A 113,107-nucleotide genomic window follows, 5' to 3' on the forward strand; every position below is an offset into this window, starting at 1 on the left:
CCCCGCCTGAACGGGGCTGCCGTCGCCGCGCGATGATCGGAGAGCGAAGAGGATCGCAGCAGGGCCGAGGCGACGCCAATCGCGGCATGAAGCGCCGTCGTGACCAGACCGCCGAGCAGATCGGTCTTTTCGATGAAGTCGAAAGACAGGTCGATGACGTTCGACATTCCATCGCGCTCGCGCCATTCAAGCCGCATGAGCGACACGCGAAAGAGCCCGACCGTAGGATGAACCAGCACGCCAGGCCCCTCGATTTCCGCAGCGCGCACCAGCAAGTCACGCTGGGCATAACAGGCAGGCCCCACCAGCAGGCCGGAGACGTGATACTGGCGGCCCTGCTTGCCCATATCCTCAACCCAGACGCCATCTCGCCACGGATAGGCATGTACAGCCGTATTGCGCCCCGCTTGCCCGCCACTGCCCATGACGGCAAACGGAATGCCCCTGAACGAGCATTGCAGATACTGAGCCGCAACGCGGCGCAACGAGCCAGACATGACAATTCCCTGCGTCTGAAATGACAAAGGCCCGCGTGATGCGGGCCTTTGCTACGGTCGGTGATGGTGAAACGGATCCTCGAGGCAACCGCTCCCGAAAAGCGTCGGATCTAATACCCCGTCGACGTGGCAGTCGGTCCATGGCTCGCGAGGTGCGAACCTTCGAGATCTGCACGTCAGGTGACGAGCTGGTGGCCTTCATCTTTGTGCCGTCCGGCGCGTTTTTGTGGTCGATCTCGATTTTGACCGAAGACTGCGCCGCTGCAGGTGCCCTGAGCCCACTGATCTGGTTCTGACCCCAATCGGCATTGCCGGGGCTGGCCTGTGGTGCAGGAGCCTCGGCAGCTTGCTGATCGGGCGCGCTGAAACTTCCCCTGATCCGGGCAAGCGTGTCGTGCCCCCAGGCTGCGAAGCTGTTCGAGCCGTAGCGGTCGCGTTCTTCAAGACGACGCTGCCAGAGCGTGGCGTCTCTGGCCGTTGCCGATGCCTCGCCAAGTGTGTCCTGCGGGCGGGCATAATAGAGCGAGGCCGCTGCCCCGGCTTCCGCCGCCGTTCTGGACTCACGCAGGCGATCACCGGCCTTTTTCTCGGTGTGGTTCAGCTCCCAGTCTGAAAACTGAAGCTGCTCTTCGAAAGTCGAGTTTCGGATGTTATGGCCGAACTGCCTTTCGAAATCCGCCTGTCGCGCCGGATGCCATTGGGCAATGCCGTAGGCCTTGCCGCCATCCCCTTCAGCATTGACGTTAAATCCGCTTTCCCGGCTGAGACGCGCCACCAGGCCCGAGGCCTCGGCAGAGCTGCGCCCGTGCTCAGTGTAATATTTATAAGCCTGATAGGCATAAGGCAGGTCGGTGCCGAGCCTGTGGTCGATATTGGCGCTGATCTTCTGTGACGCGTGTTGCCAGCCCAGAGCATCGGCGCCCTGTTGAGCGCCTTCCGCCAGCACACCGGCAAGGCCGAGATATCCCGCCCCACGCGCCACCTTGCGCAGGATGCCGCTTTTCTTACCCGCAGAGGCAACCGGGTTTGCCGCAGCATTGGCGGCCTCGGCTGCAGCGGTGACTTTCTGAAAAGCGCGGTAGATCGACAGAACACTTGCCGCAAAGGCCGCGAGCCCGGCCAGGGCAGGGGCAGCATAAAGCGCACCGACGACAATGCCGACGTCAATGGCGGCCTGTCTCCAGCCGCCCAGCGTGTCGACAATCTTGCCGATCTTGCCGGTGATTTCGTCCCAGCCGCCATCCTGCAGCCATTTCACGACCCGCCCGACCGCATCGGCAACCTGATCGAAGATCCTGCCGATGCGCAGGGCAATCCATTCGCGGTTTTCTGCAATCCAGCCTGACATCGCATCGATGACAGTCCGCACTCTGGGTTCAATGGCCTGAGCAATGCTGAAGCCGAGCCCTTCACCCGCCAGAGCCAGCCCCGTGAAAGAGCGCTGCAAATTGGCGGCAGCGTCGGCCCCTTTCTGGTTATTGACGCCATAGCGTTCCGACAGGCGAATATTGGCCTGATAGTCTTTCTCGGTCTGCTGCAGGATCGGCAGCAGGCCAGCCGCCGCACCGCCAAAAAGCTTCTGCGCGGCGACGGCCTGAGCTGCAGGGTTTTTGATGCCACGCAGACGCTTGATGAGCCGGTCGAAAAGCTCTTCCGGCTTCATCTGTTCGACCTGCTTCAGGCTGGCCCCGGTGCCCTTGAACAGCGCCTGGAACGTGGCCTGAGCTTCAGGCGCAAAACCATGCGCCATTTCCCATTGTGTTTGTGAGAGCGATTGCAGCGCGCCTGAGACGGCCTCGCCCGTGCCGCCTGAGAGCCGCGCGGCATTTTGAAGCTTGGCCAGCCGATCGGGCGCAATGCCGATTGCGTGCGAGGTGGTGCGGATCTCGGTGCCCATCTTCGCCCAGGCACTGGCCAGACGATAAACACCCGCAACCGAAGTTGCCCCCGTGATCGTGCCGAGAACCGGCGCAATCTGACCGATGGAGCGAAAGGCCGAGACACCTTCACGCGCGACGCTAGACAGGCCGCCGCGCAGCCGCGTGAGCCCGCTGACCTGTGAGAAGCGTTGCAGGGCGCCAAAAGTGCGACGAGCAGGCACCTGCATATGTGCCAGACGGCTATTGATGCGCTCCAGCGTCGAGCTGGCTCGATCCTGCGCCGTGATGGCAACGCTAACGCTTTTCCCTGCCACGTTTGGCTTCCTTTGCTCGTCGGTCGCAGATCCGGCGCGCGTCTTCAGCCGCGCGCCAGAGCTCTGCCCCGGTCAGGTTCTCGCATTCGGTGCGTGTCCAGCCCGGAAAGACCTCGGTCAGGTCTGCGCCGAGCTGCTCCCAGTTTGCGGGCCAGGAATAAAAAAACCGGTGCAGTAATCAGCCGCACGGGCAAAGAGACTGATCGGCATTTTGAGAATGGCCGCGTCAGGCCATTTGCTTATGCTCGAAACAAGCTGCATCTCGCCGCGCATATAGGCGGTAACGTTGCCCTTGCCCTGTGCCACCTTGAACACCCGGCGCTCTGCCACACTCGGCTCACGCAGGGTCATGTCACGCCACAGGCTGTTCACGGCCTCGATCTCGCGCTTGGCAAAGAGCACACGCTCGTCGTCATAGCTTGGGGCCTCATCGGGTTGGCGACGGGCCTTTTCCTCGAAATCGGTCACGAAGATGATCGCCTCATCGAGCTTGCGTGAGGGCAGGGCATGGAGCGCCGTCAGGGGCCAGCCCGAGACGCGGGCGACAAGATCGATCTGCGAGTCATAGACCGTCTCCTGCGTCGGACGGTTGCCGATCTTCTTCGACGCTTCGAGCACATGGAACACGCAGGGCTCTGACAGCTCGAGGCGGGAATACTCATTCCCCTTGACCGAAATGGCGGGCTCGAAAGTAAGGACGAGACGCCCTTCATCCGACGTCTCGTTTTCCTGTGCAGCATCCGCCAGGGCGGCCATGACTTCGGCATCTGTGGGGGTGTTCATCCGACGGTATCCTCTGTCACGATGTCGCTCTCGACGTGCAGTTCGAACGTGCCTTCCTGCGTGTTGACCGTGATCTCACCGGTCTGCCAGCCAGCGACGACGGTAATGATCTTGCCGTTTGCCTGTTCCAGCGTGATGTCGAGCCCGCTCGCGCCCTGAAAATTGGACGTGGCACGGTCGCGACGGTCACGAAGGGTGGCCTGAAAAAAGCCCTGTTGGGGCATTCTGCCAAAGCCCTCAGTCGCAGACTGTCCTTTGAGGGTTTCATTGGCAAACCCCGTGGCCTGCCACTGGGCATCACCCACGATATTCCAGGTCTCGCCGTTGATGGTAAGCGTTGCAGTCCCCGCAAGGGGGCCGCGATATGCGCTCTCTGACATGCCGAGCTCCTTACGATTTCACGAATTGGGCATTGCCCGCGATGATCCAGAGCTGACCGGCAAAGTCATAAGGCATCATCAGCTTGACCACGCCCTCGCCGACATTGCGCCACGATATTGGCTGCAAAATAATCGCCGTTCTGAACCCAGTATTGCGCCTCTTGCCAGCGATAGCGGGCGGCGCAGTATTTGCCGACCAGTTGAGCTGTCATGACCTTTGTGCCCGCGCTGGCCTTGGCCCCGTCAGCCACCAGAATGGCGCCCTGACACTGGGTGCCCAGATAAGCCGCCATGTCCTGAAGGCAGACCGTGGCCTGCATCATGTCTCGAGACGAGATAGCTGTTATCGGGCTGGCCAGCCGCGTTCTTCTGATGGGTGGTGATCAGCCGCTGAATGCTCACCGTGCCGTCATCGCCGACCAGATGGGTCGAGAGCCCGTCATGAAGCAGGCTGTTACGCTCTTCGAATGTGAAACGCCCGGCATCGCTTGGCGGCAGGGCATTGAGGGCCAGAGCCGTGACAGGCGTGGCCGGATTTGCCCGCATCGAAAGCGCCACATGTGCCCCGATTTCAGACGCCCAGCGCAACGGATCGGACGGCTGTCGGAGATGGGCATGACCGTGGCGTGCTGGTCATTCTGTTCGAGCCCGAACTTTGTTGCCTCGCCATAGCTGCCCCGAAAGGCGGTAATGGCGTGGCCATAGAGCTGCGACATAGGCGACCACCGCGAGGCGAGCGTCTCCTTGAGCGCGCGCAGGCTCCCACTATCGGTGTAAGGGTGAATAATCAGGTCATAGACGCGTTCGCCCATGGAGCGAGAGCCCCAGGCAGCGCCGTAGGGGCGCCTGTGCCGCCTGCCATTTGCGCCACGGTCACGGTCAGACCCTTGGGCACGCTCTGCCCCCCAGCCGTGCCCAGCAGCGAGACCGCAAGCCGCGTGTCGTTGCATGCAAGCCCCTTGTTCAGGGCCGTGACCTTGACCACACCCGGCACGGGGCCGTCTGAGGCAATCGTTGCCGCAAGGCCGGAAATGGCTTCCGAGGCCGCCACCACATTGCCCGCGATCGTTGCCGCCGTATCGCCCGTTGTCACCATCGTATTGACGAGCTGATCGCCCACATAGAGCGACAGCGTGCCCGAGCCGTAGCTGTGCCCGAGATGGTGAACGACCCGCTTGCCGCTGTTGCCGCGCTGTCATCGTCAAGGCTCATGACCCAGAGCTCGCCCTGAGTGTCAATCGCGCGATACCAGGCGACGGCACGAGCCGCCTGCGAGCCGACGCCGTATTTGCTGGCCGCATCGGTTGCGCCGAGCGAGAGCTCGGCAACGCCCGATGTGGCCGAGCCTGTCGCCAGCTTGCCGCTGATAACGAGCACGCGCCGCGCCGCCGTGGCCGTGTTCGCTCTCGAGTTGTCGAGCGCGAAATAGACACCCGGAACGCGGTTATCTGCGGAGTAACCCGGAATGGTGATGGTATCGCTCATTCTTTGCCTCCCGCCGCGCTCTTGCGGCCTGATGCGGGCTCGATCACCTCGGGAGAGGCGGCGGCCTCGATGACATCGCCTGTTGCTTTGGCACGCAGCCAAAAGGCGGTTTCCGGCACGTCTTCGCCCGTATCTTCCAGCAGGCGCAGCGTGCCAGGCCAGCGCACGGCGCGGCCTTCTGCGGGTTTCACGCGCATGGGGTGGGACCTCATTTATTGGAGAAGGTGACGCGCAGATCGGCAAAATCGTCATTGCCGTTTGCGCTGAGATGGCCGTCGATCTGCTTCAGAGGCAGACCGGTCACTTTGAAATATTCGGTGTATTCCAGCCCGAGACGCACCGTGACCATGCCGAGAAAGGTCTCGCTCGACGCGTCGATCTGGGTGCGTATGTCGAGTTCTGTCACTTGCTGGATCATGCGTTGCAGATCCGGGCTTTGCATGAGGGCATATTCGATCTGGCTGCCCAGCCGATCGAGCGCGAGCTGGGTCTTGTCTTCTGATTTGTGCGAGACCTTGCCCACGACCACGAGACAGGCCACGCGCGTCAGGCCCGGCGCTGATCGACCGAGGCTTTCACCGTGGTCGATCGGCACCTGAAGCACGATTTGCGGCAGGCTTTCGACGGATGTCGGGGTGCTGCGGGCAGTAAAGACTTTTTCACCCGCATCGGTGCCCGAAGCGCGAAGCACGGCACAGGCCGTTTCACGCAATAAGAGGCGGTAAGGGATCGTCATCGACATCTCTGAATTTGAGCATGAGCAACATGCTGCCCCGACCGTCAGCACGGGCCTCACGCACGGTGAAGGCCTGCTCACGCACCGTCAGCCCGTCATCCTTGACCGGCAGAGCGTGCATCTGCGAAAGCTGCACACCGAGCACGGCTGAATAACTGGTGATGTGCGACGGTGTGAGTTCGGTCCCGTCATCGGGGAGGGTGGGCACAAAGGTATCGTCAAAAATACCTTTGATGTGGTAGGAAGGCCCGTCGGTCGGCTCGTACAGGACCTCCTCCCCATAGGCCTGCATGCACGGCCCGAGGGTCAGGCCGTCGAAGTCGATCATGTCGCCCCTTGCTCCTGCGTCTTGTCGGTGCCGCTCTTCTTTTTCGGCTCTTCGGGCTCGACGTCATCGACCCGCTCGACATGGCCGCCCTTGATCAGCGTGTCTGCCTGAGCTGCCGAGAGCGTAATGACATCACCCTCATCGACGCGCGCGTCGTCATGGATGAAAACCCGTCCGGGCAGGACCCGGACGGTGACGGTTCTGGTTTCGGTGCTCATGGGTCAGCTCGCTGCACTGGTAACGGTTGCGGCAAGGCAGGCATTGACCCGGCTCGGGATAACGAGCGGGGCCGACTGCAACATCAGGAAGCGTTGCGCAGGGTCTTTCTGCGTCCAGCTCTTGGGCGCGTAGGCCATGGCGCCATAAGCGAATTCCGGGTCCTTGATAGCGCCATAGGCACGGGTACCATTCAGCTGATCGGAAACGCCGAGAACCGTCCCGTCAGGAATCATCGGCTGTTCCTTGTTGTTTTCGTCGACATACCAGTCGTTATAAAGCCAGACGCGGATCGTGCCCCAGTAACCCTTGAGGATAGCACCCGGCGCCACCTTGGGGCCGAACTGGAAATTGGCGTCGTCATTCTGCCGGAGGGCAGAGTTGAGAATGGCGGTCTTGATCGTCTCGTCTTTGAGCAGCGCATTGTAAGGGCTGTTCGTGAAGAGAGATCGGTCAGGTTGGCGCCGCTCGCTTTGAGCATGGCCGCAGACCAGGCCGTGACGTCGTCGGTAGGGCTGGCCGTTGAGTTGGGAGCGTCCCACATGCTCGCGCCCGAGCGTACAATCGTGAGCGACGGATCGCGCATGAAATCGATTGTCGACGTCGGGAAGCCATCACCGGAAACTGTCACTTTACCAGTGAGCAGCGCCTGAGCAGCCATCCATTCCTGACGACGCTTGAGCATGTCGATCTGATCGTTCAGCTCGAACATCAGATTGGCTTCCATGCGCTCCGCCGCGCTCATGGGACCGCCACCAATGCGTTCACCCAGCATGCGACGGACAGGACGCATCAGATCAGGGGCTCGCTTGTCCTTGACGTAGGGCGGCTCGAATACGTTGGTCTGAATGCGCCGCTGCTCAACCAGCTTGCCTTCGACAAGCGGGCTTACAAAAGGCGACATGCGGCGCTTTCCGACATCGACATCGATCGAAACATATTGCGTGTCGCTCTCAATGATGTTGCCGAAGAAACCATCGAGAAAGAAGGTCTGAGCGGTCTTCAGGTTGGCGATGACCTGCACCAGAACATTGGTGTCATAGATAGAAATGGCGTTCACGGGTCAGGCTCCTCAGGAAGGATCGGCGGCACTGACCGCAGATTTCAGAAAGATGGAGAGGGGGCGCAGCGCTGCCGTGGCGGCTTCCGGCGTCAGACCGGCACCAAGCGTCACGGCGTTGATGTTGAATTCGCCCGTCAGATAGACACCTGCGCCGACGACATCGCCGGAGGTGGTGTCATAGGTGTCTGCCAGGATCGCGACCGGGTTCTGACTGCCATCCGACGCGGACGAGCTGGCCGGGACGTGCTTGCCGCCTGCCGTGATGGCGCCAAGCACCGTGCCGCGCTTGAGCACGCCATTGCCGCCCGCAAGCGTCACGTTTCCCGTGACGGGCTGAAAGACCCCGGCAATGAGCTGATCGGGCAGGAACGTGGCGTCGAAGGCGCCGGGCGTCTGGGGATAGATGCCCTGAGTAATGCTGTCGCTCATGGGGTTAACGTCCTGTCATCTGATGATGGATCGCGTTCAGGCGGGCTGCCACACCTGAGGGCGTGTTCGGGTCGGGGCGGTTGTGACCGTCCTCGGAGAGTGCAGGGGCCGTGCGGGCGCGGGTCAGTGCGGGCATCGAGCTGGCTGAGCGGCGTTTCAGCCTGAGCCGTAGCCGGGGCGGGGCTGAGGCTGGCACCGGTGCGCGTGAGCGTGCCGACGACCTCCTCGCGGGTCATGCGCGTGTTGAGCGCGAGGTCGAGGGCGAGGATGGGATTTCCGGCAGCGGCGTTGCTGCTCATGATGGCAGCGATGCGGCCCCGTTCACGGGCGCGGGCCTTGGCTGTGTCTTCGTCGTCCTGGTCTTCGGCGTCGGTCTCGTCGTCGCCCTCTTCGGCTCCGGTCTCGTCGTCCTGCTCTTCGGCACGGCGGGCTTTCTTGCCCTTTTTGCCGCGCTTGCCGGTTTCCGGGTCGGGGTGGTTCGGCTCGTTGTCATCATCTTCCGCCCGCCTGGCCGCTACGGAGTGAGGCAGGACCGGATCGACGCGCGAGGCAGCGCTCGAGCTGAGGGACGACCCGCCGAAGAGGTGGCCGAATTTGTAATTTCCAATCATGGATGACTCTCCAGGGCATAAAAAAAGGCCCCGGAAGGGGCCTTGCGTGTGGGCAGAAAGAGGAGGGACGTCAGACCTTCAGCAATGCGCTGATGGCCTCTTGCGGCGTGGCGGTCCGGTCTGCGAGACCGAGAGCCACGCCCTTCTCACCGAGGAAGGTGGCGGCCTGTGTGTTCCGCACGCTCTCAGGCGAGATATTTCGATTACGAGCGACGAGCGCGACGAACATTTCCCCCAGCTCGTCAATATCGGCCTGCATGCGGGTGCGTGCGGGCTCGGTCATGGCGGTAGTGGGGTAAGAGTCGGTTTTTCTCTCGCCAAACTGGAAGGTGGTGACCTTGATACCGGCATCGGCAAGCGACGCCGTGACATCAAGATGCATGCCGACAACGCCGATCGAGCCCGTGCCACCGGTGCGGGGCACAGTGATGAAATCGGCAGCCGAGGCAATGGCATAGGCAGCGGAATACGCCGCATCATCGAGAATGGCCCAGATGGGCTTGCTGCCCCGCGCCTGATAGATCAGCTCTGCCGTGTCGAAACACTGACTGACCGTGCCGCCCGGCGAATTGACGAGCAGCGCTAGGCTTCTGACCGCAGGATCTTCAAGCGCTGCCTCGAGTGACTGACGAATGTCCTGATAATAAGTCGCTTCAGACCAGGACAGGCCCGAACCGGGGAGCAGCATGCCCGTAACGGGGATGATCGCAATGCCCTTGATCACCTCATAAGGCGCGGGTTCCGACAGACGCTCGCCGAGCAACGCCACGGCAGAGCCGCCGCTCTCGAACGCCAGACGAAGCAAGGCGAGGCTTGATTCCGCAAAGGCGATCGGGCGGTTTAGAAAAAGGCTTGGCTGCACCATGGCGGCAAGACTTCCTTTCACGCAGGTATTGGGGTTTGTTTACTGAAGAGACGGGCAGGGCGGGCCCCGTTCAACTTTGGGTTTGGCAGTGTGAGGACCAGGAAATGAGCTATTTGCCGCAGATCACCGTCGGCGAGGCGCGAAACTATCTCAAGATTGCGAAAGACGTTGTGTGATTGGTGCCGGGCGTCAATGAGGCAATAGAAGCGGTAGTCGCGGCCGTTATAACTGCCCCCATTCATTACAGCAGGCGAAAAAAGAACATCAAACGAGAGCTCGACTTAGCGCAATTACTGCTCGAAAATGAGCAGTAATTGCACCGGATCAGAGAGTGTTCCAACAAAAATGCCAGCCAGGTTTTAGAAGCCTGCGCGGATGAAGACCGCGAGGAGCTGCAAGTCCTCTGGAGCTTTGGTTAAGGCAGAATCTGGTCCTGCTCCCGGCCCACACCCGGCTGGCCGAAGTTATCTGGTACGCGCTAGAGTGCTAGACGGACCTGCCGCGGCTCTTTGATGACGGTCGCATCAATCACGATTCTGATCCGAAATAGCGGGCAATCAGATCCGTGGCTTTAGGGCGCAAGAATGCTTTGTTTGCCGGCAGTGAGGGCGGCGTCGAACGTTGGGCGATCGTGGCGTCTCTGATCGAGACCGACAAACTCAATGGGACTGAACCTTTCTCTTAGCTGCGCCATGTCCTCACGCGCATCAACAACGGTCATCCGATGTCCCAGATCAACGGACTTCTCCCGCTTGGTCGAAGCGCGAAAGGCTGATGGAGGCTTTCGACTAAACCGACTGGTCATGACACAAGGTAGGCGGATAGAAGGCGCACAGACGAGCAGGCCGTCAAATATCGTCACCTGTCTCTACTTCAGCGTCGTCCGCTTCCCACCCTTCCAGCTTTTCCGCGGTAATCCAGTGATATTCGGAAGAGTAACCGACCCTCACCAATTGCAAATATCTCTTTTTGAATGCGGCCAGAGCAGCATTGAACTGAGCCATCATTAGCAGTGCGTCGCTCACCTGTGGTAAATCGTCACTCTCGAGGCGCTGCAGATATTTTCCCTCTGGTTCGTTTTCGAGAACCGTCAAGAGGTCATCCAGCACCTTGTTAACGAGCTTTACCTTACTGGCGCTCATCGTCGCATCAGGCTTTTTTTTCGAAAGCTCGCGGATCTCATGCAGCAAAGCGTTGAACACGTCGGTCGTGGCGTTATAGGTAGCTACCGCTGCGTCAGTTGTAATATGTTCAAAGTCGCTCATTTCTTAATTACTTTCGCTGGGGCGTTGGTTCGCACATCACTACGCTCGCCATCAACCACGTACCACCATACACTACCATGTTGCTCGACATTGTCGGAACGATAGTGTTCGGTGCCTTCGAGATATTGGGCAAGGATGAGTGCAACATCGCTGTTCGTGGGGATGTCGTCCGTATCGAACGCTTCGAAGTCGTCGAATGGCAGATAGCCGGACCCGAGAAACTCATTAGAGACACCGATAACCTTGTTGACCAGACGTAGCGTGAACCTGTTGCGACTTCTTAACAAGCAGGCCAGTCTCCTCGTCGAGTCCAAGTACTTGGCCGATCAACTTTTCGATTTTCTCGAGAGCCTCACAATCTTTCATATCGTTCTCCTAGGGGCAGGTCCGCTTAAACTCAGCATATTTCTTAACAATCACGTCTAGCGGATCGCGCTGCTTAGTGTCGAAAACTTCAACCATTTGCTCGAGGTCTGCGTCAGTAAGAGTTATTATCGCTTTGCGTTGTCCAGACCACAAATCCACCATACGCCTGTTGATCGCCTTCTTAGGTGGGTTACGTGTCACGAATATGCCGAATCTACCTAATTCATCGGCGAGATAGCGATTTAATTGGTCAACGTGCGTGCGCTCGAGTTCGGCGACATTCTTCAACTCGAACGTGATCTGACGCGAACCATAGTCGGCATGTATCTCTCTCAGGAAGGGTGCGCGTTGCGTGTTATAGAAAATGAGGTCGCGGATGCTGACGCCACTATCAGTACGGGCTTGTGCTTGAGCAAAATCAAGGTTGGGGTAGAGTAGCGACGGCAGAAGCTGCCCCATCGCTGCCTCATATTTGAGATCTGCTCCGTCGGTTTTGCCACTCGAAAGCTTTTTGATCTGAGCTAGCTTACTGCTGGCCGAGCGTACGGGAATTTGCGAGAATAGCGGGTCATTCTTCGCGTCTTTGAAGGAAAGCTCCTTTGCAGCGATATAGCTAGCGACAACACCATAATTGTCGCGATTATAATTCAGTACCTCGACACGGGTGAGCTCCTCAGCTGTGTGGGAGATCTCGTCCTGAGGACAGTGCTTTTCAAAATAATCGTCGTAGCTGATCCATGGGACGAACCGCAGCCAGCGTTTGGGCACGAGCAGCAGAAGACGGCCCTCTATGGGATCGACTGGCAAGGTGGTGACGACGTCGGTGAACCGTCGTGCTCGTATGTCCCATACATTCGGCACGGTTCTGGCCAATCTAGGGATGCCAAGCTTGGTGCACTGGTCGATTGTGAAGTCGATCAGGAAGGATTTGAGGAAACTGCACGCAAAATCACTGATGCGATCCTTCGAGATACCCTCGACAAAAAATTGCAGCTCTTCCAGATGGTCGAGGCCATGCGCCGCATATTTTGGGATGCGGCGGAAGATATCAAGTATCTCGCCGGCCTTCGCACGTCCAATTCGCTTGCCACTGCGTGTGGCGGACGTTCCCAGCCCTACTTCGTCGCATTCCGATGCGGTAATGAGCACGTCTATTGCTTCGTCGCGTCTTCCGTTGAGGGCAAGCTGACCAAGATTATTGAACGTCGTCATCAACGCGCCGTGCAGCGACGTGTCCTGCAGAGAAGGCGAGCGCCACATAAGGAATGGATCAACGTAGAGCGGGATATCCTCATCAAAGAATGGGATCGCAAAGTCGGCATCTTCCTGCGCCAAGGTGACACCGTGGTAGTCAGTCAGGCGCGGGCGGGTGAGGAGCGTGTGCAGCGTCATACAACACCAGAGGTTACGCGCTTTGGAAAAGTTCGCAAACATCTGGCGTGACGACGAAAGCGGATGGCAAGCCTGTCACCTCTGGACGGTTACCCCGAAAGCAGCAATGAGGAATCATTTCTCCTTTTTCGATTTTACATCCATCTCGATAGGAAGACACATTTTAAAGCTCGTTTCTTCAGGTAAAGAAAAAACGCCGCAAGAGTCCGCCGCGTCCTAGCCGCTCACTCTTGCGGCCGCGCGGCGGAGGATGCCGCTACGCGACGCAGGTGAGGCGGTCGGGCATCAGCTTTTCAGCTTGACAGATCTACGGGATTCCCGTATAGTCACTTTCATGATCTTCGACCCCGTCAAAGACGCTCTGAACCGCGAGAAACACAAACTCTCTCTCGCTTTTGGTCAGGAGATTTTCAAAGACGAGGCACATCTCGTTCTCCCCACCATCCGACAGGAAGACCGGGAAGAGCGCTTCAAGGTGATCGGGCTGGTCGATGCCAAGAGTTACACCGGCGTGTTTGTCTGGCGTGACGATCAGCCCCGGTTCATTTCCGTTAGAAGGAGCAACAAGAGTGAAGAAAACGCTTATAAGTCTTCCGGCTGATGCTTCAGACCAGGAAGACAGAGACGTCTCGAACGAAGGCATGGTGCGGGGCCAGCGCGCCCGTACGATCCGTATGGCCCGCAAGGCGCTCGGTCTGACCCAGCCCGAATTTGCCGAGCGCTTTCGGGTCCCGGTGGGCACATTGCGAGACTGGGAGCAGGCGAGAAGCCTCGCCCCTGACTTCGCCATGGCTTATCTGCGTGTGATCGAGGCTCACCCCGACCTTGTGGCCAGTCTGGTGGCGTAAGGCCGGGGCTATTTCGCGTCCCGTTCCAGAGGTTGGGAGGCCTGGTCTGCGGTAGCCTGGTTCAACGCCCATTCCGGGGGAGGGACGCCTTTGAGCTTGAACCGTTCGATTTCCACCGCACGCTGATCGACCACTTCCTCCCAGTCCTGACCGCTATTCTCGGCAATTTCCTGCTCCAGCGTGGACATGCCAGAATCGAGGCTCAGGATCGATCCTTTGCGCTCTGCAACGGGGTCGATATAGCCGCGCCCCGGCCCCAGCCATTTGCAGCGGGAGAGGGGGGTTTTCAGGTCCGGGAAGTTTCGGGCCAGATAATCCTTGGGCACGCCAGCCGGTAGCGGGAGCTGATGCACATTGACGCACTCCTCCATCCACGCCGAACGCAGGGGAGAGGCAAAGCCCTGAGAAAAGTTCAGGCGTCGCCGTGACATGGTTTTCCATGCCTCGATCAGCGCCGCGCGGGCCGAGCTGTAATTGACGTCAGACCAATCATTGCTGACCTGCATTGCAGACAGACCGGTTCCGGCTGCCACGTTGCGCAGGATCGCGGCCTCGAAATCCGCAAAATTCGAGGCGGGGCGGGCCGCACTTACCGCGTTGATCTTCTCGCCCGGCGCCAGCATGGGCATGCGCACCTCACCCAGCATGATGCCTTTACCGGAATGGAATTCGCTGCGCATGTCCTGATAAGATGATAGTCCATCACCTGCGCCCAGGGCATCGCCAATCATCTCCTGATCGAAGGGGCTTTCGACATAGGCGCCAAAGATCGCGTTGACGATTGCGGCGTCGAGTTCGGTCCCGTCATATTTGATGAGCATTTTGAGGCGCTGCACGATCGGGGCCAGAATGCCTGCCCCGCCGCGATGCTGCCCTGCACGCTCGGTCTGGAATTGATGCACGATATTGGGGCGGCCCCAATCTGTCTCACGCGGGATATATTGCCATTGCTGCGATTCAGCAGCGGCAAACCAGTCTCCCTGGTGCGCGCTGCGGATGTGATAGCCGATTGTGGCGCCCCATTCGTCAATCTGCACACCGCCCCGGCAATGCTTCATGTCCCAGTTATTCTGGGGAACAGAGAGCCGGTCGGGTCGATGAGGTTGAAGGTGGTTGCATACTCAGCTCGACCCCGCCCGATGCGCTCGGGCAGCCAGCAGATCTGCGCCAGAGCGTCACCGTCCACCAGATCATGACGCAGGGCAGACCAGCAAAGCTGTGTGAAGGTGAGGCGACGACCGACATCGCAATAACGGTTTTCGTCCTCGGCAAAAGAGCGCCAATGACTGTCCATCTCGCGCGCCCATTCATCGGCCCAGACGGCATCGAAGGCAAAGCCGGTCTTGACGCGCAAGGCTCGATAATCGGGCTTGCTGATGGCCTTGAACGAACCGCCGATGACGTTGTCGAGCACGCGGGTAATCGCGCCCGATGCCCAGCCATCATTGCGCACCAGATCGCGAACGCGCGAGACGATGCGGTCACGGTAGATGTTGAGCTCGACATCGGGCGACAGAAGCGACGGGTTCCACGCCGACATATGGGCGCCGGTAATATCCGCCGCGTCATAAGGCGTGTTGCCCCAGTCGCCATTAAGGGCCGAAGGGCGACGGGAAGAGGGTGCAGGCACGGGCGCCCGGCGCATCGGACTGCCATCCGGGCCGAGTATCAGCGCACTGCGATCTTTCATCGAAAGGTGATCCTCAAGGGTCTGCGCCCGGTTATTCCCAGCTGAGTTTGCAGGAGTTGAATGTAGTTGAGCAGATCGTTCTTGTCGGCGGCTTTGTAGGTCACTGACCGCGCGCCATTCACCTGAGAATAAGAGACAGAGACCGGTTTTCCGCCGATCATCAGGTCGTGATAGCCTTGTTGCGCCGCCGCCAGATTGGCTCTGAGCTGCTCTTGCGAGAGGCCCGAAAGGGCGGTTTGCCGTGGCTTGATGGGTGGGTATCGGGTGAAACTCATTCGAGACGCTTTCGCAATGTGTAGCGGACTGTCTGGCCGATCATGCGATCGGTCTCGCGTGCGACCACGTCCGCGACGATGCCGTCGAAGGAAATGCGTTGTTTGTAGTTCGGCGCGGCAGGGGTGAAGACGAGGATCTGCGCCACCTTGCCGGGGCCGATATACTTATAGATGCCGCTCGGTCGCCCGTTGCCGCGCTCTCGGGCCACGAAATATTCCGAGCGTTGTCCGCGCGCGTTCGCGCCCCGTCTGGCGAGGGTGCGGGCACTGCGGGCGGTCAGGTTTGCCTTGAAACCGTTCTCCTGAAACAGGCCGAGACGGCTTAGGATACGGGTAATTTCGCCCGATCGAATGTTGCCATTGGCATCGAGCGGCGCATCCTTGCCGGGTATCCAGTATTGACCCTCTGAAATGCCCCGCATCAGATATTCAGAGCGCTTCATAGGGCGTCTTCCGCCCGTGTCCTGGATGCTAAGATAACTGTAGGCGCCGGGGCTTTTCTCGCCTGTGCCGTCCTTGGTGATGACCGTAGCAACCAGATGTTCCGGCGTGGCGGGCAGGACGGAGAAGGAGTCGAGGGTCCATCTATTCGGGTTGTCGAAAACCTCTGTCATTCGCGATCGGATTGCGCGTTTGGCAGCGCCTGCGACCTTGTTCATGGACATGGCGATTGCGTCGGGGATCTCGCTCGAGGCGAGTTTGTCGAACGCCGCCATGGTGGGGCGGACGTCGATCTTTACCCTGAAATCGACGCCCGTCATGTTGCTACCTTGCTAAGCGTGAAACCAATCTCTTCATACGATCTTGCCGCTCTGTCACCGCTGAAGCGGGTGAGGGGGCGGGCTGTGTTGCGACCCCGACACGAGGGGCCGGGGCCTGCTCGTCCGCCTGTGTGGGCTGCGACGTGACGAGGCTGTTGCTGTCCCATTCCGCCGCCCAGGCGGGCGGTGAGTCCCACTTGATGCGCGAGATCCCGAAGAGGAAGGCCACAACATTGGTCATGACCATCAGATCGAGCCGCTCATTGCGGGCTGACGGCGTTGTCTTTTCCCATCGACCATCCGGGCGGCGCTGCTCGGCAACGAGCTGCTCGAAGAACGGGTGAGGGGGTTCGGCAGCCAGAAGAGCGCCGGGGAAATGCACGTACCACGGCCCCGGCTCGCCGACCTGAAGCTGTGTTGAAAGGTCGTCCTTGAAGCGGTTCGGGTTGAAGAAGCCGACCGGCACCTCGCCACGCGCATGAGCATGCGGTCCTTGCGCTGTGAGTCGGGGTAGGTGACGACCAGCGAGGCGGCATTGAGCGAACTGGCCCCTTTGAGAGGCAGCACTGTCCAGCCGTCGCGTCCGTCGAATTTCCCGACATGGCGGGCGCCGCGCCGCTTGCGAGACCGACGCCAGGCGCCATAGGCCTGCAAGGTGACACCGTCTTGCCCGCCGCTGTCATAGCCGAGCGCCAGCACCCTCATGGACCGGCCTGAGCCGTCTGCAAGCGGGTAAGCCGCGCCTTCCAGAGAGAGAAGAAGCTTGTCCCAATCCGACGGGCTGGTCGCCGGGTCGGCTGTCATGACGCGGTCATCGATGACCCAGCTCTCGCCATTGATGCCCCAGCCTCTGACGAGGATCTCAAAGCGGTTCGACTGGATATCGACCGCAGCGGTCAAAAAGCGCACGCCCTCAGGCACGAAGCCCAGACGCAACCCTGCCTCTGCACGGGCCGCAATCGCCCCGGCATCGAGAGAGCCTGCCACGCGCTTGGCCTGATAGGGGAGGCCCCAGCGCTTGACGGTGACGGAGCGTAGGTCCTTGTCATCACCCGTGGCTTCGAATGCGCGTTGCGCCTTGGCCATGTCATAGGCCAGAGCCCCCACGCCGCCGATGATAAAGGGCGACATCAGGCCGGTGATCCAGAAACCCGCCGTCCTGCTTTTGACCAGATCGCCTGTGACTTCACCTTCGGTCGAAATTGCCTGTCCCTGACCGACCCAAATGCCATCCCGGTTCATGGCGCGACGCCATTTATCTCGATCAGCGTCCCGCAATGCGGGCAGAGAAGCGCCGCGCTTTCCGCAATCTCATCGAGTGGCGCATCGGCCTCCCAATGGAGTGACATGGGCACCGAGGAGGTAGGGTTCGGGCTGGAATAGCCGTTGCAGTGCGGGCAGGGCCACCACCAGAGGCGGCGGTCACTATCCGCATATTGCTTCATGATGCCATCCGTCCAGCGTGACAGATCGAGCCCGTTAGCCCGGTCAGGATGGCTCTCCGCCAGCAACATGCTCTCTTGCCCGAAGGTCTCGCGACGGATCGAGGCAAGGGCGCAGGGGTCTCCGAGATTGGCCGGATAGGCATCGATCTCGGTCATGATGATGCGTGGAGCAGATTTGTTGATCAGGTTGTTGTAGGCCGCAGCCAGGAACTCAATCCACATCGCGCGAAAGCGTTTGAACTTAAGCGAGTTGTCGACGGGACGGGTGCCGAGCTTCTCTCTTGCCTGTGGGTGAAGATCGACCATGGGGGCGATCTCGCGTTTGACATAGCTCTCGATCACGTCATCGGTCTGGGCATAGACCAGGAAGTCAGCCGGATCGACATCGATCGATTTCAGGATCCAGTTTTGACCGACTGTCGTCTTGCCGGAGCGGGCAGGCCCGACGATTGCGACATTGAGGAAGCGCAACTCGTCCAGCGCTTCCATAGGCCCGACCAGAAAGGGGGCTTCGTCATGGTTCCAGCGCCCGATATAGCCGCCGCCCCGATTGTCGAGAATGCGATGTTTGGCGGCATAATCGGCAGTGTTGATGCGTTCGGGTGGGAGATAGGCCTTGATGGCCTCGGCAAGAATGGCACGCGGGTCGGCAAACAGCACATCGTCAGGCGAGGTGTAGCTGTCGCTCATGGTCGGTGTCGGCTTCCTGTTTCAGGGTGTCGAGAACGGCGTTGACCGTCTTGCGCTGCATGCTGGCAAGATCGGCTTCTGCCTTGCGTAGAACGGCCTCTGGCCAATCCTGCTCACGCGCCAGGCGTCGCAGAAAGACGCCCGACTCACGCGAGAGGGTGGCAAAGGCCGATGAAAACATGTCCTGCATCTGGTCTGCGACCACGAGCTTGCCGCAGCGCTCGGCTTCCTTGCGCTTGAGCTCACGCAGCCGCCAGATGTCTATCTGTTCTTTTGCCGAGACACCGCCGAGTGATCTCGGCTGCTCTTTTGGCTGGAACAGATCATCGAACTGAAGCTGAAGACGTTCGAGCTGCTCGTCGCGCCCGCTGATCTTGCTCTGCTCCTCTTCCCGACGCTCTGCCAGGAAGTCGAACACGGCGTGCGGATCGAAGCGCCAGCTCTTGCCGTTAGTGCCGCGCTCGATCACCGGAAAATCTGGCCAGCGGTCGAGCCAATTTGTCATCGTCGGGAGCGACACTTTGAGCCGTTTCGCCATCTCTGCCTTGTTCAGGGCAATGATTGGCGGCGCGTCCATGACAGTTTCTCCAGTCGTAAACAACAACAGCACCAAGCCTTTCCAGATTTTACTAAAAAACTCCGACCGACCGGGGTTCGAATAAGCCCCGGCAGGGGGCCTGGCCAGGAGGGACCCATTTTTTAGGGCTCGATCCCTAGGACTGGCACTTTCACCTAGTTAGCCACGATCTTCGTGATTGTAATACGTGACAACACATTCCTGCTCTTCCATCCACGCGCTCAGCAGTGTGTCCGCAGCAGCTTTGTCTTTACCCGCCATAATCAGATTACCGTCACCGTGGTCAGTGAGATGGGCATCAATCCCCCCATCCTTGAATGCCGCGTTGACGGCATCGATAGTAAGGTTGTCAGGGCGTGGGATTATGGATCTTGCTTCGTTCGTCACCGTATTCTCTCCTTGGTTGCAAGAGTGGAGAGCAACTTAAAACGCGTGAATCTTCAATCTCTAACGACACAATTCAATGAGAAGTTGGAGAGGCAACGACCTTCCTAGACCCGAGTCACGAGCACAAAAAAAGACGCATTACCTTCAGGCAATACGTCTCGCGATCATGAGGCTTAAATATCTGCAAATTGGGGAATTTGGGAAGTAAAAAATGCATCTGGTCGAATTTTTTTGCGATGACTGCACAGGCGCGCTGGTGCCAAGCCTGAATCGTCTTGTGATTTGCCCCGAGTTTGTTGCCGATCTTGCGCCATTCCCATCTGTGGCGGCCTGATATCGGGTGAACGATCAGCCGCATGTTGACCACAGCCCTGAGCTTGCGATCCTCGATCAGAGGCACCCAGGTCAGCACATGATCCAGGCGCTCAACCTGATCGGCACCAGGCCTGGGAAGAAAGTCGTCACTTTCTCGATCCCAGCCGAGATCTTCAAGCTCGCGGACATAATCCGGCCACCCGCTACCGGCACCCGCAGGGCGAAGCCCCGTTGCCGGAAGAGCTGCCAGTGTCAGTGCAGCCTCATCGAGCCATTCACCAATCTGCTCGGGCAAGCTTCGTTCAGGGTCGAAGCGTAAGGGCATCCTGCTCACGCAGCGTCCCTTGCACGATTGAGGTAGTCGGAACGGTTGGGAATCAGGCCGCTCGTGTCACCAGACGCAAGCCTTTCGCGCCAGGCATCCATGTCCTTCATCCAGGCACGATCAGCCGCTTTCTCAGCCTCGCTCAACGGCGCTTCAGGAATGTCGCGGTTTTCAATGGCGATAGCGACGGCTTTGCCAAAATAGCCAGATGGCTGATCGTGGCGCCTTTGGCCCGTTGTCTTTCGGTCACGCCGGTGACCACGCCGAGAATGAGCCGTTCAGACTCCTCGGCGGTCAGACCGGCATGCAATGCATCGGCGACCCATTGGCGAACAATGCCGAAATTGCCCATGTCGCGAGCTGGATCGAAGCCCGCTGCTTCGAAAGCCTTCGGGCCTATGCGCTGGAATGCCGGATCAATTTGGTCATTGCCAACTGTCGCCCCAAGCTTAGCTTTCTCTTCTAAGCTAATATTAGAAGCTAAGCTAAGCTTCTCACGCGCGCGAGAAACCTGGCTGGTCATCTGGGTTTCGCGAGACATGGTTTTTCCTCCCGAAATAGGCATCATGGCCGTGCGTTGGCGTGGGTCGTTCTGAGGCGTTGGGTTTACATTTTTTGGCGGTCTTCCGCCCTTTTTCCCGTTAAGGCGGGATGCAATCGCCCGCCGTGTCGGTTGCAATGTCTCGGGCAATCCGATCAATCCGCTGGCTGCGTCGTAGGTTATCAGCCGGGTTCTTGAATAGGTTTCGATGTAGGTAGAGAGCTGGGTTTCAGACAGGTGAAACCTGAACCGCGCGAGCGTCGTAAGGTCTGGTGTTCCATCCCTGCCCATGTGCAGGATGCCATCTGCCCCATGCTCCAGAATAGCGGAGATGAGACGAACCCAAACCACGACCGCTTCAGCCGCGAGCGTCAAAAGGCGCAGGTCGTGGGTGACCATGGCAAGCGCCCGGCTCTCAATTGATGATTTCGACATGTCAGAACGCTTTCAGGCGATACCCATCCGAGACGGGTTCGATAATGTCACGATTGATCAGATGCGAGATGGCGCCGACCACTTCACTCGGGTCGGCAGCCAGAAGACGCGCGAGATCGGCCAGGGCCAGAGCCTTACCGCGCGCCGGGGCGCGTAGCTCGGGCATGGCATCGGCGATGTCGGTCAGGTGCAGCCACATGCCGCGTGCAGACAGCGGCAACACCAGCCAACGCGGATCTGCCATGACAGAGCGCGCATGCACGCCATAACGCTGACGTTGCGAGGCGCGGCGTTTCATGACGGGCTAGCCTGACAAACCCACGCAGGGCTCCTCGGATCTTCACGCTCATCACGAAACCAGGTGCTGTCGTCGTCAAAGCGCATCCGCACCGCGCCTGTTCCGCCATGGCGGTTCTTGCGGATCAGCACTTGTGCCTTGCCAACGGATTCAGACATTCGAAACTCGAATTCAGAGCAGCGATTGGCATACTGCTCGCTCGTTTCCTTCTCGCGCTTCTGGAGCCCGTCGCCACTGGCTTCTTTTTTGAGATAGTAGTGATCGCGATAAAGAAACGCGACGAGGTCGGCATCCTGCTCCAGCCCGCCACTATCACGAAGATCAGCTTCAGTCGGTCGCTTGTCCTCGCGCTTTTCAACCTCGCGATTAAGCTGCGCTAGGGCGATAATGGGAATGCCGAGCTCTTTCGCGAGTGATTTGAGACCGGCACTGATTTCGGACATCTCTTCATAACGTCCGCGCCGGCGCGCTGCGTCGCTACCATGCATCAGCCCGACATAATCGAGAACGATCAGCCCGAGCCCGCGCTTGCTGCGTTTCATTCTGCGCGCGCGCGACCGGAGCCCCGCCACTGTCAGGCCCGAGCGCGTATCGAGCTCGAGCGGGACTTCTTCAGTTGCCCGCTCTCCCTCTTCGAGAGCATCCCACTGCCATTTTTCCAGCTCGGGCCGTAAACCGGTCTCGATATCTTCAGGAATGTCGTAACGACGACCAGCAAAGACCGAGAGGGTCGAAAGACCCGCATAGGCGGCGCCAGCACGGGCGCCAATCTGCCGGGCAGCCATTTCGCCAGACCAGAACAACACGCGCTGACCCGCCGCCGCGACACGCGTGGCAATGCCGAGCGCAAAAGCGGTTTTACCCATCGCAGGACGTGCGCCAATCACATAAAGCGCCTCATCCAGCAGCCCGCCCGTCATGCGATCCATGCCGGGATAGCCCCAGGAAAGCCCCGCAAGCGCAGAGCCCCGCGTCACATTCTCACGTCCGCAGGCAATGGCTTCGCGAACCGCCTCGGTAATCGTGACGTTCGGCAGGCTTTCGCGCATGTTATGCGCAATATCGAGAAGCCCGGCTTCCATCTGCTCCACGAGGTCCTCACCGGTCTGCCCGGTTGGATTGAGGCAGAGGCGGGCGACATCGACGCAGACAGTGCGGAGCTCGCGGCGTGTCCACGCATCGAAGATGGCGCGCCCATAATCACCGGCATTATGAATGCCCACCAGAGCCATCAAGAGCTGACCGACATAGTGCCGCGTCTCTTGCCCGACCAGAACCCCGTCGCCTCCGATCCGATCAAGGATCAGAATGGGGTCAGGCTCAACGCCTTGTGCAAACATGCGTAGGGCGGCCGAATAGATAATGCCGTTGAGCTGATCATAGAAATGCTCGGGCCGCAGATACTCTTCCACCATGGGAATAACGCGTTTCCCATTGGTGAGAATGGCCCCCAGCAAAGCGCGTTCCGCCGCGACATTCTGAGGCTCATTGCAGCTGACTTGCTGCGCGAGGCCATGGAGATCACCCATGACGCAACTCCATTTCTCGAGGGGTCGCAGCGCGTGACATGGTCAGACCGAGATCTTTCAGCATGCCGCGCGTGCTGCGTTCAGAAATACCGAGCCGAAAGGCGATAAGCCGCGCCGGAACGCCCTTGCGGTGGAAGCCACGCACAGCAGGGGCAAGGCGAGCGCGATCGAGAGCAGGGCGGGCCATCAGCCGTCCCCCCTATGTGCATCGCAGCGCCGGATGAACGGAGAGTCGACCTTGAAAGCCTTCCTGCAAAAGAGGCAGTTGCGGTGCCAGAGGCCCGACACGCTGGCTTTGCTGGTCGCAAGCTTGACGACAGGCACGTCATGGCTGCTTCCCGCCGCCGGGACATGAGACCCGAAACGCGCAAGAATTGCCGACACATGGCGAAGAGGCGCGGCGTTCCATTTTCTGACCAGGGAAGGCGCCGCTTTCAGTTCTTTGCAAAGAGCCGAAAGCCCTGTCTGTGATCGGCGCATTTCATGCACAATGTCGGTCGCGCGCGTTCTGTCCGCCGAGGTGATTTGGGGTGCATGGCGTTGCATGGCCGCGCAAAGCTTGCCCGATTGAACGGCATCCATGAATGGACGCACATGCAAAGCCGGAACGTCCTGCCAGCACGACACAGAGCGCGGCGAACGATGAAACAACTCTGCGGCCGCAGGGAGAAAACCGGGTTTTTGCCTGTTTTCATAAAGCAGCGCATTGGCGTAGTTCTGTTCGGCAGCGGTCGCGAGTGCCTGACGACGCCGGGCACGGCACGGGGGAAGGGTGTCGACTCTCATGCTGCACCCCGCAGGGAAACAGGGGCCTCACCCGTCGCGTCGTCTGTAGCCCGCAGGTTGTTCAGGGCAGTCGTGGCCGAATGAATGAGACAAGACAGTGTTGCCCGCATCGACATGACCTCATGAGGCTCGACCTTGCCGTCTGCCAGAACATGCAAAGTCGTGGTGACGGTTTTATTGAAGCTCTCGGAGACACGCTCGATATCGGTTGCAAGATCGCCCTCGCCGACCTTGAGTGGCGTCAGAAGATACCCTTCAGCCAGCGCCATGGCCGCCAGAACGATCGGCTCTTGCGCGCAAAGATCCATCTCAATCGCGACATCGACGGGCACGATCACAGGCACGTTGCGGTTCTGATAATCGGAGAGCTGAGAGCGCCCGACACGCGCAAAGCTGGCAGCGGCTTCGATGCCACCGACGCGACGAATGACGGCCTGTGTGGCCGTCTTGATGGCAAGCACATTCATGGCAGTATCCTGCAAATTGTGGGGTAAACGCGCGCAAAGGAGCGCGGAGGAGCAGCAGCCGACGCGGGACGCACAGGGCGTGGGGGCTGATCCAGCGGTGTGTGATGGTGTCTGGAACCGGCCTGAAGCCGCGCAGCAGATCGGCAAGCACGTCGCTGATGTGCCGCAGAGCAGTGACGACGACGGACCGGACACGCATCGGGTGACTGGCGATCTGACTGCGCATAGGGTGACTGGCATGAAGAGAGGGAACACACAGATCACAGCTGCGGGAGGCGCATTGCGACGCCCCCCGCAGCGGACCACCATGGGCGTTGCGGTTCCCGCCGCAGCAACTACCCATGGAGGATTCGATGTCAGCTTCTCGCAGCGATACACAGACCGCCCTCGATCTCGCAGCCTTGGCCATAGCCGCGCTCGGCACACTTCTCGAAAAACACGCGGCTTTGGTGAAGGATACGGATCCGCTGTTCCTCGAGAACTTCGAGGCAGAGCTGATGGGCCTAGCAAGTGCAGGATCGACACCGAATACGCCGGACAACCCACGCCCGCCGACGCCTCGCGAAAGCGATGTCAAACTCCTCATGATGAGAGCGCGAAGCTAATTTCACGCAGCGCAGCCTTGGCCCAAGCGGGGAGGAACCGGCGAAGGCAACGGTACTTCCTTACAGCCCTCTCACGCTCTTCGCTTGCCGCCCGCGCTTCATCGGCCAGCATCTTCAGGCGATTACAATCCTGCCGCAGGAACCCAAGCGGAAGGAAACTATAATCGCCTCTACGAAAGCCGGGCTCGAGGTAACAGGCATCCGGCAACACGATACGAAGCGCGCCCCACATCTCCTCCTGCGAGAACGGGCATTCGGTCTCATCCGGGTCAACTTGCCGGGGGGCCTCCTCAGGTTCGTGCGAAGCCGGGAACGGCGTAGGAAACAGGCAATCGACTATCTCATTCAGCGCCTTTGTCTTCGCGCGCAGCTCTGTTTCTTCGTCAGTGGCAAGCGTCGCGTCGTCGCGCCTGGCCTCGAGCAGGCGGACGCGCCCCCGCAGTACGTCCATGGCTGCGTGTGCAGTCCAGCGGTCAACCGTCACGCTTTCTCGTGGAGCGTTTGTCATGATCGATTATCCTTGTGGGAGAGGGAGGACTTCAGTTCCACTGGGGCAATGCCAGCGCGTGAAAATGTCCGGCCTGATTTGCTCAGGTGTGAGGCCACAAAGCTCGCTGACCGCGAATACATGATGGGCTGGAACAGAACGCCAGGAGGAGACGGTGTTGTGCTTTCGCCCGATAGCCTTTGCTACTCGACTAGGGCCGCCCGCAAGCTTCAAGATGTCTCGGATATCCATGGACACAATGTCGCCTACACCGACATTCTTCGTCAACAAGAAAGTCGTTCATACCGACACACTTGCGCTCGAAAGCTGTCAATCTCTGGGCATGACTGACAAAGAAACCATGGGGTCGCGCATCAAAAAGCTGCGCAAAGATCGCAAGCAGGCTCAGGTCGATGTGGCCGCTGCTTTGAATATAAGCAGATCACATCTGGCGGAGATCGAAGGAGGCTCTCATCCTGGCTTCGCTACCTTTGTAGAATTAGCTTCTTACTTCGCGGTCTCCCTTGATTACCTTTACGCGGGCACGTCTTCTGATAGCGATCAGATCCGAGATCGCCTGATAAAAGATGACGAAAAGGTCTTGATTGAATTCTGGCGCAGCTGGACGGGCAAAAAAAAACGACCCTTCTTGACCTTCTTGTTCGAGATCGGGGCCGCGATGCTGCCTGAATACCTTGCAAGCCTGACTTGTGTACCCATCAGAAGAGCTTCTCCGTCTCGATTTCTTATTTTAGAACATAGAGTGAACAAATAGAAAAAGGCAACACGTCAATGAGTGAACCGTGGCTAATGGTTCCTACCCGCTCTCACTTAAGATTTTGCAAGAAAGCATCAGGGAAAGTTCTCTTAAGTGCTTTATTTGCCGCCGTTATCGAGATGTCTCTTTCGCCAGTGAGTTTGGCGGGTGGCGGTCACTTTTATCGTTCAAATGGTGGTGAGTACGCGTGCGTTAACCCTCGAGCGACCCGTGCATTACTCAGTAAGGAAGATGAAAGAAGGAACGATCCGAACTGGGTTAGCTATGTGGTAAATGATGGCCGGTGTTTCCCGATCAATTCTGGGGAACGGTGGGAACTGGTCAGCGAAGTCGACGGGCTGCTCCTGATGCGGCTTTCACCACCAAAAGTCGGTGTCCCACCGCTTTTTTTTATGCCTTCTCAGGTCCTGCCGGACACGATACCCATTAACCGCACCGTCGCACCTGCTCAACCCGACGTCCATCAATCGAAATCAGGTGAGCGGGACGTTGAATCCGACCAAAATGCCTCGAATATTTTACCTAAGGGCTGGGAAAAACCGAACGCTGCATTAATGCAGCCTGATGTAGCCAAAAAAGTCTCATCTCTTCTCAATGAACAGTCAGTAGCACCAGTACAGTCTAATCAGACTGCCGTAACCACAGCGGAGAAAAAGGACAATAGTACTGGATTTCCTTGGCTTATATTGATTGTCGGTGGCATCATCGGCTGGCTTTGGCTGAAACATAAACGCAAGCGAGATGCAGAAAATCGTAGAGTAGCCCGATTGAATTCAGCTTGGAATCTAGTGAACAGTGAAATAACTGCGCAGGCAAATCAACTGCAAATCAAGAGGTTTCAACTAGCCACACCGGACCATTACGGTACGATCAATATGAGCAAATGGAGCAAAGAGGTTGATTATTTTTGCTCGACACGCCTGAGAACGATTCTGATGGGAGCCGGTTTGGACGACCAGTGGCTATATATCGAGGGTGATGCTCGCGCTGCAATTGAGCACATCTCGGCGGAATCACCTCAAGGTGCTACGTTGAACCCCGGTTATGTTAGTGATCCAAGAGTATTCGATATTAGAATGGATCCTATTGATTACGAAAAGCATTGCGCGCTTTTACTCGGTCAGGCGGGATGGGATGCACGAGTGACTCAAGCTAGTGGTGACCAAGGAGCGGATGTCATCGCAACGCGTAACGGTAAAAAGATTGTTGTTCAGTGTAAGCTTTATAGTCAACCTGTCGGCAACAAGGCCGTTCAAGAAATTTATACTGCTTGTCAGCATCAGAGAGCAGATGCGGCCTTAGTAGCATCCAACGCAGGCTATACCCTGCAAGCAAGGCAGCTTGCGAGCACCACCGGAGTCTACTTAATGCACCATCAGGAATTAGGTTCATTTTAAATGTCGGTATAGACGACATTTAAGGCTTGCAGAATATGTCGGTATAGACGACATTACTTCCATCGCTCACCCTCGATGGAGTGCAAGCCGATGTCGGCACCGCCGGTTCAGACCGTCTTCCTTCCCGAAAAATCCGCCTTACCGCCTCTTGCGGGGCGCGATGCCATCAAGGCCATGCGGGCCATGGCGGCCTATATGGACGCCATGGCAGAGCAGGCAGGCTTTGCCATGCGTCCCGCCGCCGAACGCCTGTGGCAAAAGGCAGCCGCTGACAAGCATCATGAGGCGGATGAACTCGAGCGCCTCACCAAGGCCCGCAGCATCATCCCGCCAGCACCGAGTACAAATCCCGTTTTAAACATCCTGGCTCGCCACAACCGTGTGGGGAGGGCGTGAGATGCTAGCGCAATCCTCATCAGCCTTAGTTGCTGCGCAACGCTGGAAACAGACGGCCTCCTTCGATTTTCGAGACGGGGCACACTCAGAGAATTTCAGCTCGTATGACGAGGCGGAAAAGGCAGCCCTCAATTACTGCCGAAATCGGAACGCTCTCGTCACGTTGAATTGCCTCGGTACCCACCTGGCGACCCTTTACCCGCAACACGGAAGCAGGCCCCGCATCGAAATGACCTGGACGGGGAGCGCCTACGCATGACCCCGCTTCACAGTCAGACAGATCCCCGCATCGACGCGCGCGATCGCCAGTATCAGGCAGCTCAGTCCTCGTTAAGCCTTCCGCCCCGGCAGAGATCGGAGCCCTACACCCCTCGGCTGGAAGGCACCGTGATGGCCCTCCTTCCCGTGCGGTCGGATGAGTGGATGAACCTGACCCGATCCATCCCGCCCGAAGGCGTCGAAATTTGGGTTCCTCTCACCTGGCCAAGTCGAATTCTTGAATTCGTCAGTATTCCCAAGCATTGGGCCTGCCTTTGGGATTGCGGATCAATCGAAACTTTTGCGCCTGACGATCGGCGCAAACGAGCGATTTTCATGACGCCTCATGCCGCCCTTGCCGTGCATCGCAAGCAACCGCTTGTCGATCTGTCCTTGCACGAAAAGACGCTCGTGTTCCGCTTCAAGCGACCGACAGAAACCCCCGGCACCATCAACGCCGCCCCGGCCCTTCATCAAGCCTGCGGCCTGCCACAACCTGCACGTCACACAGGAGCCGCAGCATGACGGACAGTAACTTCAGAGCCATCCTCGTGCTCACGCTTCTAGCCGCGTTTCTGATCTGGTCCCTGATCGTTACAGGACGCCATTATCTGCGTTGTCGTGAGCTCGCCGCGCAGCTTCGCATCCTCGAAACACTGAGCACACCCAGCACGCATTATCGCTCGGCTGGCGACGGTAAACGCCCATGACGAAAGAAGAAGCCTGGACCGCAGGCAATTACGCCATGGCCGCGACCATGGTCTTGTGCGTCATGGTCACGCTCAACGCGACGGCTAAAGTCATGATCGAGCTTTATGCAGATTTTTCAGACCAGAAGATGGAGAGGGCGCATGGGTGAGGGAATGCCGAGGCTGCTGACCGTAAAGAAAGCAGCCTCTGAGATACACGTCTGTGCTGAAACTGTGCGCCGCGCCATCAGGGCCGGAAAGCTCGCAGCTTACCGACGACCGGGCGGATACCGCGTCTCAACCACTGACCTTCAAGCTTATATGGACACATACCATTGCCCCGCATCAGAGATGATAAACCCCACCTGGAATTACGTCGCGGCAAATGGGCGATCGTCTGGTGGGAAGAGGGAAAAAGAAAACGACTTTCGACTGGCACAGAGGACGAGAAACGCGCTCGCCAAGCGTTAGCTGACTTTGAAGGGGCGCTGGAGAAAGCGCCCCTAAAGATGGCCGTGACTGAGTGCTTATCCCGATACGTTGAAAGCCGGAGAGGGAAGGTATCGGCGCTCAAGCGTCTCGAAGAAGCCACTGTCCCGCTTTCCGAGGCACTGGGTCATCTCCGCATAGACCAGATCGATCAAAAGCGCTGGGATAGCTTTGCTGCGGGCCGATTCAAGAAGCGTGGTGAGGCCAACGTGCCCATTTCGGCCGGAACGCTGCGTCGTGAGTTCAACGTCTTGCGGGCTGCGCTACGGCGGGCTTGGAAAGACGGGTATCTCGTCAGACCGCCTGAAATCGAGCCGCCACGTGACAGCGCCCCGCGAGATCGGTTTCTGACAAAAGAAGAAGCAAGACGCCTTATCGAGGCGGCTCACACTCCGCACGTCCGGTTATTCATGGCTCTGGCAATCTACACCGGAGCGCGGAAAGGATCGATTCTCGCCCTGACGTGGGATCGTGTCCATTGGACCACGAACATGATCGACTTCCAGGAGCCAGGCCGTGCCCTCACACGCAAGCGCCGTGCTACCGTGCCAATGACCAAGGCGCTACGGGAAGAGATGGAAGTGGCCTTCCAAGAACGGAACGGAGGCTATGTTGTGAACTGGCACGGGAAAGCGATCCCGAGCGGCTTACGCTGGTCGTTCAACAAAGCTTGCGAAAGGGCAGGGCTCACATGGAAGCCAACGCCGCATCATCTCAAGCACTCACTTGCCTCATGGTTTGCGATGGATGGCGTACCGATTGATCAGACATCAGACTGGCTTGCTACCGATCCGCAGACATTACGCCGCGTCTATCGTAAGTTCGACCCAACTTATCTGAAGAATATCGCTGAGGGCTTTAAGCTGTAGTGGTCCATATGGACCTGTATCGAGCCTGTGGATAACAAAGAAACCTCAATGTTATCAATGGCGTCCCATAGGGGATTCGAACCCCTGTTGCCGCCGTGAGAGGGCGGTGTCCTAGGCCTCTAGACGAATGGGACGAGGCAAGGTGCGTTCTATGATATCAGAAGGCACCCCGCAAGGGTTATTCGGCGCTTTTCTTAATTAAATTCGCGCTCAGCTTCTCACCGGCGAGAAGATGGACGTGATAATGCGGCACTTCCTGTCCTGAATCCGGACCCGCATTGCTGATCAGGCGATAACCGGCCTCGGCCAGGCCAAGCTGCGCTGCAACTTTGGCAATCGCCCGCGCAAACCCGGCGATCTGCGCATCGCTTGCCGAGGCCCCGAAATCGGAGGACGACACATACGACCCCTTGGGGACAATCAGGACATGCACAACTGCCTGCGGAGAGATATCCGGAAAGGCGAGGGCGAACTCGTCTTCGTACAGAACCTGCACGGGAATTTCCCGGCGCAGGATCTTGGCGAAGACGTTCTCAGGGTCGTAGGGGAGACTCAGATCGACCGCCATGTTCTCAAACTCCCTCGTTACCGGGGCGGGAGGCTTTCTCAGCGACGCCGCTCATCGCTTCGCGTCGGCGCAACTCCTGCCAGACCTGCTGAGGGGCAACGCCCGCGTCGACCCACATGACGATCAGATGATAGAGCACGTCCGCGCTTTCACTCACCAGCTCAGATTGCTTGCCCGCGACGGCCTCGATCAGACACTCAACAGCTTCTTCGCCGAATTTCTGCGCGATCTTCTTGCGTCCACGGGACAAGAGCCGCGCAGAATGGCTCACTGCAGGGTCTGTGCCGCGGCGCGCCTCGACTGTTTCGAAAAGGCGATCAAGCACCTGAGCATCAACCGGGGTCATGTCGAGAGGGGCGGGTTTCGCAATGCCTTTCTTGGCCGAGGCCTTTTTGGCAGGCGTCTTTTTTGCCGTGTCGCTCTTGGTCTCCGAGCGCTTCACACTGCCTTTTTTTCCGGCGCTGCCGTCACTCTTGCCTGTCGTTTTTTTTGCGGTGAGCGCCATTGTCATGTTCTCCTTGGACATTGAGAAAACGCGTCTGTGTTCAATTGCCAGGCCGGACCGGCAAGCCAGCGCTTTCCAGCGCTGACTTGACGCTCGCAATGCCAAAAGTCCCGAAATGGAAAACGCTTGCCGCGAGCAATCCGCTGGCGCCCGCTTTTGCGCCCTCTACGAAATGCTCCAACGTGCCAACGCCGCCCGAGGCGACAACCGGAATGGTAATTTTTCCGCAAATGGTCTTGAGCAGATCGAGGTCGAACCCCTCACCAGTACCGTCACGATCCATGCTGGTGAGTAGGATCTCTCCCGCACCACGCTCCTGCGCCTCCTGCGCCCAGGCGACTGCATCGATACCCGTCGCTGTCTGCCCCCCTTGGTGTAGACCTCCCAGCAGCCCTTGCCATCAGAGCGTGCATCGATCGCCACAACCACACATTGGCTGCCGAAGCGATTGGAGGACTGATTGATAAGGTCGGGGTTGACCACTGCCGCCGAATTGACCGCGCATTTATCTGCGCCGGCAAGAAGCAGACGCCGCATGTCTTCCGGGGCTCTCACACCACCGCCCACAGTCAGAGGGAGAAATACCCGCTCGGCGGTCCGCCTGACGACATCGTAGATGGTGTCGCGGTTTTCGACGCTTGCCGTGATGTCGAGAAAGGTCAGTTCGTCCGCACCGGCGGCGTCATAGACGATCGCCTGCTCGACCGGATCACCCGCATCGCGCAGCGAGACAAAATTCACGCCCTTGACGACGCGGCCGTCCTTGACGTCGAGGCAGGGGATAACCCGCAGCTTCAGCATGCAGGCCCCTCGACAATGCTGAGCGCTTCTTCGAGAGACACGCGACCATCGTACAGGGCTCGTCCGACGATAACGCCCTCCAGCCCCGGAACCTCCTGTGCGATCTTGCGGAAATCACGTAGATGCTGGGCAGACCCGACGCCACCACTGGCGATGACGGGGATGGAGAGCTTGCGAGCCAGATCGGCTGTCTGCTCCAGATCGAGCCCCTCGAGCATGCCGTCGCGGCTGATCTCTGTGAAGATCACGGCTGCAACGCCTGCATCCTGCATCCGCAGGGCGAGGTCGCGCGAGTTGAGTTCGGAGACTTCTGCCCAGCCCTCAGTGGCAACCCGGCCCTGACGGGCATCGATGCCAGCAACAATGCGGCCGGGGAAAGCTTTGCAGGCTTCCCGCACGAGATCCGGGTTCTTGACGGCAACCGAGCCTAGAATGACACGATCGAGCCCGGCTTCGATCCAGCGGCTGATGCCCGCCATGTCGCGAATGCCACCACCCAGCTGCACGGGAGGTCCGTCGCAGCGAGGATCGCCTCGACTGCTGCGCCATTAGCCGAGCGACCGGCGAAGGCACCATTGAGATCGACAACATGCAAGCGTGAGCACCCAGCCTGAGCAAAGGCCAAAGCCTGAGCCGCAGGGTTGTCGGAATAGACCGTGGCGTCATCCATCTCGCCCCGACGCAACCGAACACAGGCGCCGTCTTTCAGGTCAATTGCCGGATAGAGGTTCAGAGTCCGGCTTTTCTGCGCGTCGATGCTCGTCACGGCGCATTCCTTTTCGTGTTGTCTTTCTGGTCTCGCATGAGCTGCGTCATGATCCAGACGCTTGGTCATGAACACGCCTTTGACCGTTCCCTGATGGCTGCGGGCGTAATAGGGGTGCACACCCCATTCCTCGAAGCCGAGCGAGCGGAACATGGCGAGTGCCGAACTCTGAGTCTCGGGGACTTCGCAATTCAGAACACGACATCCCAGCGCGCGGGCTGATGCAATGACGGCGTCTGCCAGCACAAATCCCAGACCGCGGCCGCGCATATAAGGTGCTACAAAATATCCCCGGATCTGCGCCGTCTGAGCCTGAGCCTCGTTATTGCGCGAGGGGCGGAGAAGCTGGGCACAGCCCTGGATCTGCCCCGTCTCGTCACGAACGACGAAGAGACGGGCCTCAGGCACCAGAAGGAGGCCGTGGAAAAAGCGCTCGAGCACGCTCCGCCCGGGAGGAGTCAACCATCCAAGCCCGCCACCATCAATAATGGCAGCCGTAGTGATCTCGCACAGAGCGGCCAGATCTGTCTCGCTAATGCGGGAGAGACGTTCAGCGATCAGGGTCACGGCGTCCAGCTCAGGAAGTTCGCCATGATGATCAATCCCGTTTTCTGACTTTTCTCGACGTGAAACTGGGTGCCGCAACGATTATCTCGCGCGACGATCGCAGGAACTGGCCCGCCATAGGCAGCCGTCGCAACGATATCGGCCGGGTCCCAACCCGTCAGGGCATAGGAGTGGACAAAATACCCATGGTCACCCGGCGTGAGACCATTAGTTAGCTGGTGAGCGCCTGGTTCGAAATCGAGAACATTCCATCCCATATGGGGCAGGCGGAGCCCGGCCTCGAGAGCAAAATCCATTTTTCCGATCTGGCCCTTGATCCAGCCAAGCCCTGCCGTGCGCCCATGCTCAAGACCCCATTCGGCCATGAGCTGCATCCCAACGCAGATCCCGAGAAACGGGGTGCCGCGCTCCGTTGCTTCGATCAAGGCCTCACGCAAGCCGCCATTCAGGCCGGAGGCGCAATGAGCGAACGCGCCCTGGCCAGGGAGAATCAGATGATCCGCCGCCAGGACCGTCTCCGGGTCGCCAGAGATTGTGACCTCGGCGTCGAGCTGCCTCTGCGAGACAACATGACGTGCAGTCTGGGCGGCTGATGCGAGATTGCCCCCGTCATAATCGACAACGACAATTTTTCTCATGACGAGACCTGCATCTTATCCCCAAAGCGCAACCGGGCATCTTCCTCGGTCCGGCCGAGCCAGATTCCCTCAGGAATGCCCCCGTTGAGGCGTGCTTCCCATCCGAAAATTTCGGCACCGAAAAGGGCAAGCCCTAGATTGACGAGGATCGTCAGCAATCCGCCATCGGGTCCGCCCAAACGCAGGATCAGCATATTCAGGCTGGCTGTCAGCCCGAAAGCAATCCAGCTTCGGCTAAACAGAAATCCGACCGGGCCGAGGATGAGGAGGCGCCAGTAAAATCCCTGCCTTACAAGCGCTGGGGCAGGATCATTCGGTCGGCGATAGGCCTGATAATAGTTCACAGAACCCCCTTGGTCGACGGAACGCTCCCTGCGAGGCGAGGGTCGATCGCTACCGCCATTCTCAGCGCGCGGGCAAAGGCCTTAAAGCCACTCTCGGCGATATGGTGAGCGTTACGGCCTGCCTTGCAGGTGATGTGCAGCGCAATCGATGAGGACATTGCGAAGGCGCGATAGAATTCCTCGAACAGGTCCGTATCCATCTCGCCGATGCGCTCGCGCTCGAAGGTGACATTCCAGGCGAGATAGGGGCGCCCGGAAATATCCACCACGACTTCACTCAGCGCTTCGTCCAGAGGAACCAGTGCATGACCGAAGCGGGTAATGCCACGCTTGTCGCCCAGCGCCTGCGCGAAGGCCTTGCCGAGAGCGATCCCGATATCTTCGACCGTATGATGACCATCGATATGCAGGTCGCCGTGGCACCGTACATCGAGATCGAACCCGCCATGCTTGGCCAATGCGGTCAGCATATGGTCGAAAAACCCAATGCCGCTGTCGAGTTCTGCCTGACCGCTTCCATCAAGATCGATGGCAACGGAGATATCGGTCTCACCGGTTTTGCGGTGAATGCGGGACTGTCTGGCGTCTGTCATACTCTCCTCCATAAACTATTCGGAGCGAATACGCGATGGCCTCTTGGCGGAGTGGCCGGAACTTGCCATCTATTTCGCATGAGTAGTGCGCCCGAAACTCCCTCCGCCCTTGACGTCCTGCTTTCCAGGGCCTCCACCGACCAGCTCGGTCTGCCTGCCCCGGATAAAGGGCAGATCGCGCGCATCCTATCCGCGGGCCTGCGCGCGCCTGATCACGGCAAGATCAGGCCGTGGCGTTACATCGTCATAAAGGGCAAGAACCGGGCAGGGTTTGCCGAGAAGGTGGTCGAGGCCATGCTCGCCGCTGACCCCGAGGTTCCCGAAAAGAAGATTGCCAAGCGCCGTCAGCGCTTTTCGGAAATGCCCATGACGATTGCCCTCGTGATGGCCCTCAACCCTCAGAGCAAGATACCCGTCGCCGAGCAGGAGCTCTCTGTGGGCGCGGGTGCCATGAATGTGCTGAACGCTCTTCATGCTGAGGGCTTTGGCGGTTTCTGGGTCTCGAGCGATTTTGCAGAACAAGCTGCTTTCGTGACGCGCTCGGTTTGACTGAAACCCAGCGCCTGGCCGGTTTTCTCTTTGTGGGCACGCCTGAGAAGCCTGTTGGAGGTAGCAAGAGGCCGGACATTCAGGATTACATGGCCGTCTATAAAGGTGAGCCGGTCAAGTTCGAGGCAGATCAGTGACCCAGACCTACGATATTGCCATAGCCGGCGCTGGTCCGGCTGGCCTGGCCTGCGCGCTCTCTCTTGCCAAGCGCGGCTGGCGCGTTGCCGTTATCGATCCTGCGCTCGCTCGGCGTTGGCAGCACCTTCCTTCGATGGACGCGAAATCGCCCTGACTCACCATTCGCGAGACTGGCTTGAGCGAAACGGCGTCTGGGACCGTATTCCGGCTCAGTGCATTTCCCCTCTCAAAACGGCTCAGATCGAGAGCGGCGACGAGCCGTCATCCAATGGCTCGGGGGCGCTGCTCTTCACGGCCCCCCCAGACTCTGCCGACGCGCTTGGCTTTCTTGTTCCGAACCATCTGATCCGTACCGCTCTGCATGAGGCTGTCAGCGAGCAATCTGCGATCACGATCCTTGCGGGGCAGGGCGTTGTGGCGAGCTCTGGCAATCGCGACAAGGCTGTCCTGCTGCTTGATGATGGGTCGCTTATCGAGGCGTCGCTTCTGATCGCGGCCGATGGGCGGTTTTCCCGTATAAGACAGGCTCGCGGTATCGGCGCCATCATCCATGATTTCGGCAAGCAGATCATGGTATGCCGGATGCGGCACCCCGAGCCCCATCAGGGTGTCGCGCTGCAATGGTTCGACAAAGGGCAGACGATTGCGCTCCTGCCTGTCGCCGACGACGATCAGCCGGGTCATCTGTCTTCGCTCGTTCTGACGCTCGATCCGGCCAACATCGCGGCACTCAAGGCGTTGGACAAAGCGGCCTTTGATCGTGATGTCACGCGCCGGACCCAGAGCCGTCTTGGCCCGATGAGCCTTGAGAGTGCACGCTGTACCTATCCTCTGAAGACCGTGTTTGCGCATCGTTTCCAGACCACGCGTCTCGCGCTGATCGGCGACGCAGCTGTGGGCATGCATCCGATCACCGCTCACGGCTTCAATCTCGGATTGAAGGGGCAGGAGATCCTCTGCGAAGAGATTGAGCGCGGTGACGCCGATCCGGGGGCGCCCGAGGTTCTCCGTGCCTTCGAGCGACGTCATCGTCGCGCCACCGCGCCGCTTTTCGCCGCAACAAATGGCATCGCGTCGCTCTACACCCATGATGCCGGGCCGGTGCTTGCCCTGCGCAAAGCCGGTCTCTTACTGGCCGACAGGATGACCCCCCTGAAGACGCTCGTCACGGGGTTTCTTATGGATCGGAAAGGGGCCTCCTGAAGGCCCGCCTTGGTACACAGAAAAAGGGCGGTGAGGCTTTCAGCTCCTCACCGCCCTTTTTTGTCATCAGACTTCCGATTTAGGTCGGTTTGCCAAGCTCGAGCCCGGATTCCTGCAAGACACGATAGGCATCCAGCATGATCGAGTTGGTCACCCCACCCACATCGCGTACCGACGAGACCTTGGCAGAAAGAGCAAGGGTAATTCCGGTTTCGGTGATTGCCGAAATCGCCACGCCGGGTGGCGGCGTCTGAAGGATATCTTCGCGCTGCTTCATCATTTCCATCAGGGCAAGCTGCGCCTTTGTGGCATCGGCACGGGGCGAGATCGTCACGGTTGCAGATGCTGCGCTGAGCGACGCGCCAAGCGTTGCGTTACGCACTGCCGAGGTGATGAATTGTGAATTAGGCACGATCATTGTCGAACCGTCGCCGAGCCCGATTTCGGTCGAGCGTACGCTGATGCGTTTGACGTCACCCTTAATAGAGCCAAGCTCGATGAGGTCACCAACACGGATCGGTCTTTCTGCCAGCAATATCACGCCGGAGACAAAGTTCTGCACGATTGCCTGAAGACCGAAACCGATACCGACTGAAAGCGCGCTGACAACCCAGGTCAGGTTTTTAACGGTCACGCCCGCTTCGGACAGCACGATAAGAAATACTGCAATCCAAGCGACATACGAGAAAATGTTCAGGATTGAGGTGCGCGCGCCGATGTCGAGATTGGTCGTGGGGAACAGACGTGATTCAAGCCAGAGCTTGAAAGCCCCAATCGCGTAATAAGCGACAATGAGGATGACGATGCAGTAGACGGCGGTATTCAGAGAAAACTGCACACCGTTAATTGTCTGACCGACAAAAAGGCTCTGCACGCGGTCGGCCACGACCGGGATGGCAAGGCTGCCGCTGGACAGGCAGATGGCACCGAATACGATAATCAGACCGATATTGACGATGCCGGAAAGCAGGACACCGAACTGCGCGACGCGGTTTGCATGCACACCGAGACGGGACATCCGGCGCGAGATCGGAGATCCAACGCGGAAGACTCTTGATGTGAACTCTTTGGTCGCAATCGCAAGCAACATCAGCGAGGCGAAACTCACTGACAACGCAATGGCCCAAACTGTCAGAGCAAACGCGAAGGCAAGATATCCAATAGCGATCGCCAGCCAGGTTACAACCAGAAGCAACCAGCCAAGCCCGTAGATGGCGGGGGCAAGACGGGCTTCTGTTCGACGGGTCAGGCGCTGGCACATCCAAACAAAGAGTAGGGTGACGACAAGCGTAAACGCAGCCTCACCCAGACGACGGGCGGTGAGTGGGAAAGCGTTCTCGGACCCGACGATCACGAACACAGTCTCGATCAGGACCAGAATGGCGACGCACCAGTCAGCGCCCCACAGCGCTTTCGCCGTGCGCTTGGCAGCCCCGTCGATTGCCATCGCATGACTGAGCGCGGGCAGGCCCGCGCCCAGAATGAACCCGCAAAGCGGCATGATGCCCGCAATGCCATGGAGAAGAACCGGACTGCGCCCTACTTCAAGCGAGAAGATCCCAGCAAGAATCTCCCAGAGCACAAACATGACAAGGCCGCAGACCAGACCGCTCAACGCGACCGGAATTGACGACGAGTGACCTTCGGCAAGGGGTTCGCCCGTAAAGCGATGAACGATATTTCCCTCAGCCTTGCGAAACACCCAGAAGACGGGACGCGAGACAAGCGCCGTAAGCAGAAAGACAGCGACCAATGCTCCAAGCATGAAAGGCCAGTTATAGAGCACTCCAGCGTAGCCGTTATTGACCGGTGGTGCGAGGGTCAGGCGTAATTCAGGCCCTTCTGAAGCGAGAGCCCGCCAGAAGGTTAGAGAGAAAGGGGACGCCATACGTTCCGACAGCAGGGCCTGCTGGCTCACGGTCCCGCGGCGCTGCACCTCCATCTGCATCTGCTTGGCCTGCAACCCGAGGAGCTTCCCCTGGTTGGCCGTGGACTTGATATCCTGAACGACGGCCTGAAGATGATCACGCTGAGCGGCGATTGCAGCGCTTTCGCCTTCCGCCTTTGCGCCGACGATTTCCAGATAGCTCTGATAGACGGTCTGATAGCTCGTCGCCTGTGCCTGAATCGACTGGGCAGTGCTGACGACTTTATCGACCTGATCGGACAAATCGGAAAGCGTCTCACTGCCCAGAACGATGTCTGTCCTGTTGAGCTGGCCGTAGATGTATTTCAGGCGGTTCTGGGCTGACGTGATCTGCTTGCCCAGCGCGGCCGAGACAGAAGTCCACCCGTATCCGTCCGCTGCCGAAGGAACGATCGCTGCATCCGCCGGGACACTGGAAGGCGCCCCGTGAGCAAAGCGCGGCGATATCGAAAGGGCGAGGACGAGGAAGACCCCCAGATAAGAATACAGGCTGGTCGCCTCTTCAAAGCTGACATTCCGATGATCGCCTCCTTTATATGTCTGAATTTCAGAGCAGAAACGGGGGTGAACCCCCGAAAGTTCTCTACGCGTTTCTGTTTGAATTCAACGCGTCGAGGATTTGAGGTCGCTGACCGAGTCAAATCCTGCGCGATAAAGCTCTTTCAGAAGCTCTGCCTTGAGCCGGGTCACCAGTGCAGGGCCGTGATAGATCAGCGCGCTGTAGACCTGCACCATATCGGCCCCGGCGCGTAAACGCTCGAAGATGTCGAACCCGCTCTCGATGCCGCCGCATGAAATCACCGCCAGACGGTTCTGAACCAAGGGCACGATCTGGCGAAGCATCTGCAGTGAAAGCTGGGCGAGGGGGCGTCCGGAAAGTCCCCCCGTCTCCTGTGCGAAAGAAGAGCGCAGGGAATGGGGGCGGCTGATGGTGGTGTTGTTCACGATCAGTCCCGCAGCACCGCCCTCGACAGCAGCCTCGACGATGTCCGACAAGGACTCGGGATTGAGATCAGGCGCGAGTTTAACCACCAGCGGAGGCAGGGTGACGTTGGCACGGGTGATCGCTTGCAGGATGTCGCGCAGCGTCGCGGCGCTCTGCAGGTCACGAAGACCGGGCGTATTGGGCGAGGAGAGATTGATTGTGATGTAATCGGCCAGCGGACCGACGCGCGACGCGAGAAACGGATAATCCTCGAGCGGACGCGCCCCGATCTTGTTGATTCCCAGATTGGCCCCGATCGGCACGGCGCGCAGTGTGGCGTTTCGCCCCGCCTGCAGAACCCTAAAGCGCTCGAGGCGGCGTGCAAAGACGTCAATTCCGCAGCCGTTGAAGCCCATGCGGTTGATAATCGCTGCGTCTTCTGAAAGCCGGAACAGGCGCGGCTTCGGATTGCCTTCCTGCGGGCGCGGTGTGACCGTACCGCATTCGACATGACCGAAGCCCATCCGCGCCAGGGCCATCGGCACGCGCGCATTCTTGTCAAATCCGGCAGCAAGCCAACCGGATTGGGGAAGCGTAATCCCATGCATCGGGTGCTCAGGCTGGCACATCTTTGGGTGCTGTCGGGCCCATGCCGAGGGCCAATGTCTCAATGGCCGCCTCATGAGCGGTTTCAGGGTCGAGACCGTGAAAAAGCCTGGTTGCAAGGCTCGAGAAGGAAGATAAGGCCATGAGATATCCTGAGCATGAAAGCGTCTTGTCCGCTCTATAGCCCGACTGAGCCTCGGGTCTAACCCCTGAAGCGATATCGGGTGAAGAACAGCCTGTCGCGTGTCCTGCGTTAAAGGCTCGCGACACAGGGCTCAGCCGGTTGCTCTTCTCACCTCAATTATGGGAAGAGGTCACCCAGTCGTGATGATCGAGCCTAGCTGCCCCTTTTGGAGACCGAGCGATGTGGGATGAGCCCTATCTTGAGACCTGCTGTCGCTCGACTTTGCATCGTGCGCTCCTCTGCGAGGGTATCGGGCGCCCCCAGAACCTGCGCGATCAGCCTTGCCTCGAGCGATTGAGCGCTATGGGCTTTGTCAAATTGGGTGCCGATGGGCGTTTCCATATCACCCCCTCCGGGCTGAGCCGTCACGATCAGGAAATCGGGCAGTTGAAGCCTATGAGGGCGAGAGCCTCCCAGATACGCGTCTGAGTCTTCTGTCAGGCAGATCAGAGCGCTTTGGGTGACGGTCGAAGGCGAGGGGCCAGTCCTGAAACAACTCGACGCCGGTTGACAGAGACGCGGCAACGTCGCAACACTCGCCACCATACCAGGGGGGGCCTCGACAAGAGGCTGAGAGGCTACTGGCGGTTCTTCCGCAGCGTAGCGACCCTTTCGCCCCGGCATGTGGGCGAAGAACCTGATCCGGTTCGTACCGGCGTAGGGATTGGTTTGAGCGGCCTGTCTCGAATTGCGACTCTGCTCATACTACTCTTGCGCTGTCGGACATAACCCCACACCGCAAGGGGTCCACAATGGACGACTCAACGCTTTCCACTGAAACCAAAATCGCCGCACGAGACCAGGCGCCTGCCCATGGACAAGTGACCACCGGCCCGATCTCCGGCTCTCGCAAGATCTTTGCGAGCCCAGCCGATCGCCCTGACATCACTGTGCCGTTCCGCGAGATCGATCTCGATCCCAGCGCGAACGAACCGCCGGTGCGTGTCTACGATACCTCGGGCCCTTACACGAACCCGGCCTATCACGCTGATGTTTCGCTCGGTCTGCCAGCGCTCCGTGCGCCCTGGCTCGCGACGCGCGGACTGACAAGCGTCACCCAAACGCGGGCGCTCAAGCCGGAAGATAATGGTTTCGCCAAGGGCGCGCAGGCCGTGCCGCATTGTCCGGCGCCGCACAAGGTTCTCGACGGCGAGAACGCTTCGCTCGTCACGCAGTATGAATATGCGCGCGCCGGCATCATCACCGAAGAGATGATCTTCGTCGCGCATCGCGAGAATCTGGGTCGTGCCAGCATGGTAGACGGTGCAGAAGCGCGGCGGGCTGACGGTGAAGATTTCGGGGCGGAAATTCCGGCATTTATCACCCCTGAATTCGTGCGCTCGGAGATTGCCGCGGGTCGCGCCATCATCCCGGCCAACATCAATCACCCAGAACTCGAGCCGATGATTATCGGACGAAACTTTCTGGTGAAGATCAACGCCAATATTGGCAATTCGGCTGTCACGTCTTCCGCTGCTGAAGAAGTGGAGAAAATGGTGTGGTCGATCCGTTGGGGTGCGGATACGGTCATGGATCTCTCGACCGGCCGTAATATCCATAATATCCGGGACTGGATCCTGCGCAATTCTCCCGTTCCGATCGGGACCGTGCCGCTTTATCAGGCGCTGGAAAAGGTTGGCGGTATTGCCGAAGATCTGACCTGGGAGATCTATCGCGATACGCTGATCGAGCAGGCAGAGCAGGGTGTTGATTATTTCACCATTCATGCAGGCGTGCGGATTGCGCATGTTCCCCTGACCGCAGGCCGTACGACGGGCATCGTGTCTCGTGGCGGCTCGATCATGGCAGCCTGGTGCCTTGCGCATCATCGCGAGAATTTCCTTTACGAGCATTTCGACGAGATTTGCGACATCATGCGTCGCTACGACATCTCGTTCTCGCTAGGAGATGGCCTGCGTCCTGGGTCGATTGCCGACGCCAATGACGCCGCCCAGTTCGCCGAGCTCGAAACACTCGGTGAGCTTGCACGCGTCGCCTGGGCGAGGGGTTGTCAGGTCATGATCGAAGGGCCGGGTCACGTGCCGATGCACAAGATCAAGGTCAACATGACCAAGCAGCTGCGCGAATGTGGTGAAGCACCGTTCTATACGCTTGGCCCGCTCACAACCGACATCGCCCCGGGCTACGATCACATCACTTCGGGCATCGGTGCGGCCATGATCGGCTGGTTCGGTTGCGCGATGCTTTGCTACGTGACGCCCAAAGAGCATCTGGGTCTGCCTGATCGCTCTGACGTCAAAGTGGGCGTTATCACCTACAAGATTGCAGCCCATGCTGCCGACCTCGCCAAAGGCCATCCGGCAGCGCAGCTTCGTGATGACGCTATTTCACGCGCACGCTTCGAGTTCCGCTGGCAGGACCAGTTCAACCTTGCCCTCGATCCGGATACTGCGCGGTGTTACCACGACGAGACGCTCCCTAAGGAAGCGCATAAAACGGCTCATTTCTGCTCGATGTGCGGTCCCAAATTCTGCTCGATGAAGATCAGTCACGATATCCGCCGCAACGCGGAACGCGAGCAGGGCATGGAGCAGATGAAAGAAGCCTTCAAGAATGGCGGCAACAAACTTTATGTAAAGGCGCCCGAACCGGAAGAGGTCTGACCTTTTCCACTCTGGAGGTCAGAGAACGACGAGGCGGCGTCTGACGTCGCCTCGTGCTGCAACGAAAGTCGCTGCTTGGGTAGTCCCTCCGCTGTCACGCACGCTCATCAGGGCGTGACAGCGGTCTGCAGTATTGTTAGATCAGCAATAAAGCAGACGTAATCGGTTGGCATTCCGTCATTCAGGAGTGGCCGCCCTATACCGGATGGACGCGCCATGACTTATCTCTTTCTGTTTATTGCAATCTGTTCTGAAGTTTTTGCAACAACAATGCTGAAGCTTTCCGAGAGCTTTACCCGCCCCATGCCAGGCCTGTTGAGCGTGCTGGGCTACTGCGTGTCGTTTTATGCTCTTTCCTTCACCCTGCGCGTCATGCCGACAGGGATTGCCTATGCGATCTGGTCCGGCGTCGGAATTGTTTTGATTTCGGCAATCAGCTGGGTAAAGTTCAGACAGGCTCTCGACACCCCCGCCATGATCGGCCTTGGTTTCATCATTTTCGGTGTCGTGATTGTTAATGTGTTTTCGAAGTCCGTCTCGCATTGACGGTTTGTGATTTTATATTAACAAAACATACGCGTATGTGAACGAGCCGTGCTATAGTAACGCCTTCAGGCAGGAGTATGAAGGCGCGCATGGTCACTCCCCATATCATTGACAGGATTGCACAGGTCCACCGCCCTGAACCCGAACGCGAGTCTGAAACTCATCTCGAGAAGAGCGTAGCCCCGCCTAAGAAAGGGAAGGGGCGCAAGAAAAACATAGCGTCTGCGGCAGCCCTCCCGGTCGAAAAAGTGGTGACCGACGAAGAGCTACGTCGAGATCTGGCCCATACAATTGTCCGCTGTACGACGTTTTATATGCTCGATGAACCCAATCAGGTCACCGAGCATAGCGCCGCCTTTCTCGAGGCTCTCATGCGTCTTTGGGGAAAGCGGGGGATTGACGCCGTTGACGTCTGGCGCGAAATCGATCATCGCCTTCAGCTGGGTAACCTGCTGGCCCAGATCAACCGCGACATTCCGCACAGCTCGGTAAGCACCCGTAAATTCTGGCGGCCGTCCTCTACTAAACTGCCCTGATGCAACATAACGCCGATATCGTCGCCCTTTGTCTTCTTGGCCTCTCTGCCTTCTGGGGCGCAAAGCGCGGATTTTCGCGCGAGATGTTCAGTCTCATTGCCTGGGTTGGGGCGTTTGTGCTGGCAGCCAGAACAGCCCCTTTGCTGCTTCCCTGGCTTTCACAAAAGCTGAGTGACGGACTGGCTGCAACAGCTCTGGCTTACGTGCTGTCGTTCATCGTGCTGGTGCTTATCTTCTCGATGGTCGCAGAGCGCTTTGCCTCCGGCTTGCGCACTGTGCTTATCGGCGGGACCGATCGACTGCTCGGCTGCTTTTTCGGGCTCGCACGTGGTGGCCTGATCCTGATCGTTCTCTACCTGCTCACGGTCTCCATCACCGGTGAATTTACCGCGCATATGCTCATTGCAGGGAGCCATTCAGGCCCCTACATCCTGACCGGCGTGCATCTGTTGCAGGAACTAATGCCACATTTACCGCAACTTCATCTTGCCTTGCCGCCCGCAACAGGCCATGAGGCTGCCTTCTGATCGACACAGCCTCGAACGCCCATGCGTGACCATGCAAAGGAGCGCCGCCTGACTATGAGCCCTGACACATTCGAAACTTCGAACCGTCCTTATGAGGAATGCGGCGTCGTAGGTATCTGGGGCACCCCCGATGCGGCTGCGCTTGCCGCACTCGGCCTGCATGCGCTTCAGCATCGGGGTCAGGAAGCTGCGGGTATCGTCAGCCATGACAGCGAGAAATTCTACCAGCATAAAGGGCTTGGCCTTGTTGGCGATGTGTTCAGCGATGCACGGGTCATGGCAACGCTCAAGGGCAAGAGCGCGATCGGTCACAATCGTTATGCGACAACGGGCGGCACGCTTCTCCGCAATGTGCAGCCGCTCTACGCCGATTTCGAATTTGGCGGTCTCTCCGTTGCACATAACGGGAACCTCACAAACGCTGCGACCCTGCGTAAGGCGCTGGTCAAGCGCGGCTGTCTGTTCCAGTCCACGACAGATACCGAAGTTTTCGTCCATCTGATTGCGATCTCGCTCTATGCGACGGTGCTGGAGCGCCTCGTGGATGCCGCCAAGCAGGTCAAGGGGGCCTATTCGGTTCTCGCGCTCGCCCCGGAGTTTCTGGTCGGCCTGCGTGACCCCCTGGGAGTACGGCCTCTCATCCTCGGGCGTCTACCTGACGGCGGATGGATGCTCGCCAGCGAAACCTGTGCGCTCGACATCGTCGGCGCTGAATTCGTGCGTGACATCGAGCCTGGCGAACTGGTGATTATCGATAATGACGGTGTGCGGTCGATGCGTCCCTTTGCGCAGACCAGCCCCCGTTTCTGCGTTTTCGAGTATATCTATTTCGCGCGTCCTGACTCAATTCTCGAAGAGCATTCTGTCTACGTTGCCCGTAAGCAGATTGGCGTCGAGCTGGCTCGGGAAAGTGGCGTCGAGGCAGATGTGATTGTGCCTGTTCCGGACTCAGGTGTTCCTTCTGCCATGGGCTTTGCCGCCGAGAGCGGGATCCCGTTCGAGATGGGGATCATCCGTAATCACTATGTCGGACGAACCTTCATCGAGCCGACCGACCAGATCCGTAATCTGGCGTTCGCATGAAGCATTCGGCGAACAAGCCGGTTCTGGAGGGCAAGCGCGTCGTGCTCGTCGATGATTCGATCGTGCGTGGAACGACGTCTCGCAAGATCGTGGATATGGTGCGCGCTGCTGGTGCCACCGAGGTGCATATGCGGATCAGCAGCCCTCCCACAAAGCACCCCTGCTTCTACGGGATCGATACCCCGGAAGAGAGCCAGCTCATGGCGGCTACGCATTCGCTTGAGAAAATGGCCGAGACCATCGGTGTCGACAGTCTGGCCTTCATCTCATTCGATGGATTGTATCGTGCTCTTGGGCATGAAGGACGGGTCGCGGCAGAAGGGCGCTACTGCGATGCCTGCTTCACCGGTGATTATCCGATCGAGCTGGTCGACAAGGATGGACGTCTGGTCGCCTGATCAAAAACGGGGCTTTAAGCCTCGTTTTTTATGGTTTGAGGCCAGAGAGAAACATCCTGACGACCTTGCGGATATAGGCGGGACTATCCTGCCATGCCTGTCTTGGGCGACAATGGCTCAGCTCGAACAGGATGAAGGTCGCGAGCGCACTCCCGAACAGGATGTCTGAAGCTTCTCCGACGTTGCCAATTTCAATCCGACCTGTGTCGCTCAGCTTCTGCAGCCAAAGTCGAAGAGGGAACTGCGCATTTTCGCTCGAGAAGAAATCGCGCAGGAACCGGCTTACCTCAGGATTGCGAGACACCTCGGCAATCACGACGCGGATCAGATTGAGGCGCTTCTCCTCCATCATGGTCTCACCAAGCGCCTGAAGCCCGAAAACCAGCTGATCTTCGACCGTCTCGCCTTCAAGCGTCAGATCTCTCAGGTCTGAGAGTAGGAGACGATCTCTCAGCAATTGCTCGACCATCTCCTGTTTGGAGCTGAACATATGGTAGAGTGTCTTCTTGGACATGTTCGAGCACTGGGCGATCCTGTCCATCGACGCGCCGGCATAGCGTGGTCCTTCAGGACAAGTTCAGCCGCATTGAAGATACGATCCCGTCTCTCTGTTTCGGCGAGTACTGGAGGTCGCCCGCAATGCCGACGATTATGACTTTGTGTTGCTTCGTGCGTATTGGCGGAAGTGGAGGTAGAGCAATCTGACATACCGCTAAAGAAAACCACTCTGGTGCTGCTTCCGGTCCGTTGACCAGGTTTCGGAAACCGTATAGTTCCCTATGCCAGAGAAACTCAAGAGTTTCCGAAAACCTTTTTTCGGACTGTAGCGTTGACGGCACCTCTTGGGACAAATTGAAAATTTGGATAGCGCCAGCATGCGAGTATTTCAGTCTCTTTCTCCGCGGACACCGTGGACCTTGAAGACCTCAACAAGCCTTTCCCTGCGTTTGATCCCGCTAGCTCTGCTGACGCTTGATCTGGGTGGGTGTAAACACAAGGCCGATGCGCCCAAGTCTTCCCCGCAGGAGGCCGGGTACGTCACGGTCCATCCCCATCCTCTCAAGACCAGCACATCGCTGCCAGGCCGTACCGGCGCATTCGAGCAGGCACCGGTACGACCCCAGGTCGGGGGTGTCATCCTGCAGCGCACCTTCGAGCAGGGGACGGATGTCAAGAAGGGGCAGCTGCTCTACGTGATCAACCCGGCGCCCTTTAAAGCCGCCTATGATCAGGCCAAAGCCCAGCTCCTTCATGCTCAGGCCGCCGCAATCAGCATCAAGGCGCAGCTTGACCGTTACCGCCCTCTGGCTGCGGCTCATGCCGTCAGCTCGCAGGAATATGACAACACGCTGTCTTCCGCCAAGCAGGCAGAAGCCGACATCGCCCAGGCCAAGGCAAATGTTGAGAGTGCTGCGGTCAATCTTGACTGGACCCAGGTTCGCTCACCGATCGATGGCCGTATCGGTCGTATGCTCGTCACACCTGGGACCTTGTGACTGCAGGTCAGACGACAGAAATCGCCACGGTCACACGCCTCGATCCGATCTATGTGGACGTCAACCTTGCGACGACCGACATGTTGCGCCTCCGGCGCGAGCTCGCCAGCGGCAAGCTGGAGAAGGTCTCCGGTGAAGCAGCTGCCATTCAGCTCACGCTGGAAGATGGAAGCCATTACGACAAACCCGGCCAGCTTCGCCTGACCGAAGTCACGGTAGACCCGGCGACGGGCACGATGATCGTTCGCGCCGAGTTCCCCAATCCGGATCACCTGTTGATGCCCGGAATGTACGTTCAGGCTGAAATTGCCGAGGGTATCGATCCGAATGCGATCACCATCCCGCAGCCTGCACTGCAGCGTGACAACAAGGGCGAGCCTTTTGTCTACGTGATCGATCAGGATAACAAGATCGCCAACCGCTCCGTGCAGCTCGATCGTGCGCTGGGTGGCGACTGGGTTGTTCTCGATGGCCTGAAAGATGGCGATCGTGTCGTTGTAGAGGGGCTGCAGAAGGTTCATCCCGGCGCGGTTGTCAAACCCGTCGAGAAGACCGCCGATAACCAGCCCGCGCACGCAGGATAAGAGCCTCTCATGTCTCGTTTCTTTATTGACAGACCGATCTTCGCCTGGGTCGTCGGACTGATCATCATGCTGGTCGGCGGCGTGGCGATTTTCAGCATGCCGATTGCCCAGTATCCGTCCATCGCTCCGCCACAGATCGCGATCGCGGTCGATTACCCCGGCGCTTCGGCTGACACCGTCAACAACACGACCGTGCGGCCGATCCTGCAACAGATGACGGGCCTTGACGGGCTCGAATATCTGTCAGCCTCCTCCTATGGCAGCGGCCATATGGAAATCGACCTGACCTTCGTTCAGGGCACAAACCCTGACATTGCGCAGGTTCAGGTGCAGAACAAGCTTCAGCTTGCCCAGCCGCGCCTTCCGTCAGAGGTCGTTGCACAGGGTCTGAGCGTTACCAAGGCCGTGAAGAACTTCATGCTCGTCCTTGCCTTCATCTCGACCGATGGTGGCATGACTGGGCAGGACATCTCGGACTACGTGGCCTCGAACATTGCCGATCCGCTCTCGCGTGTCACCGGTGTCGGCGACCATACGCTCTTCGGCACCGAATACGCGATGCGCGTCTGGATGGACCCCAACAAGCTCTTCAAATACAAGCTGAATGTCAGCGACATTCAGACGGCCATTCAGCAACAGAACATTCAGGTTTCGTCCGGTGAGCTCGGCGGTCTGCCATCGACGAAGGAAATGGCGTTCGACGCATCCATCATCGGTCCGACACGCTTCAGCGATCCTGAGCAGTTCAAGAAGATGGTCCTGAAGGTTCAGCAGGACGGATCGCAGGTTCTGCTTCAGGACGTCGCGCGCGTTGAGCTCGGGGCGCAGAACTACAACTTCACCTCGCACTGGAATAACCTGCCGACGGTCGGTATGGCGCTCAAGCTTGCTCCGGGTGCCAATCAGATCAAGACGGAAGCACTCGTCCACCAGAAGATCGCCGAACTCGAGCGCTTTTACCCCCATGGGCTGAAGACGGTTTATCCGCTCGATACCGAACCGTTCATCACGCTGTCGATTGAAGACGTGGTCATCACGCTGATCGAGGCTATCGGTCTTGTCTTCGTGGTCATGCTGGTCTTCCTGCAGAACTTCCGTGCCACGTTGATCCCGACGATTGCCGTGCCTGTCGTGCTTCTTGGCACGTTCGGCGTCCTTGCAGCTTTGGGCTACACGATTAACACCCTGACCATGCTGGCCATGGTTCTTGCCGTCGGTCTTCTCGTCGATGACGCCATCGTTGTGGTCGAAAACGTCGAGCGTGTGATGAGCGAGAAAGATCTCTCGCCCAAGGAAGCTGCCCGCCAGTCGATGGACGAAATTACCGGCGCTCTTGTCGGCATCGTTCTCGTGCTGAATGCCGTCTTCCTGCCGATGGCAGCGTTCGGCGGATCCACAGGTGTCATTTATCGTCAGTTCTCGATCACGATCTCGGTCGCGATGTGGCTGTCCGTACTTGTCGCTCTCGTCATGACGCCGGCGCTCTGCGGATCCTTGCTCAAGCCGACCCACAAGAAGAAAGACCGTGGCCCGGCTGCCTGGTTCAACCGCCATTTCGATCGTATGACCGAAGGCTATCTCAAGGGCGTCAAATTTCTTGTGGGCCGCCAGGTCATCAGCATGCTGCTTTTTGCAGCCTTCACGATTGGCGCAGTGGTTCTGTTCTTCCGCGTTCCGACGGGCTTCCTCCCGGATGAGGATCAGGGCATCATCTTCGGACAGGTGACCATGCGTCCGGGTGCCAATGACGCCCAGACAGGAGCGGTCAATAAGAGGATCACCGACTACGTTCTGAAAAACTACGGCGACATCACTGAGTCTGTCTTTGCCGTCAACGGCTTCAACTTTGCCGGTCAGGGCCAGAGCGCCGGATCGTTCTTTATCCGACTCAAGCCCTGGGATCAGCGACCCGGCGCCAAGAACACGACGATGGCTGTCGCTGACAAGATCATGAAGCACTTCTGGATGGATCCGGAAGCGATCATCTTCGCGATCAACCCTCCTGCGGTGCTCGAACTGGGTAACGCCGCCGGTTTCGATCTCGAGCTTGAGGATAACGGCCATCTCGGACACAAGGCGCTGCTCGATGCCCGTAACAAGGTCCTGAGCGCAGCTGCGAAGAACCCGCTTCTTCAGGCCGTGCGTCCGATGGGTCTTGAGGATCAGCCTCAGTTCCATCTCGAAATCGACCGCCCGAGAGCCAATGCTCAGGGCGTCAGCAACGCGGATATCAACACCACCATCCAAGGCGCGTTCGGCTCGATCTACGTCAACCAGTTCATGCGCAGCGATCGTGTCAAGCAGGTCTATATCGAGGGTGAATCTTGGGCTCGCATGCGCCCTGAAGACCTCAATAAATGGTATATCCGTAACGTCACAGGCTCCATGGTGCCCTTCAACTCCTTTGCAACGGGCAATTGGATCGTAGGGCCGCAGAAGGTCGAAAACTACAACGGTCTCAACTCCTTCGAACTGCAAGGCCAGCCGTCTGCTGGTTCCAGTACGGGAACGGCAATGGCGGAGATGGAGAAGATCATGGCGACCCTGCCGAAAGGCATCGGGTACGAGTGGACTGGCATCTCTTACGAGCAGGTTGCATCGGGTGGCGCGACCGGCCCTCTTTACGCCATGGCCGCTATCGTCATCATGCTCTGCCTTGCTGCTCTTTATGAGAGCTGGGCGATCCCGATCTCGGTGCTGATGGTGCTTCCTCTGGGTGTGCTGGGCGCAATCGGTGCGACTTTGTGGCGCGGTCTGGATAATGACATCTACTTCCAGGTCGGGTTGCTGACGACGGTCGGTCTCTCGGTGAAAAACGCTATTCTGATCGTGGAATTTGCCAAAGAATTCTTCGAGCAGGGTGACAGTCTGGAGGAAGCCGTGCTGAAGGCCGGACGTGAACGCTTGCGTCCGATCCTCATGACGTCGATCGCCTTTGTGTGCGGTGTCGTCCCGCTTGCGATTGCGACCGGTGCCGGATCAGCAGCACGCGTGGCGATCGGTACGTGCGTGGTTGGCGGTATGCTCTCCGCTACACTGCTGGCAGTTTACTTCGTGCCTGTCTTCTTCGTCGTGGTTCTTCGCCTGTTCCGTGTCCAGCGCGTCAAGGATCGTCGACCCGTATGAGAAGAAAGACAAAGCCGCTCAGGGAGAGGGCGCATGAGCCAATTTTCCACACTCAAGACGGTAAGCGCCCTAATGGCGTTTACCATGCTGGCCTCTTGCGATCTGGCGCCGAAATATCAGCGCCCGACGCAGCCGGTCCAGAACGCTTATCCGAAAGATAGCGGTCAAACCCAACCTCTCATGGGGCAGGCTGCATCGGATATCGGATGGAAGCATTTCTTCACCGATCCTCGTCTGCAGGCGCTCATCGATCTCGCGCTCCGTAACAACCGCGACCTGCGCAGTCAGGCTGCCGCGATCATGGAGGCTCAGGGAAGCTACGACGTTCAGCATGCGTCGCTCTTCCCGCCAATCGGCGTGTCAGGGCAGGGGCAGTATTTTGCCCCTTCTGACACGGGTGGTTTCTCCTTTGCTCCGGGCATGGGCAGAGGCACCTCCATGCTGCGTTACTACGGCATGGGGATCGGCTTCTCGGCCTACGAAATCGATCTGTTCGGTCGCATTCGCAACCTCTCGAAGCAGCAGGCAGAGGGAATCCTCAACACGCGGATGAGTGCGCAATCGGTTCTCATCAGCACGGTTTCCCAGGTGGCCAATACCTATCTGTCATGGCTGGCAGACAGGGAGCTGGTGCGGGTCACGGATCAGACGCTCAAATCGCAAGGTGACACGCTGCGTCTGACGCGTATGAAGTATGATCACGGCGAGGCAGATGCACTGACCCTCAACCAGGTGGAGACCCAGGTAGAGCAGGCAGCCAGCAACAAGGCTCAGTACGAGCGTCAGCTCGCACAGGACGATCACCAGTTGCAGCTTCTCGTCGGCGTTCCGCTGCCGGACAGCTTGCCAGCGCCGCAGCCCTTCGGCACGCAGACACTCCTTACGGATCTGCCTGCAGGGCTTCCTTCTGATCTGATCGCTCAAAGGCCTGACATCCAGGCAGCCGAACATAGCTTGATCGGTGCCAACGCCAATATCGGTGCTGCACGTGCTGCCTTCTTCCCGAAGGTGACCGTGACCGCGCAGGAAGGTGTCAGTTCGCTTCAGTTCAAGAAGCTGTTCACTCCCGGCGCGCAGACCTGGTCAGTTTCGCCCAATATCGAGCTTCCTATTTTCACCTGGGGACAGAACTCGGGCAATCTGAAGATCTCGAAAGCCCGTCGCCTTGCTCAGATCGCAACTTACGAGAAGACGGTGCAGACCGCTTTCAAGGAAGTCTCGGACGCGCTGACCGCACGCGAGACCTATCTTGTACAGGATACCCACCTAAAGTCTCTCGTCGATGCATCTCAGCAGGCGTTTGACCTCGCCATGATGCGCTACAATACCGGTATCGATCCTTACCTCACGACATTGACTCAACAGCGCAGCCTGTATGAAGCGCAACAGGGTCGCATTGTTGTGCAATTGGCGCGTTACCAGAATCTGGTAACACTCTATCGCGCACTCGGAGGAGGGTGGAGTTCGGCCGATGTTGCCACCGCTCAATCCCAATCGGCGGCGCATAAAGGTTGATACTGGAAAGAGTGATGAAAAAGGGTTTTCTGCTTGGATGGGCTCCAGGCATCCTGACAATGGGAGCACTCATCGCTCCCGGCGTCGCTTTGGCTCAGGACGATGACGAGGGCAAGAAAAAGCCCGACATGCATCAGCTCGCAAAATCGTCGGCTCTGCCGAAGGCTGAGGCTGATTTCAGCATGTTCAAATATCGACCTAGGGGCGACAAGGTGATCGAACAACCGGATGCCAATCGGATCCTGTTCAAACGACCCGATGGAACGCCTGATGGGTATGCTCAACGTCGAGGCAATGCTGTGATCTATTATGATCGTTCAGGCAAAGTCTCCCATGTTCAGCCTCTCGAAGACTAATTTAGATGCTTAGGGTGCGCCATGCACCCTAAGCAGGGTCTGCGACGCGGCTGCCGCGTGTGACGGGTCGAGTACCCGTTCTAGGCGAAGCATGCCGGTCTGGCGCCGGAAAATGTTAATTTTATTCTACAGTCAAAAATTGTCGCCGCCGCCCTCGCGTTAACGCATAAGATCGCAACCTATGTCTGTGATTCTTCGGCTCTGCGGGCCCCGCCACCTCCCGTCTATGTGTTCCTCGCCTTCAAAGCTCTGGCTGAGCGCGCGTCTATTATTTCTCGGGACCGTTGTCGCTGCTCCTCCCTGCTTTGCCGAAAGCTTCCACGACGCGGTTCGAATTGCCTGGGAGCGCGATCCGGCAAATCAGTCCTTCTCAATCGATGCGACGTCTTCCGCAAAGAGCGCCCGGGCGGCCCATTCCTGGTTTCCTGATGGGCCGATCGTGGCCGGACAGTATCTCGATGACCATTTCATCGGTAGCAATTTAGGCTACACAACCTATCAGGGAAGCATCAGTGTTCCGCTCTGGCTGCCGGGGCAGGGCACGGCAACTGTGAGAAATGCACTGGCAGATGAAGCGGTCGCAAAGGCGCGCATCAAGGTGCAACATTTGTTGAGCGCGGTGCGCGTCCTCGATCTCGCCAGTTCGGCGACGCTTCTTCAGAAAAAAATCGGCAATCTACGAGCAACCAGCGATCTGCTCGACCGCGTCACTCAAACGACGCATCGTGGTCTGCGTGCAGGAGAGGTCGCGTCTGTCGATTTCGACGCGGTCATTGGTGAAAAAAGTGACGTCGATGCCCAGATCGCTCAATCCGAGCAGGCACTCGAAAATGCGCGTGCTGAGCTGAATGCGCTCACAGGCACCGATGATATCCCGGATATCCTCTCGCTAGATGGACGTATTCTGGGTACGCAGACCCTGACACTGGATCCGTCTCGTGACCCACGCAATGAGATGGCACAGGCGGTGACCAAAAGCGCCAAAGCTGCTTACACGCTGGCCCGGCATTCCTACATGCCTAACCCTCAGCTCGGCGTGCAGGTGCTCAAACAAGGACAGTTCGGGAGCCCGTGGGACACTCAGGTCGGAGTCCAGTTTTCAATGTCGCTGCCGAGTGAGGCCCGTAACACGCCGATGGTCATGAAAGAAGTCAAGGCAATGGGCGCTGCAGAACGTGACGCCGTGCAGGCACGACGTCAGGTTGCCGTCGAGTATCGCCAGACACGCGCCAGTCTCGGTTCTGCACTGACAATGTTGCGCCAATCGTCCATCTCCCGCCAGGCACTGGATGCGAGAGCCCGCGATCTCGAACATGCCTGGACGGTCGGCGAAACGCCCGTCATCGAGTATCTGCGTGCCAGACGTGCGGCACTTGATGCAGGACAGCGAAGTGCCGAGGCCGACGTGATTTGGCATGCTGCCATGATCAGAATGAGCCTCATGGCAGGACGTTATCCCTGAGCACCGATGCCATTCCCGCACGGTGAGGCTCCGAAGCATGGTTTGCTCGGATTGCAGTTGCGATGAAGCGCTACCGTTTCCCAACCAAAAACTGCGACCAAGACTGCTTCCGCGTTTCTGCTTCCACGATCTTGCGACGCCACTCAAACGCTCCGTCTTCGAAGTCGCGTTTTCGTGATTAGAAAAAGAAAACTAATTGGTTTCGTATTTGAACCCTGAAGGGCTGGCAGCGTTCGTTTGATATGTTACGAAATAAGAACGCGTCGCCAGATGAGTGGCGCGTCGATTTTTCGTAATCTTCAGAATCCTGACTCCGGAGAACGACCATGCTGTCTTGCATTGGTTATGGCGCGCAACAAGCGTCCGATCGCCTCGCACCTTTCAAATTCGACCGCCGCGACACGGGGCCGGAGGATGTGCGTATCGACATTCTGTATTGCGGTGTCTGTCATTCGGACATCCATCAGGCTCGAAACGAGTGGCAGAATACGGTCTATCCTTGCGTCCCCGGACATGAGATCGTCGGGCGGGTGAGCGAAGTCGGCTCGGCTGTCCAGAAGATCAAGGTGGGCGATCTCGCAGGCGTCGGCTGTATGGTCGATTCCTGTCGTGAATGTACCAATTGTCGCGAAGGCCTGGAGCAGTACTGCGATAACGGCTTTGTCGGCACCTATAATGGCAACGACCGTCATGGGCGCGGGAATACCTATGGTGGGTATTCCAAAGCCATCGTCGTGGATCAGGCTTTTGTCCTTAAAGTGCCGGAGAACCTGGATCTGGCTGCTGTCGCGCCCCTGCTTTGCGCTGGAATCACGACCTATTCGCCTCTAAAGCACTGGAAGGTTGGCCCCGGCCAGCGCGTTGGCGTTGTCGGTCTGGGTGGGCTCGGTCATATGGCCGTCAAATTTGCCCGCGCCTTCGGTGCCCATGTCGTGCTGTTCACCACATCGCAGAACAAGGTGGAAGACGGGCTTCGTCTTGGCGCGCATGAAGTTGTGCTGTCCAAGGATCCCGAGGCAATGGCGAAGGAAACCGCCAGCTTCGATTTCATTATCGACGCGGTTGCCGCAGATCACGACATCAATGTTTATCTGAACCTGCTCAAGCGCGAGGGTACGCTGGTTCAGGTCGGTGCTCCCGAGAAGCCGCTTCCCGTCACGGTCTTCAGCCTGATCATGAAGCGCCGCGGCTTTGCGGGTTCGCTGATCGGTGGCATTGCCGAGACACAGGAGATGCTCGACTTCTGTGGTGAACACGGGATCACCTCTGACATTGAGATGATTGCGATGGACGAAATCGAAACGGCTTACTCACGGATGCTGAAGTCAGACGTGAAGTATCGCTTCGTCATCGATATGGCGACGCTCGACAACGCCGCCTGATCACAAGCTAATCAGAAACGCCCCCGCATCATGCGGGGGCGTTTCTCAGCACACCTCGATCGCCACACCACTAGCTTCAAGCTCCGCCACCGTGGAGGGCGTGATCTGGTTATCCGTCAGAATACGGGTGAATTCGGACAACGTTGTCAGGCGATGCAACCCACCCTGACGAAACTTCGTGCTATCGACGAGCAGTACCGAGTCATCGGCAATAGCCATAAGCGCGCGCTTTACTTTCACAACATCCTGATCGTTCTGGAACGCTGTGTCGCCGGAAATAACCGAGGTCGACATGAACATCAGATTGGCTCGAAGCGAGCGGGCGGCCTGTTCACAGACAAGACCGAAAAAGGCGTTGCGTGAGTTGCTGTAATCGCCGCCGAGACAGATGATCTTGATCCCGGGGAAAGGGGCAAGCGCCTGAACGACACCGACGCCATTGGTGATGACCGTCAGAGGGGCGAGGGCAGGCAGTAGCGGGAGCATTTCTGCCACAGTCGTTGAGTCATCGAGAATGATTACCTGACCTGGCTCGATCATCGAGACGGCACGCTGGATGATGGCCCGCTTCAGATTGGCTGCACGATGCTGGCGGTAGGCGACATTCTTTTCCGTGCGTGCCCGGTTCTTGAGCGTGATCCCACCGTGGATCTTGTCGATAAGACCCTGACCAGCCAGAGCATGAGCGTCGCGATGAATGGTCATACGGCTCACGTCGAAATGCTCGGCCAGAAATTCGATGCTCGCATTTCCCTGCTCGAAAAGCAGATCCAGGATCTGCTGCTGACGCGATTTCAGGTTTTGACGCTTCATCCCGGAAAATCCATCTAAAGAAGGCGCTGACCTGCTGTCATCACTCATTTTCGAAAACTGCCTCTGACTGAAGGTACGCCGCACCGGACGGGTTGAGCATTACGAGAGCTAAGATCACAAAAAATTATCACAAACGTCTCATAGCGACAAGATCGCGATCCCGTCGGTCCCGAGTGGTTCGACCGTAATCAACTCGTATTTACCTTACCGCGCGACACTGATCTCAATAGGTTCCGCGTGCTGATCCTAACGCTTCTTAAAGCGAAAGCCAGTCGCGGATGTCCTGATCCCGAAATTCTGATGCCTCAACCATATCCGCGTTGAAGGTCCTCATCATAGGACCTTGATAAGCCTCATTGCATGGCGTGTACGGACGCTCTGCTATCGAAACGCAGAGCGTTTTGAAGAATGCGTCGCCATGTTCGACCTGAGGACACTGCGTCTCGCCAAGCGTAGACCGCGCATCACGCGTCCGCCAAAACTCACTTTCATAACAAAAGAAAACTAACAAAGTTTCGAACTACACCTCTGTTATTTATAGGAAAATCTTTATCTCTCGGGAAATCATATCAATGTGAACGGATAATATGATACTATCACTACACAAATGTTATCTCACTTCCTATCCTCACATCGTCAACGTTACCGCGGCGGGTCGTCGCACCGCAGGAAGTGAGCACCATGGGTCAAAAGCCGATCTGGATCGGAACAAGCTGGAAAATGAACAAGGGGCCAGCTGCTGCACGCGAGGCTGCCGAACAACTTGCCGATATCGCAGTACCCGCAAATGTTGTGCCCTTCGTCATCCCTCCCTTTACGTCGCTCGAAGCTGTCGCAAAGCGTCTCGAAAACTCGCCCTGGCGTATCGGCGCTCAGAACATGCATTGGGAAGAGCATGGGGCATGGACGGGCGAAGTCTCGCCGAGCATGGTGCGCGAATGTGGTGCAGCCATCGTTGAACTCGGGCATTCCGAGCGCCGCGAACATTTCGGTGAGACCGATTTCACCGTCAATCTTAAGGTTCGGGCGGCGCTCCGCCATGGCTTGCGTCCTCTGATCTGCATTGGAGAGACGGCGGCAGAGTTCGAATTTGGCGTCACACACGAGACGCTGGTGCGGCAGATGAAGATCGCCCTTCACGGTCTGACCGAACGCGACTTCCAGAGCGTGATCCTGGCCTATGAACCCGTCTGGGCTATCGGCACCAAGGCACCCCCGCCACTCCGGCTTTCGTCAGCTCCGCTCATTCGCGCCTTCGAGATGTCCTGATCGAACTTACAGGGGAACGCCTGGCGCAGCAGGTGCCCATTCTCTACGGTGGCAGCGTCTCACTGGATAACGCAGCCTGCTTTACAGCTCTTCGAGACGTCGATGGTGTCTTTATCGGCCGCTCGGCGTGGGATCCTGCTGGTCTCGCCTCGATCATACGATCGGCTGTCTCATGAGCGGTACTACGGGCGTGGAGAGCAAGGCAGTCTCCGCAAGAAGACGAGAAATACTCGACTACGTTCTGGAAAATGGCGGTGCTCAGATAGAGGAGCTGGTCGAGCGCTTCTCTACCAGTCGGATGACCATTCACCGCGATTTACACGCTCTTTCCGAACAGGGGCTGGTGCGCAAAGTCCATGGTGGCGTCACAATGCTCGCGAGCGGCGTGATGGAGACAAGCGTCGTTCACCGGATGCGTCGAGCCTCCCGCGAGAAACAGGCCATTGCACGTGTCGCGGCCAGCTTCATCAAGACAGGCGATATCATCGCACTCGATGACTCGACGACATCGCGCATCCTCTCTGAGACGCTCCCCTCTGGCATGCCACTCACGGTTATGACCAATAGTATGGGGATCGCCACCCAGATTGCCAACGCACGCGATATCAGCCTGATCTCCCTCGGAGGCAAGTATCATCCTCGCTTCGATGCGTTTCTCGGCATCCTCTGCGAGCAGGGAACAAAATCCCTCCGCGCAAACACGCTTTTCATGTCGGTCTCTGCGGTCCGTGATTTGGGAGCGTTTCATCAGGAGCAGGAGATCGTCAAATGCAAGACGGCGCTGATGAATATTGTCGACCGCCGGATCCTGATGATCGACAGCCAGAAATTCGAAGTTACAGCGCTCAATCGTATCGCGAGCCTGACAGATTTCGATGTTGTCATCACTGATTCAGGCGTCGCCGAGAGCCAGAAAAGCCGAATGCTGGAGGCTGGCGTCAATCTGCATATCGCATCTCTCGATGAGGCCTCACCAGCGTCGTTACACGGCAAGTCCGGAGAGAGCCAAAAAGGAACAAAACAATGAAAATCGCAGTCGGTGGAGATAGCGCGGGTGAGGAACTCGCTCAGAAGATTATTGCCCATCTCAAGGCGATCGGCATCGAGGCCGATGATCTTTCTCACCCGGTCGAGGAAAAACCCGAACTCTATTCGGAACTCAGCGAGCGGGTTGGGCGGGCCATTCTTGCCGGGGATTACGAGAGAGGAATTCTCTGCTGTGGTACCGGGATCGGTGTCGCCATCTCAGCAAACAAAATTCCGGGTATTCGCGCAGCTCAGGCTCATGACACCTATTCGGCAGAGCGTGCAGCCCTGTCCAACAATGCGCATATCATCACACTCGGAGCCCGCGTCGTCGGTCCGGAACTCGCCAACACGATCGTCGAGTCATTTCTGGCGAAGACGTTCGACCCGCAAAGCGCATCGGCGCGCAATGTGGACGGAATTGATGCACTGGATCGAAAATACTCTAAGTAGAAAACCATCAAACACTTCTAATATTATACTTATAGAACGGCATATATCGCCAATTCATATTTCTGTTTTTATGAATTGTTCTCAATTGCGCCAAAAATCTTCAACAGAGAGAACGCCGGACACATCTCAAGACCTTCTCTCACGAAGAGGATGATTATCTCATGACCAGGATTTGTGGGCCCGCCGAAGATTTCGCGTCGTCAGCCCTCCTAGGCTTCGCCAGCCTCCATCGCGATATCGTCCGTCCAGTCAAGGGGGGTGTCCTACGTGCGCGACCGGCGAGAGAAGGGAAGGTAAGTCTGGTTGTCGGGGGCGGTTCGGGTCACTTTCCGGCCTTCAATGGCTTTGTCGGTTTCGGGTTTGCCGACGCTGCAGTCGCGGGAGACGTCTTCGCTTCACCATCGACACAGGCAATCCTCAGGGTCGCGCGAGAAGCGCAGCTTGGTGGCGGCGTGATCCTTGGTTACGGGAATTACGCAGGTGACGTCCTGAATTTCAGTATTGCTGCCGAGCGCCTTCGCTGAAGGCATCGATACACGCTTGATTGCCACAACCGACGACGTAGCGAGTGCGCCCCGACTGGAGCATTATCGACGCCGTGGGACGGCAGGCGATCTCCCGGTTTTCAAGATCATCGGTGCAGCAGCTGAAGCAGGACTGGCGCTTGATGCTGTTGAGACAGTTGGCCAGAGAGCCAATGCTCGGACGCGCTCTTTCGGTGTCGCTTTCGATGGTTGCACTTTGCCGGGCGAGAAGGAGAAACTTTTCCACGTACCTGAAGGGCGCCTGGCTTTAGGGCTCGGTGTTCATGGTGAGCCGGGTATCGATGAGCTCGACCTCATGCGGCCTGAAGAACTGGCTGCGATATTGTGCGAGCGCCTTCTTGATGAGGCTCCGTCGGACGCAGGTTCACGGATTACGGCTGTGCTCAATGGTCTGGGCAGCACGAAATACGAAGAGCTCTTTGTGTTGTGGGAGGCGATCATCCCCTATCTCGAAAACGCGGGGTATTCGATCATTGCCCCTCTCGCGGGAGAATACGTCACAAGTCTGGACATGGCCGGCTGCTCCCTTACCCTGACCTGGCTCGATGAGGAGCTGGAAGCGTTCTGGTGTGCACCTGTCACGAGTGCCGCCTTGAGGCGCGAGAGAGTAACGGGGCAGGAGAGCATCGCCTTACCCGCCCTAATCGACGTGCCGAAGACGGTCATGAGGTCACAGACCGACGAGGGCCGGAGAGGAGGGCTCTGTGTCGCGCGAGCCATGGCAAGACTCTCGGCTGCACTGGCAGAAGCAGAGCCCATGCTGGGAAAAATCGACGCTCATGCGGGCGATGGGGATCACGGCCAAAGCATGGCCCGCGGCTCTGACGCGGCAGCCAAAGCGGCTCGCACCGCCGTTGGCGCGGGTGCCGGACCCAGCACGGTTCTCATGGCAGCAGCCGATGCCTGGGCAGACCGGGCAGGGGGAACGTCCGGCGCTCTCTGGGGGGCTGGTTTGTTCGAATTCAGCACGGCGCTCGATGATCGCGCCATGCCCGAAGCTCAGCATCTTGCATTGGGTCTCCGCCGCGCAAGAGATAAAATCGCGGCGCTGGGCAAGGCAAAGCCCGGGGATAAGACGCTCATTGATGCTCTGACACCGCTCGTCGATCATTTTGAGGCAGGAATCGAGAAGGGGCACACGCTGTCTCGTGCCTGGTGCGAGGCCGCAAAGGCGTCGACAGACGCCGCCGAGGCAACGAAAGAGCTTTTGCCGCGGCTCGGTCGTGCTCGTCTTCATGGCGAGCGCAGCCTGGGTCAGCCTGACGCGGGCGCTGTGTCCATGGCGTTCTGTGCCCGTGTCATCGGAGAGCTGCTTTGATCGATCGCCGCTCAAGACTCTCCTGAGAACTCTTCTCCAAAGGGCCTGTGCGGAGACGATGCTTAAGAAGCACGAGTTAGTCCCCAAGTTTGAATTTTACCAAAGACCTATCCACAGCCTTACCCACGAACGCATCCACGAAATCTGTGGGTAAGTCAGTCGACTTTGAACATGACCGTTTTCGCCCTTTTCAAGAATGGTCGTCGAGACGAGCGAAACGGGAATTATGCCGTGAGTAGAACCAGTATGTGGCGAAGCCGAGCGCTGCGTATGCGAGGAGAAGCAAGGCCGGAACCGGATTGCCGTGCATCAGGGCCCGCGCCATGTCGGCGAAGAGCGGCGCAATCATGACGATGCAAAAAAGGATGCCCAGCAGGGGCGTGATACCGATCCACCAGCCTTTGACCCAGATCCCGCCGAGCGGAACGCTGAAGCTCCTGGGCATGTCGGGGTGCATGTTGCGCTGCCAGATCACGGTGAAGCACACGATACCGAATGCCGCCGCAGTCCCGATGCTCACAAGATCGCTGATCACATCGATCGGCAGTGTTGCTGTTGCGAGCGAGACAATGACGCCCAGCAGGATCGTTCCTGTCCAGGGTGTGTGATACCGACGGTGAACATAAGAGAAGATCGGCGGCAGCAAGCCGTCGCGGCTCATGGCAAAGAAGATGCGTGTCTGACCGTAAAGCAGGCCCAGCAGCACCGAGCAAAGACCGATCGTTGCCCCAAGATTGACGAACAGGGCGAGCCAGGGCTGGTTCATGGCCTTGACCGCAATCGAGAGCGGGTCGGCAACATTGAGTTTCTGATAGGGAACGATCCCGATCAGGATCGAGGCAACACAGACATAGACAATGGTGCAGATGACGAGGCTGCCGATGATACCGATCGGGACGTCCCGGCGCGGATTTCGGGCTTCAGCCGATGCCGTCGATACCGCCTCGAACCCGACATAGGCGAAGAAGATGATCGACGCCGCCCTGAACATACCCGGTACACCAAATCGAAATCCCCCTGATAGGCGGGGACGAAAGGGTGCCAATACGCAGGATGCAGCGCAAACAGACCACACCCGACGAAAAGAAAAAGCACGCCGACCTTGATGAAGACGATGATGGTGTTGACCCGGGCGGATTCCTGTACACCGCGCACGAGGCAGATCGTCACGACCGTAATCGCAAGCGTCGCGACAAGATCGAAACGCCAGCCCGACGTGATGGCCATGCCGCCACTACCCGGAACGGTCTGGAATGTTGCCTGGCTCAGCGAGGCAGGAATCCGCACACCGAAATCTGCAAGCAGACTGGTCGCGTATCCTGAAAGCCCGGAGGCCACAGCCGCACAGGAGATGCCATATTCGAGCAATAGCAGCCATCCTACCGTCCAGGCCGCGCGTTCGCCCATGGAGACATAGGCATAGGAATAGGCCGAACCGGAAACCGGCAGGCTGGAAGAGAGCTCGCCATAGGAGAAGGCGGTAAATAGGCAGGCCAGAGCCGCGATCACGAAGGAGATCAGGATCGACGGGCCCGCATATTCAGCAGCGGCCGTGCCGGTCATGACATAGATACCGGCGCCAATCGTCGAGCCGACACCCAACATGACAAGCTGCGTCGCCGTCAGGGAACGCTTCAGCCCGTTTGTTTCAAAATCAGCCGTGACCTGTGCAAGCGTCTTGCGACGGCTCGTGATCGTCGATGAAGGAGGAGGAGATGCGGCCAGGTCAGGAATGATGAAAATCGCCCATGCGTAAAAAAGCCGATCATGCCGGATCGGCCGTCAAAGTGGAAATGATTTCGTTCTCAGAGGAGAACGAGAACCAGAAGGGAAAAGATACCCGCGCCCATGCAATAGAAGGCAAAAGGCGAGAGCGCCCAACGCTCATGATCGCGGAAGTATCTCAAAAGCACAGCCGTACTGATCAGCGCCGTGATCCCGGCGACGACAGCCGCGATAATGGAGATATGAAGCATGTCGTGGCTGACGGTCATATGACGAAGCTGCCAGGCCTCATGGACTGTGGCGGCGAGCACTGCGGGCTGAGCCATGAGAAGCGAAAACCGGGCGGCAGTTTCGTGATTGAGCCCCCTGATGATGCCCGCATTGATCGTGGAGCCAGATCGCGAGATACCCGGGAAAAGAGCAAGACATTGCCATAGACCGATCACGAGCGCGTCTTTCGCAGACATGTCGGCAATCGCCCGTTGCGGCCCACGCCCCTTGTAGGAACGCATCCATTCGGTGACGAGCAGGATCAGACCGTTCAGGAAGAGAAATCCGGCAACCGCAACAGGCGTGCCGAAGATAATTTTCAGACGATGTTCGAAAGCCGCTCCGATGATGACCACAGGGATGGTCGCGACGACAAGCAGGACAAGGACGCGGATCGCCTCTTCGCGACGGGCTGCTCCATGCACGCCGAGCGCCCCGGTAAAGATGGCCAACCAGTCGCGCCAGAAGAAGCAGAACAAGGCCACAAAAGTACCGAAATGCAGCATCGTCAGAAACGGCAGAAACAGCTCGCCGCGTTCGTCAATGTTCCAGTGCAGCAGAGCCGGAAGCAAAACTGCGTGACCGAGACTGCTCACGGGGAAAAGTTCGGTCAGTCCCTGAACGATTGCAAGGACCAATGCTTGAAGCAGTGTCATGTCAGCTCAATATCAAAGGAGTATTTGTATCTCCTGCCTCAGACGGCCCCGGATCGCAAGCCCGCGCTTGACCGTTGACGCGTCTCGGGCGAAGAGTTCCCCTCAGATAACAGACAGGTGAAGCGGACATGGCGGCAAAAAACCGGGGCGGTGCAATTCTCGCCAGCACAATGGTGCTCGCCCTTGCTGCGGGCTTCGCAGTCTATGCAACGGCCCAACGACATGGTCCCTCCGGTGACACCCAGCGGCTCCATGCGCGCTTCGTCTCCGCCAATGGCCTCAATCCTGGCGCGGCCGTCGTGCTGGCAGGTGTGCGGGTCGGCACCGTCTCTCATATCGCTCTCGACCCGCAAACGCAGATGGCTCAGGTCGATTTCTCCATCGACAGGAATCTCTCCTTGCCATCCGATACGCTCCTTTCCATCGCTGCGCCGACCATGACATCGGATAATGCCCTCGCAATTGAGCCTGGGCAGTCCCGGGAGCGCCTGGGTTCCGATGGCATGATTACCAATACGCAGGCACCGACCTCGCTGGAGCAGCAGGTAAGCAATTATATTTTCGGTTCAGGCATCCAGTAACGCGACTTTTGTCGCATCCCCTCAATCGTTGAGGGGATAAAGCGCCAGCAGGCGCCTTTGCTTGCGCCAGTAACGGAGCATCGTATAGGCGCCGCAGGTCTTCCACCCTCTGGCACGGTTCATGGCCCCGATACGGAACGCCTCGCGATAGTGATAAAACTGGGCGCGATACGCCTCCCATAACGTGGTCCGTGAATCCCAGATATGGGTCGCTTCCGACCCCACACCGTTCATCTCGATGATCTCGAAGTCTTCGCCAGCTCGTAGCGCCTCAATCGAGGCGGCCTTGACGTCGATACGACCGAAATGAAACTCGCTCACATCGCCAAGGATCTCGTCGAGCCTTTGGGTCAGCTCAAGGGTCGCGTCCGCACAGCCATTGCGGAAGATCGATCCTTTGCAATGATTGCCGGTAAAGACAAGCTGAACTGTCTCGCCCGCCTCCGGCACCGTTGCCAGCCTCTCCTTAAGGCGCGGGAGATAAATATCGGGCAGCAGGTTCGTTCGCGGGTCCCGGGCAATCAGGTCGCTGATCGTTGAAATCCCGTCGCCCTTGAGAACCGGGGATTCCTTGTAGGTTATCGACGTGATCTTTCCAGTGCTGGAGCCCGGCTCGCGAATATAGAAGAGACCCGCTTCGACAGGCCCTTCAGCCAGGGCTTGGGCCATCACGCGAACCGAAGAAGGGAACTGCTCGAGGACGGATAAAAGCGTGGCTTCATCCTGAACAAGCTTCACTCCCGTCCCGTTACATCCGATATCGGGCTTGATCACGACCGGAAACCCGATCTCTTTTTCCCGCATGGCCTCCAACAGTGCTACGGCGTCCGCCTCACGTTGGCCCTTGCGCAATAACTGCGTCACGTAGGGGGCGATCCATCGGCTGGCGACCTTACCGGCGAGATCGAGAATGCCGCTCTTGCTTTCACCACATAGCCCTCCAGTCTCGATGCGTGGATTGGCCGCACTTGGGACGCTGAAATCCCCATAACTCAGTCCAAGAGCGATCCAGTACAGCACGATCGGCGTGTAAAAGATCGACCCTGGCCAGAATTCAAAAAGAGACAGGGGGTGGGGCGGTTTCTCGTGGGGATCGGCCTGAGCGTCGAGGCGAGAAGAATCTGGAGAAATCTGAAGCATCGAGAGATCAGTCACTGAAAGTTTGAAACCGGGCGATCAATCGACCGACGAAGAGAATAGTCAGGATGAAGCCGCCAATGCCGAGCCAGCGCCAGCCCGCCATGTGAGCACTCAACCACCCGCCGACATGAAGCGAGACACCGAACAGCAGTGACGTCCAGATCAACGTGGCGACAACGGCGCTCCCGGCGAACAAGCCAAACGGGGCACGGAAGAAACCGCACGCTGTATAGAGAGGCAAGCGCGCTCCAGGGATGAAGCGGCTTATCACGACGGTCCGGACGACGTTGCGTTGAAACCAGCTTCTACCCTTGTCGTGTCGTGGCAAGGTGAGCCAGCGGCGGGCACGCGGCCATTTCGCGCCCAGTGCACCAAGTCCGTAAAGCCCCAGATCGCCAACTGCAACGCCAATATAAAGCGAGATCAAGGCGAGCGGGATCGTGATGCGCCCCTCATCTACGGCCATTGCGGCAATCATCGTCGTGGCATCTTCGAGAATGAAGGTGCCGAGGATCACGGCAAGACCCTTAGACCACCACGCGGCTCCAGCAACCGAAAGGAGATGATAAAGCGAGCTGGTATGGAGAGGGGCACCATCAGACATGGCGCCCCCATGTGCCACGGACAGGCCCAAAAGGCCAATCTGGGCGGCTGCATCGTTCTCAAACATTTGCGGACTTGTGGTGAAAAGGAGACCTGGCGCCAAACAGTAGCTGAGCGACGCGCCCAGCTCTTTCTGGCCATCACGCATCTACACGCCCCAAAACGACCGGCTGGCTCGTTCACATAGACGACTTGATACACCCACCCCCATGACACTGAGGCTAAGTGCAGGTTTCCATAGGATAGCGGAAGAGCCAGATCGATAAGGTACCGACCCGAACGCCAAGCCGTATAACGGACAAAGATGAGAGCTGCGAAACTAACAAAAACAACCACTTATGTAGGCGGCTTATAAGAAAAAATGATAGGCTAATAGTGACAAAGCCCCCATACACTTCATGATACATGGCTCACACCGAAACGTTGAACTTAGGCTCATCACTTTTTGTCAGAGGGCCGCCGGAAATTACGAGACGAAATGTTCGATCGAGATAGGAAAATCAGTCGACACGACCTAACCTGAACCGGAGATTGCGGCGGGTTAGGTTGTGAAATTCCAGCCCGCGATGGTCTGCATCAGGATCGGGCGAAGAGCGAAGCGGTTCAGCCTGACGATGGCAATCACGCGCGCGCCCAAGTTAAATCAGAGAACCGAGAGCGGAAGAACAAAACCGTGAGCACCATATAAATTTGCATATTTCCACTCATCAATAAATGTCCAATCAATGGTTCGGGAATAGCATGTATTATACTCGGATGGGCAGAGCTGAGGGAGAAGTGATCAGATCTAGCTAAGCGCGCCGCGAGACTTTCAATAGCCTCGGACATACCTAATCAAGGACGATCTGTTTCGTTTCCTTATTTTTCTACCCAAGCGTTGGAGCCCCTTATCAATTCTCAGGGCTTTTCCACATCGATGATCGTTTCAACCTGAGCACTGCCTCATCGTCGAACAAAACGTTAGCGACTCGCCTCACTGTTTCGCGCGGCTGATCCTATTTATCATACTCTATGACGCTACCTGAAAATCGAGACCATGCAGGTCTCGTTAGGAGGGCGTAACTTATCGTTTGAAACGCAGTGTACACCGAGCACCGCTCTGTATTCAGAAAACTTTTTTGCGATACGTCCCGTACTAAAAATGATAATGAAGACCCAGAGAGTGTATCAATTTGGAGATTGTTTGATGTTATCTGGAAGATCGATCAATATAAATTATGTTTATTTCATATTTTCGTTATTTATCTCGGCTTTTATAGGGCTTGTAAGTTATCAATTTAATATACTCTGCCTAGGAAAGCATTATGAATTATTCGTGCAGAAGGACATCGACATCATTAACGGTGTTGCTAATATAAGGGCGTTTCAGCAGAGAGTGATTCCGTCTCTTGTTGAAAAATTCATCACAGTAATTCTAAATAAAAATATGAATTATGCCACGATCATAAATCATAAGATGTGTTTCATCCTGTTGCCTGTGCTAATTTTTATTTACGCCGCAATTTGCACAAAACTAAACTACGCAATCTCTTTAACGATAAGTTTGTTTTTTTCTATAATTAATACGTTTGTCATAGATTCAGGTTATTGGTTAATCTCGTTTGATCTATATAATGAAATATTTCTAATCACTTTCTTTATACTACTATTTTCAGATATGATGATGAAATACAAAATTATTTCTATACTATTTATGGCTATACTATGGATATTCATATTCGAAGAAGTAGTTTATATACCTATTTTTATTGCGCTGATCATGAACGCTAAGAAAATTAGAGGTCTCGATTTCAAAGGCATATTATCAGATCCTAGAAACTACTTTCTTGGTATTTCTTCCATCGTGATAATGCTTTTCGTCAACTTTCTTAGATCCGCCTTCGCTACAGTTGCGGACACGCCAAATCACACGAGCACTATATTGGGTCAGTGGGTGATGATTGTACCGAATTTGAAGACAATCGCCAAGGAGGGCTGAGCTTTCTCTATGTGGGAAATACACTGATGAATGGCTTTTCATGGGTTCAATCAGGTGGTATCTTTTTGTTGCTAATTTTGTTTACTATTTTTCTGATAAAAAGTTTTGACCATCTGTCAGATATCAACTTTACAATCTCATTGTTCATTATTTTCGTTTTCTTCATAAGCTTTATTTTTGCACATCTTGAGGAAACGAACACATTGATGCCGATCGTGGCTCTGTTGTTCATTTTACTGACGAACAGAGTAGCGGAAGACCGAAAAACGCGTTTGTTCGCTAACCCAGGTTCTGCTCAGTCGCGAACGTCGTCGATGTAGCCTCAAGCATCAGACGATACATCTCACTCTACATTACTTCATCCTTTAAAAATGCTGCGCGAGGTAGGGAGGCAACAGAGGGGCGCTCGTTGCCTCCCTACTCACAACGCATCCTCCTGAGCCATCAGATCGCGGTCTTTCGTCTCAGGGATTGCAAAAGTTGAGACGATAGCAAGACAGGCAAGGAACACGACATAGGACGCGAGCGGGATCCACGCATATTTGCCGCTACTGACCCCACCGACATGGAAACGGGCGAACATGGCGATCAAAAACTGTCCGACCATGGGCGAAACGCCACCAGCGATTACAGACGAGAACTCTCTTGTGAAAGAGACAGCCGTATAACGATGGCGAAGACCGAACATTTCCGGAAGGAGCGCTCCCTGCGTGCCGAACATGCCCCAGGTCGCGACACCAAGTGCAAGGGAAAGTGCAATTGTCGAAGCCAGAGGATTTCCCTGGCTGAAAACATACCAGACCGGCAGGGCGCTCAAAGCCTGAAGGATTGCAAATCCCCGATAGACCTGAACACGTCCGAACCGATCACTGAGTGACCCTGCGATTGGAATGGTGATCCCGCCGACGATGGCCGCTCCGATTAGCATCAAGGTGCTCATACGGCTATTCATGCCGATTGTATGAACGAGATAACTGACCGCCAGCACCTGATAGATCGACGAACCGCCATTCTCAGCCATGCGTAGCCCTAATCCGGCGAGGATGGGCCGCCAGGACGCGGCAAGTGTCGAGCGGATCGGCACGGCCTGATGATGCCGCTCATCGCCCTTGAGCTTAGCAAATGTCGGTGACTCCTTCAGGCGCAGGCGCATATAGAGCGCAATCAGCAGGAGAAACGCACTTCCGATAAACGGGACACGCCAAAGCATGGTCTGTGTGATGTCCGGTACCCCGGTGAGCATCCCGTAGTAAATGAGGCCAGCTGCAACGGTGCCAACCTGAATCCCCAGAAACGGCAAGGCTGCATAATAGCCGCGATGCCGTCTCGGCGCGGATTCTGTCATCATGACAGCGGCGCCCGCCTGTTCTGCTCCTGCGCCAAAGCCCTGTGCCATGCGCAAGAAAACAAGGAGGAGAGGCGCCGCAATGCCGATACTGGCATAAGAGGGGATAAAGCCGATCAGCGTGCTTGCCAGCCCCATCAGGGTGACGGTCAGAAGCAGCACTTTCCTTCTCCCATGGCGGTCACCAAGACGACCGAAGAAGATGCCGCCAATTGGCCGCACAGCAAAGCCGATGAAATAGGTTGCGAAGCTCGCGACCAATCCAAGACCCGGGATATTACTCGGGAAGAAGAGGGGACCGAAGACCAACGCGGAAGCCAGGCTGTAAAGCGCAAAATCGTAATATTCCATCGCGCTGCCGATGGAGCACGTCCAGGCAGCCCGGCGTAATTCGCTTTCCGTCATTTCGGGAGGCGGAACTGCGTCGATCGCAGAGAGATCGGTATCACTCGAGGGCCGCCGATGGCGCTCTGCTGATGCTGAGTGTGACATGACAAGTGCGGTCATGAGAACCTCCTCATCCGGGCCGGAAACCAACCCGAACTGACGAACACCAAACCATGCCCGCCGCGCGATGCGGGCGGGAGCACGCCATTCCGTGAACGGGCTCTTCCCAGGGCCCCATGGGACTTCGTACAGACGCGTAAAAAGAAGACTGAATGGACGATCATGTCAGACCACCTCGAAGCGCAGAGGCCATATCATTGCCTCTGCAAAAGCGATTTAGATCGATCTAAAAACGACGCCACAGAAAACGCTCTCGCCCCGATTTCCTGGACGAACACCACTTTCGTGGAACTCTTAGCTCAATCTGAACAAAACGTAATCTTCACGTAATGCAGGGAGTTGAGGATGTCACACCTATTTTGTTATTATATCGTCACTCTTGTGTGATGGACGGATCAGGCTTGGCGTTTGAACCTCAGGCACTGTCTCGGAGGATTAAACGCGGTGCCATGACAACCCGTTCTCTGGGCAGGTCAGGCCTTTTCAGACGGGCGCTCAACAGATTTGCCGCGGTCGACCCAATCTCACGCGGCATTGTTCCGATGGTTGTCAGGGAAGGGTAGGCGCTTTCGCCTGAGGTAAATCGTCCATCCCGACCACTGCGAAATCGGTACCGATTTTGAGTGCTCGACGGCCAAGATGATGGAAAAGCGTGAGGGCAATGAGATCGTTGTAACAGATTGCGGCGTCAGGACGCGGGCCGGAATCAAACAAGGCATCAAGTGCGCTCTCGTTATATCCATTTCCGCCCATGGCCTCGACGAGGGGCATTTCAGCGAGACCAAAATGTCGGATCGCGCGCCTGAATCCCTCGACGCGTGCCTGAGCCGCAGAATGAGTCTCCATCGCCCCGACAAAGACGATATTGCGCCTGTTCATAGCGACAAGATAGGCAACTGCCTGCTCGATACCTAGCCCGTAATCGACCGAGACGACGTCTCCCTCACTGCCGGGAATCTCACGTAAAACCTGCACATAAGGGAGAGCGAGAAGTCTCAACTCGTCGATCAGAGTATGATCGCTGCCGATTGCAGGGCATATGATCAAACCGTCCACATTATGTTCGCGCAGACGTCGTATCTGGCGGCTCTGTTTTTCAGGAGACTCAGCCGAGTTCGCGATGAAACAGATTGCTCCGGAAGCATCGTTTGCCTCGTCTACGCCGGCGGTCAGAGAACTGAAAAAAGGATTAGCGATATTTGACAAAACCAGACCGATCGTCCCGGTTCGATTTTGACGTAAATTCGCCGCACCGCGGTTGTAGATATAACCGAGGCGCGCCATCGCCGCTCGGACCCGTTCACGCGTCGGCTCTGCGACGAGAGGGCTATCGCGAAGGACGAGAGAGGCCGTGGCGCGGGAGACGCCGGCTTCTTTTGCCACGGCCAGGAGGCTTACCGCAGCTGGATGGACAGATTTCTTCATCCCATTACGCCAGATCAGAGGAAAAACTCACTCGCTCGACCGCCTCAAAAAGCCTGAATGCAAAAGAGCAAGACGGAGGAGAGATTTGAAGAGCGCCGTTAGTACCTGTACGCTCGATGATTACGGCTTTAACGAAAATTGTTGAACGTTGCGATTGTGGTATGGATTTTATTATCACATCTCCCTAATATTCGTTAATATCTCTTCAAACGTTTAGTTTGTCACTAGACGCTTTTCGTTGTTCAACCTAGATAAGCGGCCGTGAATCAAATCTTAACATGCCAGTCAGGCTTAGTGCCCATCTGGTGTATCGGCTAACCGGTAGTTTCGTGAAATTTACGCCACGGTGCCCGCATAGTAGGTTTTAGGGGACTAAAACACACACTCACCGTCATTCGATCCCGAAAGGGTTCTTTCTGGATCGAATGATTTCTGATCACTTTTTATCGCAGCTAAGGACCCCTCTCTTGGCCAGACCAGTCCGACCCAGAGCAACCACCGCACGCAAGAAGAAGGTGGCTGCCGAGCAGCACGACATGCAGGGCGAGACACTTGCTCTCGACTCTGACACGGCTGCTGCACCTTCTCCAGAGATCAATCAGGTACCCGAGGTTGCTCCAGCTGACGTGGTGCCGTCATCGCATGGCTATCCTGTAGAAGCGCTCTATTTCGATGCGGCATGGTACCTCGACGCGTATCCGGACGTCGGGGCCTGCGGTATCGATGCTGTCGAGCATTTCATGACTCATGGCTATCTCGAGGGCCGTAACCCGAACGGTTATTTCAGCGTCTCGGAATATATCGCCGCCAATCCAGACATCCCCTTGACGATCAATCCATTCCTGCACTTCATCATGCATGGTGCTGCTGAGGGTCGCCCGCTCCGTCCGTGAACCGAGCCCCGGCCCTGAGCATCAGGCGGATTGAACAGGCTAGGATGATACAGGTGCTGACTCGACGCTCTCTGGTGGCTGTAGCCACGGTCGCTCCCTCTCTATGCGGGAGTGGCCTCGCGCGCACGCTCAAGCATTCGACGCCTCCCTCCGCTAGCAGCAGCTATCGAGCGTTTCTCGCCTCAGTGAGAAGAGAAGCACTCGATAAAGGCATCTCTGCCACAACGCTGTCACGCGCCTTTACGCTTACTTCTGAACCGAATGCCCGTGTCATCAAGCTCGATCGCCACCAGCCCGAGTTCACTCTGACCTGGGCGCAATATCGTGATCGGGTCATTGGCGCGACACGTATCAGCAGGGACAGGCTGCCTACGCGCAATATGGCAAGCTCCTTGACGCCGCTGGCGCCCAGTATGGTGTGGATCCCCGTGCAATCATGGGCATCTGGGGGCTTGAATCGGGTTTCGGCCGCAAGATCGGCACTTTTTCGGTCATCGATGCTCTGGCTACCCTCGCTTTTGATGGCAGACGCGCCCGTTTTTTTCGTGGCGAACTTTTCAAATCCCTTCTGATCATCGATCATGGTGACATCGCGCCTGAAGCGATGCTCGGCTCCTATGCGGGGGCGATGGGGCAACCCCAGTTCATGCCCAGCGCATATCTGAATTACGCCGTTGATGCGGATCACGACGGCAGACGCAATATCTGGACGAGCGAACAGGATGTGTTTGGCTCGATTGCCAATTATCTGCATGGTTCAGGGTGGCAGCCCGATGACCCTTGGGGGCAAAAGGTACAGCTCACGCGCGAAATTGAGCAAAGCGAGATCGGCCGGTCCAATAAGCAAAGCCTCGGAGCCTGGATGGCACGCGGCGTTCGACGTGAAGATGGAACTGAATTCTCTCAGGCGGATGTCACCGGCGCGATCATTCGACCGGACGGTCCGGGGACAGAAGCGTTCATGGTCTATCGCAATTTCGATGTGATCCGACGCTACAATCCGTCGGATTTCTATGCCCTAGGAGTAGGATTGCTCGGCTATGCGATCGGTTAAGACTTTAAGTTCACTTCTTGGGACAGGGCTGGCGCTGTCGGCGTGTCATCATGACGAAGCTCCGCGTCATGCCACGCCCCATTACGAAGTCGGTCAGGCGTGGCAGGGAAGCGAGACGTGGTTCTATCCCACGGAGCGCTTCGATCTTCGAGAGACCGGGCTGGCCGTGATCCAGCAGCCTCCCAAGGGTGGTGTGACGGCAGACGGCGAACTCTGGTCTGCTCAGGCGATGACAGGGGCTCATCAGACCCTTCAGCTCCCTGCAATCGTCAGTGTCAGAAATCTTGTGAATGGACGCACGGTCCAAATAAGGCTCAATGATCGGGGCCCAAGCTCCTCCGGGCGGCTGCTCGCCGTGACGCCGGGTGTGGCTGATCTTCTTGGGATGGGTAAGGTGCCGACGCCTGTCGAGGTCACCGTCGATGAGGCGCTCAGCCGGCAGATCGCAGAGTCCAATCCGAATGCTCCCAAGATCGACATCACAGCGGCTCCGCGAGAAGCTATCGTCGCACAATCGCTTGATGACGGAACGACGCGTACGCTCGGGATCAAGACCGAAGAGAAAGCTGCCGGTGCAGGATCGCTGATCGTGCCCGAGATGCCACGGGTCGTCATGCAGGGCATGGCTCAGGCCACCCTTTACCGTATCGAGCTGGGTAGTTTTTCGGGCCATACGGCAGCAGCGCGGGTCTCTGGACAATGTGGAGCAGAAATCACGCCGCAGCAGGGTGGCGCGGGCACATTACCGTGGCTGGTGTCACTCGGCCCCTTCACAACCGTGCCCGAGGCGGATAGGGCATTAACACAGGCGCGCCAGTGCGGTGCAACCGGCGCGCATATTGTGGTCAAATAAGGTGTTGATGTGCGGACAAGACGTTTTCTGCTCTCAGGCGCGGCTGGATTAGCCGCTTCAACTCAGTTCGCCTTCGCGCGCCCGCGCCGAGGAAAAGTGGCGGCATCAGCCGCCCCTTCAACCGTCGCCACCCTTCCGAGCGCGTCTCCCGCCACGACCCCGATCGGTCCGCTCGATACGGTTGCGCGCTGGGCGTGCATCATCGATTTCGACACAGGGGCAACCCTTCTCGAAAAGGCCGCTGACGAGCACATGCCGCCGTCATCGCTCACAAAGATGATGACCGCCTATGTCACCTTTGGCATGTTGAGGCGGGACATCTGTCGCTGACTCAAGCCCTGCCAGTGAGCGAAAAAGCGTGGCGGACCCAAGGGTCGAAGATGTTCGTGCCGCTTGGTCAAAGCGTCACAGTCTCCGATCTGATCGAGGGGATGGTCATTCAGTCGGGCAATGATGCCTGTATCGTTCTGGCTGAAGGCATTGCCGGGTCCGAGGAACAATTCGTCAATCTGATGAACCAGACCGCCGCCAAGCTGGGCATGACGAACACCCATTTCATGAACTGCACCGGACTGCCCGATGAGTCGCAGTATATGAGCGCGCGCGATGTCAGCCGCGTCGCCATGCATCTGATCCGCGACTACCCCGAGTTTTACCACCTCTTCTCGGCTACCGAGTTCACTTACAACAACATCAAGCAGGGTAACCGTAACGTCCTTGTCGACAAGGGGCTGGCCGACGGCCTGAAAACAGGTCACACCGATGCTGGTGGGTTCGGACTATGCGCCAGCTCCAAGCGCGACGGCCGACGCATCATCATGACGATCAATGGCACCAGCTCGATGAACGAGCGTGCTCATGAAGGTGAGCGCCTTCTCGGCTGGGCGTTTGCGAATTTCGAGAACGCTACGCTGTTCCGTCACGGACAGGTGGTCGATCACATGCCCGTCTATATGGGGGAAGCCGCAGAAGTCGCGCTGGTCGGGACGAGGGACATCGTTCTGACCTTGCCCCATGGATGGCAGCAGCGCAGCAAGATCAGCGTTGAATACGCATCCCCTGCCATTGCCCCGGTAAGGGCAGGGCAGACACTCGGTGCGCTCGTTCTGCAAAATCAGGGGTTGCCGGATATTCGCCTCGACCTCGTCGCCGCCAAGTCGGTTGCCCGTCTCGGACTGGTCGGCCGTGCCATGGCACGACTGGGTCATGGCCCCAAACCTGCATCGCATAGCTAAGGCGTGAAGGGACTATTCATCACCTTCGAAGGCGGAGAAGGGGCGGGAAAATCGACCCAAATCCGACTTCTGCACGAAACGCTCAGTCAGAAGGGCCATAAGGTCGTTCTGACGCGTGAGCCAGGCGGGTCACCCGGTGCGGAAGCCTTGCGCGAACTCATTTTGTTCAATGAGGCACCGCTTTCCCTGCGAGCCCAGACCCTGGCGCATATGGCGGCTCGTGCCGACCATCTCGACAGTTTGATTCTGCCTGCTCTCGCCCGGGGCGAAATCGTGCTCTGCGACCGTTTTCATGACTCGACTCTGGTCTATCAGGGCTACGGTCTGGCCCGGGGGGACAAGGCGAGCCTGGATTTCATCCGCTCGCTCCGCCAGCTGATGGCATGCGAGCCTGACCTGACCCTGCTTCTGGATATCTCGCCCGAACTTGGGGCGGAACGCATGGCTGCCAGAGGGGGAAAGCCAGACCGGTATGAGCAGGAGGCAACCGAATTTCATCACCGGGTTGCAGCTGCATTCATGGCGATCGCTCAGACGGCACCAGAGCGGGTCAGGCGTGTCGATGCCTCCCACAGTCCTGAGCAGGTTGCAGAAGCGGTCCTCTCAATCGTCTCGACGTATCTTCCTCAATGACCGCGTCCGAGTTGCAAGCGAACTGCCCGCTGATTGGCCATCAGGCGGAGCTGACGCTGTTTCGCAAGACCCTTGAATCGGGCAGACTTCATCATGGATGGATGATCCATGGTGAGTCCGGGATCGGCAAAACGCAGTTCGCGTTCGCCTGCGCCCGGCTTCTGCTTGAGGGAACCGAGCCTGAGAGCCGGGCAGGGCGACAGATTACCGCGGGGACCCATCCCAATCTTCTCGTGATTGCACGACGCTTTGATGAAAAGCGAAAGCGTTTGCGCCAGGAGATCGTCATCGACGACGTTCGTCCTGTGCAGGATTTCCTCCATCACACAGCGGCTGATGGCCGCTGGCGCGTGGTAATCGTCGATGCCGCTGAGACCCTCAATCGCAATGCAGCCAACGCCTTGCTGAAACTGCTCGAAGAGCCGCCGGTCGACACGGTATTTCTGCTGACATGCCCGGTTCCGTCGGCAATGCTGCCCACGATCAGAAGCCGATGTCGCCTGCTCGCGCTCAATCCTCTCACAGACGAAGAGACAGCGCGTGTCCTGACGCATCATGGGCGCCAATCATCCGGGCCCGGAGGCCTTGTCGCTCAGGCTCAGGGCGCTCCGGGACGTGTCTTGTCAGGCGATCGCGGGACGGACCAGATCGCGCGGCAGTTGACTGAATCGTTGATCGCACAGGGTTCCGAGATCGATGCAGACGCTCTTGCCGGGCTCCTGCGACATGATGACGGTTTTGCCGTGCTGTGTTCTTTGCTAGGAGAGGCACTGGTGAACCGGGCCAGGGGTCTGGCAGGGCGAGGAAAGCTGAATGAGGCCGCCAAGGCCGCAGAGGCATTTTCTGCGCTGCAGGCGTTACAACGCGAGACCGAACGGTTCAATCTGGACAAAAATCAGGCTGTCAGACAGGCAGCCGCCTTAGCGAGTGCCCCATGACCTCACGTTACTACGTTACCACCCCGATCTACTACGTGAACGGCGCACCGCATATCGGCCATGCCTATACCTCTATAGCCGCAGACGTGCTGGCTCGCTTTAACCGTCTCGACGGCAAGGACGTATTTTTCCTGACCGGAACCGACGAACACGGGCAGAAGGTCGAGCAGGCCGCACAGACGGCCGGCGTCGACACCCAAAGCTTTACCGATGGGATTGCTGCGGATTTCCGCAGCATGGCAGACGCCATGGAGATTTCGTACGATGATTTCATCCGTACGACCGAACCGCGTCACAAACAGGCCGCTCAGGCCCTTTGGGAGAAAGTCGCGGCAAACGGCCATATCTATCTGGATGCATACGAAGGATGGTACGCGCTGCGTGACGAGTGTTTCTACTCGGAAGACGAACTGACCATCCATGCGGACGGAAGCAAGACAGCGCCTACAGGCGCTCCGGTCGAATGGGTGAGAGAACCCTCTTATTTTTTCCGTCTCTCCGCCTTCGAAGATCGCTTGTTGAAGCTTTTCGAGCAGCATCCTGAATTTCTCGGCCCGTCCGGTCGGCGCAACGAGATTGTCAGCTTCGTCAAGCAGGGGCTGAAAGACCTCTCAATCAGCCGGACCAGCTTCAAATGGGGCATCCCGGTCCCGAACGATCCTGAGCACGTGATGTATGTCTGGTTCGACGCCCTGACGAACTATCTTTCTGCGCTGGGCTATCCCGATCAGAATGCCGAGCGCATGGCGTACTGGCCTGCCTCCGCGCATATCGTCGGCAAGGACATCATCCGCTTTCACGCTGTCTTCTGGCCCGCCTTCCTGATGGCTGCGGAAATCGAGCTTCCGAAATCGGTCTATGCCAATGGCTGGTGGACGATCGAAGGCGAGAAGATGAGCAAGTCGATCGGTAACGTGATCGACCCGCGTGATCTCGTGCAAAGCTTCGGTCTCGACCCCGTGCGCTTCTTCCTGCTGCGTGAGGTACCGTTCGGTGGGGATTCCGATCTCAGCCGCCGCTCTCTGATCAATCGCCTGAATGTCGAGCTGGCGAATGATCTGGGCAATCTGGCGCAGCGCACATTGAGCCTGATCGCACGCAATTGCGATGCCACCTTGCCTGCGTTCGATGCGCTGAGCGAGGACGATAATGCCCTGTTGGCCAATGCGTCTCTTCTCCCGGAATTGATGCGCGGCCAGCTGGCACGCTTTGCCGTGACCGAGGCGCTGGAAGAGGTGTGGAAGCTCATCCGTGCCTGCAACTCCTATATCGACCGTCAGGCTCCCTGGGCGTTGAAGAAAACCGACCTTGTCCGCATGGCGACGGTTCTGCGCGTCTTGCATGAGGCGATGCGTCACATCGCGACGGTGCTCCAGCCTATATGCCCGGCACAATGGACAAGCTTCTGACCCAACTTGGCGTGGAACAGGAGCAGCGCAGCTTTGCCGCTCTTTCGGGCAAACTTGCCGACGGCCTGGCTCTCCCTGCGCCACAAGGCTTGTTTCCGCGTTATGTCGATCCTGAGGCTGCCGCATGAGCGGCCTGATCGATACACATTGCCATCTGGATCGGCTGGATGACGTTCCCGCCGCTCTGACGTTGGCCAAAGAGCACGGTCTTGCCGGGTTGACGACCATCGGCACACGTTTGTCGCGTGCCAGCACCCAGATCGAGTTGACCCGTTTCGACACGCCCGAGTTGCGCGTTTGGTGCACAATCGGGACACATCCGGATCATGTCGAGGAAGAGGGCCTGCCGGAAGTGGCAGCGATCACGCGCCTGACGGAGCCACAAGGCGTGATCGGGATCGGTGAATCAGGGCTGGATTACCTCCACGGCGATGTTCCGGTCCGCGCGGCTCAGGCTGACAGCTTTCGCCGTCACATTGCAGCCGCACGCGAGACCGGGCTCCCGCTTGTGATCCACGCGCGTGAAGCCGATGACGATGTCGCTGCGATCCTGCGAGACGAACATGCAAAGGGTGCCTTTCCCTTTCTGCTACACTGCTTTGCTTCAGGCATGGCGCTGGCAGAGGCCGCAGTTGAGCTGGGAGGCTATATCAGCTTCTCCGGTCTGCTGACTTTCCCGAAATGCGAAACGATACGCGAGGTTGCGCGCGCGATGCCGCAGGAACGTCTACTCGTTGAGACCGACAGTCCGTTTCTGGCGCCGGTGCCCAAGCGGGGCAAACCGAACACACCCGGTTTTGTCGCCTATACCGCCCAACGGCTCGCTGAAGAGCGGGAGATGAGTCTTGAAGAACTGACTGAGCTCACAACCCGCAATTTCTACACCCTGTTCAGGCGCGCCTGATGAAGGTCACGATCCTCGCTGCGGTGGGTCCGGCGGCGTTCCGATGGTTGGCGGAGCGGACGGGGAAGGGATCTGGGGCGAGTGCGACCCGAACGAACCGCGGAATCAACGCACGCGCTCGTCCATCGTCGTCGAGGCCGAGAGCGGTAAACGTCTCCTTGTCGATTCCGGACCAGACCTGCGAACGCAGCTTCTTCGCGCGAAGATCGGCGTGGTTCACTCTGTACTTTACACGCACGAACACGCCGATCACGTCGCCGGACTGGACGAATTGCGGGCGATTAACCGCATGCTCGATGCACCTCTGCCGCTCTACGCCACTGACGCCGTGATGAAAGAGCTTGCAGCGCGGTACAGCTATGCCTTTCGTCCCTGGAGCGGAAACGGATTTTTCAGACCGGTGCCCGAACCCCATCTGGTTTCGCTGACTGATCGGGTCCGTGTCTGCGACCTCGATCTCGAGCTTTTCGAACAACGGCATAACCGCATCCCGACCATCGGCTTGCGCTGTGGCGATTTCGCTTATTCGACAGATGTCGAGCATCTGAGCGAAGAGGCGCTTGCCTGCCTCGACGGGGTGAAGACCTGGATTGTCGGGTGCTTTCAATACGAGCCGCATATCGCTCATGCCTGGGTCGATCTCGTGATCGAGTGGTGCAAAAGACTCAAACCGGAACGCACGATTCTGACCCATATGGGACCAGCACTCGATTACGAAGCGCTACGCCGTGTTCTGCCCGAGGGCATTGAGCCTGGTTATGATGGCATGGTTCTCAGCCTCTAAATATTTTCGCCTTTAACCAGTTTTTTGTTGAAGCTCGGTTCGAACTCGCGATAGCGTTCAGGTATCGAGCCCTTCTGTGGCTCCTAATAACGACGTTAATTCCCAATAATACAGGAAAATTCCGGGTAATTCCTAGCGATGTTGGAGCATTATTTGTCTCCACACCCATTATCGTCTCTTAACGCCTGACTTCCCGACCATCGCCCTGCAGCACTGCCGAATGGGTCTGACCGTTTCGACCCTCGTACTAGTGACAGGTTTCATCGGAGCCTATGAGTCATGACTTCATCCCCGGACGTGTTCACGCTGGCCTCTTCCTTCCGAGAGGAACGCCGGGAAACAGAGATGTCACTTTCTTCCTATCTGTCGCTCTGCCGTGAAGATCCCAGTTGCTATGCGGGCGCCGCCGAACGCATGTTGAAAGCAATTGGCGAGCCGGTCATGCTCGATTCTTCGCGCGACCCGCGTCTGAGCCGGATCTTCATGAACCGGACCGTCCGGACCTATCCTGCTTTTGCCGATTTCTATGGCATGGAAGACGCCGTCGAACAGATTGTCGGCTTTTTCCGCCACGCTGCCCAGGGCCTGGAAGAACGCAAGCAGATCCTCTATCTGCTCGGCCCGGTTGGCGGCGGCAAATCGTCTCTCGGCGAACGCCTCAAGACATTGATGGAGCGCGAACCTATCTATGTCCTCAAAGCGGGCAAGGAGATCAGTCCGGTCTTCGAGAGCCCGCTGGGGCTGTTCGACCCAGAGCGTTTCGGAGCCTCTCTGCTCGATCAATATGCGATCCCGCGCCGCGTCCTGACAGGCATTGCCAGCCCTTGGGCACTCAAGCGGCTGGAAGATTTTGATGGCGACATCTCTCGCTTTACCGTCGTGCGCCTTACCCCGTCCAAACTCCGGCAGATTGCCATCGCCAAAACCGAGCCGGGTGACGACAATAATCAGGACGTGTCGGCGCTGGTCGGCAAAGTCGATATTCGCCAGCTGGAAAATTTCAGCCAAAACGACCCCGATGCCTACAGCTTCTCAGGTGGTCTGAACCGCGCCAATCAGGGGCTTCTCGAATTCGTCGAGATGTTCAAAGCACCGATCAAGATGCTCCATCCGCTGCTGACGGCAACGCAGGAGGGAAATTATGTTGGCACGGAGAATATCGGCGCGATCCCCTTTACGGGCGTGATCCTCGCTCACTCGAACGAAGCTGAATGGCAGACCTTCCGTAATAACCGCACCAACGAAGCGTTCCTCGACCGCGTCTGTGTCATCAAGGTTCCGTATTGCCTCCGCGTTACCGAGGAGTCGAAGATCTATGAAAAGCTGATTCAGTCTTCTGCGCTTGGAAACGCCCCATGCGCGCCGCACACACTGGAAATGCTTGCCCAATTTGCGGTTCTTTCCCGCCTCAAAGCACATCCAAATTCCACGCAGTTTGCCAAGATGCGGGTCTATGACGGCGAGAATATCCGCGAGACGGACCCCAAGGCCCGGGCGATGCAAGAGTATAAGGACAACGCAGGCGTCGATGAGGGGATGGAGGGCATATCGACCCGTTTCGCCTATAAGGTCCTGTCTGCGACGTTTAACCATGATCCTACAGAGATCTCAGCCGATCCGGTGCATCTTATGTATGTGCTGGAACAGGCGGTAAGGCGCGAGCAATATCCGGCAGAAATCGAGGCCACTTATCTGGCATCGCTCAAATCCGATCTGGCGCGGCGCTATGCCGAGTTCCTCGGTAATGAAATCCAGAAAGCCTATCTCGAAAGCTATAACGATTACGGTCAGAATCTCTTCGATCGCTATCTCGATTACGCCGATGCCTGGATTGAAGATCAGGACTTCAAGGACCCCGATACCGGACAGCTGATGAACCGTGACCTTCTGAACGCAGAATTGAGCAAGACCGAGAAGGCGGCTGGTATCGCCAACCCCAAGGACTTCCGCAACGAGGTCGTGAAATTCTCGCTTCGGTCCCGTGCCTCCAACGGGGGGCGAAACCCGTCATGGACAAGCTATGAGAAGATCCGTGACGTGATCGAAAAGCGCATGTTCAGTCAGGTTGAAGACCTCCTGCCTGTGATCAGCTTCGGCTCGAAAAAGGACAGTACGAGCGAGCGCAAACATGATGAGTTTGTCAGCCGAATGGTCGCGCGGGGTTACACAGAACGGCAGGTTAGACGTCTGGTCGAATGGTATATGCGCGTCAAACAATCCGCCTGACACGTCGAACACGGAGCGTTTCATGGAAATCATAGACAGACGCCCCAATCCGCATGGCAAGAACACCGAAAACCGCCAGCGCGTTCTCTCAAGGGCGCGTCAGGCCATTCAGTCAGCCGTACGGGACGCTGCAGCGCAGGGGCGTATACGAGAAATCGGGCAGGATAGCGCGGTATCGATCCCGGCAGATGTTCTCCATGAGCCGAGTTTCCACCGGCAGTTCAGTGCAGGCGCGCGGCACTATGTGCTGTCTGGCAACAAGGAATTCGTCAAAGGCGACCGGCTTCGCCGCCCTCCAGGGGGAGAAGGGGCGTCAGGCGGTCAGGGCAGTGGAGCGGGCGAACAGGGCGGCGGCGAAGATTCCTATCGCTTCGTCTTATCCCGTGAGGAGTTTCTCGATCTTTTCTTCGACGATCTGGAGCTCCCGGATCTCGTCAAGCGTGAGGCCGCTGCGACGACCTCCATGGCGACCAGCCGTTCAGGGCTCACCAGTGACGGTTCCCCCTCTCAGATCGATCTCGGGCGGACGATGCGACGCTCAATGGGGCGTCGCATCGGACTCAAGCGGCCCAAGCCTCAGGAACTGATCGAGATCGAGGCAGAAATTTCGACGCTCGAAGCAGAGCGCCCGCTCTCCGACCCGCAATTCCTTCGTTTGCAGGAATTGCGAGAGAGCCGCATCCAACTAAGACAGAGGCTTGCCCGCATTCCCTGGGTTGATCCCGTCGATTTACGATATCGGCGGTTCACCCCGGTGCCCAAACCGACGACACAGGCCGTTATTTTCTGCATCATGGACGTTTCTGGCTCCATGACGGAAAAGATGAAGGAACTGGGCAAGCAGTTCTTCATGCTGCTGCATGTTTTTCTCGAGAAGCGGTATGAAAAGCTCGAGATCGTCTTCATTCGCCATGCGGAAACAGCCGAAGAGGTCGATGAGGATATCTTCTTCACGGATCCCCGCACGGGTGGCACCGTCGTCTCAACAGCACTCGAACTGACGCATGACGTTCAGAACGAGCGTTTCCCCGCAGATAAATGGAACATCTATGTCGCGCAGGTATCGGATGGGGACAACATCTCATCCGATATGAGCAAGGTCGGCCGCCTGATGGCAGAAGCGATTTTACCGGTTGCCCAGTATTTTGCGTATGTCGAAGTCAGTCTGGGTGGAATGCTCCTGAGAAGCGAAACAGATCTCTGGCGGGGCTATAAAGCATTGCCGAGACAATGCCGCATCTCGCCATGCGTCAGGTTCAAGACCGTCGCGATATCTTTCCCGTCTTCAGAGATCTGTTCGCCCGTCGCATGGCCGAGCGGGCAGGGGAGTAAGACATGCTCTACACGGGTACTGACTGGACCTTCCCAATTCTGAAAAATTGCTTCAGCGAGATCGAACGCATCGCCCACGAAGAGCTGAAGCTCGACACCTATCCTAATCGTATTGAGATCATCACATCCGAGCAGATGCTCGACGTCTATACGTCTCACGCATGCCGATCAGTTATCCGCACTGGTCTGCGGGCAAGCGGTTTGTCTCTCATGAGAATGCCTATCGCCGCGGTTTGATGGGTCTGGCCTATGAGGTTGTCATCAATTCAAGCCCCTGCATCAGCTATCTGATGGAAGAGAATTCCGCCACGATGCAGGCGCTGGTGATTGCCCATGCGGCATTCGGTCACAACCATTTTTTCAAGAATAACCGGCTCTTCAGAGAGTGGACAGATTCCACTCAGATCCTCGATTATCTCGAATTTGCACGTGGTTATGTGGCGCGATGCGAAGAGCGATATGGCATCAAAGCCGTTGAACGGATCCTCGATGCGGCTCATGCGCTGCAGAATCAGGGGGTCGATCGCCACACGGGCAATAAGCGCCTCGATCTACGACAGGAGCAGGAACGGGCTCGAGAACGACGCGCCTATGAAGACGAACAGTTCAACGATCTGTGGCGGACTCTGCCGGAGGGTCAGAAAAAGGGCGAGGGCAAAACAGACCAGATCGACGCGGCAGCAGCGCTTGGGCTCCCGGAAGAAAACATCCTCTATTTTCTGGAGAAAAACGCCCCACGTCTTGCCAACTGGGAGCGTGAGCTCATCCGTATCGTACGGCTAATCGCTCAGTATTTTTATCCTCAACCTCAGGTGAAACTCATGAATGAAGGCTGCGCCACATGGGTGCACAACTTCATCATGCATCGCCTGCACGACAAGAAACAGATCGATGACGCGGCAATTCTGGAGGTGATCCATTCCACCAGCAACGTCATCACCCAACGAGGCTTCGATGAAGGGGGAGGGCCTAACTTCAACCCTTACGCTCTTGGTTTTGCCATGATGACCGACATTGCCCGGGTGTGCACCGACCCGACCGAGGAAGACCGTCTCTGGTTTCCGGGTCATGCCGGCAATCAGGATCCGATCGGCACACTCCACCATGCCTGGGCTGAATACCGGATGAGAGCTTCGTGCAGCAATTTCTGTCGCCGAAGGTCATACGCGATTTTCGTCTGTTTCGCCTTGAAGACGATTTGACCCAGCCTTATTTGCTGGTCGATGCCATCCATGATGAAGCAGGTTACCGTGACGTGCGACGCAGCGTTGCGTCATCCTACGATCCCGGCTTGCTTGCGGAAGAGATCGAGATCGTCGGGGTCGATCTGACCGGTGACCGGATATTGCGCCTCGAGCATCGGACGCGACCCGGTAAACTCCTGCAGCCCACAGATGCACGATTGACGCTGGAACATCTGAGCGCGCTCTGGGGATACGGCGTTATCCTCAAGGAGGTCGATAGTCAGACCGGTGCCGAACTCGGAAGCTACGCGCTGGCATAAGCGCCGCAGCAGATTTTGAGCTTAAACTGAGAGACAGCCTTCGTGCTGTCTCTCACATGGATATACGAGTTGGCATAATATATCTTATCGAACTCTTATATATGAGAGAGGGCTACCACTCGAACCGTCACCACGCGTCTCGCAGCTTTCATTTATCTGCAGCTGACGACCCCGCCTAAACGAACCCAAACGAACGTCAGAGGCGTTAGGTGCCTCTGACGCTTGTTGCATGTCAGCTTGGCTTGGTCTCGTCCTTATCGACCGCATTGATCTGCTCACGCGCCGGAATGAACGGCTCCTTATCGCCGCCCAGCACAAGCGAAAGACGATGACCATCGACAAGCCGTGCTTCCGCGCGTTCATCGATGGTGCGTCTCACGATCGGATAATCTTCCACAACGCGACGAAAGAGATGCGCCGGAATAGCAAGTAGATGACAGAACTGCATCGTGCGCACGGTTCCACGGGAGACACTGTGATTGACCAGAGCAGCTGCGCCGATCAGATCCCCTGCCCCATACTGAACATCCTGCTCGGCCATATGAACCTCGGCCAGACCGGCCACGACAGCATAGACCATCTTGATCTTGCCGTTACGCCGCATCAACACCTCACCCGGCGAGGCAAAACGCAGCGAGATATTCATCGCGAGATCATGCAGGACACCATCGGGCACACCCCGAAACGCCGGGAATGACCGCAGACGTTGCTCAATACCGCCCTTGAGGTTGAACCGAAGCGGCTTTTCGAGACGTTCCTGACGCTTTTCGACGTCTTTCAGAAGTTCGCGATGCAGCTCTTCACTGACAAGATTATCCGAGAGAAGCTCGTCATATTCTTCTTCTTCGAGCCGCAGCGCGATCTGATGAAGGATCCGGCTTTCGAGTGCTTCTGAATAACCCTGATAATGCAGCCGCATCATCTCAAGCGCATCATCGAGCATACGACGTTGGCGGCCAAGCACTTCAGAAACGATTTCACTGATGCGCGACCCAAGCGTTGGCTCAAGCCTCTCATGCATGAAGCGTGTCAGTGACAGCGAGACAAGATGGGCAATGATAAGCATCTCGAACCGCTCGGACATGCAATACATAAGCGGCTTGTCGATGTGAAAGCGCTGATGCAGCATCTGAGCAATACGGAACCGCAAGGTCGGTCGAAGACGACGACGCAGCGCCCTCACATAACCATAACGCCCCTCTAGCCGGGCTCCATCGACCATGGCTTCGGAAGACCGCAGCAAGGTTTCCATGACGCGGCGCGACAGGCCACGGATGCGGAATAGATCGAGCAGCAATGTCCGTTCGCGATTGGCGATCGTGATCAGCGCCAATGTCACACGCTGACGATCACCAAGAGCCGTGTCGAAGGTGTTCGCTTCGCTCTCTTCCTGCGCACGCCTTTCGATCTGGCCGATGATCGTCTTCTGGGTCCCTTCTCCGAAGCCAAGCTCGTCGGCAAGACCATGAGTGCGTTCCGCAACCTGAGCCAGACCGCTGCTCAGCACCTGATGACGCATGGCCTGATCGATCGCCGGCAGCTGATCGAGCTTCAGGAAAACGACGAGATAACGGAGCGTCGTACCGTTCACCAGCAAGGTGATGAGCACGAAACCTGTTGCGATAATTCCGATGAAATGCGCGGTCGAGGTCGAAACACGCTGGTTTTCGGTTACAGCCAGGGCCAGAGCAAGCGTGATCGCACCGCGCAGACCGCCCCAGACCATGGTCGTCTTAAAAGGGTTCGGAACGGGTGGTGACAGCTTGGCCGCTGCCAGTATGGGAAGCAGCCCGAAGACAACGGCGCCTCGCGCCAGCAGGCCCGCAACGGTCGCAATCAGAATCAGGACGCAATCCCAGCGTGTCATGCCGATCAGAAGACGCGGCACGAGCATCGATGCCAGGACGAAAACAAGCGATCCGGCCCAGAAGACGAGCTGGACCCAGAGTTCGTTCAAGAAGCGCCAGACCTGAGGTCTGAATGTCGATGGGCCATAGACCGAGAGCGTCAGACCAGAGGCTGCGGTCGCCACCACACCCGAGAAACCCAGGAACTCGTCACAAAGGATATAAACGACGTAGGGTAGCGCTAGGGTCAAGGTGACCTCGGCAGCCGTGGAGCCTCCCAGGCTGGCGATCAGGAGCAGCGTCAACCGCCCTACCGCCACACCAACAACGATAGCGCCGCCAAATGACGCAAGAAAGTCGATGACCGTCTCGCCAAGCTCGATGTGACGATGCGAAGTGACCGAGGCAAGGAGAATAGAAAAAATTGCGATGGCCGCGGCGTCGTTCAGGAGGGCCTCGCCCTCAACCAGACGTGTCAGGCGAGATGCTGCTCCGATTTCTCTAAAAATTCCCGCCACGGCCGAAGGATCCGTCGTCGCTACGATCGAACCCAGCAGCAGACAGACCACCATGGACTGGCCTGCAAACGGATAGAGAGCCCCTCCGATGGTCAGGGTCGAGACGAGAACGGCAACGACTGCGAGAAGGAGTACGGTCGCCGTCTCATGGGCCAGGCGCCTGACATCGATTGCCAACGCTCCCTGGAAGACAAGGATCGGCAGGAAGATGAGCAGAAAGGCTTCACTATTGATCGGGAAGTAGAGAAGTGTCTCAGCCGCACCGTCAAAAATCTCGGTCAGAGACGAACGCAGCAGCAAATCGGCCGCAGCGCCAATTCCAATACCGGCAAGGGCAAGAAGAACCGTTTCCGACACCTCGAGCCGTCGGGCCAAAGGCTGCACTGCGCTGATGAGCACCATCAGAAGCGCCAGCGCCAAAATAACGGCAGCCAGTCCCGTCACCATCATGCCTGGGTATTCTCCATCTTTTCCTGTTTCGTCGGTACTCTATACGCGAAGCTTCAACCTCAGGCGAGGGCGAGCTCTCAATTCCGAGAGAAATATTACATCATTTCAGCTCGAACAGGCCTTGAGCCATTCTGAAACCTGCGCCTCCGGATCTGCTGAAGCGATAAAATCGGACACAGCCGCGACACTATCCGCACCAGCAGAAAGGCAAGACGCTGCCCGGTCTTTGGTGATGCCGCCTATGGCGACCAGCGGCATGGCTGGGCCGATGATCCGGCGCCATTCGGACAGTTTCTCAACGCCTTGCGGTCCCCAGATCATCTTTTTCAGCTTCGTCTCCCAGATCGGACCGAGCGCAACATAGTCCGGTTCGACCGAAAGCGCCCGATCCAGCTCCTCATGCGAATGGGTCGAAATCCCAAACGAAATCCTTGCCGCTCTGATCTGCTCCAGATCGGCCGTATCGAGATCTTCCTGCCCGATATGGATGTAATCGATGCCGAGCTCGAGGGCGAGCTCCCAGTAATCGTTCAACACCAACCGCACGTTATGCCGTGCCGCAGCCTCCTGGCCTTCGATGACCTGAGCGCGCAAAGTTTCTGAATCCAGATCCTTCAGACGCAGCTGGATGAACCGGGCACCGGCCGCTCCGAGACGCTCGATCCAGCGGGGATGATCCACAACGGGGTAGATGGGAGAAGGAAGTAGACCAGTCATGAGGCGAAAACTGCCTTTCCAAGAGTAGGCGTTGAGGGAACGGCCATGTCGCGAGCCTCCATCGGGTCCGCTGCGCGAGCCAGTTTTCCGACCTCACACGCCAGATGGAAGGCCTGCGCCATTCCAACCGGATCTCCCGCCTTGGCCACAGCCGTGTTGATCAGAATGGCATCATATCCCAGCTCAAAAGCGGTAACCGCATGAGATGGGCGTCCTATCCCTGCGTCGATCACCATGGGAATTTCCGGAAAATGCGCGCGCAAAGCGCGTAGTCCGAAAAGGTTATTCAGTCCCCTGCCCGACCCGATCGGTGCGCCCCAGGGCATCAGGACTTCACACCCTGCCCGCAAAAGCCGCTCGGCGACCACGAGATCCTCTGTCGTGTAAGGAAAGACCTTGAACCCTTCCTCGGTCAGAAGCCGCGCGGCCTCAACGAGAGCGAAGACATCCGGTTGAAGCAGATCGCCCTGACCGATGACCTCGAGCTTGACCCAATCTGTGCCGAACACCTCACGTGCCATCTGGGCGGTGGTAATCGCTTCACGGACCGTGTGGCAGCCAGCTGTGTTAGGCAGCACGGGGACCTGCAACCCGCGGATCAACTCCCAGAAGGCCTGCCCGGCTTGCGAGCCAGCAGATTCCCGACGCAGCGAAACTGTCACGACACCCGGCCGCGCAACCCGCACTGACTCAGCCAGGATTGCCGGACTGTCATAGAGGGCCGTCCCCAGCATAAGCGGAGATGTCAGCTCTGTTCCATAGACTCGCATGACTTATCCTCCTGCATCGGCGCGAGGATCTCGAGTTTCTCGCCCTCTCGCAGTATCCGGGTGCTTCTGGCAGAGCGTGGCACAAAGACGCCATCAATCGCGGTCGCCACTTTCGCCTCGCCATAGCCCAGCTCGACGAGCGCTTCGGAGAGAACGCCACTCTGAATGCGCGTTCTCTCGTCATTGACCATGATCTCCATGGCGGATCTCCCTGTTTCAGACTCAGATATAGCACGATCCCAAGGCAATCGCCCGTGCAGGGAGATACGATCACAGGAGACCGCTAAACACCCCCGCCCTTAAAAAAGTTCAGGCCTGGTCGCCAAATATGATCCCCGCGGCTTCCGCTGCTCTGGCGGGCGATAGCAGAAATCCGTGACGATACATGCCGTTGACCGAGAGGCGCTGCCCGTCACGATGCACACGAGGGACATTGTCGGGATAAGAGGGGCGAACCCCGGCATTGGCCTCGATGATCTCAGCCTCTGCGAAAGCCGGGTGCAGTGTATAAAGGGCATTGAGCAATTCACTCATAGCCCGCACTGTGATCTCACGGCTGTCATCGCTTTCGACCATCGTCGCGCCCACCATGAAAACTGACTGCGCCCTCGGAACGATGTAGATCGGGATGCGAGGATGCAACATGCGCACAGGCCGATGCAGCGTCACTTCGGGACAGCGCACCAGAATCATCTCCCCGCGCACGCCACGCAAGTTCGTTTCCGTCTCGCGTGCGTTGAGCCCTGTGCAATCGATCACCCAATCGAAAGAGCCGTCCTTCACCGAGCTATCGAGCCTGATCTTTCCCCCGAGCGTCAGAAGGCGCTCCCTGAGACCGGAGAGTGCACAACGGGGATCTACATGCCCCTCTTCCGGAAAATACAGAGCATGGTCGAAGCGCCCCTCAAGATCGGGCTCCAGTTCGGCAATGCGCGCGCTACCCAGAGTTTCAAAATGGCTGGTGCGCCTGCCGAAACGCGAGAGCTCGACCTGATCCCGAGGCGGAGCGACGACGAGGCTACCATTACGCACGACGCCCGGCACATGGTCGGCCCACCAGGAGAGCGACTGTAGTGAGTCGCGGGTAACTTCAGCGGGAGCTGCCTCTGCTTCGCACCAAGGGGCCAGCATCCCTCCAGCGTACCACGACGCACCGCTTCCGATACGAGGGCCAGCTTCAGAAAGCGTGACCCGCGCGCCGCCCTCGGCAAGGGTGACAGCGGTGACAAGACCGGAGACCCCGCCTCCCTGGATGAGTATCGTCGGTCCCGACCCCGCCATGTGACTACCCCTCGTCTGTTCCGCGACAGGTTACTCCACGGTTACCGATTTGGCGAGATTGCGCGGCTGATCCACATCTGTGCCGCGACGCAAGGCCACCTCATAGGCGAGGATCTGCACCGGAATGGTGTACAGAATAGGCGCCACAAACGGATCCACGTCGGGCAGGATCACCATATGTTCGGCAATCCCACTCAAGCGCTCCGCGCCCTTCTCGTCAGTGAAGGCCATGATGCGGCCGCCTCGAGCCTTTGCTTCCTGGATATTCGACAGGGTCTTGTCGAACAGGATGGTCGACGGCGCGATGACCACAATCGGCACGTCCTTGTCGATCAGGGAAATCGGACCGTGCTTCATCTCACCTGCGGCATAGGCCTCGGCGTGGATGTAAGAGATTTCCTTGAGCTTCAGAGCGCCCTCAAGAGCGACAGGGAAGCAGATACCGCGACCAAGATAGAGGACGTCACGCGCTTCCGCGACCGATGTCGCCATATCCTGAATGGCGCCCTGTCGAGAGAAGACCTCGGCTGCGCGTGACGGCAGATCGAGGAGGCTGGCCAGAAGATCGGCTTCGCGTTTGGGCGACATGGTGTCGCGCGCGCGCGCGATGGCGATGGTCAGAACGGCCAATACCGAGAGCTGCGCGGTAAACGCCTTTGTGCTGGCAACCGATATCTCGGGTCCAGCCACCATACCCAGTACAACGTCGCTCTCACGGCCCATCGTGCTTCCCTCGACATTGAGGATGGATACGATGTGCTGCTGCCGTTCACGAAGCTGCGCAAAGCGGCCAGAGTATCGGCGGTCTCGCCTGATTGCGAGATCATGAGCGCCATGCCTCTGGGCGTCAGCGGCGGATTGCGATAACGCAGCTCGGACGCCACATCGATATCGACCGGCAGGCGCGCCTCGGCTTCAAGCCAGTAGCGAGCGACGAGCCCGGCATAGAACGCTGATCCACACGCCGTGATCACCGCGCGCGGCAACTCTGCCATGTCGAACGGGAAGTCCGGCAGGTTGATGGCACGGGTGACCGGGTCGATGATGCGCTGAAGGGTCTGACCGATCACCACCGGGTGTTCGTGCAGCTCCTTCTCCATGTAATGGCGATAGCCGTCCTTACCGACGGCTCCGGCAATCAGGGCAATTGTCTGGACAGGACGCTGGACGCGCTGATTTGTCGCGTCGAAGAACTCCACGCTATCCGGCTGCAGAACACACCAGTCGCCGTCATCGAGATAGGCGATGCGTCTTGCAAGGGGCGCCAGAGCAAGGCTGTCGGAGCCAAGAAACATCTCTCCTTCGCCGAAGCCGACGGCAAGAGGGGCACCGTGTCGTGCGCCAATCATCAGCCCCTCATGCCCGGCAAAAATCATCGCAATGGCATAGGCACCCTGCAGACGACCAAGCGCCTTGCTTGCGGCATCTCGCGGCGACAGTCCCTGATCGAGATAGAAATCAACGAGTTGGGCCACACACTCCGTGTCGGTCTCGGACGTGAACTGACGTCCGACCGCGAGCATCTCAGCCTTGAGTTCCTCGTAGTTCTCGATGATCCCGTTATGGACGATCGCGACGCGACCCGTCGCGTGGGGATGTGCGTTGGCTTCGTTCGGAAGGCCATGGGTCGCCCAGCGGGTGTGCCCGATCGCAGTTACCCCGGTGAGGGGCTGCACATCCAGCAGAGCCTGAAGATTGTCGAGCTTTCCGGGTGCGCGCCTTCTTGAAATCTGGCCGTCAACAAGGCTCGCAATACCGGCTGAGTCATACCCGCGATATTCGAGGCGACGCAGCGCCTCGACGACGAGCGGCGTAGCATTCTGATGCCCGACAACACCACAGATTCCGCACATCAGCGCTGTTCCTTTTTCGCACGAAGGGCCTCTTTCAGAAGACGCCCCCGTTCTTTCTTGTTGATCTGCGTGGCACGCCCCAAGGCGAGAGCTTCTGGCTCGACGTCTTTCGTGATCACGCTGCCGGCAGCAATAAGGGCATGGTTGCCAATTGCAAGGGGAGCCACAAGGATGGAATCCGACCCAACAAACACATCCTCGCCGATTATCGTGCGATGCTTGAAGACGCCATCATAATTGCAGGTGATCGTCCCTGCTCCGACATTGGTTCGCGCGCCAATCGTCGAATCCCCCAGATAGGTGAGATGATTGGCCTTGGCGCCGTCTCCCAGTTGCGTCGCCTTTAGCTCCACGAAGTTACCAACATGCGAGGCGACGCCGCAGGTAGTGCCCGGCCTCAGACGTGCATAGGGACCGATCAGCGCCTCACGTCCGACAACACATCCTTCCAGATGGCTGAAGGCTCGGATACGGGCCCCGCTCTGGACCGTCACACCGGGGCCGAAAACCACATTCGGCTCAACAACCACATCAGGCTCGAAAACCGTATCGGCACTTAGAAAGACGGTCTCCGGAGCGACGAGGGTGACACCGGCATCCATCGCCGCCAGACGCAGGCGCTTTTGCAAACTGGCTTCAGCGCCAGCCAGTTCGGCGCGCGAATTGATTCCTGCCAGTTCCTCAGCAGGCGCTTCGACGTGATGAACCTCGCCTTCCTTCGCTGCCTGAGCAACGACGTCGGTCAGATAATACTCGCCTTGTGCGTTATCATTTCGAAGAGCAGCCAGCCAGCGACGCAGAGCTACAGCATCGGCACAGAGAACACCCGCATTGCACAGGGTCACGGCACGCTGGGCCTCGGTCGCATCTTTCCATTCGATAATCTCGCGGACCGAGCCTTCCTGCACGATGACACGTCCATAGCGACCTGGGTCAGAGGGGCACATTGCGAGAAGCGAAAGGATTGTTCCCTGTGCGCGGCGGGTCTCCAACAGATCCCGCATTGTCTGTTCCGTGATCAGCGGGTTATCGGCATAGAGGATCGCGACGTCCCCCTCGCCAAAAAGCTCTTCCGCCATTCTGGCCGCGTGACCCGTACCCAGACGATCTTTCTGGACAACACAGGGCCAGGGCGCTGCTGCTGCCTCAAGAGCGGCCATGTCGGGACCGACCACGACAACAATCCGATCGAAAATATTTTTCGCTGTTTCAATAAGATGGGCGATCATTGGTCGCCCCCCTAACGGATGCAGCGCTTTCGGGAGAGAGGAGCGCATGCGTGTCCCGAGACCTGCCGCGAGAATGACGGCGGTCGTGGGTTTGTGATGGCGGACGGTCTGGCCGTCGGAGGAAGATGATGATGTCATACTATGACGTGGCGTAGCCAACACGGCCGAGGCCTGTCAAACGGCATTCCTGTCACTTCGGGTTGCCGATTATTGCATCACCCTCCAGCCGAAGGAAAACCCTGTTGAATAATGCACTTAGAAGCGCCGTTTTCGACCTTGACGGCACTCTAATCGATAGTCTGCCTGACCTTGCCGAGAGCGCGATCGAGCTCGCTCGCTCCTACGATCTGAGCCCACCCGACGAGCACGCGATCAGATCCATGATCGGCGACGGTGCACGTCGGCTGGTCGATCGGGTGCTGGCGCATGGCGGAAACGAAGCGAGCATTGATCGCGACGAGGCAACGCGACGGTTTCTGGAACTTTACGAGCCTCGCGCAACACTCAAAACGACGCTTTTTCCTGAAACGAAAGAAACCCTCGCGCTCTTGCGCAGCCGCGGCATCGCCTGTGTCATCTGTACGAACAAGCCAGCCAAAGCGGCTCAAGCCATTGTCGAAAAATTGGGTCTTTCGGCCCTCATAGACGCAATCGGTGGCGGAGACAGTTTTGCGTTGCGTAAACCGGACCCGGATCATATCCGAAAGACGTTAGGCATGGTCAGCGCCGAAACAGACACCGCAATCATGATCGGTGATCATCGAAACGATATCAGCGCAGCAAGAGCTGTTCCCATGCCATCTCTTTTTGCCAGCTGGGGATATGGTGATCGTGCCATGGCAGATCATGCGACCGCAATCGCCGGAAACATGGCGGAGGTGCCGCGTCTCATTTATGATCTTTCCGGAGCTGACTGATCATGAAAACGCCGAGGGCCTGTCAAAAGACCTTCGGCATGAATTTGTGTTACTGAACGCTCGGTAGGTGATCGAGAACGGCGGTCATCTTGCCGAGCTTGGGATGCTCGAATTCAACCCTCACCGCAGTGAGCCCAATTCCCGGCAGATCCTGAAACCAGGCCGCTCCCGGATGGGGTGCCTTCATGACCTCGAGATGGGATGAGTCCTTGATGAAACCGGCCTCCTGCTGGCCGACAAACTCGCAACGCAACGCTGGGCCCTTGAACTCCTGACTATAAGATGTGGGCACATCCCCGGTGAAAGGTCCGTGAGACGTCATTGCACTCAGGCGCAGCCCGTCGAAAACATGGGCGCTACCTTCGCATTTTCCCGTACGGCGCACGGTTTCAAGAAGAAGCGCCATGGCACTCAACGTATCCACGGCATGCCCCAGTCGGCCTGTGGCACCGGTTCGCGATCACTCTCAAGAGGATCCAGTGCCACGATCTGAGGCGTATCATTGGCGTAATGCAGGACCACGCTGCGGTGCTTGCCTCTTGAGTACCCCTTGCTCTCGTACTCGATGGGCTCGACGCGATCCTGCTCGAAATGGCCTTGCGCCGTGCTCTGGATATCCATCCTCAGAAAAACACTGAGAAATCCACCCGCATGCAACGTCGTGCGTATGCCGTAAGCCAGATCGGTCAGATTATAATCGGCCGTGGCATCGACCACATGAATACCGTGATTGTAGACACGGTAAACAGCCGTCGTCTGTCCCGCGCCCACAGCCTTGGCACCTGCTGACGCCTGAGGCTGGTCTGCTGCACTGGCTGCATTGAAACCCAGAGCCGCAGCGCTGACGAACAGGGCCGCCCCTAACGCCTTAAACGTCAAGATTGGCGACCTTCTGAGCATTGCCCACGATAAAGTCACGCCGCGGCTCAACCACATCGCCCATCAACGTGGAGAAGACCTGTCCAGCATCTTCGACATCCCCCACCCGGACCTGAAGCAGGATACGCGTAGCGGGATCGAGCGTGGTATCCCAAAGCTGCTCGTTATTCATTTCGCCAAGGCCTTTGAAGCGGTTAATGGCAAGACCCTTGCGGCCTTGCTGCAACACGCGCTCAAACGCCATTGACGGGCCGGTGAGCTCAAGATTCAAACTGTCCAGAGAGAGTTTGGTTGAGCCTTGGAAGTCATCGGCCACCCGGCTCCCGTCTCCGGAGAGCCAGCGCGCCTCTGCTGATCTCAGCAGCGCCGCATCCAGCGTATAGACTTCACCCACGCCCCGGACGGTACGCGCAAGGCGTAGTCCACCCTCTTCGGTCGGGCCAACGATCCAGCCTCTTTCGTTGGCCGGTGAAGTTTCGTCCAGCCGGGCCTGCAGAACGGGGGCACGCTCCTGGGCCCGGTCATGACCCAGAGAAAGGGCACGAGCAACATAGGCCTGCTCGAGCACCCAGACCGGAATTTTGGACGCGAGGGCAGCGAGGGTCTTGGCGACCTGACCCATTGCCTTGACGCGCTCCATGAGCGTTTGCCCCTCGAGCACCGTCCCATCGGTCAGGGTGAGCGACGCATTCGCCAGGGCCTTATCGAGCAGATATTGCTCAAGCGCCGCATCGTCCTTCAGGTAACGCTCCTCATTGCCTCGCTTGGCACGATAGAGGGGCGGCTGAGCAATGTAGAGATAGCCCTTTTCGATCAACTCGGGCATCTGGCGGAAGAAGAATGTCAGCAACAATGTCCGGATATGCGATCCGTCCACGTCAGCGTCCGTCATGATGACAATCTTGTGGTAGCGCAGTTTTCGATCGAAAACCGCCCTGATCCACATCGCCACGACCGATCCCGGTGCCGAGTGCCGTGATCAATGTGCCAACTTCAGCCGATCCGAGCATACGGTCGAAACGCGCACGCTCAACGTTGAGAATCTTGCCCTTGAGCGGCAGAATGGCCTGAAAGCGACGATCCCGCCCCTGCTTTGCCGTGCCACCTGCAGAGTCACCCTCGACGATGAAGAGTTCGGCCTTGCTTGCGTCACGCTCCTGACAATCGGCGAGCTTGCCCGGCAGGGAAGACACATCAAGCACGCCCTTGCGGCGAGTCAGTTCACGCGCCCGACGGGCAGCGTCACGGGCAGCGGCGGCCTCATTCACCTTGGCGATGATCGCCTTGGCTTCGCGCGGATGGGTCTCGAACCAATGACCGATCGCATCGGCAGCCGTCATATGCACAACGGGCTGCACCTCGGACGACACAAGCTTGTCCTTGGTCTGGGACGAGAATTTGGGATCGGGCACCTTGACCGAAAGCACGGCCGTCATGCCTTCGCGCATGTCCTCGCCAGTCAGAGCAGCCGAATTCTTTGATGATCCATTATCGGCATACTTGCCAACAATGCGGGTCAGCGCCTGCCTGAACCCGGCCAGATGCGCGCCACCGTCGCGTTGCGGAATGTTATTGGTAAAGCACAGCATCGTTTCATGGAAGCTGTCATTCCATGTAAGCGCGAACTCGACCTTGATACCGCTCTCGGCATGATCGATGGAGCCGATGATGGGGGGCGACACGATGGAGGATTTGCTGGCGTCGAGATACTCAACAAAAGCGCACAGACCGCCTTCGAAGCAGAACACCACCTCCTTGTTGTCTGCATGACGCTCGTCGCGCAGAACAATCTCAAGGCCTGAATTCAGAAACGCCAGTTCGCGCATGCGGCGCTCGAGAATGGCGAATTCGAACTCGACCTTCGTAAAAGTCTGTTTGCTGGGTTTGAACGTCACCAGCGTCCCGCGAGACTCACTGCTGTCTCCAACAACCGCGAGGGCGTCGTCGCGCTCACCATGTTGGAACCGGATGAAGTGCTCTGTGCCGTTACGCCAGATACGGACTTCCATCCACTCGGAGAGCGCGTTGACCACAGCCGCGCCGACACCGTGGAGGCCACCAGACACCTTATAGGAGTTCTGATTGAACTTGCCGCCAGCGTGAAGCTTGGTCAGCACGACCTCGGCCGCGCTCACGCCCTCTTCTTCATGCATGTCGGTTGGAATACCGCGTCCGTTGTCACGCACGCTCACCGATCCGTCGCCGTTGAGGGTCAGGGTACATCGCGTGGCGTGACCCGCCTGGGCTTCATCAACGGCGTTATCGATGATCTCGAACACCATGTGATGGAGCCCCGAGCCATCATCCGTATCGCCAATATACATTCCTGGGCGTTTACGTACCGCATCGAGCCCCTTGAGAACCGAAATGGAAGAAGCGCCGTAATCGGCATCGTCAGCTTGGTTTTCAGGCAACTCGGTCGGACGGATCTGTTCGGACATGCTGGCGTGACGCTCCTACTCGCAACAAGCCGTCAATATAGCCCCTCTCCTCTTCTGCCGCTAGGGCACAGACGGCCTGACTGACGAATTGCCTCGAAGGCCCAAGCCGCAGAGCAAGAGCCACCCGCTCCACCCTCAACGCTCCTTTATCATTCCTGACCTGCAGCTACGACAGTGACGACCTTCGGCGAGATCGCGCTTTCAGCCGCCGGAGATGTCCCTGATCTTCAAGCAAGTCTGAATGAACAGGCAGGAAAACTTGTGTCGCAGCATTCGCTTTTCGACCCAGCCACCACTCTGGTGCGCGATGGACCGAACCGCCTCCCGACACTGCCAATTGCGACCGGCAGTCTTGATGACGGCTTTTTACGTCATCCGAGCACAGGCCGAATGAGAGCAAAGATATCGCATTTCGAGCAGACTCCAGAAGGTAACAGCAGGGCATGACCCATCCCGTACAGAGTGGGTTCGAAATAAGACCGACCGTTAAATATCGTTATTCATTTGATCCGGAAACATGATGAAATAGTATCTCGTTTTTAATTTGAAAACATATAATTAACGGTTAACATTTGTAACATCACAAATGAGAGACTCGAAATGTCGAACACTTATCCGCAGACAGGCCAGAACGTTAATCTTCCGAGTTCGAGTCAAACATCCCTGTACAACGATATTTACGTAACGAATTCGAGCAGATCGTACGGCAGCTTCAACGGAAATGGGCGACAGAACGATAGGGTTGCAGGTGGCGGCTCTGGAGCGACGTATCAGGTCTCCAATAATTCGACCGCCACTTTCCGCGGATCATTCAATCTGAATGGCGCACGTGTGGTTGTTGATCGCGGATCGTCAATTGTCGTTAACGGCGACTTCACCAACGCCTATGGCGGCAACGTTGTTCTCAACGGCAATCTGACCGTCAACGGAACGACAAATCTCAACACCTCACGGATAACCGTCAATACGGGCGCAACATTTACAGCGAACCGTACGACAAATCTCAACTCGGCACACATTCTCATCGACGGTGGCACCGTCGACCTCAAAGGAAATCTGTCGAACAATAGAGGCGTCGTATTCGACTTCAACAAGAACCCGAAGAGCACTCTGATCATTGCCGGTCCGAACGAAAACGACGACATGCAAACGGTGACGATCAGGAATTACGTCTATGGCGGCACGATCAAGATAAACTACGACCGTGATCTTAATCCCAACGCCAGTCTGACCACGCATTATGACACGCGCAGCCACACCCTGACCGTCCTTTCAGGGGGGCGGAGACTGCTCGTTCTTGAAGAATTTTATCTCTCTGGAACTGCCAAGCCTGAGGCATCGACTCAGTCCGTGGGTCGAGACGTCTATCTTGTTCTGACATGCTTCCTTGCAGGCAGCCTCATCCAGACTGTCGATGGAGAGAAGCCGGTTGAAGATCTGGCAATTGGCGATGAGATCATTGCGTATGTCGACGGGGTCGCCACTATTCGCCCCGTGATGTGGACGGGTCGCGCCCACTGTGCTGTTCGTCCGCATCTCTCTCTAGATGAGGCCGATTATCCTGTTCGCATTCTCAAGAATGCCTTCGCTGAGGGCGTACCTTCCCAGGATCTGCTGGTGACAGCCGAGCACTGCCTGTTTCTCGACGGCAAATTCGTTCCTGCCCGCATGTTGGTAAATGGACGTTCCATCTTCTACGACACCACGATCACGTCCTACGACTACTATCACATCGAAACTGAAGAACACTCGGTGGTCAGGGCGAATGGTCTCTTCACAGAGAGCTATCTCGACACAGGCAATCGTCGATCATTCACTCAGAATGGCAAGGTTGTGCTCTTCACTCCGTCGCGCAATCTGAGCTGGGATGATGCAGCGGCTCCTCTGACGACCTTGCGAGAGGACGTCGAACCGGTGTTTCAGCACTTGATGTCACGCGCCGAGGCAATCGGGGTGGCAAATCACTTTGAAGCCCCTGCCAAAACCGAGGATGCGGCGCTTCATCTCCGGACCGAGACGGGGATAATCATTCGCCCAACCCGAAAGGACAAGAACCGCGTGATGTTCATGGTCCCCTCCGGGATCGAGAGTGTCCGCATCGCGTCCAATGCGAGCCGTCCCTGTGACGTTGTTGGCCCTTATGTGGACGACCGACGCCTTCTGGGGGTCCTCGTTGGCGACATTACCATCTTCGAGAGCGAGCAGTTCCGTCTTATTACAACCCATCTGGAGACGGCCGATCTTGTCGGCTGGAACGATGGGGAGAACGGCCGCGCACGATGGACTTCCGGTCTCGGCGAGTTACCTCTGGGTGAACGCCAGCCAAACTGTCTGGCCATTCTCGCCATCGAGATCAAATCGGCAGGCCCTTATCTCCTGGATCGAACAGAACCCGCACTGACGGCCCTGACAGCCTGACACCGCCACCTCTGAACGCATCGTGCAACTCCATAGCGGGCGATACGCCACGATGGAGCGCTAGGCCCCAAGGAGTTTGTTTGAGGCTCAGCAGAGCGTTACTTCGAGACCGTCAAGCAACCCTTTTCATGAAACGGCTCTGAGATGAAAACGTGTCATCTCGGACCCTTTCCCGAGACGCAGCGCGAAACCTGGCCACAGGCCGGTCCCATTGCTGACGTAAAGGGTCATGGCACCCAGCCTGTATCGACCAGAGACAAACCCTGCATTGCCCCGGGCCACCAGCCGATCCAGACCCAGGATCATACCGCCATGGGTATGGCCAGAAAGCTGCAGCAGCACACCTTGCTTTGCGGCTTCACCAGCCCCGGAGGGCTGGTGATCGAGCAGGATGACAGGGGCGGAGTCAGGTCGCCCTTTGAGGGCCAGGGTCAGATCCGGAGGAGCCTCGCCATGGCTCGAAGCGGCCCTGTCGGTCACACCGGCGAGCACAATCCGCTCTGATCCACGTGCAATGACGTGATGCCGATTGAGAAGCATCTCCATACCGAGGCTTTGGAGGTGTTCTATCCAGGCGCCGTAGTCGAAAATATACTCGTGATTACCCGGAACCGCGAAAATGCCGTCTTTTGCTCGCAACTCTGCAAGGGGGGCGACATCAGCCCGCCGCTTGGCAACGGTACCATCGATAAAATCACCGCTGATGACGATGAGATCAGCCTTTGTTGCATTGGCCCGCGCACCACAGCGGCGGCCCATTTCGCAGGAAAGAGCGTGGTCAGATGGAGATCACTTAGCTGAAGGATCGTATAGCCATCGAAGCCCTTGCCAAGTCCGGGAAGTTCGACATGCACGTCACGGACAGGAGGCACACGGAGCGCATTGTGAACCCCGATCGCGGAGAGCAGAGCAGCGATTGCCCCCACGGTGACCCGCATGGCGGGATTGATCCGAGGCGGCTGCCAATTGATCGCAGCGATCACAAGCGAGACGAGATCAGTCGCAAGTTGCAGCACTGTCAGAAAGAGAAGCGCGCCGAAGGCCCAGTTGAACAGGATGACAATGATACGAGGCATCTCAGGCGCGAGAACCGAGCCCGAAGAGAGGCGGCACCATTGATGGTAGAACGCGGCAATAACGAAGAACACTCCCACAACCAATCGCACAGTCATTGGTAATGGGAGCGGCCATAGCCAGTTGAGGACAGGAATTGAGAGCAGCACTCCTGGAATGATTAAACGCATCAATGACTGCTTCCTCTTGATCTCTGAATCGGACGGCTCAGAAAATACGCGCTCACAATTCCCACGGAGGCAGCTGCGGACGCGTTCTGAGAAGACGATGCCCCTTAAGTCAGAGAGGAGACAAGTTACCGAATGGATCTGCCCTCAGGAGAATCAGCCAATCTCGTTCGGAGCCACGAGAAAGACCAGTGTGTCAACGGTTGACGCGTCGCGATCGAGCTGAAGCTTGACGGGCTCTCCGCTTTGCAGGAACCAACCTGTGAAAACGCCAGCATACACCGCCGCAAACCACTGCCCCGAAGGCGTGCCCAGCGACCCAATGTGAGGCGTTCCGGTAAGGTCCAGATAGAGGCTGCGCGTTTCGTGAGATAATCTCAACTGAGCCCGTCCCCAGCCGACAAGCGTGAGAAGCGCATTGCATTCGAGCTCGAAATCCTCCGTCGTCTCACAGCTGGGCAGTGGAAGCCTTGTTGAGAGACGATGACCAACGCTGAACAAAAGCGCATCGCGCTCCTCAGGGCCTGCCTGTAGATCGAGTTCGGTCGCGAGCGCGTGCAGAAAGAGGGAGTAATCAGGCGCGGTCATTTCGTCCCCAAAAAGCTGTATTTGGCAGAGACAAAGGCTCTGACTTCATTCCAAGGCCCAGCACGCTGATAATCGGCATTGAGGCTGAGCTTCAGGTTTGGTGTCATCCGATAATCGATGACGCCATTGATACCGCCCGTCAAACCATTACCGGAATTGCCAGCCTGATAAGCATAGAGCGGTGCCACATTGGCGAGGAGCGCCTGGTCACCTGGATTGTTCGGAAAGGTTTCTGCCCGGTTGGAACGATAGGTCTGATATCCCGCCCGTCCAATCAAGCTCCAGTCCACTTGCTTGTAAGACCCCGAATAGGTGACCGGAAAGGTGAAGGCGACAAAATTCTGCGGAGAGAAATACCCGCCATTGCCGAAGCTGAAAGCGTACTCATTTCGCTCATAACCGAACCACGTCAGATCCATTCCAAGATGGATCTTGTTGATGGCGTCATTCCATACCTTGACCTGCCCACCGGCTCCCGCCTCATAGCCCGTATTGCTGCGCGTGTTACGTCCAGCAAGATAGGAACCTCCCCCTCTGACATAGAGGGAAGCATCGCGATCGCCATAGGCAAGCTGGGCGTAGACGCGAGTACGCGTGACGCCGCCCCATGTGGCGCCCGAGGCGTCCTTGAGACCCGCATAGGAAAGGATACTATCTTCAACGGACCGGCGTTCAACACCGACGCTCAGCACGGTATTGCGCGCAATCGTCGGTGAGATCTTGCCACCACCGAGAATGTTGTTGACCGCGAAACCCAGAGGCGAAGAGCCCGCATCGAGCGCGAGCCAACGCCAGTCATAAGATGCCCCAACGGCGATCCCGGTAGCATTGAAGGGCGATGTCTGGTTCAGCGGGGCTCCCGAAATCGTCGAGTTCAGAGCGTTATACCCGATCGCCAAAGGCCCCTCTACATCGCCTGTGCGATAGGACCGACTACTCAGGAAGGTCGGCGTTGCAGATAAGGTAAGATGGCCTCCACCGAGCGGCAACCTGCCGAAAATTTCGGCATTCACGTTGCTCAATCCATTGAGGCCGGAGCCGGACCGCGTATCGATGCCGGGCGTAATGTTGACGGATGCCGCCAGCGCATCGCTGATCTGGGTCAGATCGCCGTCAACACGACGTACGAACGGGTCCGTCTCGTTTGAGGTCGGCGTAAGGTCTTCCGACGCGAAGGGATTATTCCGGCGGAGGGCAACATTCTGACTCGGTGTGAGCTGTTCGATCCTGAGCAGCCGCGCCTGAGCCAGTTCACGCACAGCGGCCCGCGTGTTCCCGCGCGCCCTGTCGAGAAGTGCTGCCGCGTACCAGCTCCGTGGATCTGTCGGCGCTATCGCATTCATCTGCTGCAGATAGCCACTCGCCTCAGCATAGCGATGCATCGAAATCGCTGTCTCGATGAGTGCAAGCCGCGCATCGAGGTCTGCAGGGTCGTGTTCAACGGCCTGAAGCGCGATCTGATGAGCCTGAGCGTGCTGACCGCCCGAGCTGTAAAGACGCGCCAAGGCGAGATTGGCGGCAACGGGAGGTCGTTCGCTATTCAAGGCCGGAGCGAGGGCTTCATAGGCCTTTGCCCGGTTACCCGCTTCATTGAGCCGGTCTGAGGTTGCGATGGCCAGATTATTATCGAGCTGCTTCGCCCTGCCCTGTTCATCAGGCGTGAGGGTCACCGATTTCGCCGAGGCGCTCAGACGACGAGCACGCTCGAGATCGTGCATATGCAAGAAGGCCTCGGCATAAGCGAGTTTCTGAACAACCGTCAGCCGAGCCGCTCCCTGCGCCAGCTGCATATCCAGCAATTGCGCGGCACCAGCTGCGTCGCCCCGGTCATAGAGAGCTGTCGCAGCCTGCTGAGCCAGACTCCCCTCAGGATCGCCCTGATCGAGCAAGTGAGCGAAATAAAATCTCGCAGAATCTCGATCGGCAGGGGCGCTTGCAACATCCTCACGAAAGGACGCTGCGCGCAGCACGGCCGCAAGCTCGGGCGTGAGAGCCCGCGCAGGAAGAAGCGACTTCAAACGCCGGATTGTCTGTGCGTCATTCGTCTGTGCCGCGAAGAAGAGGCCGGCCTGCAGCGCAGAGACATCTCTTCCTGATGGCGCGTCCAGAAGAGGCGCCATTACCTGTTCGGCATCGGCGCGTCGGTTCTCCGCGAGGAGCGCCTGAGCGTAATGCAGTCGGGTCCAGGTAGAAAGTGCGTTGTCGCGATCTGCCTGTTGCAAAATATTCAGGCGCTCTGCCTGTGTCGGTGCCTGTCCAGCCTCGGTGTCATAAAGTAAGGCCCTGAGCTGCGCATTCGGAACCGGGCTTTCATTGAGCAGGCTACGCGCCTGAGCGTAATCATGTTCCTCCAGCAGGGCACGGATGAGCCGTTCACGATAGCTGACACTCCGTGGCTCCTCTCTGAGAAGCGCACGATAGGCATCGATCGCTTCCTGCCGGCGACCTGTACGTGCCAGAATGTCGGCGCGCATTGCGCGTAACCAGCCTTGCTGCGGGGACTGGGCGATCAGGGGATTGATAAGAGCAAGGGTTTCGGCATAGCGTCCATTCGCAAAGAGCGAATTGGCTTTTGCATAGGTATCGCTGAGGACGGCTCCCGTTGACGCAGATCGCCAACGCCCGGCAGTCGCAGGGTCAGCCTCCATCGCCTCATCCAGATAGGCTTTGGCCTCAGGACCACGCTTTAATCGAAGCAGGGCAATGCCAAGTCCCCCGAGCGTATCGGCGTCATTTGGGGATCGCCCCAAGGCTTCACGAAAAGCACCTTCCGCAGCAACCGGATCGTTCGCACGCAGAGCATCCCAGCCCTTTTGCCTTGCGATTTCTTCGGGTCTCGCAATGACCGGTGCAGCCCGCTTTCGTAGGGCCTGAATGTCCTTGTCTTCGGGATGAGCCGCAAGATAATCACTGACAACGGCGGTTGAGGACGCATTGGCCGGAAGCCAGAGGACCGATTGTCGTGTCGTTTTACCGATATCGCTTCTCTGGACCTCGCTGAGTCCCGGCAGTTTGGACAGGGCAACAAGACGCCCGATCCCGGAAACGCGTGTCTTCTCGTCCCACACAAGAGACTGGGCATAGGCGATCTGATACTCGATATTATCGGGGGCACCGGAAACGAGTTTGCCCAGCCCTGCCTGGGCCCTGCTTCTCTGCTCGGGCACGCCGGCCAGGGTCCGATAATATTCGAGTGCGTAACGTGCCGGGGGGCGGTCGGGATAGGTTCTGAGGTAAGCGTTTGCAGCCTGAACAGTCGCACCCTTGCGCGCCAGTTCGCGAGCGTTCTGTATGTCGCTTCCGGGAGCCGATCTTTCCTGAAGCTCCGTGTCGAGTGAGCTGCCTGCATCGGGGTCGCCATTTTGATCACGAATATGCTTCATGATCTTGCGGGCGCCAGCCACGTCTCCATCACGCAGGCTCATCTGCCCCTGAAGAGAAAGAACCTCGGGATTATCGGGCGCCAGTGAGGCTGCCTGGTTGAGCGCGATCCGCGCATCATCCATCCGTCCGTGATCGAACCAGTAACGGGCTCGCCTTATGACAGCCGTCAGAATACGGCTGGTCTCCGTTTCCTGAACCAGCGGACCGGCTGTTGAGGTCGGGGCCTTGCCCTGCGCTGAAACTGCGCTGTCCGGTGCGGCAAGAGCCTGCCCCATAAGCACGCAGAGCATCGCAGGCACAGCCACCGTTGAGTACCATAGGGTCTTATTTGTCACGACGGAGCTCCTTGGCCCGACGCTTGGCGTGGGAGGTTAACACCCGGAACAGGATCAGGACGCCCAGACCGATACCGAGCACGGCAAGGAAAATCACCCTGAACGGATGATCTCCAAGATAGAGATCGGGCCAGAACCAGAAAGGAAGCGAACCGATCGAGTAGGTCGGCAGGTTACGCGTTGCCAGAACATGGCTGGCATTGAGCAACGAGAGATCGCCCTGGATCATAGGCTGCAGCTTCGGATCCCGCATGGTCTGGATGAGGCGGTCCAGCCCTTGAGGATTCTCACTCAGCATCAGAAGCATCGTGGCCTTCCGGGAGAAGGGCGATTGCCGCTCGATCAGGACGCCGCCATCTCCAAGGGATGTGGTCGTATTCAATGACCGAAGGAGGTTTTCAGTACCCCGGACCGAACTACCACTCAGACTGCGCGACATCAGACGAAACGGCTCGAGGAGAGGTGAGCTCGCATAATTCAGGGTCGTGCCGGTGAACCGGTAAGGCGTCCCCTTCAGGAAACGTTCAACAGCCTGTGACGAGGAGACCGTATCCATGATGATGAGATTGCGCTCTTCGCTATCAGATACGGCATCGCTGTGAAGTATTGTCAGACCCGAAGCGGGATATTCAGTGATGCTGCCGATCATCCCCATCAAGTCGAGGAAGGCGCTTTCTGTTCCCTCGGATCGGGTTGCCGGAAGAACGATCGCCGTATCCGACAGATCCGCCATCCGCGTGAATGGGAAGCCCGAATTGGCGAAATAAGCCAGATTGGGGAGCTGGGTATAATGGTACGCGCGTGTCAGATCGATCGTCGAATCCGGATCGATGCTCATGCGAAGATCCTGCGTCATGCCGCTGCAATCCCGACGCCCAAGAGGTCGACCCTCAAGATAAAATCCAATCGTATTGGCGCCATAAACCGACCAGGGCGGGATGGAAACGCTGGCTGACTGGGCGCGGGAGGCGTCGGGCCAGAAACGTCTCAGCCATTCGGGGATTTCGGCGGGCGGGGCGAGCGAGACGCTCGTGAGGTAAGTGCCGTTTACACTGACGTCGACATGGGAGCGCGCCTTGTCGATCTCGGTTCCAAGGGGCCCCGCACGGTGAAGTGGATGTTCAGGGGGTGATCACGCCAGGTGTAGATGTCGGGTGTGGTACGGAATGGCACCGCAATCGTGCCCGGTACATATCCATATCCCTGGAGACTTGAGAGCGGAACGAGATCGCCAAACCGCACAGGCTGACTGCGTGTCACGAAACCAGGGGCATCGAAAGGACGACGCGCGGCAAGGGATATGGCCGGTGCGAGAATCCGCGAAGCATGTGGAAAGCCGACGCTTCCGAACGCGACCGAACGTGCAGCAGCCTCAACTTCGTCATCAGTCCGACCGGTCACGATGAGAACCGCCCCGAAAGGATCGTTGGGGTTAACATTCTCCATCACGGTCGGACCCGTAACGCTTTCCCGCCCGATGAACTCCTGCCCGATGAACTCCTGCCCGACATCGCTCGCCACTCCGATAATGATGCGTTGCCGGAGGGAGGAACTTGCCGCAGGACCGGAAAGCTTGCCCCGCGATACTTGCTGAGCGAGCCGAACCACGATGCAAGTACCCCTGACGCTTCGAGAACATGAGAGCCACTGTGATTGTTCAACACGAAAGGAAGCCGCACCGGGGTCAGGACCGCTTCATTGAAGAAAGGCGCCGGGAGCGCTGCAAGATCCCGCGACGGGGGCAGAGGCGCCGACGTTACCGAGATGCTGGACTGACCCAGAATCTTTGCCCATAGGACTGAGCTCGTCTGATCTCCACAGCTTAGCGTGTACTGCCCAGCGAAATGGAAAGTCAGCACATTGTGCTCTCTGAAAAACAGGGGATTGATCGGAAATGTGAGAGGGCCGAACTGAGGCTTGGTCTTGTCCGGATGGACAACACCAACGAACTGATCGTTCAGAAATATGGTCACTCCGCTTCCCTCTGGGAGAAGATCTGGCGACAAGGATCCCATCAAAGATAGCGATGCTGAGGTCACCACCTCAGAGGGGGGCATACCGAAATTGAGCCCCTGAATGGGAATCCAAGGTGTCATGACAAGGGTGTCAGCACTTCCGAGCTGCTTGAAACTCCATGACGTGGTTCTCGCGTTTTCGAGCTCTTCACGAGAGGCGACCGGTTGAACAGCTCCCGTCGAATTGTCCGTTACAGGCTGCGTCAGGGCACCCTCACCCTGGGGTGCCGATCCGGCCTGAGGGGGGGCACCGGCTGCAGGAAGGCTCGCGGCGGCGGGGGGAGATCCAGCTGCGGCATCTTTGGGTGACAGCGCACTGGGCAATGGCAGGTCAGCAGGGTTTTCCTGCGCAAAGGCGGCACCTGACACACCGAAGAGTGCCAGGGAGAGAATCACAAGCCGAACCAGACCCGCCTTTGGTTTGACGAGCACCGCAGCCCGTCGGATCGTCGGCGGACTGACACGAGGCTTGACCGGGATCGCAATTTTGCGCCTCTTGAAGGTGGCCGGCTTGAACAGTCCGACGATGCTATGCAGGATAAGAATGATCGATCTCCGCAGGCTATCAGGCTGGTAATCGGCCCAGTTGTCCCATGCATCACGACTGCCAAAAATCACTCGCACAATCTGCGCCTCCTGCAAGATGGATGTCGCATTCCACCGCAACGCCAAAGCACCAGTGTCCGCCGCCCGGACAACCTGCCCCGGAAGGCAATATGTCTCGTGTCTATCCGCCACGAAGACCGTGATCTGCGCATCTCTCTCCAGAAGCACGTTTTCCTCAGGTTCTCCGTGCAGCAAGCACCCCCCTTGCGACATGTTTTCGCTCATATATTCGAGGAGACGCCCATCATCTGTGCGAACGGTAACGGGGATGACCATATCGACCCGTGGCGCCGTTCGGATCTGCATCGTTTCACGACCGATCGAAATTGCTGCCAGAACAATTGTAATACTCAGCGAAATCCAGAGGACATTCATGGCGAGGGCGTTTCGGACGATTGAATCGTTCTGACCGTGCAAGAGACGAAAGACACCGAAACCCCATGTCAGGGAGAGCCCGATCGCAAGATAAACATTGGGATAAATGGCGCTCCAATCGAGATAGGAACGATGAAGCACGCCTCCCTTTTCAGTCACATTGAACTTACCCCGGCGCGGGAACAGCAACGTGGTGATCGTCACGCGGGCCAGAAAGGGAGCAAGGGTCGTCTCATAGACTTCGCTCCAGAACGAGTAACGCCAGTTCTTGTTCGTTCTGGCCGATGTCAGGATGCTGTGCACGAGATGAGGCACCGCATAGATCGCAATCGCAAAAGGTGACGCAGCGATCAGTGTCTGATCGAAAAGAAGATAGGCGAGCGGAGAAACGAGAAAAATCAATCTCGGAATTGCGAAAAGGAAACTCGCAATAGCGGCGAAGTAGCACAGGCGTTGCGCAAAAGTGAGGCCGTGACCGAACAGCGGATTATCGATACGGAAGATTTGCAACATTCCACGAGCCCAGCGCAGCCGCTGACCAACGTGGAGGATCAACCGTTCTGTCGATAGACCTGCAGCGAGAGGCTTGGCGAGATAGGCTGTGGACCATCCTTGCGCTGCAGCTTCAGCGCAGTGTGCATATCTTCCGTGACAGTCTCGACGGCAATTCCCCCTATTTCCTGCAGAGCGCTCCGGCGAATGACCGCGCAGGAACCGCAGAAGAAGGTCGCATTCCAGAAATCGTTCCCGTCCTGAATCAGTCCATAAAAAAGATTTCCCTCAGGCGGAACGAAAGCTCCGTGAGAGAAGTTACGCTGGAACGGGTCAGGAGAATAAAAGTGATGCGGCGTCTGGAGAAGTGCGAGCCGTTTTTCCGAAACAAAGGGACCGACGGTTTCCTGCAGAAAATTACGCTTGGCGATGTGATCGCAGTCGAAAATTGCGATTAAGTCGCCCTTCGTCAGTGCAAGGGCGTGATTGAGATTCCCGGCCTTCGCATGCTCATGGTCCGCGCGCGCAATATACCCGGCCCCGCATGCCTCAGCGAACTCGCGAAACTCGTCACGATGCCCGTCGTCAAGCAGATAAACGTTTATCCTGTCGCTCGGCCAATCAAGACCGAGCGCCGCCAGAACGGTCTGCCTGACAATACGTAAGTCTTCGTTATAGGTCGGGATGTAGACATCGACGCTAGGCCAGAGCGAAAGATCGCGAGGCATGGGCTCAACCTGGCGCCGCAAGGGATGCAGCGACTGGAAGTAGCTCAGGACGAGCATCACGAAGGCATAGACTTCTGCGGTGACCAGGATGGTACCGAGAATGGATTGTGCCCAGGTACTGAAATCGAGGGTCTCTGTCAGTCGCCAACTGAGATATCTCAGCGATACGATGATCGATAATCCCTTGAGAACCAGCGTTGCTCTGGGACCTGGATGACGATTGACGTAGAGAAACAGGAGGATACCGACAAAGCAGATGATCGTCTGACCTGACAGGTTGAGATGGACGAACGCTGCGAGGAAGATGCAGAACAGCGCAAAGACAACCAGAGCGGCTCTGATGAGCGACTTGCGTGGCGACTGGCTCGCGTTGTCGATCCATCCTTCGACGAGAGGGAGACCGCGTCGAAGGATATTCATAACCGCCCTCGCCGCTCGATGAGGTTTTCGATGATCTGGACAAGCCGGCTTCCGACGAGTTCCAGATCCGCCGTGGCGCGGCAATAAGGAGCGTAGCTCTGAACGAGCTTCTGGCTCGCAAAGGCTTCCCCCACATGCTCATCCCTGCATATCGTGCCCAAGATCATATTCCCGAAATGGCGGGAGATCTGGGGCATTGCCATGGCGCTGATCCGGTTCATCGGGTCGAACCGATTGACGATGACACGGTGCACGAAAGAAGCCGGCTCATGCTGGGAAACTCCGTAGCACGCTCCGTTCTTGATATCAGGAATGAGCGAGATGCAGGACGCCTCGGGCGTCATGACGGTCACAACAATATCCGCGACCGGAAGAAGGCTCGAGAAAGCCGCTGAATAGCCAGGGGGTGTATCGACGATCACGATCGTTTCAGGTTCGTTTGCTCTGGCGAGAACCTCATTGGCAATAAGCCCGGGTTGCGCCCTGACAGCCTGATCAAACTCAGCCTGAAGAGGAAGCGTGAGGGCGCCAAAAGGATAAACAACCACGTCACTCGTGCTTGGAATCGCGGCATCGTCCCACGGGAGGCCAGCCTCGATACAATTGACGACTCCGAAACGTAACGACATCGGAACACCATAATGCAGGCGGAGTGCATTTTGGGGATCCAGATCGATCACGACGACATTAGGGGCTCCTGCGCGACGCATTTCGTGTGCGAGATGCGCTGCAACCATGGTCTTCCCGACCCCCCCTTTTGGGGAGGCGACGCATATTAGGGTCATCTTACTCTAATCCAGCTCCCTGGAGGTAGAATGGTGCTGCCAAATCAACGTTTGAACATGCCACGCAGACGTTGTTGCGCTTCGGGCTTCTCAGAGGAGGGCACGCGCAGAACAGTGAACATTTCTCGAAGCGACATCTGCCGCCAGTCGCCCTGAGAACCAGTCCTATCAGGATTTGATGACACGCGATTTGGGAGGTCGTCCGGATCAGAGCGTTTGGCAAGACGCTTGGGCAGCGGAGATTCAGCAGGCATGGAGTCAGCTCTGGAGAGGCCCAGGTTTTCTGACCGAAGGGTGGGGAGTTCACCTGCCGCGCGAATGGTTTCTCGGGGAAGTCAGACGCCTTCTCACCAGCCGACAGTCTCACCTCATGATCAGAGTGCGGTTCAACGCCTCTATCAGCTGCAATGGCAGGCTCGCCTCCAAATCGGGAAAGCGCATTGAAGTTCTGAAAACCATCATCTTCGGGCAGTGGGGCATCCCCGGAGAACGAATCATCCAGAATTCTGAATTTATCAGGCATCACACCATCTCCATTGCGGCAATTCGCGCCTGTAAGGTAAGCGAGGCGGAGTAGTAGTCGTTACTTTCCTTGATATTCGGCAACTCGGACAAAGCATCTGCGCCTTTCTGAGCGAACAGGAACACCGCTTTAAAACCTGGTGGAGCATTGTAATCGGAGCGCTTGCCAGTCTTGAGGTCGATCCAGTCAGGCAGGCCGCTCGACGCATAATTCTGGCTGACTGCATAAAGCGCCTGCGTCAGGCTCTCTGGCATCCGATTAGCCCATTTCAGGTAGAGTGGGATCCGAATGGCATCATAGGAAAAGCGGGGTGGAAAATCCGACGCCGGATAAATGCGCTCTGATTTCCGGTCGATCGAGAGCCAGTCAGGAGGAAGTCCCCACAAGCCGAAACGGCTGGATTGGACCAGTTGCTGTCCTGCATCCATAACGGCTTTCCAAGGGCCTGTTGGATCCATACGGAGAGCGCGTGAGAGTGCAGGCATATTGTAATAGGAGAGATTGACGACCGTGTTTTTAGGCCGTTCGAAACCCCGTGCCCCGGGTAAAAGAACCAGCCTGCTACCGATCTTGCGTACGCATTTGCGTCCTAGCGCCTGGATAATCGCCTGAGCGCTTTGCGCAAAGTCTTCTCTCCCCCAGAGCAGCGCGCCTCTTCGCAATGCCCAGGCGATCATGAGATCGCCATCCGATGCATTGTTCGTGTCGGTGATATGCGGCTCAGCGGGTGTCCAGCGCCAACTGTGAAGGTGACCGTCTTTATGCTTGAGCGTCGTGCGGGTCCAATTCCACATCGACTCAAACGCTTCCCGATCATTGAATGTCGAGGCGAAGAAGAGCCCGTATCCCTGGCCTTCAGAATGAGAAACATCATGATTGCCAGTGTCGACAATCCGTCCCTCGGGGCGGAGATAACGTGCCTTGTAAAGCTCCCAATCGGGATCGGCCACCATTGCCGCCCGAGCCTCACCAGCTCCGGC

106 protein-coding genes, 1 tRNA gene and 19 pseudogenes (1 of these 126 cut by a window edge) are annotated in these 113,107 nt (G+C 57.7%); 48 read left to right on the forward strand and 78 right to left on the reverse strand.

Features of this window, described 5'->3' with window-relative positions; translation table 11 throughout:
- The 20 genes and pseudogenes from JCM15831_RS15700 to JCM15831_RS01450 all read right to left on the reverse strand — a co-directional run.
- Nucleotides 1-461: DNA circularization N-terminal domain-containing protein (locus JCM15831_RS15700; RefSeq protein ID WP_232227951.1), on the reverse strand; the 461-nt coding region annotated here is incomplete at its 3' end.
- Nucleotides 352-2,691, reverse strand: a complete 2,340-nt coding sequence (locus JCM15831_RS22145; RefSeq protein ID WP_025822168.1) for a phage tail tip lysozyme — start codon at nucleotides 2,689-2,691, stop codon at nucleotides 352-354. The genes JCM15831_RS15700 and JCM15831_RS22145, both read right to left, overlap by 110 nt.
- Nucleotides 2,692-2,808: 117 nt before the next feature.
- Nucleotides 2,809-3,474 (reverse strand): phage tail assembly protein, encoded by a 666-nt coding sequence (locus JCM15831_RS01355; RefSeq protein ID WP_025822171.1) that lies wholly within the window; start codon nucleotides 3,472-3,474, stop codon nucleotides 2,809-2,811.
- Complete coding sequence (locus JCM15831_RS01360) at nucleotides 3,471-3,854, reverse strand: phage tail tube protein (protein WP_025822173.1); 384 nt, start codon at nucleotides 3,852-3,854, stop codon at nucleotides 3,471-3,473. The genes JCM15831_RS01355 and JCM15831_RS01360 overlap by 4 nt, the downstream gene beginning before the upstream one ends.
- A gap of 65 nt (nucleotides 3,855-3,919) precedes the next feature.
- Nucleotides 3,920-4,177 (reverse strand): hypothetical protein, encoded by a 258-nt coding sequence (locus JCM15831_RS22150; protein WP_232227927.1) that lies wholly within the window; start codon nucleotides 4,175-4,177, stop codon nucleotides 3,920-3,922.
- A 75-nt stretch (nucleotides 4,178-4,252) separates the two neighbouring features.
- Nucleotides 4,253-4,666, reverse strand: a complete 414-nt coding sequence (locus JCM15831_RS22155; protein WP_232227928.1) for a hypothetical protein — start codon at nucleotides 4,664-4,666, stop codon at nucleotides 4,253-4,255.
- Nucleotides 4,642-4,974 carry a hypothetical protein gene (locus tag JCM15831_RS22160; RefSeq protein WP_232227929.1) on the reverse strand — a complete coding sequence of 111 codons (333 nt, stop codon included), beginning with the start codon at nucleotides 4,972-4,974 and terminating at the stop codon, nucleotides 4,642-4,644. Before JCM15831_RS22160 ends, JCM15831_RS22155 begins: the two co-directional genes overlap by 25 nt.
- A complete protein-coding gene (locus JCM15831_RS22165) occupies nucleotides 4,944-5,339 on the reverse strand; it encodes a hypothetical protein (RefSeq protein ID WP_025822179.1) in 396 nt (131 codons plus the stop codon). The genes JCM15831_RS22160 and JCM15831_RS22165 overlap by 31 nt, the downstream gene beginning before the upstream one ends.
- Complete coding sequence (locus tag JCM15831_RS01385) at nucleotides 5,336-5,536, reverse strand: DUF2635 domain-containing protein (protein WP_025822181.1); 201 nt, start codon at nucleotides 5,534-5,536, stop codon at nucleotides 5,336-5,338. The genes JCM15831_RS22165 and JCM15831_RS01385 overlap by 4 nt, the downstream gene beginning before the upstream one ends.
- Before the next feature lie 11 nt (nucleotides 5,537-5,547).
- Entirely contained in the window at nucleotides 5,548-6,075 is a 528-nt protein-coding gene (locus JCM15831_RS01390) for a hypothetical protein (RefSeq protein ID WP_025822183.1), read from the reverse strand.
- The gene (locus tag JCM15831_RS01395; protein WP_025822185.1) at nucleotides 6,044-6,403 is read right to left on the reverse strand and encodes a head-tail joining protein; all 360 of its coding nucleotides are present in this window, start codon (nucleotides 6,401-6,403) and stop codon (nucleotides 6,044-6,046) included. The genes JCM15831_RS01390 and JCM15831_RS01395 overlap by 32 nt, the downstream gene beginning before the upstream one ends.
- Nucleotides 6,400-6,621 (reverse strand): hypothetical protein, encoded by a 222-nt coding sequence (locus JCM15831_RS01400; RefSeq protein WP_025822187.1) that lies wholly within the window; start codon nucleotides 6,619-6,621, stop codon nucleotides 6,400-6,402. Before JCM15831_RS01400 ends, JCM15831_RS01395 begins: the two co-directional genes overlap by 4 nt.
- A 3-nt stretch (nucleotides 6,622-6,624) precedes the next feature.
- The gene (locus tag JCM15831_RS24150) at nucleotides 6,625-7,161 is read right to left on the reverse strand and encodes a major capsid protein (protein ID WP_232227930.1); all 537 of its coding nucleotides are present in this window, start codon (nucleotides 7,159-7,161) and stop codon (nucleotides 6,625-6,627) included.
- Nucleotides 7,140-7,679: pseudogene (locus JCM15831_RS24155) on the reverse strand (major capsid protein); the annotation flags it as partial. The pseudogene JCM15831_RS24155 and the gene JCM15831_RS24150, both read right to left, overlap by 22 nt.
- 12 nt (nucleotides 7,680-7,691) lie before the next feature.
- Nucleotides 7,692-8,111, reverse strand: coding sequence for a head decoration protein (locus tag JCM15831_RS01410; protein WP_025822189.1), 420 nt, complete (start codon nucleotides 8,109-8,111; stop codon nucleotides 7,692-7,694).
- The gene (locus tag JCM15831_RS21260; RefSeq protein ID WP_156938684.1) at nucleotides 8,108-8,722 is read right to left on the reverse strand and encodes a hypothetical protein; all 615 of its coding nucleotides are present in this window, start codon (nucleotides 8,720-8,722) and stop codon (nucleotides 8,108-8,110) included. Before JCM15831_RS21260 ends, JCM15831_RS01410 begins: the two co-directional genes overlap by 4 nt.
- Before the next feature lie 70 nt (nucleotides 8,723-8,792).
- Complete coding sequence (locus JCM15831_RS01420; protein WP_025822192.1) at nucleotides 8,793-9,587, reverse strand: S49 family peptidase; 795 nt, start codon at nucleotides 9,585-9,587, stop codon at nucleotides 8,793-8,795.
- Between the two features lie 848 nt (nucleotides 9,588-10,435).
- Nucleotides 10,436-10,852, reverse strand: coding sequence for a hypothetical protein (locus JCM15831_RS01440; RefSeq protein WP_156938685.1), 417 nt, complete (start codon nucleotides 10,850-10,852; stop codon nucleotides 10,436-10,438).
- Nucleotides 10,849-11,139, reverse strand: coding sequence for a hypothetical protein (locus JCM15831_RS21265; RefSeq protein ID WP_025822195.1), 291 nt, complete (start codon nucleotides 11,137-11,139; stop codon nucleotides 10,849-10,851). The genes JCM15831_RS01440 and JCM15831_RS21265 overlap by 4 nt, the downstream gene beginning before the upstream one ends.
- Nucleotides 11,140-11,227: 88 nt before the next feature.
- The gene (locus JCM15831_RS01450; RefSeq protein WP_025822197.1) at nucleotides 11,228-12,610 is read right to left on the reverse strand and encodes a hypothetical protein; all 1,383 of its coding nucleotides are present in this window, start codon (nucleotides 12,608-12,610) and stop codon (nucleotides 11,228-11,230) included.
- A 250-nt stretch (nucleotides 12,611-12,860) separates the two neighbouring features.
- On the opposite strand from JCM15831_RS01450, the gene JCM15831_RS01455 reads away from it, so the two are divergent.
- A complete protein-coding gene (locus JCM15831_RS01455) occupies nucleotides 12,861-13,211 on the forward strand; it encodes a BrnT family toxin (protein WP_232227931.1) in 351 nt (116 codons plus the stop codon).
- Nucleotides 13,180-13,458: a helix-turn-helix domain-containing protein gene (locus tag JCM15831_RS01460; protein ID WP_025822201.1), complete on the forward strand. Its 279-nt coding sequence runs from the start codon at nucleotides 13,180-13,182 to the stop codon at nucleotides 13,456-13,458. The genes JCM15831_RS01455 and JCM15831_RS01460 overlap by 32 nt, the downstream gene beginning before the upstream one ends.
- Nucleotides 13,459-13,466: 8 nt before the next feature.
- Here JCM15831_RS01460 and JCM15831_RS23810 read toward each other — a convergent pair.
- The 17 genes and pseudogenes from JCM15831_RS23810 to JCM15831_RS15740 all read right to left on the reverse strand — a co-directional run bounded on the left by JCM15831_RS23810 (nucleotide 13,467) and on the right by JCM15831_RS15740 (nucleotide 23,979).
- Nucleotides 13,467-15,148, reverse strand: a pseudogene (locus JCM15831_RS23810) (phage portal protein).
- The gene (gpW, locus tag JCM15831_RS01470; protein ID WP_025822202.1) at nucleotides 15,145-15,423 is read right to left on the reverse strand and encodes a gpW family head-tail joining protein; all 279 of its coding nucleotides are present in this window, start codon (nucleotides 15,421-15,423) and stop codon (nucleotides 15,145-15,147) included. Before gpW ends, JCM15831_RS23810 begins: the two are co-directional and overlap by 4 nt.
- Complete coding sequence (locus JCM15831_RS01475) at nucleotides 15,420-16,184, reverse strand: hypothetical protein (RefSeq protein ID WP_025822204.1); 765 nt, start codon at nucleotides 16,182-16,184, stop codon at nucleotides 15,420-15,422. The genes gpW and JCM15831_RS01475 overlap by 4 nt, the downstream gene beginning before the upstream one ends.
- Nucleotides 16,185-16,188: 4 nt before the next feature.
- A complete protein-coding gene (locus JCM15831_RS22190) occupies nucleotides 16,189-16,431 on the reverse strand; it encodes a hypothetical protein (RefSeq protein ID WP_232227960.1) in 243 nt (80 codons plus the stop codon).
- Between the two features lie 6 nt (nucleotides 16,432-16,437).
- Nucleotides 16,438-16,650, reverse strand: a pseudogene (locus tag JCM15831_RS22195) (terminase gpA endonuclease subunit); the annotation flags it as partial.
- Between the two features lie 80 nt (nucleotides 16,651-16,730).
- A pseudogene (locus tag JCM15831_RS23765) lies at nucleotides 16,731-17,426 on the reverse strand (terminase gpA endonuclease subunit); the annotation flags it as partial.
- Entirely contained in the window at nucleotides 17,423-18,319 is an 897-nt protein-coding gene (locus tag JCM15831_RS23770; RefSeq protein WP_308417111.1) for a phage terminase large subunit family protein, read from the reverse strand. The gene JCM15831_RS23770 and the pseudogene JCM15831_RS23765, both read right to left, overlap by 4 nt.
- On the reverse strand, nucleotides 18,294-18,896 hold the full coding sequence (locus JCM15831_RS01485) for a terminase small subunit (RefSeq protein WP_025822206.1): 603 nt from the start codon (nucleotides 18,894-18,896) through the stop codon (nucleotides 18,294-18,296). Before JCM15831_RS01485 ends, JCM15831_RS23770 begins: the two co-directional genes overlap by 26 nt.
- Nucleotides 18,897-19,055: 159 nt before the next feature.
- Nucleotides 19,056-19,283: a hypothetical protein gene (locus tag JCM15831_RS01490; protein WP_025822208.1), complete on the reverse strand. Its 228-nt coding sequence runs from the start codon at nucleotides 19,281-19,283 to the stop codon at nucleotides 19,056-19,058.
- Nucleotides 19,284-19,398: 115 nt separating this feature from the next.
- On the reverse strand, nucleotides 19,399-19,923 hold the full coding sequence (locus tag JCM15831_RS01495; protein ID WP_035773626.1) for a DUF6362 family protein: 525 nt from the start codon (nucleotides 19,921-19,923) through the stop codon (nucleotides 19,399-19,401).
- 5 nt (nucleotides 19,924-19,928) lie between these two features.
- Nucleotides 19,929-20,069, reverse strand: a complete 141-nt coding sequence (locus JCM15831_RS21270) for a hypothetical protein (RefSeq protein ID WP_156938687.1) — start codon at nucleotides 20,067-20,069, stop codon at nucleotides 19,929-19,931.
- On the reverse strand, nucleotides 20,066-20,899 hold the full coding sequence (locus tag JCM15831_RS01505; protein WP_025822212.1) for a hypothetical protein: 834 nt from the start codon (nucleotides 20,897-20,899) through the stop codon (nucleotides 20,066-20,068). Before JCM15831_RS01505 ends, JCM15831_RS21270 begins: the two co-directional genes overlap by 4 nt.
- A gap of 1 nt (nucleotide 20,900) precedes the next feature.
- On the reverse strand, nucleotides 20,901-21,197 hold the full coding sequence (locus tag JCM15831_RS01510; RefSeq protein ID WP_025822214.1) for a hypothetical protein: 297 nt from the start codon (nucleotides 21,195-21,197) through the stop codon (nucleotides 20,901-20,903).
- Complete coding sequence (locus JCM15831_RS01515; RefSeq protein WP_025822216.1) at nucleotides 21,194-22,726, reverse strand: replicative DNA helicase; 1,533 nt, start codon at nucleotides 22,724-22,726, stop codon at nucleotides 21,194-21,196. The genes JCM15831_RS01510 and JCM15831_RS01515 overlap by 4 nt, the downstream gene beginning before the upstream one ends.
- Nucleotides 22,719-22,913 carry a hypothetical protein gene (locus JCM15831_RS01520; RefSeq protein WP_025822217.1) on the reverse strand — a complete coding sequence of 65 codons (195 nt, stop codon included), beginning with the start codon at nucleotides 22,911-22,913 and terminating at the stop codon, nucleotides 22,719-22,721. The genes JCM15831_RS01515 and JCM15831_RS01520 overlap by 8 nt, the downstream gene beginning before the upstream one ends.
- Nucleotides 22,913-23,512, reverse strand: a complete 600-nt coding sequence (locus JCM15831_RS01525) for a hypothetical protein (protein ID WP_025822219.1) — start codon at nucleotides 23,510-23,512, stop codon at nucleotides 22,913-22,915. Before JCM15831_RS01525 ends, JCM15831_RS01520 begins: the two co-directional genes overlap by 1 nt.
- Nucleotides 23,509-23,979, reverse strand: a complete 471-nt coding sequence (locus JCM15831_RS15740) for a hypothetical protein (protein WP_025822221.1) — start codon at nucleotides 23,977-23,979, stop codon at nucleotides 23,509-23,511. Before JCM15831_RS15740 ends, JCM15831_RS01525 begins: the two co-directional genes overlap by 4 nt.
- A 353-nt stretch (nucleotides 23,980-24,332) precedes the next feature.
- On the opposite strand from JCM15831_RS15740, the gene JCM15831_RS01535 reads away from it, so the two are divergent.
- Nucleotides 24,333-24,584 (forward strand): hypothetical protein, encoded by a 252-nt coding sequence (locus tag JCM15831_RS01535; protein ID WP_156938688.1) that lies wholly within the window; start codon nucleotides 24,333-24,335, stop codon nucleotides 24,582-24,584.
- Here JCM15831_RS01535 and JCM15831_RS01540 read toward each other — a convergent pair.
- Nucleotides 24,562-25,092 (reverse strand): hypothetical protein, encoded by a 531-nt coding sequence (locus tag JCM15831_RS01540; protein ID WP_025822225.1) that lies wholly within the window; start codon nucleotides 25,090-25,092, stop codon nucleotides 24,562-24,564. The genes JCM15831_RS01535 and JCM15831_RS01540 overlap by 23 nt on opposite strands.
- A 6-nt stretch (nucleotides 25,093-25,098) precedes the next feature.
- Entirely contained in the window at nucleotides 25,099-25,323 is a 225-nt protein-coding gene (locus JCM15831_RS20750; RefSeq protein WP_084490497.1) for a YdaS family helix-turn-helix protein, read from the reverse strand.
- 7 nt (nucleotides 25,324-25,330) lie between these two features.
- On the opposite strand from JCM15831_RS20750, the gene JCM15831_RS01545 reads away from it, so the two are divergent.
- The 8 genes from JCM15831_RS01545 to JCM15831_RS01580 all read left to right on the forward strand — a co-directional run bounded on the left by JCM15831_RS01545 (nucleotide 25,331) and on the right by JCM15831_RS01580 (nucleotide 29,947).
- On the forward strand, nucleotides 25,331-25,846 hold the full coding sequence (locus tag JCM15831_RS01545) for a helix-turn-helix domain-containing protein (RefSeq protein WP_035773628.1): 516 nt from the start codon (nucleotides 25,331-25,333) through the stop codon (nucleotides 25,844-25,846).
- 17 nt (nucleotides 25,847-25,863) lie between these two features.
- Nucleotides 25,864-27,246 (forward strand): restriction endonuclease, encoded by a 1,383-nt coding sequence (locus tag JCM15831_RS01550; protein ID WP_232227934.1) that lies wholly within the window; start codon nucleotides 25,864-25,866, stop codon nucleotides 27,244-27,246.
- 90 nt (nucleotides 27,247-27,336) lie between these two features.
- The gene (locus JCM15831_RS01555) at nucleotides 27,337-27,642 is read left to right on the forward strand and encodes a hypothetical protein (RefSeq protein ID WP_025822231.1); all 306 of its coding nucleotides are present in this window, start codon (nucleotides 27,337-27,339) and stop codon (nucleotides 27,640-27,642) included.
- Between the two features lie 255 nt (nucleotides 27,643-27,897).
- Nucleotides 27,898-28,425: a hypothetical protein gene (locus JCM15831_RS01560; RefSeq protein ID WP_025822233.1), complete on the forward strand. Its 528-nt coding sequence runs from the start codon at nucleotides 27,898-27,900 to the stop codon at nucleotides 28,423-28,425.
- The gene (locus tag JCM15831_RS01565) at nucleotides 28,422-28,610 is read left to right on the forward strand and encodes a hypothetical protein (protein ID WP_025822235.1); all 189 of its coding nucleotides are present in this window, start codon (nucleotides 28,422-28,424) and stop codon (nucleotides 28,608-28,610) included. Before JCM15831_RS01560 ends, JCM15831_RS01565 begins: the two co-directional genes overlap by 4 nt.
- Complete coding sequence (locus JCM15831_RS21275; RefSeq protein WP_156938690.1) at nucleotides 28,607-28,759, forward strand: hypothetical protein; 153 nt, start codon at nucleotides 28,607-28,609, stop codon at nucleotides 28,757-28,759. Before JCM15831_RS01565 ends, JCM15831_RS21275 begins: the two co-directional genes overlap by 4 nt.
- A gap of 4 nt (nucleotides 28,760-28,763) precedes the next feature.
- Nucleotides 28,764-29,060, forward strand: a complete 297-nt coding sequence (locus JCM15831_RS23815) for a helix-turn-helix domain-containing protein (RefSeq protein WP_373277600.1) — start codon at nucleotides 28,764-28,766, stop codon at nucleotides 29,058-29,060.
- 38 nt (nucleotides 29,061-29,098) lie between these two features.
- Entirely contained in the window at nucleotides 29,099-29,947 is an 849-nt protein-coding gene (locus tag JCM15831_RS01580) for a tyrosine-type recombinase/integrase (RefSeq protein WP_025822239.1), read from the forward strand.
- 58 nt (nucleotides 29,948-30,005) lie between these two features.
- Here JCM15831_RS01580 and JCM15831_RS01585 read toward each other — a convergent pair.
- The 8 genes and pseudogenes from JCM15831_RS01585 to hisB form a co-directional block, all read right to left on the reverse strand.
- Nucleotides 30,006-30,081 (reverse strand) — tRNA-Glu (locus JCM15831_RS01585).
- Between the two features lie 44 nt (nucleotides 30,082-30,125).
- Nucleotides 30,126-30,515, reverse strand: a complete 390-nt coding sequence (locus tag JCM15831_RS01590; protein ID WP_025822241.1) for a histidine triad nucleotide-binding protein — start codon at nucleotides 30,513-30,515, stop codon at nucleotides 30,126-30,128.
- A gap of 4 nt (nucleotides 30,516-30,519) precedes the next feature.
- The gene (locus JCM15831_RS01595) at nucleotides 30,520-31,020 is read right to left on the reverse strand and encodes a phosphoribosyl-ATP diphosphatase (protein WP_084490500.1); all 501 of its coding nucleotides are present in this window, start codon (nucleotides 31,018-31,020) and stop codon (nucleotides 30,520-30,522) included.
- 40 nt (nucleotides 31,021-31,060) lie between these two features.
- Nucleotides 31,061-31,821, reverse strand: a pseudogene (gene hisF, locus JCM15831_RS15750) (imidazole glycerol phosphate synthase subunit HisF).
- Nucleotides 31,815-33,163: pseudogene (hisA, locus tag JCM15831_RS15755) on the reverse strand (1-(5-phosphoribosyl)-5-[(5-phosphoribosylamino)methylideneamino]imidazole-4-carboxamide isomerase). Before hisA ends, hisF begins: the two co-directional pseudogenes overlap by 7 nt.
- The gene (hisH, locus tag JCM15831_RS01610; RefSeq protein WP_025822245.1) at nucleotides 33,151-33,792 is read right to left on the reverse strand and encodes an imidazole glycerol phosphate synthase subunit HisH; all 642 of its coding nucleotides are present in this window, start codon (nucleotides 33,790-33,792) and stop codon (nucleotides 33,151-33,153) included. Before hisH ends, hisA begins: the two are co-directional and overlap by 13 nt.
- Complete coding sequence (locus tag JCM15831_RS01615) at nucleotides 33,789-34,136, reverse strand: hypothetical protein (RefSeq protein ID WP_025822247.1); 348 nt, start codon at nucleotides 34,134-34,136, stop codon at nucleotides 33,789-33,791. The genes hisH and JCM15831_RS01615 overlap by 4 nt, the downstream gene beginning before the upstream one ends.
- Nucleotides 34,133-34,729 (reverse strand): imidazoleglycerol-phosphate dehydratase HisB, encoded by a 597-nt coding sequence (hisB, locus tag JCM15831_RS01620; protein WP_025822249.1) that lies wholly within the window; start codon nucleotides 34,727-34,729, stop codon nucleotides 34,133-34,135. Before hisB ends, JCM15831_RS01615 begins: the two co-directional genes overlap by 4 nt.
- Before the next feature lie 78 nt (nucleotides 34,730-34,807).
- Between hisB and JCM15831_RS15760 the strand changes: the two are divergent.
- From JCM15831_RS15760 to ubiM, 3 genes and pseudogenes are all read left to right on the forward strand, one after another.
- A pseudogene (locus JCM15831_RS15760) lies at nucleotides 34,808-35,415 on the forward strand (nitroreductase family protein).
- Entirely contained in the window at nucleotides 35,412-35,570 is a 159-nt protein-coding gene (locus tag JCM15831_RS23550) for an FAD-dependent oxidoreductase (RefSeq protein WP_306301797.1), read from the forward strand. Before JCM15831_RS15760 ends, JCM15831_RS23550 begins: the two are co-directional and overlap by 4 nt.
- A complete protein-coding gene (ubiM, locus tag JCM15831_RS15765; protein WP_306301798.1) occupies nucleotides 35,531-36,619 on the forward strand; it encodes a 5-demethoxyubiquinol-8 5-hydroxylase UbiM in 1,089 nt (362 codons plus the stop codon). Before JCM15831_RS23550 ends, ubiM begins: the two co-directional genes overlap by 40 nt.
- Before the next feature lie 79 nt (nucleotides 36,620-36,698).
- Here the strand turns inward: ubiM and JCM15831_RS01635 are convergent, their stop codons facing one another.
- Both JCM15831_RS01635 and JCM15831_RS15770 read right to left on the reverse strand, forming a co-directional pair.
- Nucleotides 36,699-38,789 (reverse strand): mechanosensitive ion channel domain-containing protein, encoded by a 2,091-nt coding sequence (locus JCM15831_RS01635; protein ID WP_025822251.1) that lies wholly within the window; start codon nucleotides 38,787-38,789, stop codon nucleotides 36,699-36,701.
- A 360-nt stretch (nucleotides 38,790-39,149) separates the two neighbouring features.
- Nucleotides 39,150-40,221: pseudogene (locus JCM15831_RS15770) on the reverse strand (quinone-dependent dihydroorotate dehydrogenase).
- 220 nt (nucleotides 40,222-40,441) lie between these two features.
- Between JCM15831_RS15770 and JCM15831_RS20755 the strand changes: the two are divergent.
- From JCM15831_RS20755 to purF, 6 genes and pseudogenes are all read left to right on the forward strand, one after another.
- On the forward strand, nucleotides 40,442-40,690 hold the full coding sequence (locus JCM15831_RS20755; RefSeq protein ID WP_084490501.1) for a hypothetical protein: 249 nt from the start codon (nucleotides 40,442-40,444) through the stop codon (nucleotides 40,688-40,690).
- A 323-nt stretch (nucleotides 40,691-41,013) separates the two neighbouring features.
- A complete protein-coding gene (gene thiC / locus JCM15831_RS01655) occupies nucleotides 41,014-42,885 on the forward strand; it encodes a phosphomethylpyrimidine synthase ThiC (protein WP_025822255.1) in 1,872 nt (623 codons plus the stop codon).
- Nucleotides 42,886-43,101: 216 nt separating this feature from the next.
- Nucleotides 43,102-43,431 carry a DMT family transporter gene (locus JCM15831_RS01660; protein WP_025822257.1) on the forward strand — a complete coding sequence of 110 codons (330 nt, stop codon included), beginning with the start codon at nucleotides 43,102-43,104 and terminating at the stop codon, nucleotides 43,429-43,431.
- Nucleotides 43,432-43,508: 77 nt separating this feature from the next.
- Nucleotides 43,509-43,967, forward strand: a complete 459-nt coding sequence (locus JCM15831_RS19795; RefSeq protein ID WP_025822259.1) for a hypothetical protein — start codon at nucleotides 43,509-43,511, stop codon at nucleotides 43,965-43,967.
- A complete protein-coding gene (locus JCM15831_RS01670) occupies nucleotides 43,967-44,494 on the forward strand; it encodes a CvpA family protein (RefSeq protein ID WP_025822261.1) in 528 nt (175 codons plus the stop codon). The genes JCM15831_RS19795 and JCM15831_RS01670 overlap by 1 nt, the downstream gene beginning before the upstream one ends.
- A gap of 54 nt (nucleotides 44,495-44,548) precedes the next feature.
- Nucleotides 44,549-45,975: pseudogene (gene purF / locus JCM15831_RS15780) on the forward strand (amidophosphoribosyltransferase).
- A 28-nt stretch (nucleotides 45,976-46,003) separates the two neighbouring features.
- Here purF and JCM15831_RS01680 read toward each other — a convergent pair.
- Nucleotides 46,004-46,465 carry a TetR/AcrR family transcriptional regulator C-terminal domain-containing protein gene (locus tag JCM15831_RS01680; RefSeq protein WP_035773630.1) on the reverse strand — a complete coding sequence of 154 codons (462 nt, stop codon included), beginning with the start codon at nucleotides 46,463-46,465 and terminating at the stop codon, nucleotides 46,004-46,006.
- A pseudogene (locus tag JCM15831_RS23190) lies at nucleotides 46,442-46,519 on the reverse strand (TetR family transcriptional regulator); the annotation flags it as partial. The pseudogene JCM15831_RS23190 and the gene JCM15831_RS01680, both read right to left, overlap by 24 nt.
- Before the next feature lie 331 nt (nucleotides 46,520-46,850).
- On the opposite strand from JCM15831_RS23190, the pseudogene JCM15831_RS15785 reads away from it, so the two are divergent.
- The 6 genes and pseudogenes from JCM15831_RS15785 (at nucleotide 46,851) to JCM15831_RS01710 (ending at nucleotide 55,896) form a co-directional block, all read left to right on the forward strand.
- Nucleotides 46,851-48,055 (forward strand): annotated as a pseudogene (locus tag JCM15831_RS15785) (efflux RND transporter periplasmic adaptor subunit).
- A 9-nt stretch (nucleotides 48,056-48,064) separates the two neighbouring features.
- Nucleotides 48,065-51,181 (forward strand): efflux RND transporter permease subunit, encoded by a 3,117-nt coding sequence (locus tag JCM15831_RS01690; RefSeq protein WP_025822265.1) that lies wholly within the window; start codon nucleotides 48,065-48,067, stop codon nucleotides 51,179-51,181.
- A 33-nt stretch (nucleotides 51,182-51,214) separates the two neighbouring features.
- Nucleotides 51,215-52,696, forward strand: a complete 1,482-nt coding sequence (locus JCM15831_RS01695; RefSeq protein WP_025822267.1) for an efflux transporter outer membrane subunit — start codon at nucleotides 51,215-51,217, stop codon at nucleotides 52,694-52,696.
- Nucleotides 52,697-52,755: 59 nt separating this feature from the next.
- A complete protein-coding gene (locus tag JCM15831_RS01700; RefSeq protein ID WP_035773675.1) occupies nucleotides 52,756-53,052 on the forward strand; it encodes a hypothetical protein in 297 nt (98 codons plus the stop codon).
- Nucleotides 53,053-53,233: 181 nt separating this feature from the next.
- Nucleotides 53,234-54,514: a TolC family protein gene (locus JCM15831_RS01705; protein WP_025822270.1), complete on the forward strand. Its 1,281-nt coding sequence runs from the start codon at nucleotides 53,234-53,236 to the stop codon at nucleotides 54,512-54,514.
- Between the two features lie 326 nt (nucleotides 54,515-54,840).
- Nucleotides 54,841-55,896 (forward strand): NAD(P)-dependent alcohol dehydrogenase, encoded by a 1,056-nt coding sequence (locus JCM15831_RS01710; protein WP_025822272.1) that lies wholly within the window; start codon nucleotides 54,841-54,843, stop codon nucleotides 55,894-55,896.
- A gap of 45 nt (nucleotides 55,897-55,941) precedes the next feature.
- Here JCM15831_RS01710 and JCM15831_RS01715 read toward each other — a convergent pair whose 3' ends face one another.
- The gene (locus tag JCM15831_RS01715) at nucleotides 55,942-56,709 is read right to left on the reverse strand and encodes a DeoR/GlpR family DNA-binding transcription regulator (RefSeq protein ID WP_232227935.1); all 768 of its coding nucleotides are present in this window, start codon (nucleotides 56,707-56,709) and stop codon (nucleotides 55,942-55,944) included.
- Nucleotides 56,710-57,390: 681 nt separating this feature from the next.
- Between JCM15831_RS01715 and JCM15831_RS15790 the strand changes: the two genes are divergently transcribed.
- From JCM15831_RS15790 to JCM15831_RS15795, 5 genes and pseudogenes are all read left to right on the forward strand, one after another.
- Complete coding sequence (locus tag JCM15831_RS15790; protein ID WP_306301801.1) at nucleotides 57,391-57,978, forward strand: triose-phosphate isomerase family protein; 588 nt, start codon at nucleotides 57,391-57,393, stop codon at nucleotides 57,976-57,978.
- Nucleotides 57,978-58,154, forward strand: coding sequence for a triose-phosphate isomerase (locus tag JCM15831_RS23560; protein ID WP_306301805.1), 177 nt, complete (start codon nucleotides 57,978-57,980; stop codon nucleotides 58,152-58,154). Before JCM15831_RS15790 ends, JCM15831_RS23560 begins: the two co-directional genes overlap by 1 nt.
- Entirely contained in the window at nucleotides 58,151-59,005 is an 855-nt protein-coding gene (locus JCM15831_RS01730; RefSeq protein ID WP_025822276.1) for a DeoR/GlpR family DNA-binding transcription regulator, read from the forward strand. The genes JCM15831_RS23560 and JCM15831_RS01730 overlap by 4 nt, the downstream gene beginning before the upstream one ends.
- Nucleotides 59,002-59,457, forward strand: coding sequence for an RpiB/LacA/LacB family sugar-phosphate isomerase (locus JCM15831_RS01735; RefSeq protein ID WP_025822278.1), 456 nt, complete (start codon nucleotides 59,002-59,004; stop codon nucleotides 59,455-59,457). The genes JCM15831_RS01730 and JCM15831_RS01735 overlap by 4 nt, the downstream gene beginning before the upstream one ends.
- Nucleotides 59,458-59,618: 161 nt before the next feature.
- A pseudogene (locus JCM15831_RS15795) lies at nucleotides 59,619-61,320 on the forward strand (dihydroxyacetone kinase family protein).
- A gap of 190 nt (nucleotides 61,321-61,510) precedes the next feature.
- Here the strand turns inward: JCM15831_RS15795 and JCM15831_RS15800 are convergent.
- Nucleotides 61,511-62,925 (reverse strand): annotated as a pseudogene (locus tag JCM15831_RS15800) (amino acid permease).
- A 200-nt stretch (nucleotides 62,926-63,125) separates the two neighbouring features.
- A complete protein-coding gene (locus JCM15831_RS01755) occupies nucleotides 63,126-63,971 on the reverse strand; it encodes an undecaprenyl-diphosphate phosphatase (protein ID WP_025822280.1) in 846 nt (281 codons plus the stop codon).
- Between the two features lie 128 nt (nucleotides 63,972-64,099).
- Here JCM15831_RS01755 and JCM15831_RS01760 point away from each other — a divergent pair, with 128 nt between their 5' ends.
- Nucleotides 64,100-64,552 carry an MlaD family protein gene (locus JCM15831_RS01760; protein WP_025822282.1) on the forward strand — a complete coding sequence of 151 codons (453 nt, stop codon included), beginning with the start codon at nucleotides 64,100-64,102 and terminating at the stop codon, nucleotides 64,550-64,552.
- A 21-nt stretch (nucleotides 64,553-64,573) separates the two neighbouring features.
- Here the strand turns inward: JCM15831_RS01760 and JCM15831_RS01765 are convergent, their stop codons facing one another.
- The 5 genes from JCM15831_RS01765 to JCM15831_RS15810 form a co-directional block, all read right to left on the reverse strand.
- A complete protein-coding gene (locus tag JCM15831_RS01765; RefSeq protein WP_232227936.1) occupies nucleotides 64,574-65,692 on the reverse strand; it encodes a D-alanine--D-alanine ligase in 1,119 nt (372 codons plus the stop codon).
- A 7-nt stretch (nucleotides 65,693-65,699) separates the two neighbouring features.
- Nucleotides 65,700-66,296: a DedA family protein gene (locus JCM15831_RS15805; RefSeq protein ID WP_035773679.1), complete on the reverse strand. Its 597-nt coding sequence runs from the start codon at nucleotides 66,294-66,296 to the stop codon at nucleotides 65,700-65,702.
- Between the two features lie 2,398 nt (nucleotides 66,297-68,694).
- On the reverse strand, nucleotides 68,695-70,125 hold the full coding sequence (locus JCM15831_RS01790; RefSeq protein WP_025822292.1) for an MFS transporter: 1,431 nt from the start codon (nucleotides 70,123-70,125) through the stop codon (nucleotides 68,695-68,697).
- Between the two features lie 415 nt (nucleotides 70,126-70,540).
- Entirely contained in the window at nucleotides 70,541-70,660 is a 120-nt protein-coding gene (locus JCM15831_RS22200; protein ID WP_232227937.1) for a hypothetical protein, read from the reverse strand.
- A 14-nt stretch (nucleotides 70,661-70,674) separates the two neighbouring features.
- A complete protein-coding gene (locus tag JCM15831_RS15810; protein ID WP_232227938.1) occupies nucleotides 70,675-71,550 on the reverse strand; it encodes a LacI family DNA-binding transcriptional regulator in 876 nt (291 codons plus the stop codon).
- A 467-nt stretch (nucleotides 71,551-72,017) separates the two neighbouring features.
- On the opposite strand from JCM15831_RS15810, the gene JCM15831_RS22205 reads away from it, so the two are divergent.
- The 13 genes and pseudogenes from JCM15831_RS22205 (at nucleotide 72,018) to JCM15831_RS24160 (ending at nucleotide 85,315) form a co-directional block, all read left to right on the forward strand.
- Nucleotides 72,018-72,443: a hypothetical protein gene (locus tag JCM15831_RS22205; RefSeq protein ID WP_232227939.1), complete on the forward strand. Its 426-nt coding sequence runs from the start codon at nucleotides 72,018-72,020 to the stop codon at nucleotides 72,441-72,443.
- A gap of 53 nt (nucleotides 72,444-72,496) precedes the next feature.
- Nucleotides 72,497-73,497, forward strand: a pseudogene (locus tag JCM15831_RS15820) (lytic murein transglycosylase).
- Entirely contained in the window at nucleotides 73,484-74,350 is an 867-nt protein-coding gene (locus JCM15831_RS01810) for an SPOR domain-containing protein (RefSeq protein ID WP_025822296.1), read from the forward strand. Before JCM15831_RS15820 ends, JCM15831_RS01810 begins: the two are co-directional and overlap by 14 nt.
- Nucleotides 74,351-74,359: 9 nt before the next feature.
- Nucleotides 74,360-75,585, forward strand: a pseudogene (locus JCM15831_RS15825) (D-alanyl-D-alanine carboxypeptidase family protein).
- A gap of 3 nt (nucleotides 75,586-75,588) precedes the next feature.
- A complete protein-coding gene (gene tmk, locus JCM15831_RS01820; RefSeq protein ID WP_025822297.1) occupies nucleotides 75,589-76,218 on the forward strand; it encodes a dTMP kinase in 630 nt (209 codons plus the stop codon).
- Nucleotides 76,215-77,156, forward strand: coding sequence for an AAA family ATPase (locus JCM15831_RS01825; RefSeq protein ID WP_025822298.1), 942 nt, complete (start codon nucleotides 76,215-76,217; stop codon nucleotides 77,154-77,156). Before tmk ends, JCM15831_RS01825 begins: the two co-directional genes overlap by 4 nt.
- A pseudogene (gene metG / locus JCM15831_RS15830) lies at nucleotides 77,153-78,693 on the forward strand (methionine--tRNA ligase). The gene JCM15831_RS01825 and the pseudogene metG overlap by 4 nt, the downstream one beginning before the upstream one ends.
- On the forward strand, nucleotides 78,690-79,469 hold the full coding sequence (locus tag JCM15831_RS01835) for a TatD family hydrolase (RefSeq protein ID WP_025822299.1): 780 nt from the start codon (nucleotides 78,690-78,692) through the stop codon (nucleotides 79,467-79,469). Before metG ends, JCM15831_RS01835 begins: the two are co-directional and overlap by 4 nt.
- Before the next feature lie 43 nt (nucleotides 79,470-79,512).
- Entirely contained in the window at nucleotides 79,513-80,253 is a 741-nt protein-coding gene (locus JCM15831_RS15835; protein ID WP_035773632.1) for an MBL fold metallo-hydrolase, read from the forward strand.
- A 279-nt stretch (nucleotides 80,254-80,532) separates the two neighbouring features.
- Nucleotides 80,533-82,479, forward strand: coding sequence for a PrkA family serine protein kinase (locus JCM15831_RS01845; protein ID WP_025822300.1), 1,947 nt, complete (start codon nucleotides 80,533-80,535; stop codon nucleotides 82,477-82,479).
- A 22-nt stretch (nucleotides 82,480-82,501) separates the two neighbouring features.
- Nucleotides 82,502-83,854 (forward strand): YeaH/YhbH family protein, encoded by a 1,353-nt coding sequence (locus JCM15831_RS15840; RefSeq protein WP_306301802.1) that lies wholly within the window; start codon nucleotides 82,502-82,504, stop codon nucleotides 83,852-83,854.
- Nucleotides 83,815-85,036: pseudogene (locus tag JCM15831_RS15845) on the forward strand (SpoVR family protein); the annotation flags it as partial. The gene JCM15831_RS15840 and the pseudogene JCM15831_RS15845, both read left to right, overlap by 40 nt.
- Before the next feature lie 30 nt (nucleotides 85,037-85,066).
- Complete coding sequence (locus tag JCM15831_RS24160) at nucleotides 85,067-85,315, forward strand: hypothetical protein (protein WP_456303423.1); 249 nt, start codon at nucleotides 85,067-85,069, stop codon at nucleotides 85,313-85,315.
- 232 nt (nucleotides 85,316-85,547) lie between these two features.
- Here JCM15831_RS24160 and JCM15831_RS01860 read toward each other — a convergent pair whose 3' ends face one another.
- From JCM15831_RS01860 to glmU, 7 genes and pseudogenes are all read right to left on the reverse strand, one after another.
- Nucleotides 85,548-88,130, reverse strand: coding sequence for a cation:proton antiporter (locus tag JCM15831_RS01860; RefSeq protein WP_025822302.1), 2,583 nt, complete (start codon nucleotides 88,128-88,130; stop codon nucleotides 85,548-85,550).
- Nucleotides 88,131-88,235: 105 nt separating this feature from the next.
- Nucleotides 88,236-88,847, reverse strand: a complete 612-nt coding sequence (gene thiE, locus JCM15831_RS01865; RefSeq protein WP_025822304.1) for a thiamine phosphate synthase — start codon at nucleotides 88,845-88,847, stop codon at nucleotides 88,236-88,238.
- Nucleotides 88,844-89,617 carry a thiazole synthase gene (locus JCM15831_RS01870; protein ID WP_025822306.1) on the reverse strand — a complete coding sequence of 258 codons (774 nt, stop codon included), beginning with the start codon at nucleotides 89,615-89,617 and terminating at the stop codon, nucleotides 88,844-88,846. Before JCM15831_RS01870 ends, thiE begins: the two co-directional genes overlap by 4 nt.
- Nucleotides 89,593-89,817, reverse strand: a complete 225-nt coding sequence (gene thiS, locus JCM15831_RS01875) for a sulfur carrier protein ThiS (protein WP_025822308.1) — start codon at nucleotides 89,815-89,817, stop codon at nucleotides 89,593-89,595. The genes JCM15831_RS01870 and thiS overlap by 25 nt, the downstream gene beginning before the upstream one ends.
- Nucleotides 89,818-89,926: 109 nt before the next feature.
- Entirely contained in the window at nucleotides 89,927-90,898 is a 972-nt protein-coding gene (gene thiO, locus JCM15831_RS01880; protein ID WP_025822310.1) for a glycine oxidase ThiO, read from the reverse strand.
- Nucleotides 90,899-90,928: 30 nt separating this feature from the next.
- Nucleotides 90,929-92,751: pseudogene (gene glmS / locus JCM15831_RS15850) on the reverse strand (glutamine--fructose-6-phosphate transaminase (isomerizing)).
- Nucleotides 92,751-94,118: a bifunctional UDP-N-acetylglucosamine diphosphorylase/glucosamine-1-phosphate N-acetyltransferase GlmU gene (gene glmU, locus JCM15831_RS01890; protein ID WP_035773634.1), complete on the reverse strand. Its 1,368-nt coding sequence runs from the start codon at nucleotides 94,116-94,118 to the stop codon at nucleotides 92,751-92,753. Before glmU ends, glmS begins: the two are co-directional and overlap by 1 nt.
- 104 nt (nucleotides 94,119-94,222) lie before the next feature.
- Between glmU and JCM15831_RS01895 the strand changes: the two genes are divergently transcribed.
- A complete protein-coding gene (locus JCM15831_RS01895) occupies nucleotides 94,223-94,897 on the forward strand; it encodes an HAD family hydrolase (protein WP_025822314.1) in 675 nt (224 codons plus the stop codon).
- Between the two features lie 49 nt (nucleotides 94,898-94,946).
- Here the strand turns inward: JCM15831_RS01895 and JCM15831_RS19800 are convergent, their stop codons facing one another.
- The 3 genes and pseudogenes from JCM15831_RS19800 to gyrB all read right to left on the reverse strand — a co-directional run bounded on the left by JCM15831_RS19800 (nucleotide 94,947) and on the right by gyrB (nucleotide 98,217).
- Nucleotides 94,947-95,321 carry a hypothetical protein gene (locus JCM15831_RS19800; protein ID WP_156938692.1) on the reverse strand — a complete coding sequence of 125 codons (375 nt, stop codon included), beginning with the start codon at nucleotides 95,319-95,321 and terminating at the stop codon, nucleotides 94,947-94,949.
- Entirely contained in the window at nucleotides 95,309-95,776 is a 468-nt protein-coding gene (locus JCM15831_RS19805) for a DUF3108 domain-containing protein (RefSeq protein ID WP_051528235.1), read from the reverse strand. The genes JCM15831_RS19800 and JCM15831_RS19805 overlap by 13 nt, the downstream gene beginning before the upstream one ends.
- Nucleotides 95,766-98,217 (reverse strand): annotated as a pseudogene (gene gyrB / locus JCM15831_RS15860) (DNA topoisomerase (ATP-hydrolyzing) subunit B). Before gyrB ends, JCM15831_RS19805 begins: the two are co-directional and overlap by 11 nt.
- Nucleotides 98,218-98,391: 174 nt before the next feature.
- On the opposite strand from gyrB, the gene JCM15831_RS01910 reads away from it, so the two are divergent.
- A complete protein-coding gene (locus JCM15831_RS01910; protein ID WP_025822316.1) occupies nucleotides 98,392-98,664 on the forward strand; it encodes a hypothetical protein in 273 nt (90 codons plus the stop codon).
- Nucleotides 98,665-98,817: 153 nt separating this feature from the next.
- Nucleotides 98,818-100,635, forward strand: a complete 1,818-nt coding sequence (locus tag JCM15831_RS15865) for a Hint domain-containing protein (RefSeq protein WP_025822319.1) — start codon at nucleotides 98,818-98,820, stop codon at nucleotides 100,633-100,635.
- 126 nt (nucleotides 100,636-100,761) lie between these two features.
- Here the strand turns inward: JCM15831_RS15865 and JCM15831_RS22210 are convergent, their stop codons facing one another.
- The 9 genes from JCM15831_RS22210 to JCM15831_RS01950 all read right to left on the reverse strand — a co-directional run.
- Nucleotides 100,762-101,394: a metallophosphoesterase gene (locus JCM15831_RS22210; protein WP_232227940.1), complete on the reverse strand. Its 633-nt coding sequence runs from the start codon at nucleotides 101,392-101,394 to the stop codon at nucleotides 100,762-100,764.
- A 638-nt stretch (nucleotides 101,395-102,032) separates the two neighbouring features.
- Entirely contained in the window at nucleotides 102,033-102,464 is a 432-nt protein-coding gene (gene bcsD / locus JCM15831_RS15875) for a cellulose biosynthesis protein BcsD (RefSeq protein ID WP_025822321.1), read from the reverse strand.
- Nucleotides 102,461-106,183, reverse strand: a complete 3,723-nt coding sequence (locus JCM15831_RS01930) for a cellulose synthase subunit BcsC-related outer membrane protein (RefSeq protein ID WP_156938693.1) — start codon at nucleotides 106,181-106,183, stop codon at nucleotides 102,461-102,463. Before JCM15831_RS01930 ends, bcsD begins: the two co-directional genes overlap by 4 nt.
- The gene (locus JCM15831_RS19810) at nucleotides 106,173-107,267 is read right to left on the reverse strand and encodes a cellulose biosynthesis cyclic di-GMP-binding regulatory protein BcsB (protein ID WP_084490504.1); all 1,095 of its coding nucleotides are present in this window, start codon (nucleotides 107,265-107,267) and stop codon (nucleotides 106,173-106,175) included. Before JCM15831_RS19810 ends, JCM15831_RS01930 begins: the two co-directional genes overlap by 11 nt.
- Nucleotides 107,231-107,629 (reverse strand): cellulose biosynthesis cyclic di-GMP-binding regulatory protein BcsB, encoded by a 399-nt coding sequence (locus JCM15831_RS19815; protein WP_232227952.1) that lies wholly within the window; start codon nucleotides 107,627-107,629, stop codon nucleotides 107,231-107,233. The genes JCM15831_RS19810 and JCM15831_RS19815 overlap by 37 nt, the downstream gene beginning before the upstream one ends.
- The gene (locus JCM15831_RS21280) at nucleotides 107,629-109,692 is read right to left on the reverse strand and encodes a cellulose biosynthesis cyclic di-GMP-binding regulatory protein BcsB (RefSeq protein ID WP_156938694.1); all 2,064 of its coding nucleotides are present in this window, start codon (nucleotides 109,690-109,692) and stop codon (nucleotides 107,629-107,631) included. The genes JCM15831_RS19815 and JCM15831_RS21280 overlap by 1 nt, the downstream gene beginning before the upstream one ends.
- Before the next feature lie 38 nt (nucleotides 109,693-109,730).
- A complete protein-coding gene (locus tag JCM15831_RS21285) occupies nucleotides 109,731-110,819 on the reverse strand; it encodes a glycosyltransferase (RefSeq protein WP_156938695.1) in 1,089 nt (362 codons plus the stop codon).
- Complete coding sequence (locus tag JCM15831_RS01940; protein WP_084490506.1) at nucleotides 110,816-111,604, reverse strand: cellulose synthase operon protein YhjQ/BcsQ; 789 nt, start codon at nucleotides 111,602-111,604, stop codon at nucleotides 110,816-110,818. The genes JCM15831_RS21285 and JCM15831_RS01940 overlap by 4 nt, the downstream gene beginning before the upstream one ends.
- 522 nt (nucleotides 111,605-112,126) lie before the next feature.
- Nucleotides 112,127-113,107 carry the 3' portion of a glycosyl hydrolase family 8 gene (locus JCM15831_RS01950; RefSeq protein ID WP_198024215.1) on the reverse strand. The gene runs 63 nt beyond the window's last position, so the window shows 981 of its 1,044 coding nt (coding positions 64-1,044); its start codon lies beyond the right edge, outside the window — the gene reads right to left on this strand; the stop codon is at nucleotides 112,127-112,129.

Source organism: Asaia astilbis JCM 15831 (genome assembly GCF_000613845.1).
GTDB classification, from domain to species: Bacteria; Pseudomonadota; Alphaproteobacteria; order Acetobacterales; family Acetobacteraceae; genus Asaia; species Asaia astilbis.

What these genes read in the sequence shown, in the direction of transcription:
- thiE (WP_025822304.1), bottom strand. Translation starts at nt 88,847, where the DNA reads ATGACTGGTCTACTTCCTTCTCCCATCTACCCCGTTGTGGATCATCCC.
- thiO (WP_025822310.1), bottom strand. Translation starts at nt 90,898, where the DNA reads ATGGCGGGGTCGGGACCGACGATACTCATCCAGGGAGGCGGGGTCTCC.
- JCM15831_RS19815 (WP_232227952.1), bottom strand. Translation starts at nt 107,629, where the DNA reads ATGGAGAATGTTAACCCCAACGATCCTTTCGGGGCGGTTCTCATCGTG.
- JCM15831_RS01765 (WP_232227936.1), bottom strand. Translation starts at nt 65,692, where the DNA reads ATGCTTCAGATTTCTCCAGATTCTTCTCGCCTCGACGCTCAGGCCGAT.
- JCM15831_RS01560 (WP_025822233.1), top strand. Translation starts at nt 27,898, where the DNA reads ATGACCCCGCTTCACAGTCAGACAGATCCCCGCATCGACGCGCGCGAT.
- JCM15831_RS01485 (WP_025822206.1), bottom strand. Translation starts at nt 18,896, where the DNA reads ATGGACGCGCCGCCAATCATTGCCCTGAACAAGGCAGAGATGGCGAAA.
- JCM15831_RS01835 (WP_025822299.1), top strand. Translation starts at nt 78,690, where the DNA reads ATGAGCGGCCTGATCGATACACATTGCCATCTGGATCGGCTGGATGAC.
- JCM15831_RS23815 (WP_373277600.1), top strand. Translation starts at nt 28,764, where the DNA reads ATGCCGAGGCTGCTGACCGTAAAGAAAGCAGCCTCTGAGATACACGTC.
- thiC (WP_025822255.1), top strand. Translation starts at nt 41,014, where the DNA reads ATGGACGACTCAACGCTTTCCACTGAAACCAAAATCGCCGCACGAGAC.
- JCM15831_RS01845 (WP_025822300.1), top strand. Translation starts at nt 80,533, where the DNA reads ATGACTTCATCCCCGGACGTGTTCACGCTGGCCTCTTCCTTCCGAGAG.
- JCM15831_RS15790 (WP_306301801.1), top strand. Translation starts at nt 57,391, where the DNA reads ATGGGTCAAAAGCCGATCTGGATCGGAACAAGCTGGAAAATGAACAAG.
- JCM15831_RS20750 (WP_084490497.1), bottom strand. Translation starts at nt 25,323, where the DNA reads ATGGATATCCGAGACATCTTGAAGCTTGCGGGCGGCCCTAGTCGAGTA.
- bcsD (WP_025822321.1), bottom strand. Translation starts at nt 102,464, where the DNA reads ATGACCGCGCCTGATTACTCCCTCTTTCTGCACGCGCTCGCGACCGAA.
- JCM15831_RS01450 (WP_025822197.1), bottom strand. Translation starts at nt 12,610, where the DNA reads ATGACGCTGCACACGCTCCTCACCCGCCCGCGCCTGACTGACTACCAC.
- JCM15831_RS01940 (WP_084490506.1), bottom strand. Translation starts at nt 111,604, where the DNA reads ATGACCCTAATATGCGTCGCCTCCCCAAAAGGGGGGGTCGGGAAGACC.
- JCM15831_RS01680 (WP_035773630.1), bottom strand. Translation starts at nt 46,465, where the DNA reads ATGTTCAGCTCCAAACAGGAGATGGTCGAGCAATTGCTGAGAGATCGT.
- JCM15831_RS01690 (WP_025822265.1), top strand. Translation starts at nt 48,065, where the DNA reads ATGTCTCGTTTCTTTATTGACAGACCGATCTTCGCCTGGGTCGTCGGA.
- JCM15831_RS01580 (WP_025822239.1), top strand. Translation starts at nt 29,099, where the DNA reads ATGGCCGTGACTGAGTGCTTATCCCGATACGTTGAAAGCCGGAGAGGG.
- JCM15831_RS01660 (WP_025822257.1), top strand. Translation starts at nt 43,102, where the DNA reads ATGACTTATCTCTTTCTGTTTATTGCAATCTGTTCTGAAGTTTTTGCA.
- JCM15831_RS01455 (WP_232227931.1), top strand. Translation starts at nt 12,861, where the DNA reads ATGCCGCTACGCGACGCAGGTGAGGCGGTCGGGCATCAGCTTTTCAGC.
- JCM15831_RS22190 (WP_232227960.1), bottom strand. Translation starts at nt 16,431, where the DNA reads ATGGTCATGACCAATGTTGTGGCCTTCCTCTTCGGGATCTCGCGCATC.
- JCM15831_RS22210 (WP_232227940.1), bottom strand. Translation starts at nt 101,394, where the DNA reads ATGGGCCGCCGCTGTGGTGCGCGGGCCAATGCAACAAAGGCTGATCTC.
- JCM15831_RS01730 (WP_025822276.1), top strand. Translation starts at nt 58,151, where the DNA reads ATGAGCGGTACTACGGGCGTGGAGAGCAAGGCAGTCTCCGCAAGAAGA.
- hisH (WP_025822245.1), bottom strand. Translation starts at nt 33,792, where the DNA reads ATGAGAAAAATTGTCGTTGTCGATTATGACGGGGGCAATCTCGCATCA.
- JCM15831_RS01395 (WP_025822185.1), bottom strand. Translation starts at nt 6,403, where the DNA reads ATGATCGACTTCGACGGCCTGACCCTCGGGCCGTGCATGCAGGCCTAT.
- JCM15831_RS01390 (WP_025822183.1), bottom strand. Translation starts at nt 6,075, where the DNA reads ATGACGATCCCTTACCGCCTCTTATTGCGTGAAACGGCCTGTGCCGTG.
- JCM15831_RS15810 (WP_232227938.1), bottom strand. Translation starts at nt 71,550, where the DNA reads ATGAAGAAATCTGTCCATCCAGCTGCGGTAAGCCTCCTGGCCGTGGCA.
- JCM15831_RS01670 (WP_025822261.1), top strand. Translation starts at nt 43,967, where the DNA reads ATGCAACATAACGCCGATATCGTCGCCCTTTGTCTTCTTGGCCTCTCT.
- JCM15831_RS15840 (WP_306301802.1), top strand. Translation starts at nt 82,502, where the DNA reads ATGGAAATCATAGACAGACGCCCCAATCCGCATGGCAAGAACACCGAA.
- JCM15831_RS23770 (WP_308417111.1), bottom strand. Translation starts at nt 18,319, where the DNA reads ATGAGCGACAGCTACACCTCGCCTGACGATGTGCTGTTTGCCGACCCG.
- JCM15831_RS01755 (WP_025822280.1), bottom strand. Translation starts at nt 63,971, where the DNA reads ATGACACTGCTTCAAGCATTGGTCCTTGCAATCGTTCAGGGACTGACC.
- JCM15831_RS01790 (WP_025822292.1), bottom strand. Translation starts at nt 70,125, where the DNA reads ATGACCGCACTTGTCATGTCACACTCAGCATCAGCAGAGCGCCATCGG.
- JCM15831_RS01565 (WP_025822235.1), top strand. Translation starts at nt 28,422, where the DNA reads ATGACGGACAGTAACTTCAGAGCCATCCTCGTGCTCACGCTTCTAGCC.
- JCM15831_RS01760 (WP_025822282.1), top strand. Translation starts at nt 64,100, where the DNA reads ATGGCGGCAAAAAACCGGGGCGGTGCAATTCTCGCCAGCACAATGGTG.
- JCM15831_RS01700 (WP_035773675.1), top strand. Translation starts at nt 52,756, where the DNA reads ATGGGAGCACTCATCGCTCCCGGCGTCGCTTTGGCTCAGGACGATGAC.
- JCM15831_RS15835 (WP_035773632.1), top strand. Translation starts at nt 79,513, where the DNA reads ATGGTTGGCGGAGCGGACGGGGAAGGGATCTGGGGCGAGTGCGACCCG.
- JCM15831_RS20755 (WP_084490501.1), top strand. Translation starts at nt 40,442, where the DNA reads ATGTGGGATGAGCCCTATCTTGAGACCTGCTGTCGCTCGACTTTGCAT.
- JCM15831_RS01360 (WP_025822173.1), bottom strand. Translation starts at nt 3,854, where the DNA reads ATGTCAGAGAGCGCATATCGCGGCCCCCTTGCGGGGACTGCAACGCTT.
- JCM15831_RS01715 (WP_232227935.1), bottom strand. Translation starts at nt 56,709, where the DNA reads ATGAAGCGTCAAAACCTGAAATCGCGTCAGCAGCAGATCCTGGATCTG.
- JCM15831_RS22150 (WP_232227927.1), bottom strand. Translation starts at nt 4,177, where the DNA reads ATGATGCAGGCCACGGTCTGCCTTCAGGACATGGCGGCTTATCTGGGC.
- JCM15831_RS01355 (WP_025822171.1), bottom strand. Translation starts at nt 3,474, where the DNA reads ATGAACACCCCCACAGATGCCGAAGTCATGGCCGCCCTGGCGGATGCT.
- JCM15831_RS01860 (WP_025822302.1), bottom strand. Translation starts at nt 88,130, where the DNA reads ATGATGGTGACGGGACTGGCTGCCGTTATTTTGGCGCTGGCGCTTCTG.
- JCM15831_RS01810 (WP_025822296.1), top strand. Translation starts at nt 73,484, where the DNA reads ATGCGATCGGTTAAGACTTTAAGTTCACTTCTTGGGACAGGGCTGGCG.
- glmU (WP_035773634.1), bottom strand. Translation starts at nt 94,118, where the DNA reads ATGACATCATCATCTTCCTCCGACGGCCAGACCGTCCGCCATCACAAA.
- JCM15831_RS01515 (WP_025822216.1), bottom strand. Translation starts at nt 22,726, where the DNA reads ATGGGTGATCTCCATGGCCTCGCGCAGCAAGTCAGCTGCAATGAGCCT.
- JCM15831_RS21280 (WP_156938694.1), bottom strand. Translation starts at nt 109,692, where the DNA reads ATGTTGCAAATCTTCCGTATCGATAATCCGCTGTTCGGTCACGGCCTC.
- JCM15831_RS01520 (WP_025822217.1), bottom strand. Translation starts at nt 22,913, where the DNA reads ATGGCCCGCCCTGCTCTCGATCGCGCTCGCCTTGCCCCTGCTGTGCGT.
- JCM15831_RS01870 (WP_025822306.1), bottom strand. Translation starts at nt 89,617, where the DNA reads ATGCGAGTCTATGGAACAGAGCTGACATCTCCGCTTATGCTGGGGACG.
- JCM15831_RS01495 (WP_035773626.1), bottom strand. Translation starts at nt 19,923, where the DNA reads ATGCCCTTACGCTTCGACCCTGAACGAAGCTTGCCCGAGCAGATTGGT.
- JCM15831_RS15865 (WP_025822319.1), top strand. Translation starts at nt 98,818, where the DNA reads ATGTCGAACACTTATCCGCAGACAGGCCAGAACGTTAATCTTCCGAGT.
- JCM15831_RS01535 (WP_156938688.1), top strand. Translation starts at nt 24,333, where the DNA reads ATGTCAGCTTCTCGCAGCGATACACAGACCGCCCTCGATCTCGCAGCC.
- JCM15831_RS22155 (WP_232227928.1), bottom strand. Translation starts at nt 4,666, where the DNA reads ATGGGCGAACGCGTCTATGACCTGATTATTCACCCTTACACCGATAGT.
- JCM15831_RS15805 (WP_035773679.1), bottom strand. Translation starts at nt 66,296, where the DNA reads ATGTCTGATGGTGCCCCTCTCCATACCAGCTCGCTTTATCATCTCCTT.
- JCM15831_RS21260 (WP_156938684.1), bottom strand. Translation starts at nt 8,722, where the DNA reads ATGATTGGAAATTACAAATTCGGCCACCTCTTCGGCGGGTCGTCCCTC.
- JCM15831_RS01545 (WP_035773628.1), top strand. Translation starts at nt 25,331, where the DNA reads ATGTCGCCTACACCGACATTCTTCGTCAACAAGAAAGTCGTTCATACC.
- JCM15831_RS01695 (WP_025822267.1), top strand. Translation starts at nt 51,215, where the DNA reads ATGAGCCAATTTTCCACACTCAAGACGGTAAGCGCCCTAATGGCGTTT.
- JCM15831_RS01400 (WP_025822187.1), bottom strand. Translation starts at nt 6,621, where the DNA reads ATGAGCACCGAAACCAGAACCGTCACCGTCCGGGTCCTGCCCGGACGG.
- JCM15831_RS01410 (WP_025822189.1), bottom strand. Translation starts at nt 8,111, where the DNA reads ATGAGCGACAGCATTACTCAGGGCATCTATCCCCAGACGCCCGGCGCC.
- JCM15831_RS01385 (WP_025822181.1), bottom strand. Translation starts at nt 5,536, where the DNA reads ATGCGCGTGAAACCCGCAGAAGGCCGCGCCGTGCGCTGGCCTGGCACG.
- JCM15831_RS01525 (WP_025822219.1), bottom strand. Translation starts at nt 23,512, where the DNA reads ATGAGAGTCGACACCCTTCCCCCGTGCCGTGCCCGGCGTCGTCAGGCA.
- thiS (WP_025822308.1), bottom strand. Translation starts at nt 89,817, where the DNA reads ATGGAGATCATGGTCAATGACGAGAGAACGCGCATTCAGAGTGGCGTT.
- JCM15831_RS01705 (WP_025822270.1), top strand. Translation starts at nt 53,234, where the DNA reads ATGTCTGTGATTCTTCGGCTCTGCGGGCCCCGCCACCTCCCGTCTATG.
- JCM15831_RS01595 (WP_084490500.1), bottom strand. Translation starts at nt 31,020, where the DNA reads ATGGCGCTCACCGCAAAAAAAACGACAGGCAAGAGTGACGGCAGCGCC.
- JCM15831_RS01710 (WP_025822272.1), top strand. Translation starts at nt 54,841, where the DNA reads ATGCTGTCTTGCATTGGTTATGGCGCGCAACAAGCGTCCGATCGCCTC.
- JCM15831_RS21275 (WP_156938690.1), top strand. Translation starts at nt 28,607, where the DNA reads ATGACGAAAGAAGAAGCCTGGACCGCAGGCAATTACGCCATGGCCGCG.
- JCM15831_RS01555 (WP_025822231.1), top strand. Translation starts at nt 27,337, where the DNA reads ATGTCGGCACCGCCGGTTCAGACCGTCTTCCTTCCCGAAAAATCCGCC.
- JCM15831_RS22200 (WP_232227937.1), bottom strand. Translation starts at nt 70,660, where the DNA reads ATGCCGCGTGAGATTGGGTCGACCGCGGCAAATCTGTTGAGCGCCCGT.
- JCM15831_RS15740 (WP_025822221.1), bottom strand. Translation starts at nt 23,979, where the DNA reads ATGAATGTGCTTGCCATCAAGACGGCCACACAGGCCGTCATTCGTCGC.
- gpW (WP_025822202.1), bottom strand. Translation starts at nt 15,423, where the DNA reads ATGAGTTTCACCCGATACCCACCCATCAAGCCACGGCAAACCGCCCTT.
- JCM15831_RS01825 (WP_025822298.1), top strand. Translation starts at nt 76,215, where the DNA reads ATGACCGCGTCCGAGTTGCAAGCGAACTGCCCGCTGATTGGCCATCAG.
- JCM15831_RS01540 (WP_025822225.1), bottom strand. Translation starts at nt 25,092, where the DNA reads ATGACAAACGCTCCACGAGAAAGCGTGACGGTTGACCGCTGGACTGCA.
- JCM15831_RS01420 (WP_025822192.1), bottom strand. Translation starts at nt 9,587, where the DNA reads ATGGTGCAGCCAAGCCTTTTTCTAAACCGCCCGATCGCCTTTGCGGAA.
- JCM15831_RS01475 (WP_025822204.1), bottom strand. Translation starts at nt 16,184, where the DNA reads ATGACGGGCGTCGATTTCAGGGTAAAGATCGACGTCCGCCCCACCATG.
- JCM15831_RS21285 (WP_156938695.1), bottom strand. Translation starts at nt 110,819, where the DNA reads ATGAATATCCTTCGACGCGGTCTCCCTCTCGTCGAAGGATGGATCGAC.
- hisB (WP_025822249.1), bottom strand. Translation starts at nt 34,729, where the DNA reads ATGACAGACGCCAGACAGTCCCGCATTCACCGCAAAACCGGTGAGACC.
- JCM15831_RS01590 (WP_025822241.1), bottom strand. Translation starts at nt 30,515, where the DNA reads ATGGCGGTCGATCTGAGTCTCCCCTACGACCCTGAGAACGTCTTCGCC.
- JCM15831_RS22165 (WP_025822179.1), bottom strand. Translation starts at nt 5,339, where the DNA reads ATGAGCGATACCATCACCATTCCGGGTTACTCCGCAGATAACCGCGTT.
- JCM15831_RS01440 (WP_156938685.1), bottom strand. Translation starts at nt 10,852, where the DNA reads ATGAGCGACTTTGAACATATTACAACTGACGCAGCGGTAGCTACCTAT.
- JCM15831_RS01735 (WP_025822278.1), top strand. Translation starts at nt 59,002, where the DNA reads ATGAAAATCGCAGTCGGTGGAGATAGCGCGGGTGAGGAACTCGCTCAG.
- JCM15831_RS01505 (WP_025822212.1), bottom strand. Translation starts at nt 20,899, where the DNA reads ATGTCGAAATCATCAATTGAGAGCCGGGCGCTTGCCATGGTCACCCAC.
- JCM15831_RS01550 (WP_232227934.1), top strand. Translation starts at nt 25,864, where the DNA reads ATGAGTGAACCGTGGCTAATGGTTCCTACCCGCTCTCACTTAAGATTT.
- JCM15831_RS19795 (WP_025822259.1), top strand. Translation starts at nt 43,509, where the DNA reads ATGAAGGCGCGCATGGTCACTCCCCATATCATTGACAGGATTGCACAG.
- JCM15831_RS01510 (WP_025822214.1), bottom strand. Translation starts at nt 21,197, where the DNA reads ATGAAACGCCGCGCCTCGCAACGTCAGCGTTATGGCGTGCATGCGCGC.